A 114234-nucleotide genomic window follows, 5' to 3' on the forward strand; every position below is an offset into this window, starting at 1 on the left:
CTCAAAGAAGCTGAGGCACGTCGGGGTCTTGACGGGCTCGTCGCTCGGGCGCATCCTCGTCGTGTGCGGATTTCCGCACACGTCCCGATGGGAGCGAGATGACCCAGCACGACGCGGTGTGGTCGGCCCTCTCGCACCCCGCGCGCCGGCGCATCCTCGATGCGCTGCGCGAGCGGCCCGCGTCGACGGGTCGCCTCCACGAGGCGATCGCGGCCGCCGGCCTCTCCCCCAGCCGCTTCGCGACGCAGCGGCACCTACAGGTGCTGCGCGACGCCGATCTCGTGCTCGTGACCGACCGCGGCCGCGAGCGCGAGAACGCCCTCAACGCATCCGCCCTCTACCAGGCCACCATCGGGTGGCTCGACCCGGCGAGCGCGCGCTCCGCGCACTCGCTCGACAGCTTGCGGCGCCTCGCCGAGGCGCCCCCGCACGAGGAGACCGACATGCACGAGTTCCACGTCCGCCAGGCGATCGAGATCGCCGCCCCCGTCGCGCGCGTCTGGCGCGCGCTCGTCGACGAGCCGCACCGCTGGTGGGGCTCGCCCTACCTGCTGCTCGAGGGCTCCGACCAGCGCCTCGAGTTCCCGCAGCGCGCCGGCGGGGCCGTGCTCGAGCGGCAGGGCGAGGCGAGCGCCCTCTGGGGCATCGTCACCGCGTGCGAGCCCGGCCGCGCCTACGCGTGGACGGGGCAGATGGGCATGGGCCCCGCCTGGATCGGCGAGGCGCGCTTCGAGCTCGAGGCGACGGATGCCGGCACGCGCGTGACGCTCGTGCACGACGCGATGCGCTTGTGGGGCGACGACGACGTCGCGGGCACCGGGTCGGGCTACGACTACGGCTGGGCCGACCTCAACGCGCGACTCAAGGCCTTCGTCGAGGACGGCGCCGAGCACGGCACGACGGGATCGAACGCCGAGCCGGAGTTCGAGTTCGTGCCGTCGGCGTGACGCGCCCCCGCGCCGCTACTCGGCCCCGGCCGTGCGCGCCCGCCGCCAGCGCGGCGCGGTGAGGGCGGCGCCGCCGAGCACGAGGAGGAGCGCGCCGATCGCGAGCGCGGGCGATGCGGCAGCTCCGGTGCGCGGCAGCTCGGCCCCGGCTGCGGCGCCCACCGTCACCGGCTGGATCGCGATCATCCCCAGCTCGGTGAAGTCGAGGATCAGGTGGTGCTCGCCCGCCGGCACGCCGGAGAGCTCGAGGGCTCCCGTCACGGCGCCGCGCTCCCAGCGCGCGGTGCCCAGCGGCACCGGTTCTGAGCGCATCGTGCCGATGATGCTCGAGGTCGCGGCCGCCAGCCGGCGCTCGTGGGCTGCGAGCACGGCGGCCGCGTCTTGCTCATCCCCGAGGGCCGCCTCGATGCCTGCCATGTCGCCCTGCTGCGCGGCGCGCGTCGCGTCGGTCTGCGCTGCGAGCTCCGCTGCCCGTGCTCGGGCCTCCGCGAGCCGTGCGTCGGGCGCCGCCGTCAGGAGCGAGTGGTCGACGCCCGCCGCCGTCAGCGATCGGGCCGCGTCGGCGAGGGCCTCGGGCCCCGGGGCGCCGACGTAGGCGGCCAGGGCGTCCTCGGCGCCGGCCTCGAGCTGCAGCTGCGCGCTCCTCGCGACGAGCGCATCGATGAGCGCCTGCAGCTCCCCGGCACCGGCGCCGGCGAGCGCGGCGACCTCGCGCAGGGCGGCGCTGTCGAGGATCCACACCGGGGCGCCCGCGGCGTCGGTGCCAGCGGTGAACAGCTGCGGGAAGGCGGCCGCGATGGCGGCATCCGGGGCCGCGAGCCCGACGCCCCCGACCGCGCCCTGCCCGTCGACGAGCCACGCCACGAGACCCGGACCGTCGCTCGGCCGCTGGAAGAAGGCGACGAGCAGCTGCTGCACCGCGGCGGCGTCGCCGCTCGCGAGCAGCGCGCCGAGCTGCTCGGCATCGCCGGAGGCGAGCTGCGGGGCGGCGGGGACGCTCGGGTCGGTCGGGTCGGGCGGATCCGTCGGCTCCGGCGACGCCGTCGGCTCCGGCGACGCCGTCGGCTCCGGCGACACCGACGGCTCCGGCGACACCGTCGGCTCCGGCGACAGCGTCGGCTCCGGCGACAGCGTCGGCTCCGGCGACAGCGTCGGCTCCGGCGACACGGTCGGCTCCGGCGACACGGTCGGCTCCGGCGACACGGTCGGCTCCGGCGACGGCGTCGGGTCCGGCGACGGCGTCGGCTCAGGCGACGCGGTCGGCTCAGGCGACGCGGTCGGCTCAGGCGACGCCGTCGGCTCGGGCGACGCCGTCGGCTCAGGCAACGCCGTCGGCTCGGGCGACGCCGTCGGCTCGGGCGACGCCGTCGGCTCGGGCGACGCCGTCGGCTCGGGCGCACCACCGGCCGCCGTGAGCGCGAAGGAGCGCTCGATCGGGACGACGGAGGGGCTCGAGCCCTCGAACGGCATCGCGAACGGGAGGTTCTGCGAAGGCTGGATCGCAGCCAGGGCGAAGCCTGGCGGCGGCACGAGCGACACGCTCGTGCGCTCCGCCGAGCTCGTCGGCAGCGCGGCCGACACGAACGATCCATCGGCTGCGAGCGGCACCCGCTGCACCGCGACACCGGCGCTCGCGACCTCGACCGCGGCGCCCGAGAGGTCCGGCAGCGGCTCGCCGTCGACGGTCGCGGCGACCGTGCCGGCCACGACCCCGTAGCTGCCCCACAGCGCGACCTCGACGGGCGCGCCGTGCGAGACGACGAACTCGCTCTGGCCGATCGCCGGCTCCTCGAGGTCGCCGCGATCGCCCGGCCACTCCGCCTCGGCGAAGTAGAAGTCGGCCGCGCCATCGAGCTCGACCTCGAGCCCGCCATCGAGGCCGGTCACGCCGCTCGCGACCACCACCGGCTCCTCGCCCACCTCGCGCACGGTCACCCGCGCGCCGGCGAGCGGCGCGGATCCGGTGCCGTCGTCGATGCGCACATCGATGACGACGGTCGTCGAGGCCGGCTCGGCGCTCGCCATCGGCGGCACCGCCATGAGCAGGAGGCCGGCGACGGCGGTGACGGCGCCGACGCCGCGCAGGCCGCGACGAGCGGGGAGCGCGGCGCTTCGGGTGGGTGGACGCTGGGACGGCGACATGAGGAGCCTCTCGTGCTGGGGACTCCTATCTTGGACTGCGTCCAAACTTTGACGCAAGCCAAATTGTGAGATTCGATGTCCGAGTGACAGGACTGCGGGAGCGGAAGCGGCGGGAGTCGCGACGCGCGATGGAGGCGGCGGCGGTGGAGATCGCCTACGCCGAAGGCGTCGATGCCGTCACCGTCGCGCGCGTCTGCGAGGCGGCCGGCGTCTCGCGCAGCACCTTCTTCAACTACTTCTGGTCCCTCGAACAGGCGATCTTCGGGGCGCCCATCGGCTACGACGCGGAGATGACCGAGCGCATCCTCACCGAGCACGCCGACGACCTCGTGCTCGCCGCGGGCCTCATCGTCGTCGAGCACGTGCGCCACGCCCAGGGCGACACCGAGCTCGGCCGCCGCCGGTTCGCGCTCTTCGTGCGCGAGCCCGGCATGAGCAGCCACGTCGCGGCGCGCAGTCGCGCGAGCCGCGACGCGCTCGTGGCGGTCGTCGAGCGCTGGCTCGACGACCATCCGGAGCGCGCCCGCCTCCCGGGCCCGGATCACGGCGCGGAGGCTCGGCTCGCCGTGGGGCTGTCGATCGCGCTCGGCGACGAGGCGCTCCCCCGGCTGACCGAGGTCGACGGCGACCACCCGCTCGACCTCGCCGTCTTCCGCGAGGCTCGAGCGCGGATGGCGGCAGTCGCCGCCGACGGGCTGCCCTCGGCGTAGGGCGCCGCCGCAGGACGTCGGGGCGCTACGCCACCCCGAGCGCGCGCGCCACGACGAGCAGCTGCACCTCGCTCGTGCCCTCGCCGATCTCGAGGATCTTCGAGTCGCGGTAGTGGCGCGCGACGGGGTACTCGTTCATGAAGCCGTTGCCGCCGAAGATCTGCGTCGCGTCGCGCGCGTTGTCCATCGCGGCCTCGCTCGAAACCAGCTTCGCGATCGCGGCCTCCGTCTTGAACGGCTTGCCCGCATCCCGCAGCCTGGCCGCGTGGTGCCACGCGAGCCGCGCACCGTGCACGCGCGACTGCATGCGCGCGATCACGAACTGCACGTTCTGGCGCGTCGCGAGCGGCTCCCCGAAGACGGTGCGCTGCTGCGCGTAGTCGATCGCCGCCTCGAGGCAGCCCTCGGCCGCGCCGGTCGCGAGCGCCGCGATCGCGATGCGCCCCTCGTCGAGGATGTGCAGGAAGCCCGCGAACCCGCGCCCACGCTGCCCGAGCAGGTTGCCCGCCGGCACGCGCGCGTCGCGGAAGGTGAGCGGATGCGTGTCGGATGCGTGCCAGCCGACCTTGTCGTACGGCGCTTCGACCGTGAACCCCGGCGTGCCGTTCGGCACGATGATCGTCGAGATCTCCTTGCGGCCGTCCCGCTCGCCCGTCACCGCGGTCACGGTCACGAAGCGCGTGATGGGCGTGCCCGAGTTGGTGATGAACTGCTTCGCGCCGTTGATCACCCACTCGTCGCCCTCGAGCCGCGCGGTCGTGCGCGTCGCGCCGGCGTCGGAGCCCGCTTCGGGCTCGGTGAGGCCGAAGCCCGCGAGCGCGCGGCCCTCGAGCAGGTCGGGCAGCAGCTCGGCCTTCTGCTCCTCGGTGCCGAAGAGGTGGATGGGCATCGCGCCGAGGCTCACGCCCGCCTCGAGCGTGATGGCGATGGACTGGTCGACGCGCGCGAGCGCCTCGATCGCGAGGCCGAGCGTGAAGTAGTCGCCGCCCTGGCCGCCGTGCTCCTCCGGGAACGGGATGCCGAACAGCCCGAGCTCGCCCATCTGCGCGACGACGTCCATTGGCAGCGTCTTCGTGCGGTCGGCCTCGTACGAGGCGGGCGCGACGACCTTGTCGGCGAAGTCGCGCACCGCGCGCGCGAGGTCGAGCTCCTCGTCGCTCAGGGCGTAGGTGGTCAGGTCGATCGTCATGCCGGCTCCTCGTTCTGGAAGGGACCGCCCTCCGTGCACGGGAGCCGTGGGTCGGATCGCGACCCGCTCGGCTGCGCTCCGCGCTGAGCAGTCGCCAGCACTCTACGCGACCCGGGCCCGCGTGTACTGGGGAGGCCAGACGGATGCGTCGGGCTCGCCGTCGAGGGCGGCCTCGGCCGCGAGGGCCCAGTGCGGGTTGCGGAGCCACGCGCGCGCGAGCATGACCGCGTCGGCGTCGCCGTCGGCGAGCAGCTGCTCGGCGTGCGCCGGCTCGTCGATGAGCCCGACGGCGTTGACCCTCGCGCCCGTCGCGGCGCGCACGTCGCGCGCGAAGTGCACCTGGTAGCCGGGCCCGAGCGGGATCTCCTGCCGCGGGTCGAGCCCGCCGGAGGAGAGGTCGAACCAGTCGGCTCCGGCCGCGGCGGCGACCCGCACGTGCTCGATCGTGCGCTCGGTAACGATGCCGCCCTCGACCCAGTCGGTGGCGCTGAGCCGCACCATGAGGGCCGCATCGGGCGCGGCCTCGCGGACGGCCTCGACGACGAGCCGGAGGAGCCTCGTCGACAGTCCCGACGCATCCGGCCCCCACTCGTCGGAGCGAGCGTTCGTGAGGGGCGAGAGGAACTGGTGGAGGAGGTAGCCGTGGGCCGCGTGCACCTCGAGCGCCTCGAAGCCCGCGGCGACGGCGCGGCGGGCCGCGTCGGCGAAAGCCTGCGGCAGCTGCGCGACCTCATCGGTCGCGAGCGCGCGCGGCGGCGCGAAGCGGCCGAACGCATCCGACCCCGCACCGACGGTCTGCCAGCCGCCCTCGGCCTCGGGCACGGAGCCGCTGCCGCTCCACGCGCGGTAGGTCGACGCCTTGCGGCCCGCGTGCGCGAGCTGCATCGCGGGCACGGCGCCGTGGGCGCGGATGCGCGCGGCGATCGGCGCCCACGCCTCGGCCTGGGCGTCGTTCCAGATGCCCGCGTCCTGCGGCGAGATGCGCCCCTCGGGCACGACGGCCGCGGCCTCGGTCATGACGATGCCCGCGCCGCCGCGCGCGAAGGACGCGAGGTGCTCGCGGTGCCACTCGTTCGGCATGCCGTCCTGCTCCTCGCAGGAGTACTGGCACATCGGCGAGACCCACGCGCGGTTGCGCGCCTCGAGCGGCCCGATCGCGACGGGCGAGAAGAGGAGGCTCACTCGCTCGCGCCGGTCGGCACGTCGAAGTTGAACACGCCCTCGTCGAACGCGTTGTAGGCGGCGTAGTCGTTGAGCTCGTAGAGCCGCGCTCGCGTCTGCATGCGCTCGACCGCGCCGTCGAGCGTGCCGGTCTCCTTGAGGAGGCCGAGCTCGCGCTCGATCGCGCCCATCGCGATGCGCAGCAGCGACACGGGGTGGATGGCGATGTTGACGCCGACGTCCTCGAGCTGCCGGTGCGTGAAGAGCGCGCTCTTCCCGAACTCCGTCATGTTCGCGAGGATCGGCACGTCGACGGCCTCGCGGATGGCGGCGAACTCCTCGAGCGTCGCCATCGCCTCGGGGAAGATCGCGTCGGCGCCGGCGGCCTCGAGCGCCTTCGCGCGGTCCTTCGCGGCCCCGAGCCCTTCGACGCCGCGGATATCGGTGCGCGCCATGATGACGAGGTCGCGGTCGCGGCGGGCGCTCACGGCCGCCGCGATGCGCTGCACCGCCTGGTCGAGCGAGACGACCTCCTTGCCGTCGAGGTGGCCGCACCGCTTGGGGTTGACCTGATCCTCGAGGTGGAGGCCCGCGACACCCGCGTCCTCGAGCTCGTGCACCGCGCGCGCGACGTTCATCGCCTCGCCGAAGCCGGTGTCGGCGTCGATCAGGGTCGGCAGGTCGGTCATGCGCGAGATCTGCCGACCGCGCTCGGCGACCTCCGTGAGCGTCGTGAGGCCGATGTCGGGCAGCCCGAGCTCGGCCGACATGACGGCGCCCGAGATGTAGGCGCCCTCGAAGCCGAGCTGCTGGATGAGCGGCGCGGTCAGCGGGGTGAACGTGCCCGGGAAGCGCTGGATGCGCCCGGAGGCGAGCCCGGCGCGGAAGGCCTTGCGCTTCTCGTTCGGCGTGACGGAGCTCGAGAGCACTAGAAGATGCCCTGCGTCGTGCCCGCGTCGACGGTGCCGGCGGGAGCGCGGAGGTTGAGCTCGCGCACCTCCTCGGCCGTGAGCTCCGGCAGCCGCTCGACGAGCCCGAGGAAGCGGTCGAGCTCCGCGTCGTCGACGATGCCCTGCGCGAGCGTGCGGAGCTTCTGCACGTACTCCGCCCGGCCGAACGGGCGCGCCCCGGCCGGGTGCGCATCCGCGACCGAGATCTCGTCCTCGATCGTCTCGCCCGAGGCGAGGGTGATGACGATGCGGCCGCCGAACGCCTTCTTGTCGGGGTCGGGGTCGTGGTAGCGCTCCGTCCACACCGGGTCCTCGAGCGTCGAGATCTTGTTCCACAGCTCGACGGTGTCGGGGCGCGACGCGCGCTCGGGCGCGTAGGAGTCGACGTGGTGCCAGCCGCCGTCCTGCAGCGCGACCGCGACGATGTACGGGATCGAGTGGTCGAGCGTCTCGCGGCTCGCGGTCGGGTCGTACTTCTGCGGGTCGTTCGCGCCTGAGCCGATCACGTAGTGCGTGTGGTGGCTCGTGTGCAGCACGATCGAGGCGATGTTCGCCGGGTCGCGCAGCTCGGGGCGCTCGGTGCCGAGGCGGCGGGCGAGGTCGATCCACGCCTGCGCCTGGTACTCGGCCGAGTGCTCCTTCGTGTAGGTGTCGAGGATCGCGCGCTTCGGCTCGCCCGGCGCGGGCAGCGGCACGTGGTAGCGGCCCTCCCAGCCGTCGAGCAGCCAGGCGATGAAGCCGTCCTCGCCCTCGTAGATCGGCACGGGGCTCGTCTGGCCGCGCATCGCGCGGTCGACCGACTCGACGGCCATCTTGCCGGCGAACGCGGGCGCGTGCGCCTTCCACGTGGAGATCTCGCCCTTCCGCGACTGCCGCGTCGCGGTCGTCGTGTGGAGCGCCTGGCCGATGGCCTGGAAGATCGTCTCGGCGTCGAGGCCGAGCATCGTGCCGATGCCGGCGGCGGCCGACGGGCCGAGGTGCGCGACGTGGTCGATCTTGTGCTTGTGCAGCGAGATGGCGCGCACGAGGTCGACCTGGATCTCGTAGCCCGTCGCGAGGCCGCGCACGAGCGCGGCGCCGTCGCAGCCGAGGTGCTGCGCGACCGCGAGGATCGGCGGGATGTTGTCGCCCGGGTGCGAGTAGTCGGCCGCGAGGAAGGTGTCGTGGAAGTCGAGCTCGCGCACGGCGACGCCGTTCGCCCACGCCGCCCACTCGGGGCTCACGCGGTCGTCGACGCCGAAGATCGCGGCGCCGGGCGCGTAGGGGTGGCGCTGCGCCTGCTCGCGCGCGGAGACGACGGGCGCGCGGTTGAGGCTCGCGACGGCGACGGCGGCGTTGTCGATGATGCGGTTCGCGATCATCTCGACGACGTCGGCCTCGACCGCGACGGGGTCGACGGCGACCTGGGCGATCTTCCACGCGAGCTGCTCCTCGCGGGGCAGGTTCTCGGCGGACTTCCGGGCTCGCACCTCGTGCGTGATCATGGCGTCTCCTTCGTTCGGTTCTGTGCGGTGGCGGACGACTCGAGGTCGCGCTCGCCGTCGACCTGCACGGTGTCAAGCATGGTGGTTCTCGAGAGCCGTCGCTTGTTGAGGCGTCGGATGAGGCCCGGCAGCAGCAGCACGAGCGCGAGCGTGATGTAGACGATCACCGAGAACGGCGAGCTCACGAGCGTGAGCGGGTCGCCCGCGGAGATGTCGAGTGCCCGGCGCAGCTGCAGCTCGGCCAGCGGGCCGAGGATGGCGCCGACGACGACGGGCGCGATCGGGAACCCGAACCGGCGCAGCAGGTAGCCGACGACGCCGAACGCGATGAGCAGCAGCACGTCGAACGACGCCCCGTTGACCGCGTATGCGCCGAGCAGCGCGAACGTCGCGATGCCCGCGAAGAGATAGGGCTTCGGGATCTTCAGGAGCTTCACCCACACCCCGACGAACGGCAGGTTGAGGATGAGCAGCATCAGGTTGCCGATCAGGAGGCTCGCGATGAGGCCCCACACGAGGTCGGCCTCGTTCGCGAGCAGGGCGGGACCAGGCTGCAGCCCGTACTGCTGGAACGCGACGAGGATGATCGCCGCGGTCGCCGAGGTCGGGATGCCGAGCGTCAGCAACGGCACCATCGTGCCTGCGGCGTTCGCGTTGTTCGCCGCCTCGGGTCCGGCGACGCCCTCGATAGCGCCCTTGCCGAACTCCTGCTTGCGCGCACCCTTCGCGAGCTTCTTCTCGAGCGAGTACGACAGGAAGGTCGGGATCTCGCTGCCGCCGGCGGGGATGACGCCGAGCGGGAAGCCGATCGCGGTGCCTCGCAGCCAGGGCTTCCACGAGCGGCGGAAGTCGGCGCCGGTCATCCACTTCTGGCCCTTGATGGATGCGACGGCGTACTTGCTCGAGGTCTGGTGCGCGACGACGTAGAGCACCTCGCCGATCGCGAAGAGCGCGACGATGAGCACGACGGTATCGATGCCGTCGAGCAGGCGCGGCATGCCGAACGTCAAGCGGTCCTGGCCCGACTGGAAGTCGATGCCGACGAGCCCGATCGTGAGCCCGAGCGCGAGGGAGATGAGCCCCCGGAGCGGTGAGCCGCCCACGAGCGCGCCGACGGTCAGGAATGCGACGACCATGAGCGCGAAGTAGTCAGCCGCGCCGAGCTGCACCGCGACGTCGACGATCGCGGGCGCGAACATCGCCACGAGCACCGTCGCGATCGTGCCGGCGATGAACGAGCCGATCGCGGCCGTCGCGAGCGCTGCGGCGCCGCGACCCACGCGCGCCATCGCGTTGCCGTCGATCGCGGCGACGATGGAGCCCGATTCGCCCGGCGTCTTGAGCAGGATCGAGGTGGTCGAGCCGCCGTACATCGCGCCGTAGTAGATGCCGGCGAAGAGGATGAACGCGCTCGCGACCGGCATCCCGTAGGTCATCGGGAGCAGCAGCGCGATCGTGAGCGCCGGACCGATGCCCGGCAGCACGCCGATCATCGTGCCGACGAAGGCGCCGAGCAGGGCGAACAGCAGGTTCTGGAGCGTGAACGCGACCGAGAACCCGTGGAGGAGTCCCTCGAGGCCTTCCATCACAGGATCCCGGTCAGGACGCCCGCGGGCAGCTGGATGCGCAACGCGAGCGTGAAGAGGTAGAAGATGCCGAGCGAGAGCACGACGGCGATGGCGCTCGTGACGAGCCACCGACGGGCACCCGTCGCGACCGCGACGGCGAAGAACGTGAGCGCTGCGGCGATCGGGTAGCCGAGCACGTCGACGGTGAGTGCGAAGCCCACCATCGCGCCGGCGGAGAGGGCGAGCTGCCACCAGTGCAGCGTGGCGACGTCGAGGTCGCCTTCGGCGGCGTCGGGGTGGCCGAGCCGCCCGCGCAGGACCTGCACGAGGAGCACCGCGCCGAGCGCGGCCGTCACGGTGCCGACGATGATCGGGAACTGCCCTGCACCCAGGCCGGAGGCCGAGCGCGAGACGGGCTGACCCATCCCGTCGATGATCGTGATCGCGCCGATCGCGATGACCGCCGCCGCGAGCAGCAGCTCGGGCCAGCGGCGGGGGCTTCGAACAGGGCTCGCCCCGGAGGCGGTCGCGGATGCGACCGGCTCCGAGGCGAGCGGGGTGTCGGTGGTCACTGGACGACGAGGCCGAGCTGCGAGAGCACGCCCTCGACGCGCGTGTTCTCGGTCGTGAGCCACTCGCCGAACTCGTCGCCCGCCATGAACAGGTCTGCCCAGTCGTTCGTCTCGAGCAGCTCCGCCCACTCGTCGGAGGCAGCGACCTCGGTGATGACGTCGACGTACTGCTGGCGCAGCTCGTCGTCGAGGTCGCCCGGCGCCATGACGGAGCGCCAGTTGGCGAACTCGAGGTCGGCGTGGCCGATGTCGGTCACGGTCGGGATGTCGAGGCCCTCGATGGGCTCGGCCGTCGAGAGCAGCAGGCCGCGCAGCTCGCCGGCCTCGATCTGCTGGCGGAACTCGCCGATGCCCGAGATGCCGGCGCTCACCTGGTTGCCGAGCAGGGCCGTCGTCGCCTCACCGCCGCCCGAATAGGGCACGTAGTTGAGGTCGCTCGGCGAGATGTCGTACTGCTCGGCGAGCAGGCCGAGGAACACGTGGTCGGCACTGCCAGCGGAGCCGCCGGCGATCGGCACGCCTGCCGGGTTCTCGGCGATCGCGGCGAGCAGGTCGTCGACCGACTCGAACTCGGAGTCAGCCGGCACGACGATGACCTCTGCCTCGCCGATGAGGCGCGCGATCGGCGTGACGTCGTCGAGGCTGACGCCGGTGTCGTTGGTGAGCACGCCGCTCATCATCGCGAGACCCGAGGCCATCAGCACGCCGTCGCGGCCGGGGTTGCCGGCGATCTGTGCGAGGGCGACCGTGCCGGATGCGCCGGGCACGTTGGTCACAGTGACGGAGTCGGCGAGCTCGGTCGCCTCAAGGGCGCCGCCGAGCGCGCGAGCAGTCTGATCCCAGCCGGAGCCGGGGTTGGCCGGAGCGATGATCTCGATCCGTCCAAGGCTCTCCGCCGCGACGGGACCCTCGGAGCCGGCCGGATCCTGGCTCGCGCTCGGCTGCTGCGTCGCGGTGGTGCAGCCGGTCAGCACGAGCGCCGCGGCGCCCACGACTGCGGCGAGCTTCCAGTGCTTGTTCACGTTCACTCCTTTGTGGCGTTGGCGGGCCGAGCTCTCGCGGCCTCCTGGCGACACTCGCACATCTGCATGCAGATACGCAAGTAACCGCATCCGTGCCACACTGAGCGCCATGGACGATCGAGGGCGCCGTCGCGACCACAGCGCGTCCACGTACGAGCAGCTGCGCTCGCTCATCGTCGAACGCCGGCTCGCGCCAGGCATGCCCCTCTCGGCGCCTGAGCTGGCCGAGCAGCTTGGCGTCTCGCGCACGCCGGTGCGCGAGGCGATGGCTACGCTCGTCCTCGAGGGACTCGCCGTGCGGACGGGCTCCAACCGCACGATCGTCGCGCCCGTGTCGGTGGAGGAGCTCGGGCACGTGCTCGACACCCGCGCACGGCTCGAGGGACTCATCGCCTCCGACGCCGCCCGGCGCGTGACCGATGCCGACGTCGAGATCCTCGAGCGGCAGATCATGCTCATGGACCGCTTGCGCGATGACTACACGCAAGTGGTGCGCTTCGGCGCCGAGTTCCACGACGAGCTGCAGCGCATCAGCGGCAACGTGCTCGCCGAGAACCTGCTGCGCATCGTGCGCGGGCACGTGGATCGCTACCGCTCGCTCACCTCGGCTCGACCGGGTCGCGCATCCGACGCCACCGACGAGCACAAGGCCGTGTTCGAAGCGGTCGTCTCCCGCGACCCCGAGCGGGCCGAGGCGGTCATGCGCGCACACATCGACTCAGCGAAGTCGGTCGCGATCTCGCTCATGCTCGAGCGCGACGCCGCCGAGTGAGCCGAGCGCATCCGCTGCGGTGCGCTTGAGCCGCGACTGCGCGAATCGACGCCGGATCGTGATCGCCACGATGCCCGCTCGAGAGCACACTGGATGCCACCGCGTCACGGCCGAGCGGCAGCCGGTGCGCATGCCGAAGGAGCGCATGATGCCTCGGACGACCCTCCCCGGCGGCCGCCTGCGCGACAGCGCGGCGCTCGCGCTCGCCGCGCTCGCGCTCGCCGCGTGCAGCGGCGCGTCGCCCGGCGACTCCGCGCCGCCGTCCCCCTCTGCGTCACCGAGCGCATCCGCCACCCCGACGCCGACCGAGACCACCGCGCCGCCGACGCCTAGCGCGAGCCCTCGCCCGAGCGTCACGCCGAGCGCCGACCCCGAGCCCGCGCCCGCGGCTGCGTACTGCGGCGACGAGTTCATCCTCGACCGCCCGCACCTCGTGTGGTGGGAGGGCACCGAGGCCGAGCAGCTCGCGGCCGGCGACGCGCAGCCGGTCTTCGAGCCGCCGGCGGTGCTCGAGGGCCTCGACGTCATCTGCGTCTCGACCTTCTCGAACCCGCTCGACGACCCGGCTGGCGGCGTCGTGCGCATCGCGGAGGCGCTCGTCGAGCGCGAGGACGCGGCCTTCGATCGGCTCGAGGCGTGGGCCGCGGCCAACGGCTACGCCGCCGTCTCGGAGGGCCCCGGCTACCTGCAGTACGCGCCGCCCGCCGACGCCGACGGCTCGCAGCGGAGCCTCTTCTGGGCGCCGCTCGACAGCACGCAGCCCTCGCTCGGCAACGCCGACACGATCATGCGCTACACCGACGCCGACGCCGACGACATCTACGTGACCCACGCCGTGACGATGCCCGACTGACGTGGGGCGGATGCGTCCGGGCGGCTCATGCGCGCCGTTGCGCGATCGTTACGGACGGCTCCCCCGCCGAGCGCCCGCCTCCCGCAGACTCGGAGGACCACTAGGTGCCACGCCGCACGATCGTGCCGCAGGGCTGACCGCCGCCGTCAGCGCCGGTCGACGAGCCGCCGCAAGTAGTGGATGCGGTCGCGCAGCTGCTGCATCGAGGCCTGCGCCACGGGCGGCCCGCCGCACACCCGCCGGGCCTCGGCATGCACGAGCGCGTGGGCCTCGCCGCGCCGCTTCGCGACGATCGCGACGAGCGAGTTGAGCAGCTGCCGCTCCTCGCGCATGTTGCGGTAGAGCGGCTCGGGCGCCTCCTGCGCCGGCGGCCGATCGCGGATGCGCGCCGCCTGCCGCGCGTGCCGGCGCTTCAGCAGGTCGGAGATCTCCTCCGCGTCGAGGATGCCCGGGATGCCGATGAAGTCCATCTCCTCCTCGGTCGCCGGCTCGACGAGCTGCCCGAACTCCGCGTCGCCGAAGAGCACGCGGTCGAAGGTCGCGCTCGACTCGAGCGGCTCCCATGTGAAGGGCGCGGGCTCCCGGTCGTCCTTGTCGCCCTTCTCGGCCGCGGCCATGAGGTCGTCCTCGAGCAGCTGGTCGTCGGGCTGCTCGCGGTCGAGCGCGTGGTCGCGCTGCCGCTCGAGCTCGGCCGCGAGCGTCAGCAGCGGCGGCACCGACGGCAGGAACACGGTCGCGACCTCGCCGCGGTGGCGCGAGCGCACGAAGCGGCCGATCACCTGCGCGAAGAACAGCGGCGTCGCCGAGCTCGTCGCGTAGACGCCCACCGCGAGCCGCGGCACGTCGACGCCCTCCGAGACCATCCGCACCGCGACCATCCACCGCTGCGTGCCCTTCGAGAACGCCTCGATGCGCTCCGAGCCGCCCGGGTCGTCCGAGAGCACGACGGTCGGCTCCTCGCCCGAGATGCCGCGCAGCAGCTGCGCGTACTGCCTCGCCTGGGCCTGGTCGGTCGCGATCACGAGACCGCCCGCATCCGGCACCGCCTGGCGCACGTGCGTGAGCCGCACATCCGCCGAGCGCAGCACCTGCTGGATCCACTCGCCGCCCGGGTCGAGGGCCGTGCGCCACGCGCCATTCGTGATGTCCTTCGTGTCGCCGTGGCCGAGCGTCGCCTTCATCTCGTCGCCCATCGACGTGCGCCACTGCATCGTGCCGGCGTAGGCCATGAAGAGCACGGGCCGGACGACGCCGTCGCGCAGCGCGTGCTCGTAGCCGTAGGCGTAGTCGGTCTGGCTGAGCCGCACGCCGCGCTCGTCGCGCACGTACTCGACGAACGGGATGGGCGAGGTGTCGCTGCGGAACGGGGTGCCCGTGAGCGAGAGGCGGCGGGTCGCCGGGCCGAACGCCTCGAGCACGGCGTCGCCCCAGCTGAGCGCATCGCCCGCGTGGTGCACCTCGTCGAGGATGATGAGGCTCGGCGCCGAGGTGGTGATGCGCTCGTGCACGGATGCGCGGGCCGCGACCTGCGCGTACGTCACGACGACCCCGTGGTACTGCCGCGGGTAGTCGCCGTCGGCGTTCGCGAAGTCGGGGTCGAGGCGGATGCCGGCCTTGTGCGCGGCGTCGGCCCACTGCTGCTTGAGGTGCTCGGTCGGGGCGACGACCGTGATGCGGCGCACCGTGCCGCGCCGCAGCAGCTCGGAGGCGAGGCGGAGCGCGAAGGTCGTCTTGCCGGCACCGGGCGTCGCAGCCGCGAGGAAGTCGCGCGGCTCGGTCTCGAAGTACTGGGTGAGCGCCTCCTGCTGCCACGCGCGGAGCGGCTGGGCGGTGCCCCACGGGGCGCGATCGGGGTAGAGCGGCGGCAGGTTGTCGGCCGCCCACGAGCCGAAGTGGCCGCCGTCTGCGGGGCCCTCGGGGCGCGCGATCGGCTGGCTGGTCACTCGCTCCATCGTAGGCGCGACCGCCGACGCGGGCGCGGTCGCGCGTGTCGCGCGCGGCTCCTGGGAAGCGGCCCCGTGCCATCTCAGGCGAGCCTGCCTAGGCTGGCCGCATGCACTACCTGCTCGGCCTGGCTGCCCTCCTGATCGGCGTCGTGATCGCGACCCGCCGCACGCGGCCCACGTGGTTCGTCGTGCTCACCGCCGTGCTCATCGGCGTCGGCGCGCTGCTCGCCGTGCTGAGCTACGCGCGCGTCACCGACTCGCTCGGCCTCGTCGCCAACAACGTGCTCGGTTGGACGTACGTCGGGCTCTCGATCATCACGATGCTGTCGGCGGTGTTCGTGCTCGAGCGGCGCGGCGAGTTCGGCGAGGAGCTGCCGCCGCTCATCGGCGACAACCCGCTCGACGGCGACACCGACGACAGCGACGACCTGCCGCCCGGGCAGCCGCACCCCGACTTCGCCGACGCCGCTGCCGAGCGCGCGCGCGACCAGGCGGGAGCTCGCAGCCGCGCCGAGGCGCGCGGCTCCGCGGGCCTCTCGGCCGGGCTCGCGGGCGGCGCGGGCGCGGCGGCGGCGACGGCCGCGGCGTTCGGCGACGGCGTCGTGCCGACCGCCGACGAGCTCGGCTCCGACCCGGCCGCGAACCGCGGCGGCACGCTCGCGAGCGACGCGGTCGCGGGCGACTCGAGCGGTGCCGGCGCGGCGCAGCCCGAGGCCGGCACGCGCGGCGGCACCATGCCCGAGGCGCACCCCGGCGAGACCGAGACGCCGCGCGGCTACTCCCCCGCTCCCGAGGAGGGCCACCGGGGCCGCGACGAGGACGCCGACGCCGAGGGCGCCGGCTACCGCCCCGGCCCGAGCGAGGGCGCGCAGGACGGCACGGCGGTCATCGGCGCCGACCCCGACATCCACACGCCCGCCGACGAGACCGACGTCGAGGCCGCGCCCGAGGGCCGCGCCGACGACGGCGACCGGACGGATGCGCCCGGCCGGGATTGACGCATCCGCTCGTCTTCTGCAGACAGCACGACGCCCGCCGGTCGACCGGCGGGCGTCGTCGCGTCGAGGGAGGCTAGGCCGTCTCCTCGCCCTTCTCGTCGACCTCCTCGACCCACGACGGCGGCTCGTCGCGACCGGCCTCCTCGTCCTCCTCGGCCTGCTCGGCCGTCTCCTGCACGATGCCCTGCGCGTGGTGCGTGGGCGCGTAGATCGCGTAGAGCCGCAGCGGCTCGTCGCCGGTGTTCTCGACGTCGTGCCACGTGCCCTCCGGCACCTGGATGCTCCAGCCGTCGCTGACCTCGGTCTCGGTCAGGTCGTCCTTCGTCGGGCCCATCTTGGCGACGCCCTTGCCCTGGTCGATGCGCAGGAACTGGTCGGTGCCCTTGTGCACCTCGAGCCCGATCGAGTCGCCCGGCTCGATCGACATGAGCGTGACCTGGAGGTGCTTGCCCGTCCAGGCGACGTGGCGGTACGCCCCGTTCTCGACCGTGGCGGTCTCGATGTCGAAGACGTTCGGCTTGGGTCCGTTGTCCTTGATGTCCATGCTCCGCATCCTGCCTCCGGAGGCTGAGAAGAGCCAGGAGAGACCGGGTGGCGTCGCACCGCGCGCCGCCCCGCCGCGTCGCGCTTCGATACCGGGACCCTGATTCGGCAGCGGGACCCGAGAACTCGGGTCCCGTCGCCGAACTCGGGTCCGCGACGCATCCCCGCTCATGTCGGCGACTGCGACCGGCTCGCGAGGCCGAGCTGCGCCGGGCGCACTCGCGGCACGCCGTACGCGGTGAGCAGCGCGTCGAGCCTCGACGGCTGCAGCACGTCGAGCCACACCCAGTGCGCGGGATCGCCCGTGTACAAGAGGTCGTCGTCCCGCAGCTTCTCCCGCGCGAGCGCCTTCGCGCCCGTCGTGCCCACCTCGTTCGCGAGCGCGCCGTACTTCACCGCACCGTCGAACTCGCCGTACAGGGGTCGGCGCCCGGGTCGCTCGAACGTCATGTCGACCCGCCAGCGCCTGCCGGTCGGACCGGTCACCCATCGCTGCAGCTCCGGCGCGGCGAAACCGAGCTGGAAGACACGCACCCGACTCCACGACTCCCCGACCGACTCGCCGCGCTCGTCGGCGAACGCGATCGCCCAGTGCGCGGCATCGTGGCCGCGGCGGCTCTGGCGCTGCAGCGCATCGAGCACCTGCTGCTTCGTCGTGCGCCGCTCCCGCAGGGCGAAGTCGAGTGCCGACACCGAATCCAGCGGTTCACCTCGTCGAGCGACCTCCGCGAGCGCGTACGCGAGCGAGCAGACGCGCAAGCCGCCCACGTCGACGATGTCGTCCGGGTCGAGCTCGACCGACGAGTGCACCACACCCGCCTTCTTGTGCGCCGTGCGCCGATCGCCGGTGGTGTACACCGCATCCGGCCGCCCGAAGGGAACGCCGTGGGCCGCGAGCGCCGATTCCCGGGCGAAGATCGGCCGATCGCGCACCGCGTTCACGGCATGGATGCGCGTGAGGTAGCGCGCGTCGTCGGTCGATCCGTCGAACGCGGCGGCCTCCGCGTAGACGCCATGGCGCACGCGCGCGAGGCTCGCGTCGCGCTCGGGCTGCGCCCCTGGCACCACCTGGCCGATCTCACACGCTCGCTGCAGCGGCACGACCGCCGGAGCTGTGCTGCGTTCCATGGGGCGCACCATGCCACGGACTCGGTGGCGCGTGTCGGCACCGACCGACCGACGGTGGAGAGTGCGCGACCCGACGATCGGGCATGGACCCGATGTCGGTCGCGGGACCCGGGATCTCGGGTCCCGCTGCCGAGGCGGGGTCCGTCTCCGATGGCGGGGCAGGCGCGGGGCGGATGCGGCAGCCGCGCGGGCGCGGAGCCGCACTGCGGGAGAATGGTCGGGTGCGCATCGAGTACCCGGCTGAGCTGCCCGTCAGCGACGCGCGCGACGAGATCATGGCGGCGATCCGCGACCACCAGGTCGTCGTCGTCGCTGGCGCGACCGGCTCCGGCAAGACGACGCAGCTGCCGAAGATGTGCCTCGAGCTCGGTCGCTCGAGCATCGGCCACACGCAGCCGCGCCGGCTCGCCGCCCGCACGATCGCCGAGCGCATCGCCGAGGAGCTCGGCACCGAGCTCGGGCAGGAAGTCGGCTACAAGGTGCGCTTCACCGACCAGGTGAGCGCCGACACCCGCGTCAAGGTCATGACCGACGGCATCCTGCTCGCCGAGATGCACCGCGACAAGGACCTCCGGGCCTACGACACGATCATCATCGACGAGGCGCACGAGCGCAGCCTCACGATCGACTTCCTGATCGGCTACCTGCAGCGGCTGCTCCCCCGCCGCCCCGACCTCAAGGTCATCGTCACGAGCGCGACGATCGACCCCGAGTCGTTCAGCCGCCACTTCGGCGGCGCGCCGATCATCGAGGTCTCCGGCCGCACGTTCCCGGTCGACATCCGCTACCGCCCGCTCGTCGCCGAGGCGCAGCGCGTCGGCGCGCAGGACGCCGACGACGACGGCGAGCCCGACGAGCCGACCGTCGACCTCGACCCGATCGAGGGCATCGAGGCGGCGCTGAAGGAGATCGCGCGCGACGACTCCGGCGACGTGCTCGTCTTCTTCCCGAGCGAGGCCGACATCCGCGACGCGCAGGACCAGCTGCAGGGCAAGCTGGGCCCGGCCACCGAGATCCTGCCGCTCTACGGCCGCCTGAGCGCCGCCGAGCAGCACCGCGTCTTCGAGCGCTCGACCCGCGCGGGCATCCGTCGCCGGGTCGTGCTCGCCACCAACGTGGCCGAGACGAGCCTCACGGTGCCCGGCATCCGGCACGTCATCGACACCGGCACTGCCCGCATCTCGCGCTACTCGGCGCGCAGCAAGGTGCAGCGGCTGCCGATCGAGGCGATCAGCCAGGCGAGCGCCAACCAGCGCTCCGGCCGCGCGGGCCGCGTCGCCCCCGGCATCGCGATCCGCCTCTACTCCGAGGAGGACTTCGACCGCCGCCCCGAGTTCACCGACCCCGAGATCCTCCGCACCAACCTCGCGGCCGTCATCCTGCAGGCCGCGTCGCTCGGGCTCGGCCCGCTCGAGGAGTTCCCCTTCCTCCAGCCGCCCGATCCGCGCGGCATCAAGGACGGCCGCGACCTGCTGCGCGAGCTCGGCGCCATCAGCCCGAAGGGCGACATCACGCGCATCGGACGCGAGCTCGCGCGGCTCCCCGTCGACCCGAGGTTCGGGCGGATGGCCTTGGCCGGCCGGGACGCGGACGTCGCCCACGAGGTCATCGCGATCGTCGCGGGGCTCACGATCCAGGACCCGCGCGAGCGCCCGCTCGAGCGCCGCGAGGAGGCGGACCGCATGCACGCGCGGTTCATCGACCCGAAGAGCGACTTCATCACGCTGCTCGCGCTGTGGCGCTACCTGCAGCAGCAGCAGGCGAGGCTCTCGGGCAACCAGTTCCGCAAGCTGTGCAAGGCGGAGCACCTCAGCTTCCTGCGCGTGCGCGAGTGGCAGGACGTGGTGCGGCAGCTCACCCGCTCGATGGGACTCAAGCCAGACTCCGCCGGTCGTCGAGTAGGCCCGAAGGGTCGCATCGAGACGCGGAACGGGAGTGGTCTCGATACGCCGGCTTCGCCGGCTACTCGACCAGCGGAGGGAGCGCCGGCTACTCGACCAGCGGGTGGAGCGACGGCTGCTCGACCAGCGGAGGCGGTGGCGGTCGACGCCGACGCCGTCCACAAGGCGCTCCTGTCGGGCCTGCTCGGCCGCATCGGCCGCCTCGACGAGACGCAGAAGTCGCAGCAGCCGCGACCCGGCGAGCCGGGCTCGAAGCGACGGATGCGTCCCCGCCCCGAGTACGTCGGCGCGCGCGGCGCGCGGTTCCAGATCTTCCCGGGCTCGGGCCTCGCGAAGAGCCCGCCGCGCGCCGTCATGGCCGCCGAGCTCGTCGAGACGAGCCGCCTGTTCGCCCGCACCGTCGCATCCGTCGACCTCGCCTGGGCCGAGCCGCTCGCGGGCGACCTCGCGAAGCGGCAGGTGAGCGAGCCCCATTGGGAGCGCAAGCAGGGCGCGGTCGTCGCGTTCGAGAAGGTGACGCTCTTCGGCGTCACGATCGTCGAGCGGCGGCGCGTGCAGTACGCGCGCATCGACCCGGAGCACGCGCGCGAGCTCTTCATCCGCCACGCGCTCGTCGAGGGCGAGTGGGACAGCCCGCAGGAGTTCGAGCGCAAGAACCGCGAGCTGCGGCGCGAGATCGAGCGCCTCGAGGAGCGGCAGCGGCGCCGCGACCTGCTCGTCGGCGACGAGGCGGTCTTCGAGTTCTTCGACGCGCGCATCCCCGCCGACGTCGTCTCGACCCGCAGCTTCGAGGGCTGGTGGCGCAAGGCGCGCGAGGAGTCGCCCGACCTGCTGACGATGACGCGCCGCGACCTCACCGGCGAGGAGCCGCAGGTCGACTCGCGCGCGTTCCCGACGAAGTGGCAGCAGGGCGAGCAGCGGCTGCGGCTCAGCTACCGCTTCGAGCCGGGCGCGGCCGACGACGGCCTCACGGTGCACGTGCCGCTCGCGGTGCTGCCGCGGCTGAGCCCCGAGGGCTTCGACTGGCTCGTGCCCGGCATGCGCGAGGAGCTGCTCACCGCGATGATCAAGAGCCTGCCGAAGCACGTGCGCAAGCACGTCGTGCCGGCCGGCGACTGGGCGCGCGGCATGCTCGCCGAGCTCCCCGACGAGCCGGCGGGCGGCGAGCGCGCGCGGTCGCTCTCGGAGGTGCTCGCGGCGCGGATCTCGCGCACCGCCTACGTGCAGGCGGCCGCGACCGACGTCGACTGGGGACGCATCCCCGACCACTTGAAGCCGACGTTCGCGGTGGAGGACGCCCGCGGCCGCCGGCTCGGGCAGGACAAGGACCTCGAGGCGCTCAAGCGGCGCTTCGCGGGGCAGGCGCGCACCCAGGTTGCGAAGGCCGCCGTCAAGGTGACGAGCGACCTCGAGCGCGACGAGGTGGCGGGCTTCGACACCGACCTGCCCGAGCACATCGACGTGCGGCAGGGCGGCAACACGGTGCGCGCCTACCCCGGCTATGCGGTGACGGGCAAGGGCACGGTCGGCATCCGGCTCGCGTCGACGCGCGCGGCGCAGCAGCGCGACCAGCGGCAGGCGGTGCGGCAGCTGCTGCTGCGCCAGGTGCCGAGCCCGGCGCCCTACGTGCAGGCGAACCTCACGAGCGCCGAGAAGCTCGCGCTCGGCGCCTCGCCCTACCCCTCGACCGACCGGCTCTTCGACGACCTCATGCTCGCGATCATCGACGCCGAGCTCGGGCCGCGGCCGCCCGCGACGGTCGCGGAGTTCGAGGCCCTACGCGCGCGGGTCGCCGACGGGCTCGTCGACCGCATGTTCGCGCTCGCGAGCCAGGTCGCGCGCATCCTGACGAGCGCGCGGCTCGCCGACCGCGCGATCCGCGACGGCGCGAGCCTCACGCACATGGCGGCGCTCGCCGACGCGCGCGCCAACCTCGAGCAGCTCGTCTTCGACGGCTTCGTGAGCCGCACGGGGCTCGAGCGGCTCGGCCGGCTCGAGGTCTACGTGCGGGCGATCGAGCACCGCGTGAAGCGGCTGCCCGAGACCGCCAACCGCGATCGCGCGTGGATGACCGAGGTCGAGCAGGCCAAGCAGCTCTACACGGCGGCGGGCGGCACGCTGCCGCTGCCGCCCTCGGTGACGGATGCGGTGGCGAGCGCGGACGAGACCGGCAAGGCCGAGCGGCTGGTCACCGCCCGCTGGCTGCTGGAGGAGCTGCGCGTGAGCCTCTTCGCGCAGCCGCTCGGCACGGCGGGACCGGTGAGCCTGCAGCGCATCAGGAAGGCGCTCGCGTAACCGCTCGTCGAGTAGCCCGCCGCAGGCGGGCGTATCGAGACGCCTGTACCGCGTTAGGTTGGGAGGCGATGTCCTCCGACCGCTACGGCCCCACATTCCAGCGCAACGCGCTCGCCCCCGGCATCCTGCTCGCGATCCTGCTCGTCGTCGCGACGCTGCTGCTCGACAGCGAGTGGTACGGCACGCTCCGCTTCGTGATCGCGGTGCTCGCGATCATCATCGGCTGGTTCGCGCTGCAGGCGAAGCACTGGTGGTGGGTGCCGCTGTTCGCGGTCGTGGCCATCGCGTGGAACCCGGTGCTCCCCTTCGACTTCGCCGGTCAGGGCTGGGCGCTCGCGCACGTGGGCGTCGCGCTCCTCTCGCTCGTCGCGGGCGTGCTCATCAAGAGCCCGCGCGTCGACGACCGACGTTAGGCGTTCCACCGGCCAGCGCTGCTCGAGGAGTCAGGCGCGCTGCTTCGCGAGCTCGACGATCCACGGCTCGGTCTCGATGCCGCGGATCTCATCAGCCACGATGCGTGCTCGCGCCGCGGCGATGCGCTCGGCCTGCGTCACGATCTGCCCGGTGATGCGCGAACGGTAGACCGTCTGCGCCGGCCGCGCGGGCTCGCCCCCGCCCGTGGTCGCGTCGTCACGCTGCTCGTCAGCCATCGTCGCCTCCTGAGCCCATTCTCCCTCGGTCGGGCTCGGCCGTCGAGTGCGCCTCGGCCGTGAGCGCGAACTCCGTCGCGGCGGCGATGATGTCGGCCTCGTGCTGGTCGGCCCACTCGCTGCGACCGAGCGCCTCGAGCACGCCGAGCCCGATGACCGCAGAGCCCCCGCCCCGAGCGACTTCCGTGAGCGCCCACTCCGCTCGCGCCCACCACTGCTCCTTCCGCCGCTGCCGCTCGAGCTGCCGGCGGTCCTCCTCTGCCTGCCGCCGGGTGGAGCGCGCGCCGTAGGCCGCCGCGGCGAACGCGATGAGCGCGGCGGCGACCGCCGCGGCGCCGCCGAAGCCCGCCGACGTCAGGAACGTCGACCACGCGAGCGCGTCGCCGAGCAGCGCCACCGCGAGACCGCCGGCGATCAGCCCGACGACGACGCCGAGCGCCGCCGACAGCACGGCGATCGCTCGCCGGTCGCCGAGCTCGTCCACGCTCCTGGCCATGCGCGGATCGTACGCGGCGAGCCCCCAGCCGCACCACGGGAGATCGCACCCCTGTGGAGGAACGCGTGCACCGCATCCGCCCCGTCACCGACCGCGCAGACACCTCCTCCGGCATGCACGTCCGCCGGATGCAACCCGTCGTAGGCTCTCCTGGTGCGTGCGTACGGTGAGGTGCTGAGGGTTCCGGGGCTCGCGCGCATCATGCTCGCGCAGCTCATCGCGCGCTTCCCCGCCGGCATGTACTCGCTCGGCATCCTCATGCACATGGAGCAGCAGCACGGCTCCTACACGGCCGCCGGCCTCGTGCTCGCCGCCTTCTCGGTCGGCATGGCGATCGCCGGCCCCTTCGTCTCGCGGCTCATGAGCCGCTTCGGCACCGTCACGGTGCTGCTCACGACCGCGATCATCTCGATGCTCGCGCTGCTGTCGATCGCGAGCTTCGAGATCCCGCTCTGGGGCGATGTGCTCGCCGGCGCGATCGCGGGCGCCGCGATGCCGCCCGTCGTGCCGACCGTGCGCACCCTCTACCCGCGCATGGTGCAGCAGCGCCTGCTCGCGCCGCTGTTCTCCTTCGACGCCGCGCTGCAGGAGATCATCTGGGTCTTCGGCCCCGTGCTGCTGACGCTGCTCGTCTCGCTGCTGGGCACCGGCCCGACGCTGCTCGTGACGATCGCGATCCAGGCCGTCGGCGCGCTGTTCTTCATCCTCTCCCCCGAGGTGCGGCGCCTGCGCATCCCGCCGACGACCCGCAAGCTCGGCCGCGTGCTGCGCAAGCCCCCGGTGCTGCTCTCGGTCATCGTCTCGTCGATGTTCATCGGCGGCTTCGCGGCGGTCGAGGCGGGCGTCGTCGCGACCTTCGGCGAGGGCGCGCTCGAGGCGGGCATCGTGCTCGGCGTCTCGGCGCTCGGCTCACTCGCGGGCGGCTTCGCGCTCGGCGGCCGCGGCATCACGCCCTGGTCGGTCGCGATCCGCCTGACGATCGTGCTGCTCGGCATGGCCATCGCACTGCCGCTCAGCGACGTCGTCGGCCTCTCGATCGCCCTCTTCATCGCCGGCATCGGCACCGCGCCCGCGCTCGCCGCCTTCTCAGCGATCGTCGCCGGCACCGTGAAGTTCGCCGACACCCCCGAGGCCTACGCCTGGATCGGCACCGGCCAGCTGCTCGGCGCCGCCCTCGGCTCGGCGATCGCGGGCGTCGCGATCGACGCGAACGGCGGTGTGGGCGGCGTCTGGGTCGCGGTCGTCATGGTCGCGATCGCGGCGGCGATCGCCGCGATCTTCCGCCACCACCAGCCCGACCTGCGGCAGGGCATCGGCGAGCCGCCCGACACCGCGCCGGTCGAGCTGCCGCGCTGAGCCGCGCGCGGGCCATCACTCCCCCGCGCGACGGACGACGCCGCGCATCCCGCCTGCCATGATCGACGCGTGCCCCACGAACTCGAGCTCAACGACGGCAGCCGCCTGCCCGCGGTCGGCTTCGGGCTCTACAAGGTGGCGCCCGCCGAGACTGTCGACGTCGTCGCCGCGGGCCTCGCCGCCGGCTACCGGCTCATCGACGGCGCCGAGCTCTACGGCAACGAGCGCGAGCTCGGTGAGGCCCTCCGGCGAGCGGATGCGTCGGGTCTCGACCGCGACGAGCTCACGGTCACGAGCAAGTTCTGGGGTGAGGCCTCGCAGGTGCCCGCCGCCGTGCGGGCGGCGTTCGACGCGAGCGAGCGGGCGCTCGGCCGGATCGACGTCTACATGATCCACTGGCCCAGGCCGGCCCGCGACCGCTACGTCGACGTCTGGCGTACACTCGTCGAGCTGCAGGCCGAGGGGCGCGTGCGCACGATCGGGGTCAGCAACTTCACCGAGGAGCACCTCCGCCGCATCATCGGCGAGACGGGCGTGACGCCCGCGATCAACCAGGTCGAGTCGCACCCGTGGCTGCCGCAGCACGAGCTGCGCCGCGCGCACGACGAGCTCGGCATCGTCACCCAGGCGTGGAGCCCGCTCGGCCGCTCCCGCGTGCTGCGAGACCCGACCATCGGGCGCATCGCGGCCGAGCACGGCGTGACGCCCGCGCAGGCGATCATCCGCTGGCACCTGCAGGCCGGTGGTGCCCTCGTGCCGAAGTCGACGCATCCGCACCGCTTGCGCGAGAACCTCGACGTCGACCGCTTCACCCTCAGCGACGCCGACATGGCCGCGATCGCGGCGCTCGAGACCGGCGAGCGCACCGGCACGCACCCCGACGACCGCAACTAGCGACCAACGACACGACACGAGACGCGACACCCATGACGAGCATCGGCAGCCACGACGAGTCCCCGCACCTCCCTCACGCGCACGCCCTCACGTGGGGCGTCGCCGCGCTGCCCCACCGCGGCCCGAAGCGCGAGCTGAGCACCGAGCGCATCGTCGACGCGGCGATCGAGATCGCCGACGCCGACGGGCTCGAGGCGGTCAGCATGGGCAAGGTCGCGGCGGCGGTCGGCGTCGCGCCGATGTCGCTCTACCGCTACGTCACCGGCAAGGACGACCTGCTGCTGCTCATGTTCGACCGCGCGAGCGAGGTGACGGTGCCGAGCACGGGCGGCTCGTGGCGCGAGCGCGTGAAGCAGTGGGCGCTGTTCGTGCGCGCGACCTACGACGCCCACCCCTGGCTCGCCGACCTGCCGCCGAGCGCGACGCCCACGACGCCCAACCGGCTCGCGATCCTCGAGGCGGGCCTCGTCGCGCTCGAGGAGGTCGACGCGCCCGATCGCATGAAGGTGCCGACGCTGCTGCTGCTGCTCGGCTACATCGCCCTCTACGCGCGCGCGTCGAGCGACGCGGACGTCGACGACGAGGTGCGCCGCGCGCTGCCCGAGCTCGTCACCGACGAGCGCTTCCCGCTGCTCGCGCCCGCCGTGCGCGAGGGCATGTTCGAGCCGCGGCAACCCGACGACGGCCGCGGCTTCGGCTTCGGCCTCTCTCGGCTGCTCGACGGCATCGAGCGCTGGCTCGAGCGCAACGAGCCCGACGACGCCGACGAGCGCATGCCCGCCGCGATCGTCGCCGACAAGCAGGTGCGCGAGGCCGCGAAGGCCGTCGCCGAGGCGCGCGAGCAGCTGCGGCGCGCGGAGTCGAAGGCGGCGGATGCGGTGGCGAAGGCGACCGAGCGGCTGCGGGCTGCCGAGGCCAAGACCGAGGCCGCGGAGGCGAAGGCGGCCGCGAAGGCCGACGCGAAGGCTGCGAAGGCGGAGGCGAAGCGCGCGAAGCGCGACTGACCCTGTTTCGTTGGTCGAGTAGTCGGCCGAAGGCCGACGTATCGAGACCCAGACGCCCAACTCCAAAGAAAGGTTGGGCTGTGCTTCTGCCCCTCGCGAAGCACGCTGGAAGCATGACCCGCAGACTCGCCCCGATGGCCGGCATACTGATCGCCGGCGCCGTCCTCCTCACCGGCTGCGGCGCGAGCGGCGCCTCGACCGGCTCCCCGCTCCTGCCGACCACCGACCAGGGCGGCTTCCCCGAGTCCGCGCCCGACTTCGAGGAGTCGGCCGGCGGCGACAGCGGCGGCCTCCCCGAGCAGGACACCGACAACGATCGCGACGTCATCATCACCGGCGACGTGTCGATGCGCGCCGAGGACCCGATCACGACGGCGGATGCGGTGGCCGACGCCGTCGAGGCCCGTGACGGCTCGATCGACGCGCGCTCCGAGGGTGCGTCGACCGACTTCGAGCCGGCGTGGGCGACGCTCACCGTGCGGGTGCCGGCGCCGCAGGTCGAGGACCTCCTCACGGCGATCCGCGGCCTCGGCGACGTCACCGCCGTCGACACGAAGGAGCAGCGCGTCGGCGCGCAGGTGCGCGACCTCGAGGTGCGGGTCAACGCGGCGCGAGCCTCGGTCGAGCGCCTCACCGAGCTGCTCGGCACGGCCGCGAATACCGACATCCTGCTCGACGTCGAGGCGCAGCTGACGCAGCGCACCTCGGAGCTCGAGCAGCTCCTCTCGCAGCAGCGCACGCTCGCCGACCAGCTCGCGATGTCGACGATCGACGTCAGCATCCGCGCGACGACGGTCGAGGGGCCGACGGGCACGCCGAGCTTCTGGGACGGACTCGTCGGCGGCTGGGGCGCGTTCCTCGCGTGGGGCGCCGCGTTCCTGTTCGGCCTCGGCCAAGCGGTGCCGACGCTCGTCGTCCTCGCGCTGCTCGCGCTGCTCGCCCTCGTCGTCGTGCGTCGGGTCATCAAGCGGATGCCGTCCCGTAAGACCGCTGCTCCCCCGGTCGTCGAGTAGGCCTGGAGGGCCGCATCGAGACGGGGGCGACGGGTCTCGATACGCACCTGCGGCGCTACTCGACCGACGGGGGTGGGGAGCGACCGGTCTCGACACGCGCCGGCGGCGCTACTCGACCAGCGGGTGGGGGCGAAAGTTCTAGCCGAGGTTGAACCCCTCCGCTACGCTCATCCTGGCCCCAGCCTGTTCTGATACTCCGACCGTCACGAGGTCCGCTTTGTCCCGCCGCCGCTCCCTGCTCTACGCCGCCCTGGCGACGCTCGGTCTCAGCACCGTGCTCGTCGTGGCACCCGCCGCGCCGCCCGCGATCTCGTCAGAGCAACTCGCTCAGACGCAGGAGGCGCACCTCGCGGTGATCGACGAGATCTCGATGTGGGATGCGCGCTCCCCGCACCCGCGCATCGGCACGGTCTCGGGCGACCCGGTCGCCGGCACGATCGAGATCGGCTGGGCGGGTCCCGTGCCGTCCGAGGTCCGGGCGATCGCCGACGACGCGGCGACCCGCGGCATCGACATCACCTTCGTGGCGCAGGAGGCGAGCGAGGCCGAGCTGGTCGAGCTCGCTCACGCGCTCGCCGCATCCATGCCCGCCGACGGCGCGTTCGCCATCGGCATCGGCGCCGACTCCCTCTCGGTCGAGGTGCCGACGCCCGAGGCCGCGGAGGCGGCCGGCACGGAGCCGATCGCGCTCGAGGGCGAGGTGCTCGAGGTCATCGACGAGACCGAGCAGGCCGCCGAGCAGCTCGGCGCGACGGTCACGGTCGAGGAGACCGACACCGTGCCGACGACCACCGCCGTGACCGAGCTCGCGCAGGGTCAGCCGGTCGACGCATCCGCCGCCCTCTTCGCCGGCCGCTCGAACGACTCGGCCGAGGTGTCGGGCGGGATGCGCGTGCAGACGCAGTTCGCGAGCGGCTCGTGGGTGGGCTGCACGTCGGGCTTCACCGGCTTCTACGGCCACCAGCCGGTGATCGTCACCGCGGCGCACTGCAGCGACTTCCGCGACGGCCGCGCGGTGCGGAACGCCGCCGGCACCCGCATCGGCACCTCCGACCTCGTGGCCGAGCTCAACGACGGCGCCCGCCCGTACGACCTCGGCACGATCGCGCTGTCGTACGACACCCGCACGCTGCCACGCATCTACACGAGCGAGACCGCGACCGTCAGCATCACCGACACCCAGCTCTCGTTCCCGCCCGCGGGCTACCAGCTGTGCTCGTCGGGCCAGGTGACGGGCTGGAAGTGCAACATGACGACGGGCGCCGCCTACGTCGCCTGCTACGGCACCGAGTGCATGAACGTGCAGGAGGTGCGGGCGAGCAGCGGGAACGCGTTCTGCCGCGGCGACTCCGGCGGCCCGGTCGTCAGCACGCCGAGCTCGGGCGGCGCGATCGCCGTCGGCGTCGTGTCGGGCCTGCGCGGCACGAACGTCACGTGCTCCGATCGCGGGCTCATCGCGCCGATGTCGCAGCTCATGGCGACGATCCCCGGCCTGCAGCTCCACACCGTCAGCGGCAGCGTCGCGGGCGACGCGCCCATCGCCATCCTCGACCGCATCAACGCCGAGCGCCGGGCCGCCGGCGTCGCCCCGCTGTCGCAGGATGGGTGCCTCAGCAGCATGGCGCAGGGCTGGTCGGCCACGATGGCCGCGACCTCGGCGACCGGCAGCGCGCACAACCCCAACCTCAACGCGCAGGCCCGCGGCTGCGCCATGCTCGGCTGGGGCGAGAACGTCGGCCGCACCTCCGGCTCGGCCGTCGCCCCGAACGGGATCATGGACGCCTGGATGGCCTCCTCCGCCCACCGCGCCAACCTGCTGAGCACGTCGTTCACCCACGTCGGCATCGGCGTCGAGCGCGGCTCGAACGGCTACTGGTACTACGTGCTCGACTTCGGCCGCCGCTGAGCTGACCGACCCCACTCTGCCAACGCTCAACCAGCGCAGGCAGACTGACCCGCATGAGCGCATCCCTGCCCTTCGACGCTCCCGAGGTCACCGACGCGATCGCCGCATGGATGCCCTCCACTCGCTGGTACCCGCTCAAGGGCCAGCAGGCAGACGCCTCGCTCGCCCACGCCTACCCGCTCGGCGACGACGCCGCGATCCTGCTGCTGCGCGCCGGCGACGCCCTGCTGCAGGTGCCGGTCGCCTGGCGCGACGAGCCGGGCGCCGCGCACATCGCGCAGCTCGACGGCCGCTGGCTCGTGGATGCCTGCCACGATCCGGATGCGGTGCAGGCGATCCTCGACGTCGCCTCCGGCGCGCGGGCGGTCACCGACCTCGAGGGCGACACGGCGGGCGAGCCGCCGGCTCCCGCGGGCGCGAGCCGCGTCGTGAGCGGCGAGCAGTCGAACACCTCGATCATCGGCGGAGACGGCAGCTGGATCGCGAAGGTCTTCCGCGTCGTCCACCCCGGCGACAACCCCGACGTCGTCGTGACGGGTGCCCTCACGCGCGCGGGTTCGAAGCCCGTGCCCGCACTGCTCGCCTCGCTCCGCGCCCGCTGGCCGGTCGGCGACGCCTTCGTCACCGGCCACCTGCTCGCCGTCTCCGAGTTCGTCAGCGGCGCCGACGACGCGTGGGAACTCTATCGGCAGCACGCGCTCGCGACGCTCCGCGGCGAGGAGCGAGAGGCGCCCGACGCCCGCGCGCTCGGCACCGCCGTCGCGACCGTGCACCGCGACCTCGCCGCGGCGCTCGGCACGGCGGCGGCGACCGAGGCCGACACCCACAGCTTCATCAGCGGCCTCGAGCAGCGGCTCGGCTGGGCCCGCGAGCAGGCGGCCGACGCGCTCGCCGACCTCGACGACGAGCTCGGCCGCGCCAAGGAGCAGCTTCGCGAGATCCGCTCGATCGGCGAGCTGCAGCACATCCACGGCGACCTGCACCTCGGCCAGGTGCTGCGCTCGAGCGCCGGCGACTGGCTGCTGCTCGACTTCGAGGGCGAGCCGCTGCGACCCATGCACGAGCGCGCGATCCGCGAGCCGCGGCTGCGCGACGTCGTCGGCATGCTCCGCTCGTTCGACTACGCCGCCGGCTCGGCGCAGCAGGAGCTGCCCGATGCCGACCCCGCGATCGCCGACGCGTGGGTCGAGCAGCGGCAGCGGGAGTTCCTAGCCGGCTACGCGGATGCCGCGGGCCCGGTGGACGAGCACGACCCCGTCTTCCGCGCGCTCCTGCTCGACAAGGCGCTCTACGAGGTGGTCTACGAGGTGCGGAACCGCCCCGACTGGCTGCAGGTGCCGCTCGAGGCCGTCCGCCGCCTCCTCCGCCCCTCCGCCGCCTGAACCGGGCGCGGGCGCTCCTCGGCCAGCGCTGAGCCACGCCGGGCGGCCCGTCCGCTACGGTGCCCCTAGCAACGCCTGGGAGGAGGGGCACGGATGCTCGTCGCGCGCCCTCCGCACCGGCGCGAGTCAGCACGCCCCGCGGGCCCGGTGGGCTGAGGCGCCGAGCGTGGCGATGCTCTCCGACCGCGGCCGGTTGACGGCGCCTGCCATCCCCGAGCGCCCCGCCCGCCGCGAGCGCCGCCACGTGCTGCTGACGCTCACGATCCTCGCGCTGCCCTTCTCCTACGTGCCGCTCGAGCTGCTGCCGGGCAAGGTGAGCGTCACCCTCGCCGTCTTCGCGCTCGTCGCGGCCACGGGCATCCGCTACGGCGTGCTGCGCCGGCGCGTCGTGCCGCTCGAAGGGGTCACGCTCGCGCTCTCGGCCTTCATCCTCGTGCGGCTCACCGCGATCGCCGCGCTCGAAGGGGCGCCGATCGACTGGGTCGATGCCCTGAGCTCGGCGCTCGCACCGCTCGGCGGCGTCGTGCTCTTCCGCATCGCGCAGCGCCCCGACGTGAAGGACGCGTGCCTGAGGGCGCTGCGGTGGATGCTGCTGCTGCTCGCGATGGTCGCGCTCTACCAGGAGGCGGCGGGCCTCGCATGGCTGCAGGGCCGCGGCTACGCGGAGGGCTTCTACTACTTCACGTTCGAGGGCACCTACCGGCCGTTCGGCACCTTCCTCTCCCCCACGGTCTTCGGCGCGTTCCTCGCCGTCGCGGGCTCGGCGCTCGTGTGCATGTCGCGCACCGTGCGCGACGCGCTCGTCTCGCTCGCGATCGTCGCCGTGCCGCTCGCGCTCACGCAGACGCGCGCCGCGTGGATCGCGTTCGCCCTCGCCCTCGCCGTCGGCTGGCTGCTGCGCAGCCGCGCCCGCCCCGTGCACCTCACGCTCGGCATCGCGGCCGCCGTGTGGGGCGCGGCGTTCGTCGTCTGGCTCGTGCCGAGCGCCGTCGACGCGCTCGTCGAGCGGCTCGCGACCATCAGCGACGCGGGCTTCAGCTCGAACCTCGCGCGCGTGCGGCTGTGGGAGGGCACGGTCGAGGCGACACTCGACGGGTCGCCGCTCGTCGGGTTCCCCGCCGAGCGCTTCACGTCGCTGGTCGGCGCGCTCGCCGGTCAGTACGCCGACTTCGGCCACGCCCACAGCAACTACCTCCAGCTGCTGTTCCTCTACGGCCTCATCGGCCTCGCGCTCTTCGTCGCGATCCTCGTCATCGCCCTCATCGGCGCGCTCCGCGACGTCACGACCGCCGCCGCGACCGGCGCGCCGTGGGCCTACGGCGCGGTCGCGGCGCTCGTCGCCTTCGCCGTCGACTCAGCGTTCGAGACGAGCTGGACGAGCTTCTCGGTCGTCGCGGTGCTCTACTTCGTGCTCGGCCTGGGCTCGACGGCCGCCCGCGGCACGGCACGCTCGATGGAGCCGATTCGGGCGGATGCGCTTCCTTCGGCCCGCGGCTGGGTGCGGTAGGCGGGTGGTCACCCAAGGCGGAGGCCGCCCGCTGCGCGTGCTGCTCGTCACGCCCGACTTCCCGCCGGGCGTCGGCGGCGTGCAGAGCGTCATGCACCGGATCGCGGCCGCGATGCCGAACGCCGACGTCACGGTGCTGACACCCGATGCACCCGGAGCGGCGGCATTCGACCGGACCGCCAGCGTGCGCGTGCGGCGCGTGCGGGTACCCGCCGGGCCGCCGAAGCTGCGCAGCGCCGCCTTCAACGCGCGCGGACTCTTCGCGATCCGCGGCCTGCGACCCGACGTCGTGCTCAGCGGCCACATCGCATCGAGCCCGCTCGGCATCGCCGCGGCGCGGCTCCACCGCGTGCCGTTCGTCGTCTACGCGCACGGGAAGGAAGTGCTCGGCCACCCCGCGCTGGCGGCGTGGGCGCTGCGGAGCTCGGCCGGCGCGGTCGCTGTGAGCCGCTTCACGCGCGGTCTGCTGCTCGAGACGGTCGGCGGCCGACCGCATCCGCCCGTCCACGTCATCCACCCCGGCGTCGAGATCCCGCCAGGCCCGGCGCCGGAGCGCCTGGAGCGAGCCGGCCGCCCGTTCACGATGGTGACGGTCGGCCGCCTGCGCGACCGCTACAAGGGGCACGACGTCGTGCTCGAGGCGCTGCCGCGCGTGCTCGAGCGGCTCCCGGATGCGCGCTGGATCGTGATCGGCGACGGCCGGCAGCGGGCCGAGCTCGAGGCGCGCGCCGCACGGCTCGGCGTCGCCCACGCTGTGTCGTTCCTCGGCGCGGTGCCCGACGCCGAGAAGGATGCGAAGCTGCGCGAGGCCGATGTCTTCGTGATGCCCGCGCGCTACCCCGCGGGCGAGGTCGCGGTCGAGGGCTTCGCGATCGTCTACCTCGAGGCCGCCGCGTGGGGCGTCCCGGCGATCGCCGGCGACGTCGGCGGCCCGCGAGAGGCGGTCGTCGACGGCGAGACGAGCCTGCTCGTCGACCCCGAGTCCCCGGAGCGCATCGCCGAGGCGATCCTCTCGCTCGCCGAGGACCCGGCGCGGAGGCGCCGCCTCGGCGATCGAGCACGTCGACGCGCTGCCGCGGAGTTCACGTGGGAGCACGTCGCCGGGCAGCTCGAGCGGCTGCTGCGACTGGTGGCGCAGCGCTAGCGAAGCCCAGGTTCGTCCCCCATCGCTCATGGTTGGCTCAAGCGCGAGACAGGGGGAATCCTCAGCAGTTACGCTCCGGCTCAATCGTTCTCCACAGCGCGGTGGTCACGAACCGGCTCCAACGAAGGGCAGGCGGATGCGCGCTCTCATCACCGGCATCACGGGCCAGGACGGCGGTCACCTCGCGGAGCTGCTGCATGCCAAGGGCTACGAGGTCTACGGCCTCGTGCACGGGCAGCACAACCCGAAGCGGCACGCGGTCGAGTCGGAGTTCCCATTCGTGACGCTGCTCGAGGGCGACGTGACCGACCAGACCTCGCTCGTGCGGGCGGTCGAGGCGTCGCAGCCCGACGAGCTCTACAACCTCGCGGCCATCAGCCACGTCGGCTACTCGTTCAAGAACCCCGCGCTCACCGCGGAGGTGACGGGCAAGGGCGTGCTCAACGTGCTCGAGGCGGTGCGCATCGCACGCCTGACCGACACGACCCGCCTCTACCAGGCGTCGACCTCCGAGATGTTCGGCGGCCTCGACTACAACCGGCCGGCACGCGGCTACAACGAGACCTCGCTCTTCCACCCGCGCAGCCCCTACGGCGCGGCGAAGCTCTACGGGCACTCGATCGCCAAGAACTACCGCGAGAGCTACGGCATGTTCGTCAGCTGCGGCATCCTGTTCAACCACGAGGGCGAGCGCCGCGGCGTCGAGTTCGTAACGCGGAAGATCACCAGCGCCGCAGCCCGCATCGCGTGCGGCCTGCAGGATCACGTCGAGCTCGGCGACCTGTGGCCCAAGCGCGACTGGGGCTACGCGGGCGACTACGTGCGCGGCATGTGGCAGATGCTGCAGCACGACGAGCCCGACGACTTCGTGCTCGCGTCGGGCGAGACGCGCACGGTCGAGCAGTTCGTCGCCGCCGCGTTCTCGGAGGTCGGCATCGACGACTGGCGCCCCTTCGTGCGCCAGAGCCCGGCGCTGCTGCGGCCCGCCCAGGTCGACATCCTGCTCGGCGACGCCTCGAAGGCGCACGACGAGCTCGGCTGGCGGCGCGAGGTCGACTTCCCGGGGCTCGTCCAGCGCATGGTGCAGCACGATCTGCGGCTGCACGGCGGGCACGACGTGCGGCACCGGCGCCCGCGCAGCCGCACGCTCGTCGGCGGGGCCGCCTGAGCGGTGCTCCGTCTCGCGATCACGGGCGCCGACGGGTTCGTCGGCCGGCACGTCGTCGCGCTCGCGGCCGAGCGCGGCCACCGGGTCGTCGCGCTCACGCGATCGGGGGATGCGTCGGTGCCGGGCGCCGACGTCGTGCTCGGCGCCGACCTCACGGCGGGCTGGCCCGCGCTGCCGGCGATCGACGCGGTCGTGCACCTCGCCGCGCTCGCGGCGGTCGGCCCGTCGTTCGATGAGCCCGCCCGCTACATCGCCGAGAACGCCGCGATGGCCGCCCACGCGTGCGAGTCGCTGCTGCGAGGCCCGCGCCCGGCACCGCGGGTGATCGCGGCGAGCACCGGCGCGATCTACGCCGCGGCGCCGCACCCCATCGACGAGTCCGCGCCGCTCGAGTTCGCCTCGCCCTACGCCGTGAGCAAGGCCACCGTCGACAGCCTGCTCTCCTACTACCGCCGCCGCGGCCTCGACACCGTCGTCGTGCGGCCCTTCAACCACATCGGCGCCGGGCAGGGCCCCGGCTTCCTCGTGCCCGACCTCATCGCGCGCCTCGACGCGCTCGAGCCTGGCGCGCCGCTCCAGGTCGGCAACCTCGACGCCGAGCGCGACTACACCGACGTGCGCGACGTCGCGCTGGCCTACGTGCTGCTCGCGGAGGCGCCGGTGCTCGAGCACGACGTCTACAACGTCGCCTCCGGTCGCGCGCGCAGCGGTCACGAGGTGCTCGCCGCGATCTGCGCCGCGATGGGCCGCGAGGTGCCGCGGCTCCGCGCCGGCCGCCGCCGGCCGCTCGACGTGCCGCGGGTCGTCGGCGACGCTCGCCGGCTGCGCGGCGAGCTCGGCTGGTCGCCCCGCTTCGACTTCGCGAGCTCGATCGCCACGGCGATCGACGCGCGGGTGTGATCGCCATGCCGGCCGTCGCGCACCTCGAGCACTCGGTCGAGCCCGGCGGCGCCGAGCTCGCGCTCCTGCGGCTGCTCGAGACCGGCCCCGCCTGGGACGCGGCGGTCTTCGTGCCGCGGTCGCCCGCGGGCGCGGGCGCCTTCGCCCCGCTGGGCGAGCTCGTGCACGTGCTCGGCGTGCGGCAGCCCGCCGGCGCGATCGGCGGCTCGCGCCGAGCGCGTGCCGGGATGCTCGCCCGCGTCGCGCTGCACGCCGCGGCCCTGCGGGTCACCCGCTCCTTCCGTCGCTGCGACGTCGTGCACGCGAACACGAGCCGCGCGGCGCTCATCGGCCTGCTCGCGACGACCGGCTCTCGACGACGGCTCGTCGTCCACCTCCGCGACGCCGTCGACGAGGCAGCCATGGGCCGGTTCGCGGCGCTCGCGCTCCGCGCGGCGCTCCGCCGTGCCGACGGCGTGATCGCCAACTCGGGCTTCACCCTCGACTCGGCGCGGCCGTGGATCCGGCCGGGCGCCGCCGTCGCGGTCATCCCCTCCCCGATCGGGATCGATGGCGCGCGGCCCGTGACGCCGCCGCGCGCCGCCGTCACGACGGTCGGGATGCTCGCTCGCCTCGCACCCTGGAAGGGGCAGGCGCAGCTCGTCCGCGCCTTCGCCGAGGCGTTCCCGACGGGCGATGTGCGACTGCAGCTGGCCGGCTCCGCCGCGTTCGGCGAGGCGCCGTTCGAGCGCGAGCTGCGCGCGCTCATCGACGAGCTCGGCATCGCCGACCGCGTCGACCTGCTCGGGCACGTCGACGACGTGTGGCCGCTGCTCGACGGGTGGGACGTCTGCGTGCACGCGTCGACGCGCGCCGAGCCGCTCGGGCAGAACGTGCTGCAGTACCTCGCGGCGGCGCGGCCGCTCGTCGCGACCGCAGCCGGCGGCCCGCTCGAGCTGGTCGACGACGGCGAGACGGGACTGCTCGTCGCGCCAGGCGACGTCGGCGCTCTCGCCGCGGCGCTCCGCCGGCTCGCCGACGAGCCGGGCCTGCGCGAGCGCCTGCACCGCACGGCCGCTGCATGGCGGCCCGTGCCGCCCGACACCGCCATCGCGCGCGCCCACGCCGAGCTCTTCGCCCGCGTCGCCGCGCCGCGCCCGGCTCAGGCCGAGGCGCGCGCCGCCCGGATGGCGGCCTCGTAGTGCTCGAGCAGGCGCGCCGGCGACCCGGCCTCGAGCACCTCGTCGATGAGGCGGCGCGCCGCGTGCCGCTCGGCGGGCTCGAGCTCGGGGCCCGCCGCGAGCCGCCGCCGCAGCGCCTCGGTGAACGCGTCACCGCTCGCGAGGTCGAGCGGCACGGGTCCATCCGCGAGCGAGCGCAGGTACTCCGAGCCGGGGTTCGGGTAGGCGACGACCGGCAGCCCGTGGTCGAGCCCCTCGAGCACCGGGATGCCGAAGCCCTCGTACGCCGAGGGCGACACGAGCACCCACGCGCGACGCACGGCATCCGCCACCTCGTCGTCGCTCAGCCCGGCGCGGTGGTCGACCCACGGCGCCCACGACGCGGCGTCGTCCGCCGGCCCGATGACGGTGAGCGCGACCTCGCCACGCTCGCCGCCGAGCTCGGCGACCGCCGCTTGCGCGACGCGGCCCTGCTTGCGGCCCTCGAAGCTGCCGATGAAGACGACCGAGGGCGTCGCGCTCGGCAGCCGCTCGCCCGGCGGCACGCCGAAGTAGGGCGGCAGGATCGCGTCGCAGCGCATGAGCTCGAGCGACTCCGGCGCGATCGCGAGCGTGCGGGTGGCGCGCGCGGCCGAGCGCGACTCGAGCCCCGCGAGCACGTAGTGGTTGAGCCTGCGGAGTCCGGTCGACGAGCGCGCCTCCCCGAGCGAGGAGCCGTAGAACGTGCGCACGAGCGGCACGCCGCGCGGCAGCAGCACGTCGTCTCCGTGCGAGTGCACGAGGTCGGGCTCGAGCCGCCGGATGGCGCGCGAGGCGCGCAGCGCCGCGCCGTAGTAGCGGCCGATGCGGCCGCGCGGCGCGGGCAGCTCGACCAGGCGCACGCCCGCCATCGGCACCGCTCCCTCGAAGCAGACGACGGTCAGCTCGACGAGGTCGCGCACGCGCTCCGCGAGGCGCCGCACGTAGCGGCCGACGCCGCCCGAGTGGTGGCCCGCCCGGGGCCACTCGAGCGCGAGCCAGGTGACGCGCATCCCGTCTCCCTTCCGCGAGTGCGGCAAGGCTATCCCCCGAGCGGCGGCTAGCGATGGCGCGGGAGCCGCTCGTCATCGCGCACGACTACCTCACCCAGCGGGGCGGGGCGGAGCGGGTCGTGCTCGCCCTCGCGCGAGCCTTCGCGGGCGCGCCCATCCAGACGACGCTCTTCGAGCCGGGCGACACCTATCCCGAGTTCGGCGACGTCGAGGTGCGGACGACACCGCTCGACCGCATCGCCCTCCTGCGCCGCCACCACCGGCTCGCGCTGCCGCTCCTGGCCGCCGCGGTGCAGCGCACGCGCATCGACGCCGACGTGGTGATCGCGAGCTCGAGCGGCTGGGCGCACGGCTTCCGCACGACCGGCCGCAAGATCGTCTACTGCTACTCCCCCGCCCGCTGGCTCTACCAGCCGGGCGCCTACCTCGGGCAGCACGCGTCCCGCTCGACGCGGCTCGCGCTCGCGGTGCTCGGCCCGTGGCTGCGGCGCTGGGACCGCCGGCAGGCGCGCAGCGCCGACGCCTACATCGCCTGCTCCTCGGTCGCGCGCGACCGCGTGCGAGCCGTGTACGGCATCGAGGCCGAGGTCGTGCATCCGCCCCACTCCTCCGGCGCGGGCGGCTCGGAGCACCGGCCGGCCGGGCTCAGCGACACGGCCCTCGACGGCGCCGGCGGCTTCGACCTGTGCGTCTCGCGCCTCCTGCCGTACAAGAACGTGGATGCCGTGGTCACCGCGTTCGCGACCCTCCCGCACCGGCTCGTGGTCGTCGGCGCCGGGCCGGAGCAGGCGCGCCTGCGGGCGATGGCGCCGCCGAACGTCGTCTTCCTGCAGCACCTCACCGATGCCGAGATGCGCTGGCTCTACGCGCGCTGCGCGTCGATCGTCGCGGCGAGCTTCGAGGACTTCGGCCTCATCCCGGTCGAGGCGGCATCGTTCGGCAAGCCCTCGGTCGCGCTGCGCTGGGGTGGCTTCCTCGACACGATCGTCGAGGGCGTCACCGGGATACTCTTCGACGAGCCGACGCCGACGGCGATCGCCGACGCGATGCGGCGCTGCCGCTCGATGCGGTGGGATGCCGAGGCGATCCGGGCGCACGCGGCCGGATTCTCGGAGGAGGCGTTCCTCGAGCGCCTCACCGCCGCCATCGAGCGGGCGACGGGCGCGCTCCCGCGCGCGAGCCGGGGCCGACCGTGAGCCGCGAGACGGCCCGCCCCGCGACCGCCGCGCTCGTTCGCCGCGCGCGGCCGGCGCTGCAGCTCGCGAGCGTGACCTACGTCGGCCTCGCGCTCAGCGTCGTCTCCGCCCCGATGCTCGCGACCGCGCTCGGTGCGAGCGGCCGCGGGCAGCTCGCCGCCGCGTTCGCCGTCATCCACGTGCTCGGCCTCGTCGCGTTCGTCGGCCTGCCGCGCGGCATCGCCGTGCAGGATCACCGCGACGAGTCGGCGTCGCGCGCGGCGGTCGTGCTCGTCGGCGTCGCGGGCCTGCTGTCGGCCTCCGCGTGCTTCCTCGCCGCCGACGTGCTCGCCGGCGGCGACGCGTGGGTCGCGAGCGCGATCCGCCTCTCGAGCGTCGTGCTCGCGCTCGCCGGGCTCTACCAGCTCGGCGTCGAGCGGATGCTCGTCGGCTCGCGCCTCGCCGGCTACAACCTCGCTCGCGCGTGCAACGTCGTGCTGCCCTCACTCGGCTGCATCATCGCGTTCCTCGCCGGAGCGCTCACGCTCGAGCTCGCCTTCGCGATCACCCTCGCCGGCCAGCTGCTCGCGTCGCTCGTGGGCATCGCCGGCTCGATCGGCGCGATCCGCCGTGCCGAGCGGCGCCCCGCGCCCTGGCGCTTCAGCCTCTCGATGTGGTCGTCGACGGTCGTCGACGGCGTGGCCTGGCGCCTCGACCAGGTGCTGCTCGCGATGCTCGCGAGCTCGGCGACGCTCGGCGTCTACGCGGTCGCCTCGACGCTCGCGAGCGCCTCGGGCGGGCTCACGCAAGCCATCAACGCCGTGCTCTACGGCCGCTTCGCGGCCGACGAGGCGCTCCGGATCCGCCGCAGCCGACTGCTGTCGCTGGGCTCGTCGGCGCTCGCGTCGGCGGCCCTCATCACCGGGATCGCGCTGTGGCAGGAGACGCTGCTCGGGCCGACGTTCGACGGGCTGCTCGCGCCCCTCGCGGTGCTGTGCGCGGCGCAGGCGCTCAACGACCAGTGGCAGCTGCAGGTCTACCGGCAGGCGGCGGCGCAGGCACACGCGGGCATCGCGCTGCCCTCGTGGATCGGGCTCGCCGCCTTCGCCGCGGTCGCCGCGGCGCTCGCCCTCGCCGGCGCACTCGACGCGACCTCGATGGCGGTCGCGGTGCTGATCGGTGCGGCGACGAGGGTCGTCGTGCGCCTGCTCTCCGAAGCCCTCCCCGCGCGGATGCCGTCCGCGTGGGCCAGGGCGCGCGGGCCCGTCCTCTGACCCCCGCGGCGCGGGCCGCCCCCGGTGCCGCGCGAGGCGTCAGCGGTGCGCGCGACTGCGCTTGCCGCCGCGCCCGCGCCGTCGTCGCGACGGCGCCTCCTCGGCCGGCCGCGCGTGCTCCGCGGTCTTCGCGCGCGGCGGCGCCGGCACCTCCGGCTCCGCCCGCTCCGACCGCCCGTAGCCGTACTCGGCGTAGCGGTACGACTCGGAGGAGTCGAGCCGCGCCATCGTCATGATGAGACCTGCGACCGACGCCTCGACCGTCTCGAGCATCTCGAGCGAGCGCTTGAGCTGCGGCGCGTTCACACGGTCGGCGGCGGCGACGAGCAGCACGTCGGCGCCGTGCTGAGCGAGCACGACGGCGTCGGTCACCGGCAGCAGCGGCGGCGCGTCGAGCAGCACCCAGTCGAACTCCGCCCGCAGCTCCTCGAGCATCGCGTGCATCGCACGCGAGCCGAGCATCTCGCTCGGGTTGGGCGGCACGGCACCGGCCGGCAGCACGTACAGGCCCGACGTGCCCCACTGCTGCACGGCATCCGCCGGGGCGACGCGGTCGATCAGCACGTCGGTGAGCCCGACCGCGCCGTTGAGGTTCATGTAGTCGGCGACCTTGGGCTTGCGCAGGTCGGCGTCGACGAGCAGCACCGACTGCCCGGAGCCGGCGATCGCGAGCGCGAGGTTGACCGCGGTGGTGGTCTTGCCCTCCCCCGGGATCGACGACGTCATCACGAACAGCCGGCTCTTGCCGTCGACCTCGACGAAGTTGAGGTTGGTGCGCAGGGTGCGGAAGACCTCCGACTGCGGGCTGAGCGGCTCGGCGTGCACGACGAGCGGTCGCGAGGCGGCCTTCGGGTCGAAGTGCACGGCGGCGAGCAGCGGCACGGAGGTGACGGCCTTCACGTCGCGTTCGGTGCGGATGCGCGTGTCGACCAGGTCGCGGATGACGATGAACGCGAGCGCCGCGACCGCGAGCAGGAGCGCGCCGAGGATGGCCTGCAGCACCGGCCGCGGGCTCTCGGGCTCGGCCGGCACGTCGGCGCTCACGATGGTCGCGAGCCGCACGGGGCTCGTCGAGCCGGTCGTCTCGAGCTCCTCGACCGCCTCGGCGAGGCTCGCGGCGGTCGCGTTCGCGAGGTCGGCCGCGAGCGCGGGGTCGTCGCTCAAGGCCGAGATCTCGAGGATGGCGGTGTTCGTCACCGGCATCGCCTCGACCTGCTCCATGAGGTCGCGCACCGGCACCTCGAGCTCGAGCTGATCGGCGACCCGCTCGAGCACCTCCTCGCTGCCGGCGAGCCGGGCATAGGTGTTCACGCGCGAGAGCGTGAAGGCATTGCCCTGCACGAGGTCGGAGCTGGTATCGGCCGCTTGCGTCGAGATGAAGACCTCGGTGGATGCGCGATAGGACGGCGTCTGCACGAACGAGATGAGCAGTCCCGCGGCGGCGCCGAGCACCGCTGCGAAGATCACGAGGAACCAGTGCTTGCGCAGCAGCCGCGCGTATTCAAGGAAGCCCATCGTCGTACCTCCGGAGCATCATCGCGGCCATTCGTGCCGCAGTGCGCCATCGCCCCGGCTGCCGATTGCTCACATCGTAGGGGCGTTGGCGCAACGCAGACGGGCGCCGCTGCTCAGCAGCGGCGCCCGAAAGCATCATGATCCGATCAGCGGTTCTTGTATCGCTCCACGATGTCGGCGGGAATGCGGCCGCGCGAGGCGACCTTCAGCCCCTGCGACTCCGCCCACTCGCGGATCGCGGCAGTCTCGCTGCTGCCGCCGCTGCTGCGCCGGCTGCCGCTGGAGGCGCGGCCACGGCTCCGCCCGGAGACGCGGCGCGACGCCCGCACATAGCGCTCGAGCGTGCTCGAGAGCTCTTCGATGTTCTCGTTGCTGAGGTCGATCTCGTACTCAGCGCCGTCGAATGCGAATCGCACCGTGCGACCGGTGCCATCCTCGATGGGCTCGCCCGTGAAGTCGTCGACGAGCTGCGTGAAAGTCTGCTTTGCCATGCCACGCAATATAGACGAATCGCCCGTGAGCGCAACATAGGAATTCGAAGTGAGGAAATGTACCCCTCGGAATGTACCCCGAAATGAATCGGGAAGCGACTATACGGGCTGCCCCGAGAACTGCTCCACATACTCGCGAAGCCATTCGCGGAGTCCCGGCCCGAGATCCTCCCGCTCGCACGCGAGCATGACGTTCGCCTTGATGTAGTCGAGCTTGTCGCCCGTGTCATAGCGGCGGCCGCGGAAGATGACGCCGTGCACGCCGCCCTCTGCATCGTCCTCGGCCATGGTGAGGAGGGCATCCGTCAATTGGATCTCCCCGCCGCGACCGGGCGCCGTCTGCTCGAGCACCGGGTAGATCTCGGGCTTCAGCACGTAGCGGCCGACGATGGCGAGGTTCGAGGGCGCCGTGCCCGGCTCCGGCTTCTCGACGAGCCCGCGCACGCGCACGACGTCGTCCTCCTCCGTCGCGTCGACCGTGGCGATGCCGTAGAGGTGCGCTTGCGCCGGATCGACCTCCATGAGCGCGACGACGCACGTGTCGCGCTCGTCGTGCACCTGCAGCATGCGCTCGAGCAGGTGGTCGCGGGAATCGATGATGTCGTCGCCGAGCAGCACGGCGAAGGAATCGCCGTTGACGTGCGCTTGCGAGCGCAGCACCGCATGGCCGAGCCCGAGCGGATCGCCCTGCCGCACGTAGTGCACATTGGCGAGCCCCGTCGACTCCGCGACCTTCTCGAGCCGGTCCGCGTCGCCCTTGCGCGTGAGGATCTGCTCGAGCTCCGTCGCGCGGTCGAAGTGGTTCTCGAGCGCGTTCTTGTTGCGCCCGGTCACGAACAGCACATCGGGAAGCCCGGCGCGCACGGCTTCCTCGACGACGTATTGGATCGCCGGCTTGTCGACGACCGGCATCATCTCCTTCGGCAGCGCCTTCGTGGCGGGGAGGAAGCGAGTGCCGAGGCCCGCCGCGGGGATGACCACCTTGGTGACTGAGTGCCGCATAGGGGTCAGGCTAGTGGTGCCGAATGCGAGGATGGCATCCGTGGGGATGCATCCGGGTGCCATGGAGCGCGGCAGTGACGTGCTCGCGCGCTCGGCACGCCTCAGCGGCAACGCCGCGATGGCGGCGGCGACGGCAAGTCGCTCGCTGCGCGAGGATCCGCTGACCTTCGCCGTGCAGCTCGCCCGGCGGTTCCCCGCCGCACGCACGCCGCTGCTCGCGGCCGCGCGCCGCGCGCGCGGCTCTGAGCGCGAGCTGGCGGAGACGTGGCTCTCGGGCGACCTCACATCGACTCGCGCGCTGCTCGGCGAGATCGCTGGTCGATCCGGCCTCGGCCGACTCGGCGCCGAGATCGCGCATGCGGCCGGCCGCCCCGAGCTCGTCGCCGACGACACTCGCATCGCGCCGATCGCTCGCGCCCGCGCGGCGTGGCAGCTGGGCGAGGCGACGCGCGCGATCGCGCTGCTCGCCGAGCACGCGCCGAAGTCGCGGCTGCACCGCGTGCTGCGCGCCGAGCTCGCCATGATGACGCCCGGCACGCGCCTGCGCTGGAACGCGACCGACATCGCTCCGACGACGCCGCGCCACGGCATCCTGCACCTGCTCACGAACTCGCTGCCGCACACGCAGTCCGGCTACACCGTCCGCTCGCACGCCGTGCTGCAGGCGCAGCGCGACGCCGGCCTCGATCCCGTCGCGATGACGCGCGTCGGCTACCCCGTCGTGGTCGGCAAGCTCGGAGCGGCGGCGCGAGACGTGATCGACGGGATCGACTACCACCGGGCGCTGCCGCCGCTCCTTGCCCCATCCCCGGACGGCAGGCTCGCCCAGCAGGCCGAAGCGCTTGGCCGGCTCGCCCGCTCGGTGCGGCCGGCTGCGCTGCAGACGACCACCCACTACCCGAACGCCGTCGTGGCCCGCGAGGTCGCCGAGTGGCTGGGCACCCCGTGGGCCTACGAGGTGCGCGGCATGCTCGAACAGACCTGGGTCGCAAGCCTCGGCAGCGATGAGGCGCGCGAGCGGGCGGCGGCGAGCGAGCGCTTCAGCCTGACCCGCGAGCGAGAGGCGGAGCTCGCGTCGGCGGCCGACGCGGTCTTCACGCTGTCGGGGAGCATGCGCGACGACCTGGCCGCCCGCGGCCTCCCGGCCGATCGCATCACCCTCGTCCCGAATGCGATCGACGCGTCGCTGCTCGACCGGCGAGCTCCTGCGCCCGCAGACGCGCGAGCCGCCCTCGGCTTGCCCCGTGAGGGCTTCTGGGTGGGGTCGACGTCGTCGCTCGTCGACTACGAGGGCTTCGACGTGCTGTTGGATGCCGTGGCACGACTGCGCGAGCGAGGGCACGACGTGCGCGCACTCCTGGTCGGCGAAGGCACCGCCCGGCCCGCGCTCGAGGCTCAAGCAGCGGCGCTCGGACTCGGCGACGCCGCGGTCTTCACCGGCCGCGTCAGCCGCGACGCGGTCGTGCGGCACCGCGACGCGCTCGACCTCTTCGTTGTGCCGCGCCTGGACCGCGAGGTGACGCGCACCGTCTCGCCGCTGAAGCCGGTCGAGGCCATGGCGAGCGGGCGCCCGCTGGTCGTGAGCGCGTTGCCTCCGCTGCTCGAGACGATCGGTGGCGAGCTCGCGGCCGCAGGAGCCGCCGTCGCGCCCAGCGATGTCAGCGCGCTCTCGGACCGCATCGGGCAGATCGCGACGCAACCAAACCTGCGCGCACGGCTCACCTCGCTCGGCAGGCAACGCGCGGCTGCACTCACCTGGCAGCGCAACGGCCTGACGTACCGCTCAGCGATGCGCAAGAACGGCGCAGATTTGCCCATGTGGGAGGATTGAGACGGCGCGCGCTCGCGCGACCGTCAAACCTACAAGATTGCTCACCTTCGAATGACCGCTCCGTCCCAGCGATCCGGGTCTCAGGGACTCCGCACGCAGTGGCGACGGGCATGGTCAGCGAGGCGGTCCGGGGCCGACGCCCTATCCCCCGCGCTGCGGCTTCGGCTGGAGCGCGAGTTCGGCGACATCAGCTACCTCCGCCGCGTCGGCACTCGGCCGCCGCTGCGCGAGTACTTCACCGAGCTGTGGGATCGGCGCCACTTCGTCTGGGCTGGCGCCCGGGGCGAGGCCGTTACCCGCTACTCCAATGAGCGCCTCGGCGTCGCCTGGTATGTGCTGCGACCGCTGCTCGATGCTGCCTTCTACTGGGTCATCTTCGGCATCGTGCTGCAGCTCTCGCGGGGCATGGAGAACTTCATCGCCTTCATCCTCATCGGCGTCTTCATGTTCCAGCTGTCGTCGCGAGCGATCACAAGCGGCGTCTCGCTCATCCGGAGCTCCAAGGCGATGATCAGGGCGTTCGCGTTCCCTCGGGCCGCGCTTGCGGTGTCGATGATCCTTCGCGACTTCCTCAGCTCGTTGCCCGCGATCGCGGTGATGTTCGTCATGATCATGGCGATCCCTCCGCACGAGGCGCCGAACGTCGCATGGTCGCTGTTCCCGATCGTCCTGGTGCTGCAGCTCGCCTTGAGCCTCGGGTTCGCCCTCTTCTTCGGCTGGCTCGGCGCGCTCATGCCCGACCTCGCGCAGGCGATGAGCTTCGTGTCGCGATTGCTCATGTACGCCTCGGCGGTCATCTTCCCGATCGAGCGGTTCCTCGACGACCCCGCGGTTCTCGCGATCGTGCAGGCGAACCCGATCTACATCGTGCTCGACATGTATCGCTCGGTCCTGATCTCGGGCGCGGTGCCGCCGGCGGAGCAGTGGATCTCGCTCTCGATCTGGTCACTCGCCACCCTCGCGGTGGGTTTCATTCTCTTTTGGCGGGACGAGGAGCGCTATGGCCGCGAATGAAGTTGCACCGGGCTGGCGACTGAGCGACGACCCGAAGGTCACGATCGCTGCGGAAGACGTGCGTCTGCGCTACACAGTGAATCGCTCCACCGGTGGCTCCTGGTGGCGCCGCGGCAGCAGGAAGGCAGTCACCGGGCCGGTGCTGCGCGGAGTGACCATGGCCGCCCGCGAGGGCGAAATGGTCGGGCTCGTCGGCCTCAACGGCTCTGGCAAGAGCTCGCTGCTCCGGGTGCTCGCCGGCCTGCAGCCAGCCACGTCTGGCACCGTGGTCGCGTCTGCGCAACCGCAGCTGCTCGGCGTGAGCGCGGCGCTCGTGCCGGAGCTCTCCGGTGAGGAGAACATCTGGCTCGGCACGCTCGCGATGGGCATGACGCCCGACGACGCCTACTTCGCCAAAGAGCGCATCGAAGAGCTCGCCGGCCTCGGCGACGCAATCAAGCAACCGATGAACACCTATTCATCCGGCATGGGCGCGCGGCTCCGCTTCGCGATCTCGGTCGCGGCCGATCCCGAGATCTTGATGATCGACGAGGCCCTCTCGACCGGTGACGCATCATTCGCCGAGCGGTCGAAGGAGGCCATGCAGGGCCTCATCGCGCGCGCCGGCACCGTGTTCTTGGTCAGCCACGCCGCCAAGACCATCGAAGACATGTGCACGCGTGCGATCTGGCTCGATGCTGGCACGCTCATCGCCGACGGCCCGGCCGATGAGGTCGCAAACATGTACCGCTACTACGCACACAGCATCGCGCTCGGCAAGCACGACGCCGCGAAGAAGGCGCTCGAGCGAGCCACCGCTGCGCATCCGCCAGCGCTCTCGCATACCTGAGGCGCCCACCGCGAAGAGGAGAACCATGAAGCAGCACAAGATCATGACGGTTTACGGAACCCGTCCCGAGGCCATCAAGGTCGCGCCTGTCATCGAGCTGCTCGATCGGGACGATCGCTTCGAATCGATCCCGGTCGTGACGGGACAGCACCGCGAAATGCTCGACCAGGTCAACAAGCGCTTCGGCATCACGCCGAAGCATGACCTCGATCTCATGAAGCCGGGGCAGCCTCTCAACGGCATCGTCTCTCGCGCGATCGCCGGGATCGACGAGCTGATCGAGCGCGAGCAGCCCGACGTCGTGATCGTGCAGGGCGATACCTCAACGGCCATGGCCGCCGCGATCGCCGCCTTCAACCGCCAGGTCACGGTCGTGCATCTCGAGGCTGGACTCCGCACCGGCAACATCGACTCGCCCTTCCCCGAAGAGGCGAACCGCAAGATCATCGGTCAGGTCGCGAAGCTGCACCTTCCGCCGACCGCTGGCTCCCGGGAGAACCTGTTGCACGAGTCGGTTGACCCCGACTCGATCGTCGTCACGGGCAACACCGTGATCGACGCTCTGCTCGAGGCATCCACGTGGGAGATCGTGCCCAGCGACGCACGCCTCGCCCAGGCGGTCGCGAGCGGCCGTCCCATCATTCTCGCGACGATGCACCGTCGCGAGAATCTCGGCGGCAGCATGCAAGCGATCGGCGAGGCGTTCGCGAACATCGCCCGGAAGCACACTGACCACATCATCGCGCTGCCGATCCACCGCAATCCGGCGGTGCGCGAAGCAGTGCTCCCCTACCTCGAGGGCCTCGAGAACGTAGTGGTGACGGAGCCTCTCGGCTATGCGGAATTCACCAAGGTGATGGCCGCGTCGACGATCGTCGTGACCGACTCCGGCGGTGTGCAGGAGGAAGCGCCGAGCCTCGGCAAGCCTGTGCTCGTAATGCGGGAGAACACGGAGCGGCCAGAGGCGGTCGACGCCGGCACCGTCCGCCTTGTCGGCACCGATCGGGAGCGCATCGAGTTCGAGGTGAACCATCTGATCACCGACCCTCAGGCGTACGCTGCGATGGCGAATGCTGTCAATCCCTACGGCGACGGCAAGGCGTCGGCGCGAGCGGTCGCTGCCATCGCAGCGATGCTCGGCGTAGGTGAGCGCGAGCCAGAGTTCTCCATCTGACCGAACTCCTGGCGGCTTGGTTGAGCCACGTCGTTGCAACAACCAGTAACCTGAGCTAGCGCCGCGAGAGCATTCCGGCGGTCGGCAAAGGAGCGTCGGAACGCCATGGAAGAGCTGCGCTACGAGAGTGGCATCGCGGGGCAGCCGTTGCACGCCCGCTTGTGGAGGCGCGCTTCGGCCAGCCAGTTGCTCGTGCTGATGCCCGCAGCGGTCAGCAGGGAAAGCCCGAACAGGCACCCAGCATTTGCGCGATGGCGCTGGGCAGACCGATTCCCTGATACGCACATCGTCGCGTTCGCTGACCCATCGATGGGCCTGAGCGAAGAATTGCGTGGGGCGTGGTTCCTCCATCCAGAGGTCGACGTCCTCGACGGGATCGCGCGGCAGGTGCGAGCGATTGCGCAGACTCTCGGCGCTCGCTCAGTGCTCATCTACGGCTCCTCGCTAGGCGGCTTCGGCGCCCTTGCCACGGCCGCCCTGGTACCGAGCGCCAAAGCCTTGGTCGAAGTACCACAGCTGGATTTCGCGCACTGGCACCCCGGCGCGGTGGCTGATGTGGAGCGGCACGTTCTGGGCATGCCGTTGGAAGAACACAGAGCGCGACAACCACACCAAGTCAGCGTTCGATCGCGCTTTGAGCGTGCGGGACGCATCCCTCCATACGTGATTGTCACCAACGTACGCGAAGACGGTTTCGATGAGCAGATCGCCTTCCAGCGATGGGTGGTCGATTCACAACTCGAGCGCGGTAATGATCTCGGGGGGCACGAGCTGCGCGTCATCGACGACGTGGTGGGCCACCGCGCACTCGGGCCCGTGCCCGCTAGCGCACTCATCTTGGAACAGTTGCGAGCCATCGCGGACTAGCTGCTGCGGTTGCGCTCGACTTCTGTCTCTAGCAAAACACGATATTGCTCGCCGATGACGTCGTACTCAGCGTTCCTTGCGATCCAAGCGCGCCCGCCATCACGGCTGGCGACGAGTGCGCGATCCCTCGACAGCCGTCCCCACAGGTCCGCGACCGCGCTCGCATCCCCTGGCGGCACGACGTCACCACTGTTCGACTCGCGAACGAGGGCCGCCGCCTCGCCGTCCACGATCGCGGTGATGTGCTTGCCTGTCGCCATGAGTTCGTAGAGCTTCGACGGCACAGTCCACTTGAAGGGCTCCCAGTCACGCAACGCGACCACGGTCGTGTCGGCCCAGTCGTAGTGTCCGAACACTTCGTTCGGCTGCACACGGTCGAGAAGCCGGACGGGTGACCCTAGCGCCGTATTGAGCGCGCGCAGTCGCGCGACGTCGGCACCGTATCCGACGATGCGAGTTTCGATTCTCACACCGTGCTCGCGGGCAGCCGCAGTCGCCCTGATCACGGTTTCGAGCCCTTGACTCCGGCCGATGGTGCCCATGTACAGGACTCGCAGTTCGTCGTGATCGTGAACGGTAGGTGGGATCACTGCATAGCGCGCAAGCGAAGTGCCGTTGCGGATCACGTGTACCGGGTCCACTTCCCGGTCGCGTAACACTTCGGCGAAGCTCTCCGTCGTGGTGACCACGACCGCAGCGTCTCGTTGCAGCGCAGTGATCGCTCCATGCACGCGCTGCTTCACCCTCGCAATTGGTCCCGCCCCACTCACAAGCCCCGGTGTATGCGAGACGAGATCGGGCCAAGCGTCACGCATCTCTGCCACAAGCGGAACTCCCAGGCGCTTGGCTACGACCCGACCGGCTAACAAAGTCGGCAGCCCGGGCGCGGTGGCCACGATGACATCAGGCCTGACAATGCCTCTCCGCGCAAGCTTCGTCGCCAGCATGATCGAAGCTGCGGCGACCCACAGATGGTCAAGAGTCCTAGAGGCGACGCTCGCGTCGTGCCGAAGGAACGAGACGCGCCTCACTGTGCCGCCATGTGACCCGACAGCGACACCTCCCGCCCGCGTCGCCGGCGCGGCCGCGGGGTCTAGCTTGCCGGTCGGGTAGTGCGGTGGTGGCGCAATGACGTCTACAGCATGCCCTGACGCCACAAGCCGTTGAATTAGCGCGTGCCAGCGCCGTTGCGGCGCACCATTCTCCGGTTCGAAGTAGTGCGTGAGGAGGAGCACGTGCACCGGTGGCCTCACACCCCGCCGTCGATCACGTGCTTCACCCAAGCAGGATATCCGCATCTCGCCAGAAACCCGGACGGAAGTCGCCTTCGCCGCGCCCGCGCCTGTTACGTTCGAGACTCGATGCGCGCGAACCCCGCGGTCGCGCACCCTCTCTACGACAAGGCTTTCATCAGATGAGTACGGACTCGTTCGTCCCGACCGCCACATTGAAGCGCACGCTGCAGCCGCGATGGGTTTTTGCGATCGCGTTGGGCTCTGCAGTCGGGTGGGGCGCGTTCATCTTGCCATTCGACTGGCTCGCCGCTGGCGGACTGGGGGGCACCCTCCTGGGGTTCTTGATCGGCGGAGCGCTCATCGCCGTGATCGCGATGAGCTACGGCGCTGTCATCCGCGCGCTTCCAGTCACTGGCGGAGGCGTCGCATTCGCGCTGGCCTCGTTGGGCCGCGTCCACGCGTTCGTCGCGGGCTGGTGTCTGACACTCGGGTACGCGGGCATCGTTGCTCTTAACGCGTCCGCGATGTCGCTGGTATTTCGGATGGCGATGCCCGATCTGATGATGCAACTCAAGCTGTATTCCGTCGCGGGATGGGACATCTACCTGCCTGAGGTAATCGTCTCAGTCCTGTTCCTCTTGATCTTCGCTTGGATCAATGCGCGCGGCGTCGCACTCTCCGGTCGCCTCCAGTTCCTCGCGTGCGTGATCATGCTGCTCGCCGTCACTGCGATCATGATCGCAGCCGGTGCCTACTTCATGACCGGGGCAACCCCGATCCCTCCAGCATTCCCCGCGGACGTCTCACCCGTTGCCGCGATCGCTACGATCGTCGCTTTCGCCCCCTGGGCATACGTCGGCTTCGACAACGTCCCTCAAACGGCCGGTGAGTTCAATTTCTCGCCCCGCAAGGCGCTTGCTCTCCTACTCTGGGGTGTCGTCGCGGCGACCTTCATCTACATGGCGATGACCGTAGCGACCGCGATCGCCGTCGGCGACCAGCCGGAGCTCTATGCCGACACGGCATGGCCGCCTGCTGTCGCAATCACCGGGATCGCGGGCCCGATCGGCATGATCCTCATGCTAATTGCGGTTTCCATGGGCGTGTTAACGGGACTCAACGGCTTCTATGTCTCAACGAGCCGCGTCCTTCTCACTATGGGACGCGCGAAGATGCTCCCGCGTGCCTTTGCGGCCCTGCACCCTAGGCACGGCACGCCCGTCGTCGGCATCGCGTTCACTCTGCTGATCTGCGTCGTAACTCCATGGTTCGGACGGGCCGCATTGTTGTGGATCGTCGACATGACAAGCTTCGGGATAACCGTCGCGTACTTCTACACGTGCTACTGCGCCTTCCAGCTCGGCAGATCGGGGCGCTTGCCCGGCATGACTTCGCAGCAAGCGTCGAGCGCCGGCCTCCAGGCGACCGGGCTCATTGGATGCGCGTTCGCGGTCATCTTCATGCTGCTCTTGCTCGTGCCAGGATCGCCGGGAGCCCTGGGGGCACCTTCTCTTATCGCACTGGGCGCCTGGATTGTGATGGGAGTGGTGTTCTTCCTCGCGCGACGCAAGTCTTACCTCTCGACATCCGACGAGGAGCTGCACCGCTCGGTGTTCCATTGAGCAAGCCAGGCCGGTTGGTAAGGGTCGGGCGACCCGGCCGGACATGGCGGGAACTGCGCCTGGGGCATGGGGCCCTCTGACACCGCGGCGCCGGAACCAATGTCGACTCCGAACTTGCCGAGCTGGGCGAATCCTTAGTCTCTGTCTCGCCGCCGATAACATTGGAGAACCCTACCTCCCAAGGATTCCAATTGATCACTGACGTCGTTCGATTCGCCGGTGCCGGGAAGCTCGACCCGAGCAACGAACGCGGCGACACCGGCTCGTTCCGCATTGTTCAGAGGTGGGGAGCGGCAGTCACGCCCGTGCGTGATACCCCAGCCTTCAGAGTTGGCCAACCGGTCGACCCCACCCTCGCACTCAACGGCGAGTGGTGGACTGTCTCTCGTGACACAGCGGGGCGATTCCTGGTGATGTCTGATCCTTACTCGCTGCAACCCCTGTTCTATGCATCCGTGGAAACGCGCGACAGCCGGGACCTCCTCGTTGGGGGCAACCTGGCAGCAGTTGCGCAAGCAATGCATCTGTTAGGCGCCAAGGTGGAGACCGACTGGGCCGCTGTCCTCCCTTCGCTCGCGACCAAACGAGACTTCTTTGACACCATGTGGGATGTTGGGACCGCAATCCGGGGAGTAACGGTATCGCTGCCGGGTCAAGCGTTGCTGGTCAACCCGAGCGGTCATAGCATCGTGACGCGCCCTGAGCCAGACCACCTGTGGCGCGCGTCGTACGAAGACCTTCTCCGCTCGGGAGCTGCCGCCGCCATCGAGGAGTTGCAGCGCACCTTCGCGGCGGCCGATGGCGACAAGCCCGTGCTGAATCTCTCGGGCGGGAAGGACTCCCGGCTTGTGCTGGCGCTGATGATCGCGGCCGGGCTCTCCGACCGCGTATGCGTCAGTGCGCAAGACCCTCGAGGGGCAAAGCCGCAATGGAAGTTCGACATCCTGGATGCCGACCTGGCGATCAGCTCGCGTTTGACGAACAGGTTTGGTCTCGACTGGCGCAGTTCACTCCCCGAAAGAGAAGTCTGGCCCGATTCGCTCGAAAGTCAATTGGCCGACTTTCAGCTGTTCCGAGGCGCCCGTAGCTATCAATTCTTTCCGCTCTCTCACAACTACAGATACATCAAGCCGGCCGTTCGCATCACGGGCGCCGGTGCCGGAACGCTGAAGTCCCCCTGGCGGCAGCAGTGGGAGCGAGAAGGGCTCTGGGCTCAATTGAGCCGCACTCCAGGCTCTTTGGACGAGGATGCGCATCGGATTCTTCGCAGCGAGTTCCGCCGGGCGCCGATTCCGCGAGAACTCGAAGGGCCAGTGTTCGCGCGATTCAGCGAGACTCTTCTCAGCCTGGGAAAGGGCTCGATCGACGATGCGGTCATGAATCACTACGGCGCTTTCCGGAATCGCGGCCATGTCGGAGGCATGCTCTGGGCACGCGATAAGGGAGCAATTGTCTGCAACCCCCTGCTTCAGCCGGCGCTGCAGCGAGCTTCCATGCGCTTGCCTGCGCACCTGCGCGACGCGGGTCGTGTGACATTTGACCTGCTTGAACTCTTGCTCCCTGAAATGAACGATCTGGAATTCCAGTCCGGTGCGTGGCCATGGAGCAGTGACCGACCACAAGCGCTCGACTGGTCCAAGTACCCTAGCGACCGTCGCGGCTTCTTCCAGTCTCAAGACAGACGAGCGTCGGCCCCCCGACCCCAGTACAAGTGGGGCCCTAATCCCGACATGACGGCACTCATCAGGTCCGGTCTTTCGGAGTTGCGCGAGGCGGTCGACGCGGCGGGCTTGCCCGGTGACCATGTCGTCGGGCCGATCCAAGTCGAGCCGCCCGAGGATAGACGAGGACAGGGACGCCTCCTCGCTCGACTGGCGACGTGGGGCCAGGGCTTGCCGCACGCTGCCAGTTTCGCTAGGACGATAGAGTCGCGATCGCCGAGGGTCTTCTCAATCTTCCCCGAGTATGACTACACCACGCCTCCAGCAATCGGAGGCTCGGCGTAGGGGAAGCGCTTTGCCCAGCGCTTAGTCGGGAACTTCAATCTCGACGACCTCCACCTGCCGGGGTTCCTCGGCCGAGAGCCAGCCGCCGTTCAGCGAGTACTGCGCCGAAAACAGCGCCCAGGCGGCGGGAGCGCGGTACTGCCGTCCGCCCAGCATTCTCTCGACAGCCCGGCGATCGACCACATCGAACAACGCAGAGTTCGCGTCGCCGAGGATGTATGACTTGAAGAACCCGCTCAAGTCACGACCGTAGACGCTGCGCCAGTTGAAGTTGGCACGCGGCTGCTCGTGGGCGGTGTGTGGCGCCCGAGCGTCCCATCCGTTCGGATCATAGAACCCTGACGGTCCCGCCTTCTCGAAAGCCCATCGGTCTCGGAAGAAGGGCAGGTCCTGCACTCCGGGTGCGAGGCGCGACATCAGGCTGTGCGAGACCTTCTCCGAGCGCATCTCCTCCGTCGAGAACGTCTTGAGTCGACGCACGAGCTGGTTGTTGATCAGGAGCGTCGCGTGAGGAGCCACTACGGACTCGCCGTGACGCATCGTCGCAAGCCAGCGACCCGTCCGGTTGGTGATGTATCCCTCGAACAGGGTGCGCCCCGGGTCCGACCACCGCGAGTCGAAGATGGGCCGGAAGTCAGCCAGCACGGCTTCCTGCGCGAATGGCTGCAGCAGATCGCGATTGTTGGTCCAGTACCGGGTCAGGATGTCGAGCGTTCGATCGGCCGACGGCGCGTCCGCCTCCATGTAACGGAGGAAACCACCTCGGATGATCTCACCTCCCTGCCCGCCGAAGTTCGCCTTCTTGAGCGGCGACACATGCTGCTGGGAAGGATTCGGCAGCACGGTAAAGGCATTCCCCAGGCCACCCGTGGAACGCAAGGTCTGCCACGCCTGCCTCTCGGGCTCAGCCGCGATCACCTGCTTCCCCGACTTACCCGTGGTGGTCCGCGGAACCTGAGTCACGTGCTCGATGCCCAAGAGCTTCGCAACGGACTTCCCGACGTGCGCCTCCCCGCTCTCGGGCAAGCCGTTCGTATAGGTCGAGAACCCGACGCCGGCCGCGTGCAACGCCGAGATCACCAGGCGGCTGTCCTTGCCGCCCGTAGCCGCCGCCGCCACGCTTTCGACGCCGTTTGAGAGCATCCGCGCGTAGCTCACGAGACTGTCCGCGAGGCTGTCGACCCGCTCCGCGTACGGTCGAGCGGCGAACTCACTCGCCCCCGGATCGTGCGTCACCGCGATGTTGGCAGCAGCGCCACCGCTGATCTTGGCGCCGGCCGGCACGAGCTGAACTCCGAGGAACGGCACGGTGTCGGTGATGGGGAGCCCGTGCATGATGAAGCCCGCGATCCCGAGACGACTCGGCTCGACCTTGCCGCCATTGCGCATGAGCGAGAGCGCGGCGGCAGAGTTGCTGATCACGAGCGCATCTGGCAGATCGATCCAGTACATCGCTTCGGAGCGATGGGTGTTCGTGTAGGCCGCCAGCGTGTCGGGTGTGGCCCCGAGCGTCGCGAAGCTGCCGATCCCGTCCCAGATCGGGTCATCAATCGTCCCGCGGTCCACGTCGTGGCCCCGCAGCGCGGCCACGGTGTCGGCGCCCATGACGCCGGTCCACGCCCAGCATCGCTGCTTGTTCCCGAGCCAACCGCCGCGCTCCGGCACGCTTTCAGGTTCGTTCGATCGGTAGATGACGGCGGTGCGCCCCTTGCCCGGCACCCACTGCAGGGCCTGGGTCGTATTCGCGGCAGGCCAAGGTTGCACACGCTCGAGCGCCGACAGCGCTTGTCGCACGAGACCAAACCGGGGCTCCCGCGACTCGGGTGTGATGTGATTCTTCACCCTTATGCCGACGATCAGTCTCATTGCTCTCCTACCTGTGAGCTTGCGTTGCGCTCAGCGATCAGCGAGCCAAAGTCCTCGACGCTCGCGCGTCCGGGCGTGACAGTGCCCCACTGCTCGCCCAGCAGCAGCGACGTCGAGCGGCCGTCTGGCAGCGAGACCGTCGCGGCGATCCACGAGGAGTCGACGTCAACGAGTTCCGCTTCCGCCCGCTCCGCCGTCCCGTCGAAGCACAGCAGAGTCAGCATGCGGGATTGGCCGGGACCCGGCTCGAACGCCAGGGTTCTGACCGGCACCTTCTCTCGCCAGTTGGGCGAGTACCAGCCTTGGAGCGGCGATGTGGAGCCCTCGTACACCGAGAGCGAGTCGCTGCCGTCGAGCCTGAACAGTCGCGCGCGGTTACTGCCGCTCCTGACGAAGACCGAACCTTCCTCCCGACGGTGGCTCGCACCTTCGGCGAAGTGCCACCACTGGCGGGCCCGAACAGCGCGAGCGGACTCGATGTCGTCGACGACGACAGCAAGGCGCTGGTGCAGGCTCACCAAGACCCGTCTGGTGATCGTCACGCCAGGGTAGCCGCGGTCCACGAGCCGGTAGAACTCGGCGCTCTCGTCAATCGAGTGCGCGTCGAGCACGACCTCGGTGGCGCGCTCGTACTCGATGCCGTCGAGGCTCACGGAATTGTGACCCGCCCTCGACACGACGTACTTGCGCACGGGATCGGCCACGTCGTAGGTGAATTTTCCTGCGTCGCGCAGGAACGATTCGCCGTTGGCGAAGAGCGTCAGCGCCATGCCGTCGTTGTGCCCGTGGATCTGCTTCTGCGATCCGAAGCGGAGAGAGTAGAAGGACGCATCGGCGAACGATTCTCTCGCGTCGCCCCATGTGGAGCGACCGAACGCGTACCCTCGCGAGTAGACCTTGACGCGCTCTCGCGGGGGCACCCCTTCGCGACCGCTCGAGTGCACGTAGCGCACCGCCGGGTGGTCGACGCCGCCCATCTTGAACTCTTCGGTGTCGCCGATCATCTCGACACGGCCGTCCGGACGGGTCGCATGTGCCATGCCGATCGGAGCCCGGTTCACGCGGTCGAAGTCTTGTGGCGACGAGCCCATGGTGATCTCGAAGCGACGCCGCATGAGGTTCCACCACGAGTAGTTCATGTGGTGGTACTGCAGAGCGCCCTCTTCGTTGATGCCTTCATCGTCGTAGGCGATGTGCACCATTTCGACGCAGCGCTCTCGCGCGAGCTCGACCCAGTCCGGGCGCTGCAGCACTGCGCCCAAGACGAGCAGTCCTTGGTGCTGCTGCAGGGCGTGATTGCCAGTCTTGATGTGAGCCGGGTCCTCGAGCCAAGCGCCATGCTCCTCGAGCGAAGCGAGGATCAACGGCAGCGCGTCGGGGCGATGCTCCTCGATGACCGGCAGCGCGAAACTGAAGGTCAGCGCTCGAGCGCCGTCGACCATGTCGGCCCAGGAGTAGCGCGAGACACCTCGTCCGGGCGGGTTCCTCTCGATCCACGACGTCGCATACTTCAACCACGTGTCGATGAAGTGGGAGTCACCGGCGGCCGCGCGCCGCCGCAGCGGATCGAGCCAGCGGAGCGTTTGATACTGGAAGGTCCAGTTCGTCTCCTTGAACGGATCTTCCCGCCACGTCGGCTCCCCCGGCAGCTTCCAAGGCTTGTGGGGATGCAGATGCAGCGTGCCGCCTGCGATCGCCTCCGCGAGGGCACGGTCCTGGTTCGTGGGGCGGAACATGGCGCCGAACGCGTGCGCCTCCGCCATCTCTTTCGAATATGACATCCGGTTCCTGCCTCAGCCACCGACGACGCGACGGTGCAGCTCTTTCAGCACCTTCGCCTGCGCGTAGTTGTCGCGGATGAACTCGGCCGACTGGCCCGCTTCGCTTCGGCGGCGGAGGATTGCGGCAGCCATGTCCTCGACGGTGGGTTCGATCCAAGACTTCGGGTACAGATACTCGGATCCTCCCCATGCCAATGTCACCGGAACGGCACCCGATGCGGCGCCATCGGCGATGGTGAAGTGGAATGATTCGTAGTCCGAGACCGAGATGGCGAAGCCGATCTTGCGGTACCACTCCGCCATGTCGTCGCCGTAGCCGTCGAAGACGACCGAATCGGGACTCACCTGGTTCAGAGTTTCGATCTCCTGGTAGACACGGTCGTAGTACGCGAGCTCCTCGGGACGGTTGCGCATCCAGTGGTAGTCGTGCGGCTGCTTACCCTTGATGCGCAGCGTGAAGCGCGGGTCTGATTCCCTCACTCGGCGCAGCAGGTCGACCGCCAGATCGAGTCGCTTCATCTGCGGCACGATGCCCACCATGCCGAGCGTGAACTCCGCCTCCGAATGCTTCGGTAGCGCAAGCGCGTCCACGTCCACGAAGTTCGGCACGACCACCGACTTGGCGGCTGGGATGCCGTGGCTCGCGATCGCCGCGAGCTTGATGAGCTGTCCGACGAACAGGAATGCCTCGACGCGGCTGTGGTCGATGCGTCGCAGGTGCGGTAGCTGCAGCTCTTGGCGGTGGACTCGCACCACCATGCGCTGGTCCTCGCGCAGATGTCGCGAGTACCAGACGGCGTTGCCGAGGCCCCACTCCGCGAAGACCGTGTCGGCCTGCGCGAGCAACTCCAAAGACTGCTGCTCGTCGTGCTGATCGTGACCGTGCCACTGGTCGATGAGCACGCGGTGGCCTTCACCCTCCAGGTGAGCGATGAGCGCGCGCGCGAACTTGAGGTCGTGGCCGGCGACGACGACGGTCTTCGCACCAATCGGCCGGTCGATCACCTCGGCCGCGCGGTCGAGCTGTGCGACGGGCGATGGGGCGAAGAGCAGCTCCACGCCCGCCGGCCGCACCTCGGTCAGATCATCGATCGTTGCGACGTGCGTCGATCGGACCAGGCCGACCGACGCACCCCTGGAGACGGGTCGCGCGAGGGTGCTCGTCGCGTCTTCCTCGGACGCCCACGCGTAGTGCACCGCTTCCCAGTCCCCGAAGCGCGTGGCGTGCAGCAGATCCTCGAAGTGCGTGCGAGCGATCGGGGCGTCAACGCGGCCCGCGTACGCGACGACCGTCGCGTCAAACCCATCGATGCTCTGAATGTCGATGTCTGAGCCGACGGCCGCGCGGACTCGTTGGACGGCGGAGCCCTCAACCCACGCGCGCGCTGGGCGCACCGACTGCGATTCGAGAGAAGCGAGCGTGGCTGAATCCGTCGCGCCCAGCACGACGCCGTAACTAGGGGTGGCTTCAACCTGCACCGGCACTCCGGCAGTGCGGGCGAGGATCGCGATGGCGGTCTCTGCGGTGTGGGCCCGGTAGACGGCGCGCATCTGGAGCCACGCCTCCCGCACACGCTCCACGGGATTCGTCGACCAGTCGCGCAGCATCCCACGCCAATGCGTCGCGTCATCCGTGCTCGCGATGGCGGTGCCGAAGGTCTCGGCCATACCCCGGCTCGAGCTCGACAAGACGATCCCGCCGCACCCGGCGATCTCGACGACGCGCCTCGAGAACATAGAGGGAGACCCCTCAACCGAGTTGACGTTGATGTGCGCGACGTGGCTCTTGTAGGCGTCGATCACCTCGTCGTACGGGAGCGACCCGACGACGTATGGCGCGAACTCAAGCGGGAAGCGATAGGGCGAGTCGGGATTCGATGCCTGACGATCATAGATGGTCAAGCCGTAGGGCCGAGCCGTCGAGAGGAGCCTCGCAAGGCGACGCGAACGGTCGGCGTAGCGGTCGCCGTAGTACGTGCCAGCGTACGCCACGGTGTGCCTGAACTCGCGGGCCGACGGCAAGGGGTTGTGGATGCGCGGCTGGGCGTAGAAGCCCAGCGACGACGCTGTGCGCGTCGCGGCACCCGCAGTCGTCAGGTAGCCAGGGATCATGTCGGCATCGGTCGTGAAGACGTGATCGCAGAGGCCCGCATTGCGGCGGAAGCGGTCGAAGTGGACGGGGTCTTCCTTGTTCCAGAAGACGCTCGGGATGCCTAGCTCACGTGCCCGAGCGAGCAGCTGCACTAGGTCGGCGCTCTCTTCGTCGCTGTAGTGGCCGACGCCACGGTGCCACGTGCCCTCGTTGCCGGACCATGCGGACTCCACGAAGACGAGGTCGAGCGCGTCTGAGTCCAGTTGCTCGAGCCACCCCTCGCGTTGGAGCGGCACGATTTGCACCGTCGCGGCGAGGGTCTTCGTGGTGAACTCGTCGGCGATGAGACCCACCCGCAGTGTCCGCAATGCGGGTCCCCCCTGCGCGGCCGCAGCGTAGTTCGACGCGGCGATCGAGTGAGTCTCGAGCATCCGCCGCCCGATCTGATTCCACGTCCGCTCACGCACCACCCACTGCCGAGCGGCACGTCCGAGGTCCGCGGCGCGGTCGCCATCGACGATGAGCTGCTCGAGTGAGTCAGCGAGTTCCTTCGCGTCACCCGGAGTCACCAGCACAGCACGGTCACTGCGCTCCCCGGCGAGATCCCGGTGCGGAGCGACGTCCGAGAGCACGACGGGCTTCATCATGCTGAACGCCTCGAGCGGCTTCAGCGGCGACACCAGCTCAGTCACCCGGTTGGAGAGTCGCGGGATCGGCATGATGTCGAACGTGCTGAGCAAGCGCGGTATGTCCTGCATCGGAAGGCGACCCAAGAACGTGACGGACCGGAGCTTGCGTTCGTCTCTCTTGGCCCTCAACTGCCCCGCGGCCGCACCGGAGCCCGCGATGACCACCTGGTGGTCGACGCCGCGGTCGTCGAGGATCTCGGAGGCGTCGAGCAGCGTCTGGAGACCCTCATAATCGACGAGGCTGCCGGCGAAGCCGATTACGGGTACGTCGACGCGCACGCTCTTCAGTGAAGCGAACGCGACGTCCTTCGGGATAGGCGCGAACTGCTCTGCGTCCACGGCGTTCGGCGCGAGCCGGATCTTGTCGGCTTGCACGCCGCGCCGGATGAGCTCATCGGCGACCTGCTCGGTGATGGCAAGCACCACGTCGGCTTCTTGAGCGACAAGTGTCTCGAGCGCCACCATCTGCGCGTATTGCTCGGTCGCCTCCCACTCCGCCTTGCTCGACGCGTTCGTGACCTCCCACAGCCCGCGCACCTCGTAGACGAAGGGCACGCCGAGTCGGCGTGCCGCGATGAGCGCGGGCAGTGCGGTCCGGTGATTGGACGCCGACTGGATCACCGAAGGACGTTGCCGGCGCGCCTCGCGCACGAAGCCATCAGCGGCGACCTGCACGTAGTGGTCGATGGGGGCATCGACCAGCGACAGCCCAGGGAGGTGGACGTAGGGCACCTCGTCCATGTGCTGCTCGTGGCGCAACCGCTTCGGCTTCTGCGAGTCGGCCTCGGAGTCCCACGGGTATCCGGGCCTGGCCACCACGACCACGTCGGCACCGTTGGCGCGCATCCCCGCGGCTACACCGCGGGTGCGAGTCGAGTAGCCATTCGAGTTGAACATCGGAGTCGAGTGCACGCAGTAGAGCACCCGTCCGGGCTCCGCCACGTAGGCGACGCCCTTCGCTCGGGGCGGCACGCTGACGCCACGCTGCAGCAACCGCTGCTCCCCCATCACGCGTTCGGCGAGCGTTCGGTCGCCGGCCTCCAGGGCAGCGAACGACTCGGGATTGCGAGCGATGAAGTCCGCGGTGTCGTTGATGGACCCATGGCCGAACCACAGGCGGTTGACCACTCGAGCGAACCGCTTCGGCGACGGGTCCTGCTCGAACTCACGCATGAGCGTCTCGGTTGAGCGCTCTGCCACGGGTATCTCGGAGGTCCTCGGCTCGTCCGGCGTCGCAGGAACCACCGGGATGGAGGCATCCTCGATCGTCTTGACCTCGGCGGAGACTGACCCCGTCGCGGCGGCCGTCGAGCCGCCGCTACGAGCGATTCGCTTCACAGCATGGAGCGGGCTGAGCACGGCGCGGCCCAGGCGCATCGAGTTCGAGGAGCGAACGCGCTGCAGGTCTTCCTTCAGGCGCTTCGTCTCACGCCGGTAGGCATCCAGGGAGCCATGCGCCGAGGCGAGACGACGTCGCATGTCGGCGTCCTGATGCTTCTTCGCCGCTTCCACCGCACGTTCGAGATCCTGGATCCGCTTCTTGTACGCGGCCTCCCTCGCTTTGTGCTGTCGCTCTCGAGCCAGCAGTCCTTCGTACTTGCGGAAGAGCGCGATCGGGTCGTCGGTCGCTTCCCGAGCGCGCTGCGCCCAGATCAGCTCTTCGCTGCGGCCCTCATCAGGATGCATCCTCGCCCCTCGCATCGGATCGCCTGGCGCGTCAGCGCCAGACGCCCTTGGTGTCGATGAGGACCTTCTCCTGCAGCGCCTCGCGATCGATCCGCTTGAATGGACTGTGGTCCACGAGCATCACGACGATGTCGGCTTCCGCGATGGCGCTCTCCGCGTCCTGCAGCTGCACGTTCGGCAGCTCGGACAGTCGAACGGGCAGCGCCTCGACGTTCGGCTCGACCACGCGCACGCTCGCATCCGGCATCTCAGCCGCGAGCTGCCGCACGATCTCCAGTGATGGCGATTCCCGCAAGTCATCGATGTCGGCCTTGAACGCAATCCCCAGCGCGGCGATCACCGGCGCTTTGAACCGCGCCGCCTTCGTGAGCACCTTGTCGACCACGTAGCGCGGCTTGCTGTCGTTGATCTCCCGAGCCCACCGAATCAGCTTCGCCTCCTCGGGCGCCGCCGCGACGATGAACCACGGGTCCACCGCGATGCAGTGGCCACCGACCCCCGGACCGGGCTGAAGGATGTTGACACGCGGGTGATGGTTCGAGAGCTCGATCAGCTCCCAGACGTCGATGCCGAGCTTGTCGCAGATGATCGACAGCTCGTTCGCGAACGCGATGTTGACGTCGCGGAACGAGTTCTCCGTGAGCTTCGCCATCTCCGCCGTGCGAGCGTCAGTCACCAGCAGCTTGCCGTTCGAGAACGTGGCATAGAGGTCGCGAGCCATCTGGCCGGCGATCGGCGTCACCCCGCCGATGACGCGGTCGTTCTCCGCCATCTCGATCATGATCCGACCCGGCAGAACGCGCTCTGGCGCGTGCGCGAAGTACACAGAGTTCGGCTTCCCGTCCGCGTCGGTCAGATCCGGACGAGCGTCGAGGATGAACTGCGCCATCTCCTCCGTCGTCCCCGGAGGCGACGTCGACTCCAGCACCACGAGCTCGCCGCCCTTGAGCTGCTCAGCGATGCTCTTGGCCGCAGCCTTGATGTACTTCGTGTCAACCGAGTAGTCATGCTGAAACGGCGTCGGCACCGCCACGATGTACGCATCAGCATGCGGTGTCGTCGTCTGCGCCGTCAATGACCCCATGCTCACCACGCCCGCGAGCGTCGCCTCGAAGTCTGGCTCGAAGAACGGCACCTCGCCGCGGTTGATCCGCTCGACGAAGCGCTCGTTGACGTCGACTCCGATCACTCTGATGCCTTTCGACGCGATGAACGCAGCGGTCGGCAGACCGATGTAGCCGAGACCGACGACGCTGACCGTCTCGAAAGTCGACATCGCGGTCGAGTGGGTTTCGGTCATGAGTCCATCCTTTTGGTCGCGTACAGCACCCCAGACGTGGCAGCTCCCAGCCGACACGTAAGCCGCAATCCTATCTGGCAGCGGAACGAGCCACCGTCGTCCAACATCCGGACCACTGAAGAGCCAGCTGAGCCGTCCGCTAGCGCGCGATCTGCTGCGGAAACGTGTCGAGCAACGCCGCCTGGACCGCGTCGAGGCTCTCGATCGGCCTGTAGCGCGTCTCGACCGCTCGCAGCAGATCTCTCATCGGCGACAACGGCGTCACATCTGGCTCACGACCGAACCCCGAGTAGTAGTCCGCGAACTTGAAGCCGTCGCCGGCGACATCGGCCGAGAACTGAACCCAAGCGTTCGGGATACGTAGAGCGTCGCTCAATACCAACCCGTGCAAACTCGAAGAGATGATCCGGCGGCATTGCGCAACGCCGCGCACGACCTCGGCAACCGGCGCGGCGACGTCAATGATCGATACGTCGGCGGACCGACTGAGCTCGCCCAGGAGAGGAGCCGAAGCGTCTACATAGTGCGGCACCACGCCCAGCTCGTACTTGGTCTCGACTTCCTGCGCGTCGAAAAGAAGTCCGACCAGCAAACCCGGGTCCCCCAGTACCACGCCGCGCTGCTGCCCCGGCTGAAGCTTCGCAAGCGTGAGCGCGCCCCGGACGGCATGAAACTGAGTACGGTCGTGCATCCCCCACGAGTTCGACGCAATGTAACCGGCACCCCAGCAGTGGAGACGTGAGGTTCGGTGGCGCTTGAACTGCTGCAGCACAGATCCGATGCCGACGAGGTCGGCATCATCAAGGTCGGCCCACGTAGCCGAGACGCCCGGGAACAACCGCTCGATCAGGAAGGGCGTCAAGTCGTCACCGAAGTTCAGCAGGCCGTCAGGGCGCCGCCACCAGTACGTCGTGCAAGTGGTCGGACTCACAGCACTGATCGACTGTAGGTCGGCACCCGACGAGAGACCCCATTGATCGCATAGCCCATCACCTCAGGCCATACCATGTGCGCGGCGATTAGCATCGCTGCGCCACTTTTTCTGTCCGGGAGCGGCACGGAGAGCAGGTCGCGCAAGATGCGTCGCGAATTGATGGGAATTATCACATCGTGCGCGATGTCGCTCTCTATGTTCACCCAGGGCAACCAAGAGCCGATCCGATACTCCCAGTGAAGCAGGTCGAGCTGATCGAAGCCATGGCTGTCCGAGAAACCGGTTTCATCAATGAAGCGAGCGAACGCCTCCAGCACCAGAGGATCCTCGCCTCGCCCCCGGCTGTAGATGGCTCGCATGGACTGTGCACCGAGACGTTCATGATTAATCCCGTTCACCCGGAACACAGAGCGCACAGTCTCGTAAAGATTAGACCGAAGATGCAGCGCCCCCTTCGGCAGGGACGTGTAGTAGGCCCAGGATACAACGCGGTTATGAGAGACCGGTGAGTTGCGGGCGACGGCGCGAGTGTACTCCGCCGGCAACTCTGGGCTGGAAATGCGCAGCGTGGTGTGGCGCAAACCGAGGTCTTGGGCAAGGCGCTCAGCAGTAGCCGTGTCATGCCGGTTGACTTCAACCTTCTCACGATAGAGCTGATCGAAGGTGAAGTACTGCATCTGCGGAGAAATATGCCGCGTGAGACCCAAGGTGATTCGACTATCGAATCCGCCGGTGAGGGATGTGATCAGCGGCCACCGCGCAGCCAACATCGGCAGTTGAGCTCCAACAGCGGCGACGAGTCGGCCTGCCGCATCCGCAGCCGGGACATCGATTCGGTCCGATCTTGGGAACACCCGCTCGAGCCGGCCGGTCTCGAGCTGGAGGGACAGGTTAGGCGATAGGTGCCGCACGCCTTCAAACGGCGTGGCGCCGGGAGGGAAGCAGTCGGATCCGTTCCGAGCGAAGAAATCCGGCGCACCGAAAGCGCTCGGTACAACCTCGGCCTGCTCTGCGACGAGCCGCGGATGCGATCCCGCGAAACGTCCGAGCGTTCGTGCAGAATAGAAAAGTTGACGTTGGCCCGTTGCGTCGGCCTGGAGCAGCAATCCTTGCGGCGTCGCAACCGCGATGAGGAAGCGGCCGGCCAGCTGGTCGATCCGGTCCTGAAAGCGCCTGCTATCGCTGACCAACGGCACGAGAGAGCGAGCGAGGTGATCGTTGCGGGAAATGGAGCGGTCAGTGTCGAGGCAAACGCCCAGGACTAGCACTGTCGTGGAATCCTGCGTCGCGACGCCAATCTCGAGCCGCGGGTCCCAATGCAGGTACCACTTGCTGCCAAACCACACCTTGTCCCAGTGACTAGGAACAACAGCTAGTCGTGTGTCAGAAAAAAGATATCCTCGCGCGTAAATCATACGCTCGAACATTGACCCCGTGAGGCGCTCCTCCTCGACCTGGGGGAAATGCTGCGTCCAGATCTGGCGGGCCGCGATGGCAGACTCAGTCACCTAACACTCCTCGTGGTGACCGCGGCACTCCGCCTTACTGTAGTGCGGATGATCATGCTTCCACCAGAGCATGGAAGTCCCCGAATCCTACGAGATCACCTGACGCGAACAGCTCGTCCTCGTCGATGCGCCACGTGTGGGTGCTGAGATCGCGATTGCGAACAACGCAGTAATTGAATCGGTCCGAGGCATAGATCGAGAGCCCGCGCGCGACGGCACGCTTCAGCAACTCCGAATCTTCAGATCGATTGCCCGCGCCGAACCGCAACTTGCGCGCGATGTCTGCCGAGAGCAGCAGTGTCGCACCGCGGACGAATGTCGAAGCGCGATTCTCGGTGGCGCGCGAGGTTAGGATCGTCTGGTCGCGACCTTCAAAATGCACGTAGGTCGCGGCCTTGCCCACTATGTCCGCACCGGAGACCAGATAGCTGTCGAGCAGGTCTTGCAGATAGTGCGATCCGTAGAAGTCGTCGTCGTCCATCTTGGCTACGACGGGATGCGCAGCGACCTCCACCATTGCGTTGAGGCAATCTCCCAGAGTCCTCGATCGCGACATCCTCAGGACGACGTAGTTGGAGACACCGTGCTTTTTCGCCGCGTCTTCGATACTCGAGTCGGACACGTCTATGCCATGCAGATTCAGCACGAGCTGCACGTTGGGCTCCGTCTGGCGACCGATCGTGGCGAAGATTCCCTCGACCAGCTGCGGACGAATGGTTGAGCACAGCACGCTAACGCCAGGCCGTTGCGTACGGGGACGCTCCTGGGCGATCCCGACCGCCTGGCAGATGGTGTTCACACGATGACCGTACGTGTGCTCGGCCCAGACTCGCCGCCGTGCTCGCAACGCAATGCGGTCGCGGTACTCAGGCGATCGCACGAGGGCACGCGCGGCGTTGCGCGCGCCCCTCGCGTCATCCACCACCACGACCTCGTCGGGCGCGAAGTAGTTCGGAATCGCGGCAGAGGGCGGTGAAACGACGACGCCTCCGCAGGCCGAGACTTCGAATACTCGCCGGGCACACATCGTAGACGACTCCACGACGGAGTTGACGTTCAGCATGACCTTGTAGCGCTTGTATGCATCGACCATCTTCGGGTAAGGCAAAGCGCCGCGCACGTGCTGATCAAGCGGTGCAGGGAAGGCATACTTGGCATCTCCGTCTGCATGACGCGAATAGATGTCCAGCCCGAGGTCGGCAACTGCAGGCAGGAGGAAGTCCATCTGCGCACGCCGCTCCGGGTATTTATGCGAGAAGTACATGCCTCCGAAGGCCACTGGCATGTCACGGACGATACCGCGCCGCATTGCCGGGTTATGAATTGCGGGCTGCGCCGCAAAGGGCAGAACCGCGACTCGCTCGTGCTTCAGACGCTCGCGGTAGGCCGGAATGCGATCCCCATCCGATGTGAAGACCCAGTCGAACAGTGCCGCAGTATCGATGAAGTCCTCGAAGTGTGGAGGATCCTCCTTGTTCCAGAAGACCGTTGGGATCCCGCGATCACGACAAGCGCGAACGAGGTCGACAAGAGAAGCTGATGGTGCATTCGGTCCGACCAGTTGATAGCGCCACGCGCCGTCATTGCCGCTCCAAGCGCTCTCTACGAAAAGCATGTCGAGCGAGACCTCGTCGAGCTGCAGCATCCACTCGTTCGGCAGCAACTTGAGTTGATGCCACTCCGGCGCGAACGCGGCCGCGGAGAACTCATCAAGGATGACACCGACCCTTAGGGCCGGCGCGGGGAAGTTGGTTTGGCCCGGCACGACCATTGCGAACTGGTCAGCTAGAGGCTCAGCGGGCTTGAGCGGCGCGGGACGGGTCGCCTCGAGCCGCTTCTCCATGACCCCGAGTCGCTCGAGCAACGACGTCATTGCGCGCGTGCCCTCAGCCACACTTGAGTCGAGCTGCTGCACCGTCGCCGCGACGGACTGCACTTGCTCGCTGAGGCCCGAGACGCCCGCTCCGTTGGCTGCGATTGCGCGCTGCATCGACGGCAGCGTCTGCGTCGTTGCGTCGAGGGCGGTGAACATTGCTGATTGTTGAGTCAGACTGGAACGCTGAGCGTCGCGGATCTCGCGCACGAGCGGCGCGGTCTTTCCTGTCGTCGCCGCTACCCGGCGCGCTGTCTGATCGAGCCCTCGTACCGTTTTGGCGGCCGCTGCAGCATGCCGAAGCTGGTAGGCGACGAGGACGAGCAGGAGTGTTGCCAGCAGTACCGCGCCAGATGCCGCAATATCCGCAGGTTGCTCAGCCAGCAGCGCGGTCGCGACTGCGGCGATGACCGCCGCTAGTCCCAAGACTCCCGCGAGCGCCATGTACCGCGATTTCATGGATCTCCAAAGGGCGATGCCCGCCTCGTGATTCGGTTTGCGCAACGTCGCACCACGCATGGCACGAGAAGTCGACAGCGATTGGCCGTAGCGCGTTCGTCGCCCTGGTCCAACCCTGCGTTCGTCGCTGGAAAGCATCGACGATGACTCCACAGGCATCGTATCGGGCGGACACGCGCCTATCGACGTCGACCGGGCCGCGGGCGCGATCGGCGCAGGCGGCAAGGCAGCCTGATCGCCGACAGGAGTTGAGCAACACATCTCCTCAACGATCGTGTGCAACAGACCCGCTGCCGGCTCGTGTCCATGAGGGTGGCACCTGCCGATCGGCGCTACGGCCACAGAGCGCATCTCGAGAGGGTGGTCATATCCGTCCCTGCCGAGGAACACACTGCCACGGCCTTGAGGCGCGGGCCTAGAGCACGTAGATGGCGGACCCCTGACGCAGGCAGCACTCGAACGAAGTCCGTGGCTCCCGGCGGCGTCTGTCGATCGCATTCGACCGGATCTCTCCATCCTGGTGGACCGGCATCGATCGAACGAGGCAACCGCCTCGGCGCCGAGGAATTGGTGACCGCCCGCCGCGCATAGGCGCGCTCGGTATCCTGGGCGGCCGACCGGCGAGCGACCCGCGCAAAGCCGCAGACGTAGGAGCGCAGTGACGAGTCACGCGAAGCCGACCGCCCGAGTGCTTGTGTACGGCAGTTGCGTTGCGCGCGACACCGTCGATTTCGCGGCCACCGGGACCGTCGCCCTGCAGGGCTACATCGCACGTCAGTCGCTGATTTCTGCCGGGTCGGACGCATCCCTTCACTTGCCAGGGGCGCTCGAGATCAACTCGAAGTTCCAGGAGCGCATGATCCGAGCCGACTTCCGTGGCAACCTCTACGAGCGACTCGGTGCCGCGGCCGGCGAGGTCGACGTGCTCCTTTGGGATCTCGCTGACGAGCGTCACGGGGTGTACCGCTTCGACGACGGCACCATCGTCACCCGCAGCATCGACAACATCCGCATGCCCGAGCTCGAGGATCGCTTCGCCGTTGCCGAGCGCATCGAGTTCGGCACGGACGAGCACTTCACGTTGTGGAGCGAACGCGCCGCCGCGTTCAAGACTCGCTTGGGGGAGCTGTCGCTCTTCGAACGCACGGTCGTGCTCGAAGTGCCTTGGGCAGTGCTCACGACCGAGGGCAAGCCGTCGCCCTGGAGCATGGGCGTGCGCGCGAAGGACGCCAACAAGCGCTACGCCCGCTACTACGAGCTGCTGCGGCGACTTGGCTTCCGTATGGTGCGAATCGACGAGGGCGTCGTGCTTGCCGACCCGGCGCACAAGTGGGGACTCGCGCCGTTCCACTACTCCCCCGCGGTCTACCGCGAAGTGCTGCGCCAGCTGCGCGAGGACCTCGGGTTCCTCGGCTTCCGCACCCAGGCGGAGTAGGGATCGAGGGCGCTCAGAGGAGCACGTGAGGCTTGGCGATCCCAAACGACAAGACCTCGCTGTTCGCGAGCACGCGCTCGTCCTCAACGCGCCAGGTGTGCCCTGCGCGGCCGCCCCGCATCTGGATGAAGTTGAAGCGGTCCGCGCTGTAGATTCCTCCGCCGCTGGCGAGGATCGCCTGCTGGAACGTCGTGTCCTCGCCGAGCGTGCGGTCCTCGAACGGCGTGTCTGTCCAGGTCGAGCGCGGTCCGACCATCGTCGGTCCGCCGACCAGGTTCGCCCAGCGGTGCTCGCGGTGCGGGTTCTGCAGCACCGTCGCATCCATCGACTCCAGGTATAGGTAGCGAGCCTCCTTGCCGACGAGCTCGGCGCCCGAGTAGTCGAGCGCGAAGCACGCATCTGACAGGTAGTGCTCGCCGTAGAGGTCATCGTCGTCGAACTTGGCGACGATCTCGCCATCGCTTGCGTCGACGAGTGCGTTGAGGTTGGCGCCGAGCGAGACCTCGCGGCTCGCGCGCAGCACCACGAGCTCCGCGAGGCCGGCCTCGCGCGCAAAGGCCTGCAGCTCGGCCTCGTCGGCCTCGAAGCCGTGCAAGCCGAGAACGAGCTGCACGTCGACGTCGCGCTGCCGCGAAGCAATCTCGATGATGCCGCGCACGAGCTGCGGGCGGATGGTCGGTGCGATCACGCTCACGCGCGGGCGTCGCCACCCGGCCGGGTCGTCGAGGCCGACCGACTCCAGCACCTGCGCGGCGCGGTGGGAGAAGGTGTGGTGCCGCCAGATGTGCCGCTGCGCGAGGTGCACCTGCCGGTCGCGCAGCTCGGGGTTGCCGACGAGGGCGCGCAGCATGAGCTCGGCTTCCTCGGCGCCGTCGACGATCGCGACCTCGCCGTTCGGGAACCAGCGCTCGACCGCCGGGCTGCGGGTCGAGACGACGGGCGTGCCGCTCGCAAGGATCTCAAAGACTCGCCTCGCGAGCATCGTCGGGCTGTCGACGACCGAGTTCACGTTGAGCATGACCTTGTGCGCCCGGTAGGCGGTCAGCATCCGCTCGTAGTCGAGCGAGCCGCGGACGTACTGCTCGAAGCGCTCGGGGAAGCGGTACTTCGGGTCGTCCTCGAACCGCGAGTAGATGTCGAAGCCGATGCCTCGCCGTTCGGCGACGCTCGCCGCAGCGCCCAGCAGCAGATCCATCTGCGCTTGCCGCTCGGGGAACTTGTGCGACCAGTAGCTGCCGCCGAAGCCGATGTCGCGCACCTGGTGCAGCCCCTTCTGCCGCATCGGGTGGTGGATCGCCGGCTGCGCCGCGAAGCCGAGCGCGTCGACGCGGTCGTGACCGAGCGCATGGCGGTAGCGCGGCACGAGCGCCTCGTCGGTCGTGAAGACGCGGTCGAAGATGCGGGCGGTGTCGAGGAAGTCGTCGAAGTGCGGCGGGTCCTCCTTGTTCCAGAAGACGCTCGGGATGCCGTGCTCGCGGCAGTGCTCGACGAGCTCGCGCAGCGCCGGCGTGGGCGCCTTCGAGCCGGTGAGCTGGTACCGCCACGCGCCGCCCGAGCCCGCCCACGCCGACTCGACGAACAGCAGGTCGATCGGGATGGAGCGCAGCTGCTCGCGCCAGCCGTCGGGCGTCAGCTCGACGACCGGGAACTCGTAGCCCCACGCGCTGGCGGAGAAGGTGTCCATGATGACGCCGACGCGCATGCCGGGCCGGCGCGGAGGTCTCGGCGCGACCGGCCACACCGGCATCTCGTCGGTCAGCGACCGGGAAGCGGTGCGCGCCTCACCGTTGCGCGCCGCGGCCCCGCGCCGCAGCATCCAGCGACGCAGCTGCTTCGGCCCGCCCTTGCGCAAGTGCCAGAGCCCCGTTCGCACCGACTGCAAGCCCATGTCGCGTCACTCCCCGATTCCGTGCCGATCGAGCCCGCGCTCGAGCCGCCGACCGTCGCAATCCTAGGCGCGCTGCGAGTCGCCACAACGCCAGCGGGCGCATAGGCGCCTCAGTCAGACTGGTGCGGTGAATGCTCGAGCCGCGCCCCGAGGCGCCCACGCGCCGCTGCGCAGGCTCGGGCTCGTCGGGCTCGCGCTGCTCGCGCCCGTGGTGCTCATCGTCACCCTGTGGCCGTCGCACTTCCTGCTCCGCGCGAAGCCGCGCGTCACGCGGGGCATCGAGTGGCTGCATGCGCGCGAGCTCTTCGACTGGCTCACGTGGAGCCGGCTCGAGGTGCTCGCGAACGTCGGGATGTTCGTGCCGGTCGCGCTGCTCATCACCTTCGCGCTCGGCGCTCGGCGCTGGTGGGTCACCATCGCGCTCTGCCTCGCCCTGACGGTCGGCGTCGAGACAGTGCAGGCGTTCATGCCCGGCCGCGTCGCGGCACTGCTCGACATCATCGCGAACGGGCTGGGCGCCGTGATCGGCACGCTGCTCGCCGTGGTCATCGAGGCGCTCGTGCGGGCGCGGCGGCGGTCTCGCGTGATCGCCTCGACGACTCGGCCGCCGGTCGCGTAGCGGCCGCCTCGGATACGCTCGAAGTGCCGGCGCGTCCGCGTCGCCGATCGACAAGGAGCCCGCGATGCTGCATGCGCTGCGGGCCGGGCGATCGCGCGAGCACCGCCGGGCGCTGCAGGCGCTCGAGCGGCGCGAGCGGCAGCTGCGCCCCGGCTACAAGGTCTGGGGCTACAAGAACGTCTTCGCCAAGGGCTTCCTCGTCACGCGCGACGGGACCGCGGTGCCGCCGCGAGAGAGCTGGCAGCGCTCGACGCTCGGCCCGTGGCACGTGCTCGTCGACCCCGAGCTCGAGCACAGCGCCGCGTCGTCGCCGAGCGCCGCGGTGCTCGTGCTCGGCCAGGCGTTCGACGACGGCGGGCCGCGCACGCGTGCCCAGGTGGCCGAGCGCATCCTGCGCGCCGTCGCGCGCGCCGACGGCGTCGACGCCGGGACGGCCGCTCTCGACGAGGCGATCAGCTGGCTCTCGGGCCGCTACGTCGTGCTCGTCGCGCGCGCTGATCGCCTCGACGTCTACACCGACCCCCTCGCCGCTCGATCGGTCTACTGGCATGCCGGATCGCGCGGCCCCGCGCTCGCCTCGCACACCGAGCTGCTCGCGCGGCACGTCGGCGGGCTCTCGAACGAGCGGCTGCGGTGGATCGTCGAGAATCGCGACTACCGCTCCCCCGCAGGTCGATGGCTGCCGGGCCTCATCACGCCGCACGACGAGGTCGGGCAGGTCTACGCCAACGGGCGGCTGACCGTGCAGGGCGACGTCGTCACGCACGAGCGCTTCTTCCCGCGCGAGGATCGCGCCGAGCTCTCGATCGCAGAGGCGGGCGAGCGCTTCCGCGACGAGCTGCGGGCACAGGTGCGCAACTGGATCTCGGTCGCACCCGTCACGGTGCTGTCGCTCACCGCGGGCCGCGACTCGCGCGCGGTGCTGGAGGCGGGCCTCGTCGACCTGCAGCGCGCGAACGCGCTCACGATGACGTACCACCCGTTCCACGTGGCGTCGAAGAGCACCTACCAGGACTTCCACGCCGCGGCGAGGCTGTCGGCGGCGGCGGGCCTGCCGCACCTCGGCATCGACGTCGCGGCCATGCAGCCGACCTCGCAGATGGCGTCGCTCTACCGCGAGACGTTCCCCACCTGGCAGCGCTATGCGAACCTCGCCAACGCGCTCTACCTGCACAGCCCCGCCCGCGCATCCACGATCTTCGGGGTCGGCGGCGCGATCATCACCGGGATGTGGAAGGACACGACAGACCGGAACCTCACGCCGCAGCTGCTCGCGAGGAAGTACACGGACTCTGAGTTCGCGAACGATCCGGACCTGCACCGGGAGCTCGAGCAGTGGATGGCGTTCACCGACTTCTCGGCCGAGCGGCTGCGCGGCTACGACTTCTACGACTTCTTCCACTGGGAGCACCGGATGACGAAGTGGGCGGGCAGCGGCTACTCCGAGTACGACCTCGCGACGATCCCCGCACCGGTGCTGAGCTCGCGGCGGCTGCTGGTGGCGGCGCTGAGCCTGCCGAAGGAGCAGCGCGTGGATGCGGCGGTCTACCGCTACATCGCGACCGACGGCGAAGCCTGAGCCTCAGCGGGCGCCCGATACCCTCGGACGTCGACGCGAAGGGGTGCAGATGCTGGGACGTATTCGGGGACGATCGAGGGCAGGGGCGCTGGGGCTCGCGGCACTCCTCGGTGTGACGCTGCTGGCCGGCTGCACCCCGGAGGCCGAGCCGACGCCCTCCGCGACGGCGACGACGGCGAGCACTCCCCGACCGACGGCGCCGGCACCGACGCCCACGCCCACCGAGGACCCGGACCCGCTCCCCGACGGCGCGGTCACCGCGCTCCTGCTCGGCACCGACTCGCGGACGCCCGGCAGCATGACCGGCAACGCCGACACGATCATGGTCGCCCAGATCTCGGCCGACCGCGAGAGCCTCAGCCTCGTCTCGATCACCCGCGACTCCTGGGTCTCCATCCCGGGCGCAGGCTCCGGAAAGATCAACGCCGCCTTCGCGATCGGCGGCACGGCGATGATCAGCGCGACCGTCTCGGAGCTCTTCGGCGGCCTCGAGATCGACTACGTCGTGCAGGCCGACTTCGAGGGCTTCATCGGCCTCACGCGCGCGCTCGACGGCTTCGACGCCGAGAACCAGCACCCGACGCGCGTCACCGTGCAGAGCACCGGCCGCGTCGTCGACTTCAGCGCTGACCCCGTGCACCTCTCGGGCACCGACGGCCTCATCTACGTGCGCCAGCGCAAGGGGCTCCCGCTCGGCGACCTCGACCGCACTGAGCGGCAGCGCGCCGCGGTGACCGGGATGCTCGATCGCATCGACGAGATCGCGACGGAGGACCCGGCGGCGCTGCCGACGCTGTTCGGCCACTTCGCCGGCCGGCTCAAGATCACGGGCGAGCTCTCGATCGACGACATGATCGCGCTCGCCGCGCTCAGCCAGAACCTCGAGCGCGATGACGTGACGAGCCTCATGGCGCCGATCGAGGGCTTCGGCAACCGCGGCGGGCAGTCGGTCAACGTCGTGGATGTCGCGCAGACCGCGGCGCTCGGCGAGGCGCTCCGCTCGGGCGACGTCAGCGGCTACGTCGCCGAGTACGGCACCGACTACGCGCCCTGAGCGCGCCTGCGGCTCATCCGCCCTCGCCAGGCGGCGGTGCGGGCACGAACGGCGGGTCCGGGACAGGGCCGGGATCGACCGGCGGCTCCGGATCCACCGGCGGGTCGACGGGCGGCTGCTCCGGCTCCGGCTCCGGCTCCGGCTCCGGCTGCGGCGCTGACTCCGTGGGCGGCTCGGGGATCGTCGGGGCGGGCTCCGGCGCCGGCGCCGGGACGGGCGGCGCGGGCTGCACCGGCGCGGCGGGCGGCTGTCCGGGCCGCCCGGGCCGCCCCGGCGTCGGCCGCACGATCGCGGGAGGCGTCGGCGCGGTGGCCGCCTCCTCCTCCGCGGCCGCGGCCGCGAGCGCCTCGACCTCGCGCGTCGCGCTCGCACGATCGGCGAGCAGCTGCACGAGCTCGAAGACGCCGCTTGCATCGGCCGCCTCGACGGCCGCCTGCTCGGCGAGCTGCGAGTCGATCTCATCGAGCCCGTCGAAGGCGTCGACGGGCGCGGCGTCGAGGCTGGAGCGCAGCGCGGTGAGCTCGGTGCGACTCTCCGCGACTGCGGCCGCCGTCTCGCGCACGCGCTCGAGCGACTCCTCGAACTCGACGACGCGATCGTCGTCGACGTCACCCGCATCACCGAGCGAGCGCCACTGCCGTGCGAGGGCATCGGCACGTTCGGCCGTGGCCGGGCCCACGGGCGCGCGCTGCTCGCGCGCGGCTGCGACACACGCATCCGTGTCGAAGGCACCGCCGTCGAGCCAGGCCTCGGCTGCAGCGGCGCGGTCGCGGTCGGCTTCGTCGAGGATCGCTCCGCGCGCGATCGCCTCGAGCGCCGGCAGGCCCTCCTCGACGAACGCACCGCGCTCCGCCTCGCCGTAGACGCCCGTCGCCTCGCCGATGGCCCTGGCGGCCGGCAGCACGTCGCGAGCGCCATCCTCCGCGTCGATCGCCGCGAGCACTCGAGCCGACAGCATGCACTCGGCTGCATCGCGCTCGTCGCGCCACTGCTCGATGCCTGAGGCGGCGAGCTCGGCGTGGGCCTGGGAGTTCCACGCCACGACGGCGCCGCCGCTCACGATCGCGGCCGCCCCGAGCACCGAGAGCCCGGTGATCCAACGGCGGCGGTCGCGCTGCTTGTGGCGTTCGGCGAGCACGACCTTGCGGCGCTCGGCTTCCTGCTCCGCGGTCAACGGTGCCCGGCGGTCAGACTCGTCGTCCACGCGTTCCCTGCCTCCAAGTTCTTCCAGCGGTTCGATGGTATGGCAGACGCCGGTCCCAGCCGGGCGGGCCAGCCGCACCCGTCGGCGCGGGCCCTGGCAGGATCGGCCTGTGAACCCGCGCGGATGGATCGCCATCGCGGCCGGCATGCTCATCGGCTTCGCCGTCGGCTCGCTGCTCGCTCCCCCGTACGGCGGCGTGCGCGCGGCGATCGCCGGCGGCGCGGCGGTGCTGCTCTTCCTCCGGCTGCGGCACGTCTGGCGCCGTCGGCGACGGCCGCCGGCCGAGTGAGCCGTGCGTGCGGTTCAGCGACGGTCGGCGAGCACGCGCAGCGCCTCGGCGGAGCGGTCGACGCACTCGGCGACCGCATCCGCGGAGCGGCGGTAGACCATCGCTTCGAACCGGTACGGGTCCTCGATGTCGAGTTCGAGCGGCGAGGCGGGCAGCGGCATGAGCCCGCGCACCGTCCCGGCGACGCGCACGACCTCTCGCAGCCACGCGGCGACGCCTTCGGCGCCCCGAGGAGGCAGCTGCGCATCCACCGTGCCGGCCGCGAGCGCCTCGACGATGCGGGCGAACTCCACGAGCGTGAACGCCCTGGCGAGCGCGGCGGGCACGAGCGAGGCCGCGGCTGAGCGGTGCTCTCGCGCCATGGCGAGGATGAGGTCGGCCTCCGCGATGTGGCGATCGAGGATGCGTCGGGCTCGGTGCGCGTCGGCGTCGGTCGCGCCGAGCCGCACCGACTCGGCGGCTGCGAGCGCATCCATCCGGTCGTCGTCGAACGCGTGCGTGCCGGCGCTCGACACCAGCAGCTCCATCGGCTCACCGAGCGCGCGCGGCAATCGGGCGCGGAGCAGCTGCTCCGCCAGCGGCGAGCGACACAGGTTGCCCGTGCACACCGTCAGGATGCGGAACGTCGCATCGTCCTCCATAGCGGTCGCGACCGGCTGCGCGCGGTGCCTCGGGAACGGCATGGGCTCACGGTAGCGGCGCGCGAGGCCATGCGTCGCGCGGATCGGACATCGCTGCACCCCTACCCTGGTTGAGAACCCCTCGATCCCAGGAGTGCCATGCGCGTGCTGCTCACCGGCGGAGCCGGCTTCATCGGCTCCCACACCGCGATCGCGCTCGTCGAGCACGGGCACGACGTCGTCATCCTCGACGACCTCTCGAACGCGAGCGAGGAGGCGGTGCGCCGCGCCGAGCGGCTCGCGGGCGCGGCCATGCCGCTCATCGTCGGCGACGCGGGCGACGCCGCGCTCGTCGGCCGCGTGCTCGCCGATCACCGCATCGACGCGGTCATCCACTTCGCGGGGCTCAAGGCGGTCGGCGAATCGGTCGCGCAGCCGCTCACCTACTACCGCGTCAACCTCGGCACCGCGATCGCGACGCTCGAGGCCATGGCAACCCACCGCATCCGTCGCTTCGTCTTCTCGTCGTCGGCGACCGTCTACGAGCAGCCGGGCGAGCTGCTGCGCGAGGACGCGCCCGTCGGCATCGACCTGCCGAACCCCTACGGCCGCACGAAGGCGATGATCGAGGCGATGATCGCCGACGCGGCCGCCGCCGACCCCGCGCTCGAGGCGGCGGTGCTGCGCTACTTCAACCCGGTCGGCGCGCACCCCTCGGGCGACATCGGCGAGGACCCGAAGGGCATCCCCAACAACCTCATGCCGTTCATCGCGCAGGTCGCGGCCGGCGAGCGCGAGCGGCTGCGCGTCTTCGGCGACGACTACCCCACCGTCGACGGCACCGGCGTGCGCGACTACATCCACGTGCTCGACCTCGCGGAGGGGCACGTCGCCGCGCTCGAGGCGCTCGAGCCGGGGGTGCTCACCGTCAACCTCGGCACCGGCCGCGGCGTCTCGGTGCTCGAGGTGCTGCGCGCGTTCGAGCGCGCCGTGGGCCGCGAACTGCCCTTCGAGGTCGTCGAGCGCCGCGTCGGCGACGCGGCCGTCTCGACCGCCGATCCGACGCTCGCGCAGGAGCGGCTCGGCTGGCGCGCCACCCGCTCGCTCGACGACGCGGTGACGGATGCGTGGCGCTGGCAGGAGCGGAACCCGCGCGGCTACCGCACCTGACTCGGCACCGCACCTACCGCATCCGTCGTCCGTTGCCCAGGTGAGGGCGCCTCCCAGGTGACGGCGGGAGGATCGGCGGATGGCTCGACGGGACGGCATGGCGTGGGGGCTGCGGGCAGCCGCCGTGCGCTACCGCTTCGCCGAGAGCCTCTTCCTGCTGCCGTCGATCGTGATGGCGAGCGGCATCCTGCTGGCCATCGGCGCCACGAGCCTCGACACTGCGCTCGGCCACGACGCCGACCTGCCGTTCCTGCTCACGATGACGAACAACGCGGCGCTCTGGCTGCTCGCGACCGTCGCCGGCGCGATGATCACGACCGTCGGCGTCGTCTTCTCGCTCACCGTCGTGAGCCTGCAGCTCGCGAGCAACCACTTCTCGCCGCGGGTCATGCGCTCGTTCATCCGCGACCGCTTGAGCCAGGGTGTCATCGGCCTGCTCGTCGGCACCTTCTTCTACTGCGTGCTCGTGCTGCCGCACCTGAGCGGCGAGGACTCCGACCCGGCTCCGCGCGTCTCGCTCACGATCGCGGTCGCCCTGACCCTCATCACGGTGATCGGCATCATCGTGCACCTCGACCACCTCGCGCGGAGCCTGCAGGTCGGGAACGTCGCGAGGGCGATCGCGGTCGAGGGCGAGAAGGTCGTCGCCGCTGCCTCCCGCGCGCCGCGGGGCCTCGAGCCCGTCGAGCCGAAGGATCACCCCATCGCCGACGACGCGATCGTCGTGCCGTGCCAGAGCAGCGGCTGGGTGAGCCAGGTGAGCGTGCCCGGGTTGCTGCACGCGGTGCCGCCCGGCACGACGCTGCGGCTCGAGACGCGCGTGGGCGCGTACATCCACGCGGGCGAGCCGCTGCTGCGCGTCTCGCCGCCCGTGCCGGAGCGGGCGCACCGCACGCTCGCGGCGGCAGTCGAGATCGCCGACACCCGCACGATGCTGCAGGACGTCGACTTCGCCATCCGGCAGCTCGTCGACATCGGGCTGCGGGCGCTGAGCCCCGCCATCCACGACCCGACGACGGCGATCGAGGTCATCCTGCGGCTCGGCACCGTGCTGCGCGCGGTGCTCGTCGCGCCGCTGCCGCCCACGGGCCTCCGCGACGGCTCCGGCCGCGTGCTGCTCTCGCCCTGGAACCTCGAGCACGACGAGTACGTGGCGCACGCCTTCGACCAGCTGCGGCAGTCGTCGCTGACGGAGCCCGACGTGGCGACCGCGCTCCTGCGGGTGCTGCGCATGCTGCGCTCGCACGTGCAGGACGCCGGGCAGCCAGGATCCGTGCCCGCGATCGAGCGGCAGATGCGGCTACTGCTCGACGCCGTGGGCGAGGCGGGCCTCCACCCCGAGGACCTACGCCGGATCGAGGCGATGCGCTCGGACGACACCGACCCCGCCGACCACAGCCACTGACGCACTCCCAGCGTTCTCGGGGTCGACCTCCGCGGCTCGCGGGGCCATGCTGGCCACATGGCTGAGACGTACCACCACGAACCCCCGTACACGATCGGCGTCATCTGCGGCAGCATCTCCGCCTCGTCGATCAACCGCCGGCTCGCTCGGGCGCTCATCAAGCTCGCGCCCGACGACCTGCAGTGCTCGTTCATCGAGATCGACCAGCTCGACCTCTACGACCACGACCGCGACGGCGACTACCCGCCCGAGGCGCTCGAGCTCAAGCGCCAGATCCGCGAGGCCGACGGCATCCTCATCGTCACGCCCGAGTACAACCGCTCGGTGCCCGGCGCGCTGAAGAACGCGATCGACTGGGCATCCCGCCCCTACGGCGAGAATGCCCTGTCGCGGAAGCCCGTCGGCATCATCGGCACCTCCCCCGGCGCGATCGGCACCGCCGTCGGGCAGCAGCACTTGAAGACGATCATGTCGTTCTGCAACGCGCCGCTCATGAACGAGATCGAGGCGTACGTGCAGTACCAGGAGGGGCTCGTCGACGACGACGACAACATCACGGTCGAGTCGACGAAGGAGTTCCTCGCGACGTACATGCGTGCGCTCGACGACTTCGTGCGGCGGGTGCTGACGGTGGTGCCGAAGCCGGACGGGTCGACCGCGGCGGGCTGAACCGCCGCCTCCCGGGGTGGACGCGCCCGAGGTGCGGAGCGCATCCGTCGGCGCCGAGGCGTCGAGGGAGCATCCCTCGAACCACTTCGCGGCCGTCGCAGATCAGCGGCCGTGGCGCGTGTGGCGCTGCGCCGCGAGGTCGTCGAGCGCACGGCGCAGGCTGCGCGACTGCGCGGGCGTGAGGGTGTCAGGATCGAGCTCGTCGACGAACGGGGTCGCCTCACCGCTCGGCGAGGGCGCGGCCTCGCGGTCGCGCGCGCGGGCCGAGTGCGGCTCTGCGGGGACGGCGGGCCGGCGCCGGGCGGCGAACGACATGCTCCGGACCTTAAGACGGATCCGAGCCGCGGAACCGGGTCGGCACGCACTCTTCGGCAACTCTTGAGGATTCGTCGCTCAGATGGGCGCGCGGGCCTCGGCGCGCAGACAGCCTTCATCGCGGAGGATGCTCCCATGCGCGACGTGCCCGAACCGACCGCCGCCTCGCAGGAGAGCACGCACGCCCAGCCGAAGCGCCGCTGGCTCGCTCTCACCGTGCTGCTGCTGCCGACCGCGCTCACGCTCATGAGCGTCACGAGCATCAACGTGGCGCTGCCGTCGATCCGCGAGAGCCTCGGCGCCGGGCCGGTCGAGCAGACGCTCATCCTCACGTCGTACACGATCGCCTTCGCGGTCGTGCTGCTGCCGGCCGGGCGGCTCGGCGATCGCTACGGCCACAAGCGCGTCTTCATCGTCGGGGTGGCGGTCTTCACCGTCGCGAGCGCGTGGTGCGCGCTCGCGCCCGACCCGACGCAGCTCATCCTCGGCCGCGTGCTCTCGGGCATCGCTGGCGGGCTCGTGCTCACGCCGCTCAACGCGCTCATCCAGTTGCTCTACTCGGGGCGCGAGCGCGCGCGGCCCTTCGCGATCATGGGCGCCGTCTTCGGCGCCGCGAGCGCCGTCGGGCCGATGCTCGGCGGGCTGCTGCTCGAGGTCGGCGGCGAGTCGGGCTGGCACCTCGTCTTCTGGGTCAACGTGCCCTTCGGGGTCGTCGCGGCGGTCGCGGCGGCGCTCGTCATCCCGCGCGGCACCCCGCTCGGCGTGCGCGGCCGCGACCCGCTCGGGCTGCTGCTGTTCAGCGTCGGCATCACCGCGCTCGTGCTGCCCTTCGCGCTCGGCAGCGGCGTGAGCGCCGCCAACCTCGGCGTGCTCGCCGCCGGGGTCGGACTGCTCACGGCCTTCGCGCTGTGGGAGCGCGCACGGGAGCGCCGGGAGCGCTTCGCGATCGTGCCGCTGCGGCTCTTCCGGCAGCGGGCGCTGCCGATCGGCATCGTCACGACCTTCCTCGGCTTCGCGAGCTTCACCGCCTCGCTCCTCATGCTCGCGCTGCTGTGGATCGACGCGCTCGGCAACGCGCCGCTCGAGGCGGGCGTCGTCGTCACGCCCTTCGCGCTCGGCTCGGTGGCCGGCGCACTCGCCTCGCAGCAGGTAAGCCGCCGCTTCGGCGTGCGCACCGTCACCTTCGGCCTCTCGCTCATCGCGGTGAGCCTCGCCGTGGTCGGCGCGCTGCTCGCCGCGCTGCCGCCCACGGCGGTCACGCTGCCGGTCATGGCCGCGCCGCTGCTCGCGATCGGCGTCGGCGTCGGCCTCTTCGTCGGCCCCAACACCAACGCGGCGTTCGTGCAGACCGAGCCGCGCGACGCCGGCATCGCCTCGGCGCTCATCACCGCCGCGCAGCGCACCGGCACCGCCGTCGGCATCGGCGTCGTCTCGGCGCTCTACGCGCTCGCGCCCGGCGGCTCGGCCGAGGTCGCGAACCACGCCGCCGCGACGTTCACGACCGCCGCGATCGCGACCGCGGCCGTCGCGGTGATGCTCGTGACCCGGCGTAGCCGGCTGGAACCGCAGACCTGACTCCGACTGGGGTCAGTCGGCGGTCGGATCGAGCGTCTTCGTCTTCAGGGGTGGAGCGTGCGCGAGGTGCAGCAGGTCGATGTCGGGCAGCGAGTCACCGGCGCGAATCGCCGAGCAGTTCGTCCACCGCCCCCCTGTCGTACAGATCGACGCCATCGCGGAGCGCTCCGCGGTACGCGAAGTCGGGCAGCCGGCAGCGTTGGTCCGCGCCGCCTCCGAACGCAGGGACGTGGCCCTACTTGGCGGAGAAATGTGTACACATTCGCGCACGCATTCGGTATGCTTGCGGCATGTCGACGTACGAACCGCAGACGGTCAGGACGAGCCGCGAAGCCCGCGAAGAGCTCGGCGACTTGGTGCGGCAGTTCCGCGAGCGGGGGGCGGGCGCTGCACCGCTCATCTTCGGAGCACACCGTCGGCCGGAGGCCGCCATCATTCCATTCGATCTCTACAGGGAGATCGTGCCCCTCCTCGAGGATCTCGAGATCGCACGGATCGCTCGAGCTCGTCTGAGGAGCGGTGAGACCGAGTCGCTCGATGATCTCGCCGCGGAGCTCGGCGTGGCACTTCCGCAGTAGTGGCGTTCAAGCTCGTCGCTGCTCCGGGTTTCCAGCAGGACGTCTACGATCTTCCGAGCCTCGCCCTGCGGAAGCGCGCGATGGAGCTCCTCGCGCTCGTGGCCGAAGGGGAGCTGCAGGGCCTGCCCCTCGATCGTCGCGCGACGACGGGTGACCTCGGCGACTGCCGCAAGCTGTACTTCGACGAGGACCCCCGGAACCCCAAGCCGAACTACCGGCTCGTCTACCGCTTGACACCCAACGAAGCGAACGCTGTCGCGGTGCAAGCCGTGGCCGTCGGCGAACGGTTCGAGCTCGACGCCTACCTGCGCGCCCAGCGCAACCTCAGGCGGGACGACGCATAGCCAGCGATGGAATCCTGGATCCGTGACTCCTGCGGAATCTGACATCGCCGCACCGACGAGAAGCCGCCTGCAGACGAGCCGCTCCGCGGCCCCTCGTGCCCCGGCCCCGAGCGTCGACCCGTGGGTCCTCGAGGCCGAGCGCACCGCATCCGCACCCCGCTTCCGCCCGCCCGCGCTCGGGCCGGTGCCGAAGGGGCCCGTCTACCTGCTCGGGCTCCTCGCGGCCCTGCGCGCCGCCGGCCTCGTGCTCGTCGCCGAGGCGATCGCGCGCGGCATCGGCGCGCTCGCGGCGGGCGACCTCGCCGCCGAGACGACGCGGCTCATCGTGATGCTCGGGCTCGCGGGCGCGCTGCTGCGCGCGGGCGCCGAGTGGGCGACGTCGGTCGTCGCGCGGCGCATCGCGACGTCGGTGAAGCAGCGCATCCGCGGGCGACTGTGGCGGCAGATCGCGGCGGGCGACGCCGCGGGCGGCGGCACCGCCGTGCTCGCCGCCGACGGCCTCGACGACCTCGACGACTACTACGTGCAGTCGCTGCCGGCGACGATCGCGGCGGCCGTCGTGCCGCTGCTCGTGGGCCTCCGCGTGCTCGGCGCCGATTGGCTGAGCGCGGCCATCATCGTCGTGACGATCCCGCTCATCCCGTTCTTCATGATCCTCATCGGCCGCCACACGCAGCAGCGCACCGACGAGGCGCTCACCGCGCTGACCCGGCTCGCCGACCACCTCGCCGAGCTCGCGCGCGGCCTCCCGGTGCTCGTCGGGCTCGGCCGCGTCGACGAGCAGGCGAAGGCGCTCGAGCAACTGCAGGGCCGCTACCGCGAGCGCACGCAGGAGACGCTCCGCTGGGCCTTCCTCTCGGCGCTCGCGCTCGAGCTCGTCGCGACCATCTCCGTCGCGATCGTCGCGGTCTTCCTCGGCCTGCGGCTGCTGAACGGCACGATGGAGCTCGAGCCCGCCCTCGTCGCGCTCATCCTCGCGCCCGAGGCGTACGCGGCGCTGCGGCAGGTCGGCACCGCCTTCCACGCCTCGCAGGACGGCCTCTCGGCGCTCGACCGCTCGCAGGAGATCCTCGAGCGGCCTGCGCCCGCCGACGTGCGTGGCGGCTCCGGCTCCGGCCCGATTCGCCTCGAGGCGCTCTCGGTGCAGTACGCGGGCCGCGACGCCCCGACCTTCGCCGGCATCACCGCGGAGCTGACCGGCATCGTCTCGATCGCCGGACCCTCCGGCGCCGGCAAGTCGACCCTGCTCGGCGCGCTCGCGGGCGCGTTGCCCGCCGACGCCGTCGTCACCGGCAGCGTGCACGGCGTGGGGGCGGATGCAGTGGGCTGGGCCCCGCAAGCACCTCGCGTGTTCGCCGACTCACCCCGCGCCGAGCTCGCGCTCTACGGCGCCCATCCGCTCGCCGCGCTCGACGAGCTGGGGCTCGGTCACGTCGCCGACGCGGCCGTCGCGGAGCTCAGCCCCGGCGAGCAGCGGCGCCTCGCCGTGGCACGCGCGCTCGCACGCGCCGACGCCGGCGCGACTCTGCTCGTGCTCGACGAGCCGACCGCGCACCTCGACCGCGCCTCCGCCGAGCGGGTGCGCGCCGCGATCCTCCGCCGCGCCGACCGCGCCGTCGTCGTGCTCGCGAGCCACGAGCCCGAGACGACGGCCCTCGCGACGATGACCGTGCCGGTCGGCGCCCCTCCGCTGACCTCTGCACCGCTGGCTGAGGAGCGCGCGGCTCCCCTACCGCTGGCTGAGGAGCGCGCGGCTCCCCTACCGCTGGCTGAGGAGCGCGCGGCCGCAGGCCGCACGCGTCTCGAAGCTCCGGTCGCGGTAGCGGGCGGCTCGACGAGCGCAGGGAGCGGGCCGCGCCTCACCATCCGCTCCCTCATCCGCCCGCACGTCGCATCCTGGGCCGGCTCGATCGCGATGGCGGTCATCGCCGTCTCGATGGGCCTCGCCCTCACCGCCGTCTCGGGCTGGCTCATCGTGCGCGCGAGCATCGAGGAGCACATCATGATGCTGCTGCTCGCGATCGTGGGCGTGCGCGCGTTCGGCATCTTCCGCTCGGTCGGCCGCTACGCCGAGCGGCTGCTGACCCACGACGCCGCCTTCAAGGTCGTCGACCTGCTGCGCGTGCGGCTGTGGCGATCGATCGCGGCGCGCGGCGCCGGCTCACGGCGACTGCTCGAGGGCGGCGCGCCGCTCGACTACCTCGTGACGCTCGCCGACGAGCTGCGCGACCAGCTGCCGCGCGTGCTGCCGCCGATCGCGGTCGGCGTGCTCGTGATCGCCGGCACCGGCGTGACGACCGCCCTCGTCGCGCCGCAGCTGACGTGGATCGTCGTGCTGACGCTCGCGATCGCGACGATCGTCGCGTCGGCGCTCGCCATCTGGTCGGAGCGCGGCGCTGCCGCCGCGCGCGTCGGCGCCCGGTCGCGGATCGTGCGCGGCACCGCGGCGCTCGCCTCCGCCGCGCCAGACCTCCGCGGCAACGGCGTCGCGGGCGCGGCGCTCGCGCAGCTCGACGAGGCGAGCGCGCAGCTCTCGGCCGCCGAGCGTCGGGGCGCGTGGTCCGCCGGCCTCGGTTCGGCCGTCGTCACCGCCGCCCTGGCGGCGCTCGCGTGCTTCGTGCCCGTGCTGGCCCCGACGCTGACGGCCGCAGCCGCATCCGTCATCGCGCTCCTCACGCTCGCGCTGCTCGAGCCGCTCGGCGACCTCGTCGCGGCCGCGCACCGCGTGCCGGCGCTGCGCGCGGTGCTCGCGCGGCTCGCGCCCGTGCTGCGGCCCGCGCCGCAGCCGGCGTGGGGCGACGCCGAGCCGCCCTCGCCGGTCGCCGCCGTCTCGCTCGACGACGTCAGCGTGCGCTACCCCGGCATGCCGCAGCCGGCGGTCGCCGACGTGTCGGGCCGCGCGGAGCGGGGCCGCTGGCTCGTGCTCGACGGCCCCTCGGGCTCGGGCAAGTCGACGCTGCTCTCGGCGGTCATGGGCGCGCTGCCGGTGGAGTGCGGCGCCGTGCGCGCCGCTGCCGCCCCCGCCACCGTCTCCCCCACCGCAGAGATAGGGCGAGTCGCTGACATGGCGGACGCTTCGGAGCGACACGCCCTGCACCTGTCGGAGAGCGCGGCGGAAGGCGTGCCGCTCACCGAGCTCGACGAGCGCGCCTGGCGCTCGCGCGTCAGCTGGTGCCCTCAGGACGCCTACGTCTTCGACTCGACGCTGCGCGGCAACCTGCTGCTCGCGCGCACGCGCGACGATGCGCCCGACGACGCCGCGATGCGCGAGGCGCTCGAGCAGGCGGGGCTTGCCCGGCTCGTCGACTCGCTCGGCGAGGGCCTCGACACGCGCGTCGGCGCGGGCGGCTCGGCACTCTCGGGCGGCGAGCGCCAGCGGCTCGCGGTCGCGCGGGCACTGCTCACCCGCGCCGACGTCATCCTGCTCGACGAGCCGACCGCGCACCTCGATGCCCCGACGGCCGCGGCGATGATGGACGACGTCCGCGAGGCGACGGCCGACCGCGTCGTCGTGCTCGTCTCGCACCGCCGCGACGACCGCCTCCCGGCCGACGCGGTGGTGCGCCTCCCCTGACTCGCACGACGCGACGATGTGCACGCTGCTGCGGTCCGCGGCGCGCCGAAGCCACAAGAGCGTGCACACCGATGACCGAGGTGCGTCTCCAGCCGCGGCAATGTGCACCGACTTGCGGTCTGCAGCGCGCCCAAGCCGCAAGAGCGTGCACACCCGCGCGCGCGAAGGCGCACCGACAGCCGGCGCCCGGCCTGCGCGCTACGTGACCAGCCGCTTGAAGCGGTCGCTCCCCCGCGACGACCCCGCCGCGTCGACCTCTGCCCCCGGCACACCGCTCGCGCCGACCTGCAGGATCGCCCGCGCGAGCACCTCGTCGCGCACCTCGCGGCGCGCGTGGTCGTCGGCGAGCATCTCGACGAGCGCGGCGACCTCGGCGTCGGCGAGCGCCGCGACCGGGAACCACGGCAGCGCCGAGCGCCAGGCGCGGAACGCGAGCAGCAGCAGGTCGTGCCGCTGCTCGACGTGCGCGCGCTCGTGCGCGATCACCGCGACGAGCTCATCGGCGTCGAGCCGGTCGAGCAGCCCCTGCGAGAGCACCGTCACCGAGCCGGCGCCGCGCGGCAGGCAGTAGGCGACGGGCACCGCGTCGTCGAGCACGCGCGTGCGCGCCCGCGTCGGGTGCGGCGACGAGAGCATGTCGAGCAGCTGCAGGTGCCGGCGGCGCTGCGCCGTGACCTGCACGATCGTCACCGCGAGGTGCGAGAGCAGGTAGATCGTGAAGACGGCCGCCGGGATCACGGCGAGCCACGGCCGGCCGGGCGCGATCGCGAAGCCCGTGAGCGCGAGCGCGCCGATCATCGACAGGCCTCCCGCGAGTCCTACCGCTTGCCACACGAGCAGCGCGATCACGGGCGCGCGCATCGGCCACGCCGCGCGCGAGAGCCACACCGGCACGGGCCACGCGAGCATGAGCGCCACGAGCCACAGCATCGCCGCGCCCCACACGATCGCGCCGTGCGGGATCACGAGGGCACCGCCCGGCACCGCGGCAGCGGCGATCGGCGGCACGGGCACGAGCGATCCGCTCAGCCGTCGCCGCGGAGGAGCTTGCGCAGCACGGCGGCGTCCTCTTCCGAGACCGAGCCGACGAAGCGCTCGAGCACGGCCATCCGGTCGCGCGACTCGCCCAGCACCTCGTGCATGAGCTCGGCGACGTGGTCGGCGCGTGAGGCGACCGGCGAGTAGCGGTAGGGCCGCACCGTGCGGTCGGAGGCGACGAAGCCCTTCTTCTCGAGCCGCGAGAGCACCGTCAGCAGCGTCGTCGCCGCGAGCGGGCGGCCGGCGGCCTCGAGCTGCTGCTGGACGTCGTACGCCGAGAGGGCCTCCGGCGAGTCCCAGACGGCGTCCATCACGACGCGCTCGAGCTCGCCGAGCGCGGGCATGTTCTTGCGCATCGTGCCTCCCGGGCCAGTGTGACGCATCCGTCGTGAATCCGATTCTACAACGAGTCGAACTTCTTCTATGCTGTGTAGAAGTGGTTCTACGCGGCGTAGAACTCAGCGCAGCGAAGGAGGGTCGGCGTGGAAGCGCTCGACATCGCCCGGTGGCAGTTCGGCATCACGACCGTCTACCACTTCATGCTCGTGCCGCTCACGCTCGGGCTCGGCATGGCCATCGCCGTCATGCAGTCGATCTGGGTGCGCACCGGCGACGAGAAGTTCCTCCGCATGGTGAAGTTCTGGGGGAAGCTCTACCTCATCAACTTCATCCTCGGCGTGGCCACCGGCCTCGTGCAGGAGTTCCAGTTCGGCATGGCGTGGAGCGAGTACTCGCGCTTCGTCGGCGACGTCTTCGGCGCCCCGCTCGCGCTCGAGGGGCTGCTCGCGTTCTTCGCCGAGTCGACGTTCCTCGGCATCTGGATCTTCGGCTGGGGGCGCCTGCGCAAGGGCCTGCACCTCGCGGCGCTGTGGTGCGCGGTGATCGGCTCGTGGCTCTCGGCCTACTTCATCATCGTCGCGAACTCGTGGATGCAGCACCCCGTCGGCGTGGAGATGACCGCCGAGGGCCGCCCGGTCATGACCGACATCTGGGCGGTGCTGACGAACAACACGGCGATCGCCGCCTTCACCCACACGATCTTCGGCGCGCTCATCGTCGCCGGCATGTTCCTCATCGGCATCTCCTGGTACCACCTCTGGCGGCGGCGCCACGACGGGATCGATACGACGGATGCGTCGGGTCGCGTCATCGTCGGCGAGGTGGCCTCGGTGCCGGGTCGCGACCGCACCGACCACGGGGTGTGGCTCTGGTCGCTGCGCGCCGGCGCGGTCGTCGCGATCGTCGCCTTCGGCGGCACGGCGCTCACGGGCGACTGGCAGGGCAAGCTCATGTACGAGCAGCAGCCGATGAAGATGGCCTCGGCCGAGGCCGCGTGCCACACCGGCTCGTCGTTCTCGGTGCTCTCGATCGGCGACCCCGGCACGACGGATTGCCGCGACGTCGTCACGCTCATCGAGATCCCCGGCGTGCTCGGCTTCCTCGGCACCGGCGAGTGGGGCGCCGACATGCCCGGCATCACCGACCTCGAGCCGCAGTACGTGAACCAGTACGGCGAGACGATCCCCGACGACGAGCTCTACGGCTCGTTCGCCGGCACCGAGGTGAACTACGTGCCGCCGATGTGGGTCACCTACTGGGGCTTCCGGCTCATGATCGGGCTCGGCGGCATCACGGCCTTCGGCGCGCTCGTCGCGCTGTGGCTCACGCGCCGCGGCACCGTGCCGTCGTCGCCGTGGATCATGCGGCTCGCGATCCTCGGGATCCTCGCGCCGTTCGCCGGCAACATCGCCGGCTGGATCTTCACCGAGATCGGCCGCCAGCCGTTCGTCGTCGCGCCGAACCCCGACCCCTCGGGCATCGACGGGGTGTTCATGTTCACTGCCGCGGCCGTCTCGCCCGGCGTCACGATCGGCGAGCTGCTCTTCTCCGTCATCACGCTCACCGCCGTCTACGCGGTGCTCATGGTGGTCGAGATCTTCCTGCTCGTGAAGTACGTGCGCGGCGGGGTCGCGAGCGCCATGCCCGAGCTCGCGCCGCGGCACGACCGCGGCGACGACCCGGGCGACCGACCTGACGGCGAGCGGGACGACGTGCTCGCCTTCGCCTACTGACCGCATCCGCAACTGATCCGCCCGACCGCACTGGAGGCATCCGCCATGGAACCGCTCGCCATCACCTGGTTCGTGCTCATCGCCGTGCTCTGGATCGGCTACCTGCTGCTCGAGGGCTTCGACCTCGGCGTCGGCATGCGCATGCTGTTCGCCTCGCGCGACGAGCGCGAGCGCCGCGTCATGCTCAACACCATCGGACCCGTGTGGGACGGCAACGAGGTGTGGCTCATCACCGCCGGCGCCGGCACGTTCGCCGCCTTCCCGGAGTGGTACGCATCCCTCTTCTCGACGCTCTACGTGCCGCTCACGCTCGCGCTCGTCGGGCTCATCCTGCGCGCCGTGTCGATCGAGTGGCGCGGCAAGGTGCACACGCAGCGGTGGCGCTCGGCGTGGACGGCCGGCATCGGCATCGGCTCGCTCATCGCCGCGTTCTGCGTCGGCGCGATGCTCGCGCTCACGACGCTCGGGCTGCCGATCGACGGCAACGGCGACCGCGTCGGCGGCCCGTTCGTGTGGTTCGGCTGGCCGGCGATCGTCGGCGGTCTCGCGGTCGTGGGCTTCTCGCTCGCGCACGGCTCGACGTTCCTGGCGCTCAAGGCGGATGGGTCGGTGCGGTCGCGCGCGGCGGTGTTCGCCGAGCGGTGGTCACCCGCGTGCCTCGTGCCCGCGGCGATCTGGGCCGTCTGGGTGCAGCTCGAGCACGGCGGCAACCCGCTCTCGTGGGCGCTCGTACTGCTCGCGGTGGTCGGCGGCGCATGGGGCTGGGTGCAGGCGCGGGCGCGGCGCGAGGGACTCGCGTTCACGGGCTACGCGGCGTTCGGGCTCTTCGGGGTCGCGGCGATCTTCGCGGGCGTCTTCCCGAAGGTGCTGCCCTCGACGATCGACCCGGCGTTCGACCTCACGCTCATGAACGCGTCGAGCAGCCCCTACACGCTCGGCGTCATGACGGTCATCACCGCGGTGAGCCTGCCGATCATCCTCGGCTACCAGGCGTGGAGCTACTGGGTGTTCCGCAAGCGCGTGACCCCCGGCATGATCCCCGACGCGCACATCGTGCTGCCGGCGATCCTGCGCGATCGCGACGCGGCCCGCGGCGTCGCCCCGACCGCGTAGCCGCTCAGCCCGCGTCGCGCTCGGCACGGCGCGGCGCCCGCAGAGTGCCGGAACTCTGCTGTTCTGCGGGCCCGGAACAGCAGAGTGTCGGCACTCTGCGGTTCCGGGGCAGCAGAGTGTCGGCACTCTGCTGCTCTTGAGGTCGGCAGACCGCACAGTGACGGAACTCCATTGCGACCCGGCACCGCGTCCCTTGCCGCGCCCGCTCGCGCGGCGTATCCTGGATGTTGCTTAGGCGTAGGCAACGGGAGGTCGGCATGGGAGCGAAGACGGTAGGGATCGCGGTCTCCGACGATCTGCGCCCTGCGCTCGACGAGGTGGTGGAGCACTTCGGCAACGGCAATCGCAGCGAGTTCCTCCGGCTGGCGGTCCGTGAGTTCCAGGGCAGGCTTCGCCTCGAGCGCTTGCACGCGATCCGCGACCGGGCGAGAGAAGAGCGCGGCGGGCGCCGCTACTCGGCCGACGAGGTGCTCGACATGATCCGCGAGTCTGCAGCGACATGATCGACGAGGCGACCGCGGTCGTCTTCGACGTCAACGTCTACCTCGACTACATCCTCGGTGACGATGGCAGCTGGCCCCTGCTGCCCGACGTCCCGCCCACGACCGACAATGCATCCGCCGACGCGGTCGCACTGGCCTTCTCCGCGCGCTTCCGCCTGTACTGCTCGCCGCACATCCTGCGCAACGTCGCCCGCGTCATGCGCCTCACCGGCCACACCGAAGCGACGATCGAGGCCTTCTGCGCGGCGGTCGTCGAGATGTGCGAGTTCTCGGGCGGCGGGGTCATCGAGCCGACAACGCGCGACCACGGCGTGCGTGACTTCGAGGACAACGCGATCGTCTCGTTGGCTCGCGATCCGGCCGTCGATGCCTTGATCATCGTCACGAGCGACGCGGATCTCCTCGACCTCGGGCCGGCATGGCATGGCCGCTTGATCATGCGCCCGCGGGCCTTCGTGCGCAGGGTCGTGGCGCCGTAGCCGCGCGGGTCGGCTGCCCGGCGCGCTACCCGGATGCGCGGCGGATGGGTGACAATGAGCGCACCGGTCCCCAGCCGGAGTCACGTCTCGAGGAAGTCCACCGATGCACTCCCCGCGATCGTCGCGCTCGTCGTCGCTCCGCGGCTCTGACGGCCGGCCGCGCCCGCCCCAAGTCCGTCACGCGACACGGACCCGGTCTCGGCAGCCGGACCCGAGATCTCGGGTCCCGCTGCCGAGAAGGGGTCCGCTTCGCGTGATGCGGCAGGCGCGCCGCGGTCAGCTCTTCAGCTTGCGGAGCGCCGAGCCCTTGTGCGCCGCGAGGTGGTCGGTCTTGTCGCTCTTGACCTCGTACTGCGGCTCGTCGCTCGACGCGCGCCGCGTGCGCCCCATGAACTCGAAGTCGCTCTTGTGCACCTTCGTGATCGTGCCGCGCACGCGGCCCGCCTCGGAGTTCCAGCTGACGTGGTCGCCGACCTCGAAGTCGCTCATGCCGCCATGGTGCTCCGCGCGGCTGGGAGCGCCCCGTCAGTAGGCGCGGGCGTACTGCGGCGGGTGCCAGTCGACGTCGGCGCCGAGCTCGCGCGCCCACCGGATCGGCAGGAACGGGTCGCGGAGGGCCGCACGGCCCACGCGCACGGCGTCCACCCCGGCCCGCACCACCGCATCCGCCTGTTCGGCCGTCTCGATGAGGCCGACGGCCGAGACCGGCACGCCCTCCTCGCCGATCCGCTCGGCGAGGTGCACCTGGTAGCCGGGGCCCACGGGGATGTCGGCGAGCACCGCGCCGCCGGACGAGGCGTCGACGAGGTCGGCACCCGCCTCGCACGCCCACGCGGCGACCGTCGCCGACTGCTCGGCGTCGAGGCCGCCCTCGGTCCAGTCGGTCGCCGACATGCGCAGGATGATCGGCAGCTCGGGCAGCTCGGCGCGGATCGCCGCGACCACCTCGAGCAGCAGCCGAGCGCGGCCGGCGAGGTCGCCGCCATAGGCGTCGGTGCGCCGATTCGTGAGCGGCGAGAGGAACTGGTGCAGCAGGTAGCCGTGCGCCGCGTGCACCTCGACGAGGTCGAAGCCCGCGTCGACCGCGCGGTGCGCAGCGGCCACGAAGGCGGCGACGATCCCGTCGATCTCGTCGACGGTCAGCGCGCGCGGCGCGGCGAGCCCGAGGATCGCCTCGTCGGAGGCCGACACCGTCTGCCAGCCGCCCGCCTCGATCGGCACCGAGCCGCGCGCGTCGCCGTCGCGGCCGAAGCCCGCGTACGTGCTCGCCTTCGCGCCCGCGTGGTTCAGCTGCACGCCGATCGCGGCGCCCTGCCCGTGCGCGAAGTCGACGATCGGCCGCCACGCCTCGACCTGCGCGTCGTTCCAGAGCCCGGTGTCCTGCCGGGTGATGCGCCCCTCGGGCGCGATCGCCGTCGCCTCGACGACCAGCAGGCCCGTTCCGCCGGCCGCGAGCGCGCCGTAGTGCACGCGATGCCAGTCGGTCGGCACGCCGTCGTACGCCATCACGGAGTACTGGCACATCGGGGCGATCCAGATGCGGTTGCGGATGCGCAGGCCGCGGACGTCGATCGCATCCGTGACGCTCGTGGTGCTGATCGTCGCCTCGGCCGTCATCGCGCTCCCCCGCTCGCGAGCTTGCCGAGGAGCAGCGCCGCGATGCCGGCGCGCTCGAGCATCCCGGCGATGCTGATCCACTCGTGCCGCGCGTGCGCGCCGTCGCCGACGGCGCCGAGCCCGTCGAGCACCGGCAGGCCGAGCGCGGCGGCGAAGTTGCCGTCGCTCGCGCCGCCCACCGACGTCTCGCGGATGCTCGTGCCGAGCTCGGCCGCGGCCTCCTCGGCGAGCGCGAAGAGCCGCGCGGTGCCCTCGGAGCGCTGCATGACCGGCCGGTTCCAGCCGCCGCCGACCTCGAGCTCGGCGAGCTCATGCCGGGGCGAGAGCGCCTGCAGCACGCCGTCGATGCGAGCGCGCTCCTCCTGGTCGGCGACGCGCACGTCGACCATGGCGGTCGCGAGCCCCGCGGTGACGTTCGAGCGCGAGCCGCCGCGCAGCGTGCCGACGTTGACGCTCGTGCCGGCGGCGAGGTCGGCGGCGCCGTGCAGCTGCACGACGACGCGGGCGATCTCGTCGATGGCGCTCACGCCGCGCTCGGGGTCGAGGCCCGCGTGGCCCTCGATGCCGCGCGTCGTCACCTGGAAGATGCCGACGCCCTTGCGCGCGGTCTTGAGCGCGCCCTCGGCGCTCGCCTCGAAGACGAGCACGGCGTCGCAGTCGGCGACCTCGGCCTCGATCACGGGGCGGGAGGCGGGCGAGCCGGTCTCCTCGTCGCCGTTCAGCACGAGCCGGATGGCCGGCAGCGGCAGCCCGGCCTCGCGGGCTGCGCGGATCGCCCACACGACCTGCACGAGCCCGGCCTTCATGTCGAACGCACCGGGCCCGGTGAGCCGGTCGCCGTCGATGCGCACGGGCCAGCCCTCGAGCGTGCCGAGCGGCCACACGGTGTCGTAGTGGCACAGCACCGCGACGCGGCCCTCGCCACCGCCGGACGCCGCGTAGTCGAGCACCGCGACGTCGCCGTGCTCGCCGCCGTCGACGCGCCGCTCCTCGGCGGGCTCGCCGATGCGCTCGCCGAGCCAGCCGCGCACCCAGGCGAGGCCGGCGTCGAGCGCGGCGAGGTCGTCGGAGGGCGTCTCCTGCTCGATGTAGGCGGTGAGGTCCGCGACCATCTGGGCCCGCGCATCCGCCAGGTACTCGGCGACCGCGCTCACCGTGCCGCCAGCCGGTCGAGCTCGTCGAGGTGCGCCTCGGACATCTCGGTCTGCCCCGTCTCGAGCCGCACGATCGCGTCGACGAGCCACGCGGTGAGCGGCGCCTCGACGCCGAGCCGCGCGGCGTCGTCGAGCACGGGCGTGTACTGGGTCGGCACCTCGGTGCGGCGGCCGCGCACAGCGATGTCGCGCCAGATGCCCGAGCGCTTCTTCGTCTGCGTCGCGAGCCACGCGACGAGGCCGTCGGTCGCGGCGTCGGCTTCGGCGTCCGTGCCGAGGTACTGCTCGGGCACGAACGCGTCGAAGCTCTCGAGCGCGATGCCCTGCTTCGCGGCGACCGTCAGCACCTCGCGCACGAGCGCGTGCATGCCGACGCGGTGGCGGTCGATCAGGTCGCCCATGTCGTCGTCGGCGAGCGCCGTCGCGACGAGCATCGCGCCGAAGCCGAGCTTCGACCACAGGAAGCCCTCGACGTTGTCGCTCACGATCGGCTCGCCCCAGTGGCGGAGGTCCTCCGCGAGCGTGCGCACCCGATCGCTCACGCCGCCGGCGTACTCGCCGAGCGCGATCGCGCCGATGCCGCCGTCCTTGATGACGCCGGGCGCCATGACGTCGGCGAAGAGGTCGACGAAGGCGGCGACGGTGCGCTCGGTGCCGACGTGGCGCGCGATCGTCGCCTCGTTGAGCCCGTTCTGCATCGACGCGACCCAGCCGTCGGCGGCGAGCCGCGGCGCGATCCACGCGGCGACGTCGTCCGTCGCCTGCGCCTTGACCGCGAGCAGCACGGCGCCGAGCTCCTCGGGCGCCTCATCGGGCGTCGAGATCGGCAGCCGCGCCTCGAGCGCGCCGCTCGGCTGCTCGATGCGCAGGCCGTGCTCGCGCACCGCCGCGACGTGCGCCGGGTCGGCGTCGATGAGCTGCACGTCGGCGCCCGCGAGGTGCAGGTGCACTCCGAGGGTGCCGCCGATCGCGCCGGCACCGACGATCGTGTACTTCGAGGTCATGCGTCTGCGTCTCCTTCTCGGCCGAGGGCCGTCCAATGCTGCGGCAGGTGCCAGGCGCCGGTCGACGATCCCCCGTCGACGCGCAGCACCTCGCCCGTGATCCACTCCGCCTCGTCGCCCGCGATCCAGACGACCGCGCGCGCGATGTCGTCGGGGCGGCCGCGACGTCCGAGCGGGGTGTCGCCCACCGCATCCGCGTACTTGTCCGTCACCGGGTTGACGGCACTGTCGACCTCGACGAAGCCGGGCGCGACCGCGTTGACCCGGATGCCGTACCGGCCGAGCTCGAGGGCGGATGCGCGAGTGGCGGCCTCGAGGGCGGCCTTCGACGTCGAGTAGGGGGCGGCGCCCGGGCGAGCCCGCAGCGCCGCGCCCGACGAGATGCTCACGATGCTCGCGGGGCGGCCCGCCTCGATCGCGCGCTTCGCGAGCGCGACGGTGAGGAGGACCGGTGCGCGCGTGTTGACGTCGAGCACGAAGTCCCACGCGCGGGCGTCGAGCTCGAGGAACGGCGTCGCCGGGTAGACGCCCGCGCTCGAGACGAGCACGTCGATCGGCGCGACCGACCACGCCGCCTCGATGAGCTCGTCGTGGGCGGTCTCGCCCCGCAGGTCGATCGGCACGACCTCGACGCGCGGCGCACCCGCCTCGCGCGCCTCAGCCGCGACGGCCTCGAGCGGCTCGGCGTGCAGGTCGGCGAGCGTCAGGGCGTCGCCCCCGCGCGCGAACGCGAGGGCGACCTCCTTGCCGATGCCGCTGCCGGCGCCGGTGATGAGCGCGTGCCGCATCAGTCGAGCTTCTTGCCCTTGGTCTCGGGCATCGTCAGGTAGACGACGAGGCCGATCGCGGCGGCGACGGCGCAGTAGAGCCACACCCAGCCCCCGTAGCCGTTCGTGTTCATCCACGTCGTGATGTAGGGCGCGGTACCGCCGAAGACGGCGACCGCGAGGGCGTAGGGCAGGCCGATGCCGGTCGCGCGCACCTCCGGCGGGAACTGCTCGGCCATGATGACGGCGCAGTTGGCCGAGTAGCCGAGCAGCAGCACGATGCCGACGAGCTCGATCGCGAGCAGCATCCAGAAGTCGCCGTTCAGCAGCTGGAACGCGGGCCACGAGAAGATCAGGAAGCCGCCAGCGAACGCGGCCATCGTGGGCTTGCGGCCGATCTTGTCGGAGAGGATGCCGGCGAACGGCAGCAGCACGAGGAAGACGACCATCGAGATGAAGTTCGCGAGCAGCGCGAGGTTGAGCGGGATGCCCGTCGCGACCGACGCGTACGTCGGCATGTAGCTGACCCACATGTAGTAGAGCAGCGTGCCGGCGATCGTGATGCCGAAGACGCGCAGCACGGCCTTCGGGTGCTCGACGAACATGCGGAAGAGCGCGTTGCGCTTCTCGCCCGCCTCGGCGTTGCGCGTCTTGGCGAGCTCGAACGAGTCGGTGTCCTCGACGGCGCGGCGCAGCCACAGGCCGACGAAGCCGAGCGACGCGGCGATCACGAAGGCGAGGCGCCAGCCCCAGCTGTCGACGGCCTCCTCGGGCAGCGTCGAGGTGATGATCGTGCCGATGCCCGAGGCGATCAGCACGCCGGCGCCGACCGAGACCTGCTGCCACGAGCCCGCGAAGGCGCGGCGCTTCGGCGCGGCCGACTCGACGATGAACGCCGAGGACGAGCCGAACTCGCCGCCCGCGGCGAAGCCCTGCACCATGCGCGCCGCGACGAGGATGATCGGGGCGATGATGCCGACCTGGTCGAAGGTCGGCGAGAGGCCGATGAGCAGCGTCGCACCGGCCATCAGGCCGATGGTCAGCACGAGGCCCTTCTTGCGGCCGTGGCGGTCGGCGTAGGCGCCCATGACCGCAGCGCCGACGGGGCGCATGACGAAGCCGACCGCGAAGATCGCGAGGGTCGACAGGAGGGCCGCGGCGTCGTTGCCCGGCGGGAAGAAGTGGTGGGCGAAGATCGACGAGAACGTCGTGTAGATGGCCCAGTCGACCCATTCGACGGCGTTGCCGATGCTGCCGGCGATGAGGGCCTTCTTGCCCTTCTTGGTGAGCTTCGTGCCGTCGACGGCCGGGCTCGTTGCGGTGGTGGTCATGCGTGCTCTTCTCGGGAGATGTCCTGCAGGAGGGGGCTGACGTGCGTCGCGATGTCGGCGTGGGTGCCGATCCAGACGTCGTCGAAGGAGCGGATGTGCGCCAGGAGGTCGTCCAGGATCTTCAGCCGCGAGCGGTACCCGATGATGTGCGGGTGGAGGGTGAGCTGGAACAGGCCGCCCTCGGCGCGCGCGGCGTCGAACTCGTCGATCCAGATCTGGAGGAGCTGGCGGGGCGGCATGTGGGGGCGGAGGCCGCCGTAGCGGTCCATCATGAGGTAGGGCGCGTCGTCGCGCGTCCACTCGACGGGGATCTCGATCACGCCGGTGCGCTCGCCGTGCTCGACGAGCTCGTAGGGCTCGTTGTCGGCCATGAGCGAGGAGTCGTAGACGAAGCCGAGCTCACGGATGACGCTGAGCGTGCTGCCCGAGAAGTCCCACGAGGGCGTGCGGATGCCGGTGGGCCGGTAGCCGAGCTGCGACTCGAAGACGTCGAGGGCCCGCACGATGAGCTCGAGCTCGTCGTCGCGGCTCAGGAGCGTGTTGCGCTCGTGGATCCAGCCGTGGATGCCGACCTCGTGGCCCGCCGCGACGTAGCCGGGCGCCTCGTCGGGCCGCAGCAGCGCGCACACCGCGGGCATGTAGAAGGAGGAGGGTGCCTCGTGCTTGCGGAGGAGCTCGAGGATGCGCGGCACGCCGACGCGAGCGCCGTACTCGCCCTGCGCCATGCGGCCCGGCGACGTCTCGCCGTCGCGGAGCGCGGGCGTCTCGTGGTCGGAGTCGAAGGAGAGCGCGACGGCGACCTTCGCACCGCCCGGCCAGCGCTTCGAGGGATCCGGGTCGACGAGCGCGCGGCCGGCGCGCACGTGCTCGACGTGCGCTCGCCACTCGGCTTCGCTCCACTGCCACGGCTGCTTCGGCTCCATGCCGGCTCCCCTCCATCGCGGAACGACGACGCTATGTCATCGATGCGCATGATCTTAGGAAGAACCTAAGCGGTGCACAACCTCTATGGGCGTTTCCGTCATGTCACAGCCTTGTAACGGAATGATCGACCGCATCCCGGCGCATCCGCGAGGCGCGACCGGAGGTCACCGGACTGGCTAGTCTGGCCCGATGCAGCGCAGCAGCCCGCACCGCGGCCTCCTCGACGAGACCGACCTCGACATCGCGGCGGCGCTGCACATCGCGCCGCGCGTGCCGACGGCCGCGCTCGCCGAGCTGCTCGGCATCCCCACGAGCACCGCGAGCCGCCGCCTCGCACGGCTGCAGCAGGAGCGGCTGCTGCGCACCGTCGGTCGCTACGCGTGGCAGCTCATCACCTCGAGCAATCCCTTCGAGCTCTGGATCACCTCGGCGCCCGGGCAGTCGCGCGACGTGCTCGCGCAGCTGCTCACCATCCCCGACATCCAGTTCGCGATGCACGCGAGCGGCCCTGCCGACATCTACGCGCACCTGTACCCGCTCCGCGGCTCCGACTCCGAGCAGCTGCTCGCCGAGCGCATCCCCTCGATCCCGGGCGTGCGCGCCGTCGACAGCCGCATGATCCTCGAGCCCGCGAAGGTCGGGCAGTCGTGGCGCTTCCAGCGGTTGAGCCCCGAGCAGACCGCGGCGCTCGAGGAGCACGTCACCCCCGTGACCGAGGCGCCGCTGCAGGATCTCGAGCAGCTCTCGGAGCTCGAGCTGCTCGCGATGCGCGAGCTCGGCGCGAATGCGCGCGTCTCGGCCGCGGAGGTCGCGCGGAAGCTCGACACGTCGCCGTCGACGGCCGCTCGAGCGATCCGGATGCTGCTCCAGACCGGCGCGGTCTTCCCGCGCGTCGAGATCCAGCCGGAGCTGCTGGGCTTCCCGCTCAACGCCGTCGTGAGCATCGACGCGCGTCCGAGCGGGCTGCAGCAGGTGCTGGCGTCGCTCACCGATCACCCGAACGTGCGGCTGCTCAGCACCGTCACGGGCGACACCCCGATCAGCCTCTACGCCGTCTTCGCCGGGCCGGAGGACCTCGCGCGCTTCGTCCGCGAGGACCTCGGCGGGCGCGAGGAGGTGCGGGCCGCGTCGAGCGTCGTCGCGCTGCGCCTCAAGCGCCGCTACTGGATCGATCGCGAAGACCACTTGCTCGGGGCGCAGGTGCCCGACGTCGTGCGGCGCTAGTCCGCCTCTGCCTCAGCGCTGCTCGAACGGGTAGCCGGGCGCCTTCACGTGCTCGTTGAAGTAGCGGCCCACGCTCTCGCCGGCGTCAGCCGTCGCCATGAGGCCCGCGTAGACGCGCGCGGGCACGAGGAAGTAGCGGTAGACGTCGCCGTCCTCGAACTCGACCTCGAGCGTGCTCGAGCCCTTGTCGTAGCCGATCGAGCGCAGCACGCTGCTCGTCACCCGCGCTCGCTTCACGTCGCCATCCTCCCCCGCGCGGCGACATGCAGAAAGCCCCGCCGAAGCGGGGCTCTCCAGTCTGTGGACCTCCGTAGAGAGTTTGAGAACCCCTGCCCACACCTGAAAACTCTGTCTTTGCGCAGGTCACGGGGCTTCTACGACCACGACCAGCGTTCCTCCGAGCCTACCGTTTCCGACTCCAGGGGTCGGATGGTGCGATCACTTGGATGGCTCAAACCCTCCTTCGCCCGGAGCAGGTCGACGATTTGGTAGCGCAGTATCGCGAGGGCGCGACGCTCGTCGAGTTGGCATCCCGCTTCGGAGTGAACCGCCGCACGGTCGCCATGCACCTCACCCGTCGGGAGGTGACGATCCGCCGCGGGCGGTTCGATCCTGCCCGCATCCACGAAGCAGCCGACCTCTACCTCAGCGGGTTGACGCTGGTAGAGGTCGGCGTGAAGGTTGGGGTGGGGCCTCAGGCAGTCCGGCAAGCGCTCGCTTCGCACGGTGTCGTGATCCGGCCTGGCGGGCGCCGTGGTTCTAGCATCACAGCATCCGCTGCCGTGGGCGGTTGAGCCTAGGAACGAAGGACCGGCACACGAGTGTCTGCTTCGGCGACCGCTTCGCGGCGCTGGTGACGACGGTTCGCGGCCTCGCGCAGGCGCGCGCGGATGAGCAAGACGACGCTCACGGGTCCCATGATGATGAACTTCAGTGCGTTCCAGCAGGCCCACAGCACGATTAGGTGGAGCCAGCCGGGGCCGCCGTCGGCTGCCGCGCCAGAGCAGACGCTGGCGATCAGGATGTACGGAAGCGCGACCAGCATCGCGGGTATCCCCCACTTGAGTCCGCGACGGGTGCGGATGGCAGCGAGCAGCCGGTTGCTCGGCATGTAGCGGTGCAGATAGTCGCGAGTGTGAACGCTGAGCGTCCAGATAAGGCGGAACATGACGGCCTCTCGTCACACGTGTTACTCCGTCGAGGAGGCAGAACGTGTGTGAGTGCCCGAAGGCCGTCCCGGAGGACCCGCAATATGAGGAGAACCTGCCTCACCATCCACTGTACGCCGGGGTCGGCGTTCATGGAACCCTCGCCCTCGGGCTCCCCGCGTCGCCGCGCGCACCTCTCTATACGAGTGAGAGGACCCGACGATGACGACGACCCTGAGCCAGGTAGTCCAGGACGAGCGCACAGCACGGATGCTGCTGTCGATGATCGTCGAGCCAGACGACGCCGTGACAGGCCGTCTCCTGGGCGACCTGGGAGCGCTTGAGGTGCTCCGACTCGCCGAGCGTGATGACGCCGTGACAGGCCTCAGTGCTGTTGACGCTCAGGTGTGGCGCGCCCAGTTCGAGCGCTCAGACGCTCAGACACTTGAGCAGCGCATCGTCGACGCCGAGCGCGCCGGTATCGGCACGCTGATCCCCGGCGACAAGGAATGGCCCTCTGCGCTCGACGAGCTTGGCGACCGACGGCCATACGTCCTGTGGACTCGTGGCACGACATCTTTCCTCGCGCGACCGCTCAATGATCTCGACTGGCAACCTGCGCTGTAGCAACTTGACGCTATAGCTCCGGACTCGGTCAGATTCGAGGCTCTCGTTCCGGGGTATTTCAGGGCGACGGAGCTTCCCTCAGTGGTCCGTCTCCGGGGCCAGGCAAAGCTCCTGGAGGATGGGCCAGCGGCGTCATCGCTCTCCAGCGTTCAAAGCTCCTGGAGGATGGGCCAGCGGCGTCATCGCTCTCCAGCGTTCAAAGCGGCCTCGGCTGGCGCGCTCGGCGCGGCGTCGGTGGAGTTCGTGCCGCTAGGAGGTGGACCGCGGCGCGTGCTCGGGACGCATTCGCTTGCCATTGGCCGCCAGGATCACGCACAGCGCCAAGCCAGCAAAGACGAAGACGTCTGCGACGTTTCCGATGAACCAGTCGGCATAGGCGATGAAGTCAACGACGTGGCCCCTACCCGGACCAGGGGCTCGTGTCAGGCGATCGACCACGTTCCCGAAGGCGCCACCGAGGATCAGTCCGAGTCCCACCGCCCAGGGCAGCGACGTCGTCCTCCCGATGAGCCAAGCAGCGACCGCGGAGCCGGCAATGGCTATGACCGTGATGATCGGGGTGGCGCTGGCGCCCAGCGAGAACGCCGCGCCGGGGTTGAAGGCAAGCTGAATGGCGAGCAGGTCGCCGAGCAAGGGCTGCCGCTCTCCTAGGGCGAGCGTCGCCTCCGCCCAGACCTTGGTGAGCTGATCGACCGAACCCGCGACGAGGGCCACAACGAATCCCAGCATGGCCGCTCGACGACGTGGTCGGCCGTCCCATCGCGAGGCGGTAGCGCCGGCCGCCGCCGAGGGCGCGCTCGCATCGGTGGCCTGGGTCACATCGCCATCCGCGATCAGTGCGCGCGGCAAGTCCGGGTCCGCGGCCTCTGACGGCATCTGGTCCGCATTCAATGGATGTACATCCTTCGCCGTTTCGATTGTGTGGTGCCGCACGGGTCATGCGCACCTTGGTGCAGCATCCCCGGTCGAGTCAGAGCCCGAAGGCTCCGCCGCTGACCAGGATGAAGATGCCGAGGCCGATGAGGACGAGCGGGAACAGGATGTGCTCCCAGCGCTCCAGCGCCTCCGCGATCGGTCGGCGGGTGGCAACGAACTTGGCCAAGCCCACGAGCACCGCCACCAGCACGAGGAACACGACGCAGTAGGCGATCACGGCGGCCGTGCCCACGCTAAGGAACACTGGGACGTAGACGCCGATGTTATCTCCGCCGTTGGCGAAGGTCACCGCGGCGACGGTCCACACGGCGACCTTCTTGCCTTCGATCTTCGCGTCGTCGTCGTCGTCGCCCCCGCGCCAAGCCTGCCAGGCGGCCCACAACCCCAGGCCCAGCGGGATGAGGCCGAAGTACGGGATGACCTCCGGGGGCAGGAACGCCCCGGCTCCCAGGGCCACCAGCACGGCCGCACCGAGGATGCCGATGAACCCGAGGTACTGCCCGATGAGGATGCGGGCGGTGGTGCCGCGCTCACCGGCGCCTCGGGCGAAGAACAGCGAGAGGATGATGATGTCGTCGATGTTGGTGGCGAGGAACAAGCCGATCGCTTGCAGGACCGAGGACAGGATCATGCGCCCGCACCCGTCTCGCAGCAACCGGGCACCGAGCAGGCCGGGTCGAGGCAGGGTGCGTCCTCGTTGACCGCCAGGGTGGTGTCGACCAGGGCGGTCAGTGCCCGCGACAGGTGCGGGTCGGCGATCTCATATCGCGTCTGCCGGCCCTCGGGTATGGCGACCGCAATGCCGCAGTCGCGCAGGCACGCCAGATGGTTCGACACGTTCGAGCGCGTCAACCCCAGAGCTTCGGCAAGCTCCGCGGGGTGAGCCGGCGCCTCGAGCAGCGTCAGTAGTATCCGGGATCGCGTCGGGTCGGACATGGCGCGCCCCAACCGGTTCATCACATCCACACGAGAAGCAATAATCAGCATATGCTGAACTATACAGCACTCACTGAACTGCGATCGGCACTCGCGCCGTCCGATTCGTCGTCGACATGGCGAGGGTGTCAGGCCCCGGAGTGCGCTGCGTCGGCGCCCCAAGCGCTTCGGCATCCTCCGCTCCCAAGGAGCGGATCATCCTCGGCTGCAGGCGCGAACCAGAGCGGCGCAGGTAGGCCGGGGCTCGGCAAACAGTCTAAGGGCCGCCATCGTCGAAGAGGCCGGTGCGGGCGGCGTAGCGGCCGTCGCTGACGGCGACTGCCTGCGCCCAGGACGTCGCGGTCGAGAGGCCGGTGAGCCGCGCCACGACCGGCGCCGGGAGTTCCTGCACGAGCGAGACCACCGCGCCGGTTCGGGCAGCACGCACGCGCACACCGACCGCGTTGAGGCGGTCGGTGAGGGGTCCGTAGAGATCGAGGTGCCGTGGTATTGGCCGGGGAACAGCCAGTCATCCTCACCTGCGTCGGAGAGAAGCCGCGGCGCTTCTCGAGGTCCTCTAGCCACTACCGCCAGCTCGCCTATCGCGCCGTGCAGATCGAGTGGGTCGGCACCGAGCCGGATGGCAACTCGCCCAGCTTCCCCGGTGATGTCGGTGACGCGCAGTCGCCGCAGCTGCACGACCCGAGTGCCGTAGAGCAGCACGAGCACGCCGGCGAGACGAGTCCGCGGGTCGATGGCCCGTTCGTGGAGCAGGCGTTCGAGCAGCTCCCATCGCTCCTCAACGCTCGAGCCGGTCGGCGTGAGGGTCGACTTGCGCTGCGGCGGCACCCTGAGTCGGGGGCACAGCTGGTTGCGCGCTGCCCAGCGCAGGAATGCGGAGCCTGCCCCGGTTTCGCGGACACGTTCTCTGTGTTGATCATGCCGCGGCGGGGGTGTCGGTGTGAAGGGCTTCGAACTCGGCCGGGGCAAGGTTGCCGAGCGCGCTGTGCCGTCGCGTCGGGTTGTAGAAGCCCTCGATCCATTCGAACATCGCGGACGCGAGCTGCGTCCTCGAGTCCCAGGCGGTTCGGTCGAGTAGCTCGCGCTGCATGGTCGACCAGAACGACTCGATGAGCGCGTTATCGACGCTGGAGGCGACGCGCCCCATCGACCCGAGCAGTCCGGCCTGCCGCAGCCGGTGGCCGAAGAGCCAGGACGTGTATTGCGCGCCCCTGTCCGCGTGCACGATCGTGCCGACGGGTCGGCGCTGCCATCTCGCCATCTCGAGCGCGTCGACGACGATCTCGGTCGTGATGCGGTCGGAGATCGACCAGCCGACGATGCGTCGACTGAACGCGTCGATCACCGCCGCGCAGTAGACCCAGCCATCGCGGGCTCGATGCTGCGTGATGTCGCAGAACCAGAGCCGATCCGGACGATCGGCGCGGAACTGCCGCTTGACCAAATCTTCGTGCGTGGCGGTGTCGGGCTTCCAGCCGCGCCGCTTGCGACGATGCGAGACGCCCGTGAGATCGGCGAGCCGCATCAGCCGCGCGACACGCTTGCGGGCCACGTGCACGCCCAGCCCAAGCCGCAGTTCCGCATGCACGCGCGGCGACCCGTAGGTGCCGCGCGAGCCCGCGTGGACCTGCCGGATCGTGGCCGTCAGCGCATCGTCGGCGACCTGCCGCGGCGAGGGACATCGGGAGCGCCAGCCATAGAAGCCGGACGTGGAGACCTTCAGCACCCGGCAGGCCACCGCGACGGGCACCCCGTCGGCGGCGAGCTCCTGGACCAGCCGGAACCCTATTTTGGGAGCACGTTCTCCCGGGCGAAGTACGCGCTCGCTCGCTTGAGGATCTCGTTCTCCATCTCCAGCACACGCGTCCGCCGCCGCAGCTCGACCAGCTCGCGCTTCTCTGCGCTCGTCAGCCCCTCGCTGCGGCCGGCATCGACATCGTCCCGCGCCATCCATCGCCGCAGGCACGACTCGCTGATCCCGAGGTTCCTGGCCGTGGCCGCGACCGGCTCGCCGTGCGCGACCAGATCCAAGGCTCTGCGCCGGAACTCCGGCGACTTCGGTGCAGGCATCCTGACCCCTTCCCGAGACGATCATCGCCTCAGCTCAGGTATCCGCGAAAGCGGGTCAGGCTCCATCTTCACCCTCGCCCGGTGCACCGTTCCGCACCCCGCTGGCGACAGATTCCTCACGCGGCGGGGGAACCCTCGACCATGTGCGAGCGAGACGAGGGACGATCGCGCTCTCGCACACCAGATCATCGACTTCGCGCTCCACAGACCGGCTGGCTCACCGAACAGGAGCGGCGAGCCGGGGACCCTGTAGTCCCTGATCGATGGACTGCTCAGCGCTGGGGACGCTACGCCGATGCCATAACTCGCTGGGAACACATCACGGGGCGACCCGCGCCCGCGCCAGCACTCCTGAACGACGCCGACGGCCCTCGCCCAGATCCAACTAGGTGGTCGTAATCCCACGTTCTTGTCGCACGTGTGTCGCAACCTGTCCACGAACTTGTCGTAGCGCACACTCGAAGGCATGAGCGGCGCTGGACGGCCATGATCGGTGACGGGATCAACGTCACCCCGGCACTCGCCGAAGCGACCGTGGGGATTGCGACGGGCGCGACAGGGTCAGTTGCCGCGATCGAGTCCGCGCACGTCGCCTTCACGGGCCGCGACCAGCGACTGATCCCCGCCGCCATCCGCCATGCGCGTCACGGCCGACTCATCAGGGCCGCGAACATCGTCCTCGCGTTGCTCATCGCCGTGATGCACTTCCCGCGCGCGCTCTCCCGCGTGCTCGGGTTCGGCGGTGTCGTGCTGGTCCAGGAGGTCGCGGAGGCCATCGTGATCCTCAACGGCGTGCTCGCCGCCCGGCGGCCAGCGATCCTCTCGGCATCCGTCACGCCCGCGGTCCGGACGCTCGCATCCGCGTGAGCGGCCACGATCGGGTTGCCGCCACTCTCGGCCAGGACGACCGGGCGCGTGTCCATCTCGCACGGGTACTGTTGGCGGCCGGCGGCGGGTTAGCAATAGCCGGGTCCGGGTCGCCGTACGACCTGTGGCCATTCGCCCCGGTCGGGGTCGCCCTGGCACTCCTGGCCGTCCGCGGCCGCACCCCGGGAGCCGCATTTGCGTTGGGGTTCATCACGGGCGCGACCCAGTACGCCGTCCACATCTCATGGATCACGGTCTACCTCGGACCCGCGCCGCTGCTCGGCCTCACCATCGTCATGGCGACGTGGTTCGGGCTCGGCGGCATCGCGAGCGCCTCCGTGTGGCGACTCGTCCGTGCAGCCAGGTGGCTCTCGACGGTGCTCGCCACCATCGGACTCGCCGCCGTGTGGACGACGCGCGAGCTGCTCGCATCCACCATCCCCTGGGGTGGGTTCTCCTGGGGGCGGCTCGCCTACTCCCAGGCGGACAGCCCCTTCGGACCTGTCGTCGGTTGGGCGGGGATCGCGGGCCTGACGTTCGCGATCGCCCTGCTCGGCGCCACAGCCGCAGTGACGGTGAGGTCCGCTTCCCGGGCCCACGTGACCCGCCGCGCCGTCGCACCCGTAGCCGTCGCAGCCATCTTCGCGCTCGTGCCCGCCGTCCCCGTCGAGTACGACGGGACCATCCGGGTGGGGGCTGCTCAGGGGGCGTCGGAGGCAGGACTGCTCGCCCCCTACGAGCCAGGCCAGATCATCGCCGAGCATGCAGCCGCGACCACGCTCCTCGACGGCGAGAATCTCGATCTGCTCGTCTGGCCCGAGAACGCAGGCGAACGCGAGCCGCAGACGAACCCCCAGACTATCGCGCTGCTGGAAGACCTGCAGCGGCAGTTCACGGCCCCCATCATCCTGGGAGCGGTGACGACCGAGGGCACGCGGACGTACAACTCGCTGCTGCTCTGGGATGAAGGCGTCGACGCGGTGTATCACAAGCGACACCCGGTCCCGTTTGCCGAATACCTCCCGAGCCGTGCCGTGCTCGCCCCCGTGCTGGATGCGTTCGGTTTCCTCGATCTGATCCCCCGGGACTTCTCGATCGACCCCGCCAGCGCGAACGTCTTCGATGTCGGCGGCGTCCGCGCGGGCCTGGCCATCTGCTTCGACGTCGTCGATGATGCACTCGCCCGCGAGATGGTCCTCGATCGTGGCGCGCAACTGATCCTGGTTCCGTCGAACAACGCCGACTTCGGCGAGGGCAGTGCGCAGAACGTGCAGCAGCTCGCGATCGCGCGACTGCGTGCGATGGAGAGTGGACGGTCGCTCGTCATGATCTCCACCGTCGGCACGAGCGCGATCGTGCTCGCGGACGGCAGCATCCTGCAACGCCTGCCGCAGTACGAGCCGGGCGCGATGGTCGCCACGCTACCGCTGTCCGCCACGGTCACGCCCGCCATCCGTTTCGGCCGCGGGATCGAGGTCGCCATCGCGATCGCAGCGCTGCTCACCGTGCTCGCTGGTGCTGGCGCCTCGCCCGCCCGTCGCGCATTTCGGTGAGCACCAGAGGAGGAACGTGGTGGACGCGAAGTGTGACGTCGCACCCACCCGTATCCAATGCATAGGTCGCTCGAGACACCGGTCAGCGCCGAATCTTCTCGCAGCGTGCGACGAGGCTCATCGCTGAATCCTCGGCAGCGTGCGACGCGGCTCAGCGCGTCACGACGGGTGCCGCCATTGGCGGCCGCGGCTGTGACACGAGCAAGTCGGCAGCAGGCGCCCCCGTCGTAAACCGCTGCGCCCCGCGCATGGCAAAGTGCACCGCGAGGTACGCGAGGCCGAGCGCCAGCGCGGTGATACCGAAAGAGAGCCAGTCCTCGCCGGCGACCGGCTGCGCGGATGAGAACGCTGAGACACCGGTGAGCGCGAGCGGAACCATGATGAAGACGTTGTTGGCGGTGTGCAGCACCGACGCCGCCTCGAGCCCACCCGTGCGGTAGGTGAGCATCGAGCAGGTGAAGCCGACCAGCGAGAGCTGCAGCGTCGCCGCGATCGACGGGTGCGTGTGCATCGCGCCGAACAGCAGCCCGGTCGCAAGGCCGGTCCAGACCGCGTTCCCCAGCGGTCCACGCAGCACCCATGGCCCGACCGCCGCGGCGACCAGCGCGAGCAGCGAGAGGTACCAGGTCGCTGGCTGCAGCACGATCACAGTCAGCACCGGCAGCAGCATGACGAGCGCGGGCACGTAGCGGTGGCGCAGCCAGCCGCCCATCAGCTGCGGCAGCAGCCCGCGGAATGTGAACTCCTCGCCGGTCGCCTGCAGCGGCGTGGTCAGCAACACCACCGCGACGAGGCCCCAGTTGGGATCCCACTGCCACTCGACACTCGGGTCCATCCAGAGCGAGACGCCGATGTAGATCGCGAAGATGGGGAGGATCAGCAGCGCCGAGCGGCCGACAGCGCCCCAGCGCCAGCGACCGACGACACTCGAGGCGTACCCGGCCGCGCCCTTGCCGAACGCCGCCAACGCGACGATGACGCCCGGGATCATCGCGGCCCAGGCCATGTTCACCCCGGCCATGCCCAGCGGCGAGCCGATCACCTCGGCGAGCAGGTCGGCCGTGAGCTCGGCCTCGTCGGTCGGTGCCGCGGTCGGGTCGAGCTGCAGGAAGAAGGCGACCATGCCCGGCATCAGTAGTGCGAGCGAGATGATCTGGCCCCCGAAGAAGAAGCCGATCGCGATCGCCCATGCCAGGAACCAGCGACCGACGCGCTGCTCGAGCGGCTGAAGCACCAGCGCGAAGGACTTCCCCGCCATCGGCAGCGTGGCAGCCAGCAGTGCCGGCTTCTTGGGCGGATGCATCGCAAAGCCCAGCTGCCGCGGGAAGGCGTCCCTGTATTGCGGCTGACCGTAGGGCGCCCGCCCATGGGGCGATTGGCCTTCGCCGGAGTATCCGTAACCGAGCGCTGCTGAGCCGACGGGAGCATCGCCGTAAGGCGGCTGCCGGCGGCCGCACGGCGGTTGCGTCTCAGCGGGCTGCTGGCCGTGCGGCATCCGCCGATTGGAGGAAGGCCGAGGCTGCTGCGCCTGCTGCGAGTGATCCCAGGGCTGGGCGGACTGATCGGTCACCATGCTCCTCGCGTGTGTCGCCCCGAGGCTATCGATCTCAGCCTTGAGTTCCGTGAGCGTCGACCGAGAACAGGGCACACGACTGGCACCCGAGCGATCGTGGCTCCGCTCGGCAAGCAGTTTGTCGAGTCGTCAGTGTGGGCACGAGAGGTCCTCCGCTACGAGCATTAGGTTTAGGTACGTGGGTGCCTGCTGGTCGACGCGCGGAACACGTTCGCGCACATTCGCGCGAGCCGGTGTTGTTGTAGAGGTCGCCGAGCACTCCGGCCCACTCGCCAGATGACGAGTAGCACGCCGACGTTCGCGTCATGGATGGAACGCCAGCAAGTCCTCTTCTACCTCGCCGCGATCGTCACCGGTATCGCGCTTGGCTTGCTGGCACCGGGCTCCGAGCGGCTCGCGGTCGCGATCAACCCGGCCATCGCCGCGCTGCTGTTCGTCACCTTCCTCGGGGTGCCTTTTGCGGAGATCGCGCGCGGGTTCCGCGACGTGCGATTCCTGACCGCGCTGCTGGTGCTGAACTTCGTCATCGTGCCCGTCGTGGCCGTCGGCCTTTCCCGCTTCGTGGCGCACGATGATGCGCTCCTGGTCGGCGTGCTGCTCGTGCTGCTGACCCCGTGTGTCGACTACGTGATCGTGTTCGCCGGCGCAGCCGGCGGCGCGCATGAGCGGCTGCTCGCTGCCACTCCCCTGCTGATGGTGGTGCAGCTGCTTCTCTTGCCGCTCTACCTGTTCATCATCGCGGGCCCCGTTGCGACCGAGAGCGTGGAGCCGGGACCGTTCATGGAGGCGATGGTGCTCCTCATCCTGATCCCGCTCGGCGCTGCAACGCTCACCCAGTGGGCCGCGCGGCGCGTGCGTCTCGCCGCCGCAGCCACGGCCAGCGCGCTGCACGCGATGGTGCCGCTGACGATGCTCGTGCTGCTCGTCGTCATCGCGTCGCAGACGCCGGCGATCGCCCGCGACCTAGTCCTGCTGGTTGAGCTCGTGCCGATCTACATCGCGTTCCTTGCGGTCATGGCCGCCCTCGGTGTCGGCGTCGCGCGGCTTGCACGCCTCGACGTCCCTCGTAGCAGGGCGCTCGTGTTCAGCGGTGCGACCAGGAATTCGCTTGTCGTCCTCCCACTCGCCCTCGCGCTTCCGGCAGACCTCCGGCTCGCGGCTGCCGCCATCGTGACGCAGACCCTCGTCGAACTCATCGGCATGGCCATCTACGTCAAGCTGATCCCCCGACTGCTCCCGCCGCAAGCAGCAAGGCCCTGAACCTCGGCGCACTGATCCGGTCGCACCGTCATGTGCCGGAAGCGACCAGCCAGAGCAGCATCGCGTTCAGTGCGATGAGAGCGACGGATGCCACGATCCCGGCTGCGGTCGTCACCGCGCGGTTGCGGAACTCGCCGAGCACTTCGTGTTTGGCGGTGAGGGCGACGAGCGGGATGAGCGCGAAGGGGATGCCGAACGAGAGCACGACCTGGCTCAGCACCAGCGAGAGGGTGGGGTCGACGCCGAGCGCGAGGATCACGAGCGCAGGGATGAGGGTGACGAGGCGTCGAGCGATAAGCGGAATGCGCACGTGCAACAGTCCATGCATGATCTCAGCACCGGCGTACGCCCCCACTGAGGTGCTCGCGAGGCCGCTGGCGAGCAGGCCGACTGCGAAGAGGGTCGCGACGAGAGGCCCGATTCCATCCCGTAGTGCGGCATAGGCGCCCTCGAGGGTGTCGGTGCCCGGAACGCCAGCGAGGTTGGCGGCCGCCAGCAACAGGATGCAGAGATTGACGGTGCCAGCGATCAGCATCGCGACGCTGACGTCCCAGCGCGTCGCACGCAGGAGGCGTCGGGTCGAGATGCCTCGCAGCTCCTCCAGGGGAACGTTGAAGCGCACCTGCGGCTGCGATGGAGCGAAGCGATCTCGAGCCAGGGCGCTGTGCGCGTAGATCGCGTGCGGCATGATCGTGGCACCGAGAATGGATGCCGCGAGCAGCACGGAGTCGGTGCCCTCGAACCGAGGCAGGAGGCCGGCTGCGACACCGCCCGGGTCCGGGGGCGCGACGAACACTCCGAACGAGAAGCCGATGGCGATGATCACGACCAGTCCGATGACGACGAATTCGAAGCTGCGTGCGCCTCGCCGGGACTGGACCACGAGCAACACCAGCGACACGGTTCCGGTGATCATTCCTCCCCACAGCAGCGGGATGCCGAACAGCAGATTCAGCGCGACGGCACCACCGATCACCTCGGCGATATCGGTCGCCATGGCGACCAACTCGGCCTGCAACCAGTACGCACGGCGCACATACGGATTGCGGATGCGTGCCCCGAGCATCTCCGGCAGGCTGCTGCCGGTGACGATGCCGAGCTTGGCCGAGAGGTACTGGATGAGCCACGCCATGACATTGCCGAGCACCACCACCCAGACCAGAAGATACCCGTAGCGCGCGCCGGCCGTCATATTGCTGGCCACGTTGCCGGGGTCGAGATAGGCGACTCCCGCCACCAGCGCGGGTCCCAACAGCCATGCCAGCCGGGGCGCTGATGATCTTTGCCGCGTTGTACGCGTCACGGGTTGTGCTTGTCGTTCTTCGCGCACGATTTTCGGCATACCGAAATCCTATGCTCATTCTGCGTCACGCGGAAGCAGAGGTCGCGCAGATCGAGGACATGCAGCGGATCCCTGGCCCGGCCCACCGTCGGCGCAGCCCGGTTGCTCGTTGCGCCGGCGGTACGCTTGTCGGGTGGCTCGGACTGTGCCGCGCTCGGCGCTGCAGCGCCGTTGCGTGCGGTGCCGGCCGTCGGTGCCTGTGGGGCCTGTTCATCTCGTTCCATCTCCGCTTCGAGTTGTGCGCAGATCTGGGAGAGTGGCGTCGCTAATCGGCTCGCTGCTCATCCCGCGTCGCCGCCTGTGGGTCAAGGCGGCACCAGCCGGGCTCGAACTCGCAGGGCTTGCCCGCGGCGAGGATCCCGCGCTCGAGCGAGCAGTCGACGACCTCGCACGGCGACTTGATTCAGAACCACTTGGGTAGCGTTCAGGCGCAGCAGGAGGTGGGGAGTTCGTTGCGGAAGAGGTTCGCGGTGAGGCGGATTCCTTCGGCCATGGTGAGGTACGGGGCCCAGATGTCGGCGAGTTGGGCGACGGTGAATCCGGCGGTGATGGCGTAGGTCGCGGCGAGCATCATCTCGCCGGCGGTCTCGGCGAGGGCGTGGACGCCGAGGACTCGGCCGGTGTCAGCGTCGGCGACGATCTTGATGCCGCCGCGGGTGTTGTGGTTGGTGATGGCTCGGGGCACTTCGGACAGTCGCAGGTAACGGCAGGTGCACCGGTATCCCGCGGCGAGGGCTTCGGCTTCGGTCATCCCGGCGGAGGCGAGCTGAGGTGAGGTGAACAACACCGAGGGCATCCCGGTGTAGTCGACCTGCTCGTGGCGGCCGAGCGCGTTGCGGGCTGCGATCTTCCCGGCCATCGCGGCGACGTACACGTACTGCGGCACATCGGTCACGTCGCCGGCGGCGAACACGGTCGGGTTCGTCGTCCGCTGGTCCTTGTCGACGATGATGAAGCCACGGCCGTCCCTCGCGACGCCCGCCGCAGCGAGGTCGAGCCCGTCAGTGCGTGGTGCGCGTCCGGTGGCGATGAGGATTCGTCCACCGGTGGCCGCCTTGCCGGTGCGGGTGATCGCCTGCACCAGGTCGCCGTTCCGGGTAATCGTCACGGCTCGGTCGTTGATGACGGCGATTCCCTCGGCGAGGAAGGCATTGTGGAGTTCGGAGGAGAGTTCGGGTTCGGCGTGCGGAGCGAGCCGGCCGATGATGGTGACCTCGACCCCGAGGCGGGCGAAGAGCTGCGCCTGTTCGAGGCCGACGAAGCCGCCGCCGATCACCACGAGCGAAGCGGGCAACTCGGTCAGCTCCATGGCCGTGGTCGAGGTGAGGTAGTCCACCTGCTCGAGACCGGGGATGGCCGGGGCGTGCGGTTCGGCTCCGGTGGCGACCAGATACGACCTAGCACGAACTCGTCGGCCGTCGACGAGGAGTGTTGCCGCGTCAGTGAACGTCGCGGCGCCGGACTGAATGTCGAACCCGTAGGCGGCGGCGATGTCAGCGTATTTGGTCTGGCGAAGTATGCCGATCAACTCGTCCTTCTGCTGCATGAGCGCGCTCAGGTCAACCTCGCCGGCGGATGTGGGGGTGCCTGGGAACGGGTTCGATCGGGCGGCATGTCGAGTGTGCGCGGCGGCGAGGAGTGTCTTGGAGGGCACGCAGCCGACGTTCACGCAGGTGCCACCGAGCGTTCCCGACTCGATGGCGACCACGCTCGCCCCTTCGAGTCGAGCGTGGATCGCCGCGGACTGAACCGTCCCCGGTTCTCTGCCGCTCCTATGCGGGTGCCAGCACCGGGTGTGATGGCGTTTCGAGGTCAGCGTAGTACGCGGCCTCGAACTCCTCGGGAGGGACGTCGCCGAGGGTGGAATGCAGGCGCCTGGCGTTGTACCAGTCGACCCATTCAGCGGTGACCCATTCGACGTCCTCCAGCTGCTTGAGCGGACCGGTCCGGAAGGGCGAGTCGTCGCGAATCGCTTCGGTCTTGAACAGCCCGATCGTCGACTCGGCGAGGGCATTGTCATACGCGTCGCCGATCGAGCCGATCGACGCAGCGATGCCCTCCAGGGCGAGCGTCTCGGCGAAGCTCACGGACGTGAATTGAGACCCGGCATCGCTGTGATGGACCAGTCCGTCGAGCGCCGGGCGGCCGGCTCGGTCGCGCCGCCACAGGCCCATCCGCAGCGCCGTGGTCACCAACGGCGTCGTCTTCGTGGTCGCGGCCTGCCAGCCGACGATCGCGCGTGAGAAGCAGTCGATCACGAACGACACGTACGCGAACCCGGCCCAGGTGCGCACGTAGGTGAAGTCCGCCACCCAGCGCTGGTTCGGCGCGGGCGCGGTGAAGTCCCGCTCGAGCAGATCCGG

General features: G+C 70.7%; 99 protein-coding genes. 49 read left to right on the top strand and 50 right to left on the bottom strand.

The annotated features are described in order from the left end of the window. Positions 1-98: 98 nt before the first annotated feature. On the top strand, positions 99-947 hold the full coding sequence (locus L332_RS29245; protein WP_021009665.1) for an SRPBCC domain-containing protein: 849 nt from the start codon (positions 99-101) through the stop codon (positions 945-947). A 15-nt stretch (positions 948-962) separates the two neighbouring features. On the opposite strand, the gene L332_RS30280 is transcribed toward L332_RS29245, so the two are convergent. Next, a complete protein-coding gene (locus L332_RS30280; protein ID WP_021009666.1) occupies positions 963-3089 on the bottom strand; it encodes an LPXTG cell wall anchor domain-containing protein in 2127 nt (708 codons plus the stop codon). Between the two features lie 83 nt (positions 3090-3172). Between L332_RS30280 and L332_RS29255 the strand changes: the two genes are divergently transcribed. Continuing rightward, positions 3173-3799, top strand: coding sequence for a TetR/AcrR family transcriptional regulator (locus tag L332_RS29255; RefSeq protein ID WP_021009667.1), 627 nt, complete (start codon positions 3173-3175; stop codon positions 3797-3799). Between the two features lie 25 nt (positions 3800-3824). Here the strand turns inward: L332_RS29255 and L332_RS18140 are convergent, their stop codons facing one another. From L332_RS18140 to L332_RS18170, 7 genes are all read right to left on the bottom strand, one after another. Then, positions 3825-4988, bottom strand: a complete 1164-nt coding sequence (locus L332_RS18140; protein ID WP_021009668.1) for an acyl-CoA dehydrogenase family protein — start codon at positions 4986-4988, stop codon at positions 3825-3827. Between the two features lie 102 nt (positions 4989-5090). Beyond that, positions 5091-6170 (bottom strand): oxidoreductase, encoded by a 1080-nt coding sequence (locus tag L332_RS18145; RefSeq protein ID WP_021009669.1) that lies wholly within the window; start codon positions 6168-6170, stop codon positions 5091-5093. Further along, the gene (prpB, locus tag L332_RS18150) at positions 6167-7078 is read right to left on the bottom strand and encodes a methylisocitrate lyase (protein WP_021009670.1); all 912 of its coding nucleotides are present in this window, start codon (positions 7076-7078) and stop codon (positions 6167-6169) included. Before prpB ends, L332_RS18145 begins: the two co-directional genes overlap by 4 nt. Then, on the bottom strand, positions 7078-8583 hold the full coding sequence (locus L332_RS18155) for an MmgE/PrpD family protein (RefSeq protein ID WP_021009671.1): 1506 nt from the start codon (positions 8581-8583) through the stop codon (positions 7078-7080). Before L332_RS18155 ends, prpB begins: the two co-directional genes overlap by 1 nt. Then, positions 8580-10169 (bottom strand): tripartite tricarboxylate transporter permease, encoded by a 1590-nt coding sequence (locus L332_RS18160; protein ID WP_021009672.1) that lies wholly within the window; start codon positions 10167-10169, stop codon positions 8580-8582. Before L332_RS18160 ends, L332_RS18155 begins: the two co-directional genes overlap by 4 nt. Then, positions 10169-10723, bottom strand: a complete 555-nt coding sequence (locus L332_RS18165; RefSeq protein WP_021009673.1) for a tripartite tricarboxylate transporter TctB family protein — start codon at positions 10721-10723, stop codon at positions 10169-10171. The genes L332_RS18160 and L332_RS18165 overlap by 1 nt, the downstream gene beginning before the upstream one ends. Continuing rightward, positions 10720-11745: a Bug family tripartite tricarboxylate transporter substrate binding protein gene (locus L332_RS18170; RefSeq protein ID WP_021009674.1), complete on the bottom strand. Its 1026-nt coding sequence runs from the start codon at positions 11743-11745 to the stop codon at positions 10720-10722. The genes L332_RS18165 and L332_RS18170 overlap by 4 nt, the downstream gene beginning before the upstream one ends. Positions 11746-11854: 109 nt before the next feature. Here L332_RS18170 and L332_RS18175 point away from each other — a divergent pair, with 109 nt between their 5' ends. Both L332_RS18175 and L332_RS29260 read left to right on the top strand, forming a co-directional pair. Next, positions 11855-12517, top strand: coding sequence for a GntR family transcriptional regulator (locus L332_RS18175; RefSeq protein WP_021009675.1), 663 nt, complete (start codon positions 11855-11857; stop codon positions 12515-12517). A gap of 148 nt (positions 12518-12665) precedes the next feature. After that, positions 12666-13370, top strand: coding sequence for a hypothetical protein (locus L332_RS29260; RefSeq protein WP_081645997.1), 705 nt, complete (start codon positions 12666-12668; stop codon positions 13368-13370). Positions 13371-13516: 146 nt separating this feature from the next. Here L332_RS29260 and L332_RS18185 read toward each other — a convergent pair whose 3' ends face one another. Then, entirely contained in the window at positions 13517-15322 is a 1806-nt protein-coding gene (locus L332_RS18185) for a DEAD/DEAH box helicase (protein WP_052588597.1), read from the bottom strand. Between the two features lie 101 nt (positions 15323-15423). On the opposite strand from L332_RS18185, the gene L332_RS18190 reads away from it, so the two are divergent. Further along, the gene (locus L332_RS18190; protein WP_021064876.1) at positions 15424-16314 is read left to right on the top strand and encodes a hypothetical protein; all 891 of its coding nucleotides are present in this window, start codon (positions 15424-15426) and stop codon (positions 16312-16314) included. A 73-nt stretch (positions 16315-16387) separates the two neighbouring features. On the opposite strand, the gene L332_RS18195 is transcribed toward L332_RS18190, so the two are convergent. Beyond that, positions 16388-16858 carry a cupin domain-containing protein gene (locus L332_RS18195; protein WP_031223277.1) on the bottom strand — a complete coding sequence of 157 codons (471 nt, stop codon included), beginning with the start codon at positions 16856-16858 and terminating at the stop codon, positions 16388-16390. A gap of 167 nt (positions 16859-17025) precedes the next feature. Beyond that, complete coding sequence (locus L332_RS29265) at positions 17026-17985, bottom strand: hypothetical protein (protein WP_144060997.1); 960 nt, start codon at positions 17983-17985, stop codon at positions 17026-17028. 173 nt (positions 17986-18158) lie between these two features. Between L332_RS29265 and hrpA the strand changes: the two genes are divergently transcribed. Together hrpA and L332_RS18205 are read left to right on the top strand one after the other, a co-directional pair. Beyond that, positions 18159-22181: an ATP-dependent RNA helicase HrpA gene (gene hrpA / locus L332_RS18200; RefSeq protein WP_052588600.1), complete on the top strand. Its 4023-nt coding sequence runs from the start codon at positions 18159-18161 to the stop codon at positions 22179-22181. A 68-nt stretch (positions 22182-22249) separates the two neighbouring features. Further along, entirely contained in the window at positions 22250-22594 is a 345-nt protein-coding gene (locus L332_RS18205) for a DUF6804 family protein (RefSeq protein ID WP_021009683.1), read from the top strand. A 30-nt stretch (positions 22595-22624) separates the two neighbouring features. Here L332_RS18205 and L332_RS18210 read toward each other — a convergent pair whose 3' ends face one another. Further along, positions 22625-22831 carry a hypothetical protein gene (locus tag L332_RS18210; RefSeq protein ID WP_021009684.1) on the bottom strand — a complete coding sequence of 69 codons (207 nt, stop codon included), beginning with the start codon at positions 22829-22831 and terminating at the stop codon, positions 22625-22627. Beyond that, a complete protein-coding gene (locus L332_RS18215) occupies positions 22824-23327 on the bottom strand; it encodes a hypothetical protein (protein WP_144060998.1) in 504 nt (167 codons plus the stop codon). The genes L332_RS18210 and L332_RS18215 overlap by 8 nt, the downstream gene beginning before the upstream one ends. Positions 23328-23480: 153 nt before the next feature. Here L332_RS18215 and L332_RS18220 point away from each other — a divergent pair, with 153 nt between their 5' ends. The 11 genes from L332_RS18220 (at position 23481) to L332_RS18275 (ending at position 36782) form a co-directional block, all read left to right on the top strand. Beyond that, the gene (locus L332_RS18220) at positions 23481-24683 is read left to right on the top strand and encodes an MFS transporter (protein WP_021009686.1); all 1203 of its coding nucleotides are present in this window, start codon (positions 23481-23483) and stop codon (positions 24681-24683) included. A 69-nt stretch (positions 24684-24752) separates the two neighbouring features. After that, complete coding sequence (locus L332_RS18225; RefSeq protein ID WP_021009687.1) at positions 24753-25577, top strand: aldo/keto reductase; 825 nt, start codon at positions 24753-24755, stop codon at positions 25575-25577. Positions 25578-25609: 32 nt separating this feature from the next. Beyond that, on the top strand, positions 25610-26581 hold the full coding sequence (locus tag L332_RS18230; protein ID WP_021009688.1) for a TetR/AcrR family transcriptional regulator: 972 nt from the start codon (positions 25610-25612) through the stop codon (positions 26579-26581). A gap of 113 nt (positions 26582-26694) precedes the next feature. Continuing rightward, positions 26695-27594 (top strand): DUF4349 domain-containing protein, encoded by a 900-nt coding sequence (locus tag L332_RS0114755; RefSeq protein WP_081645998.1) that lies wholly within the window; start codon positions 26695-26697, stop codon positions 27592-27594. Positions 27595-27811: 217 nt separating this feature from the next. Beyond that, entirely contained in the window at positions 27812-29500 is a 1689-nt protein-coding gene (locus tag L332_RS29270) for a CAP domain-containing protein (RefSeq protein ID WP_021009690.1), read from the top strand. A 53-nt stretch (positions 29501-29553) separates the two neighbouring features. Further along, entirely contained in the window at positions 29554-30882 is a 1329-nt protein-coding gene (locus L332_RS30285; protein ID WP_021009691.1) for a maltokinase N-terminal cap-like domain-containing protein, read from the top strand. A gap of 172 nt (positions 30883-31054) precedes the next feature. Further along, the gene (locus L332_RS18255; RefSeq protein WP_235045059.1) at positions 31055-32389 is read left to right on the top strand and encodes an O-antigen ligase family protein; all 1335 of its coding nucleotides are present in this window, start codon (positions 31055-31057) and stop codon (positions 32387-32389) included. Positions 32390-32393: 4 nt separating this feature from the next. Further along, entirely contained in the window at positions 32394-33533 is a 1140-nt protein-coding gene (locus L332_RS18260) for a glycosyltransferase family 4 protein (RefSeq protein WP_158316686.1), read from the top strand. 136 nt (positions 33534-33669) lie between these two features. Beyond that, a complete protein-coding gene (locus tag L332_RS18265) occupies positions 33670-34701 on the top strand; it encodes a GDP-mannose 4,6-dehydratase (protein WP_021009694.1) in 1032 nt (343 codons plus the stop codon). A gap of 3 nt (positions 34702-34704) precedes the next feature. Next, positions 34705-35601 carry an NAD-dependent epimerase/dehydratase family protein gene (locus L332_RS18270; RefSeq protein WP_021009695.1) on the top strand — a complete coding sequence of 299 codons (897 nt, stop codon included), beginning with the start codon at positions 34705-34707 and terminating at the stop codon, positions 35599-35601. Between the two features lie 5 nt (positions 35602-35606). Continuing rightward, complete coding sequence (locus L332_RS18275; protein ID WP_144060999.1) at positions 35607-36782, top strand: glycosyltransferase; 1176 nt, start codon at positions 35607-35609, stop codon at positions 36780-36782. Here the strand turns inward: L332_RS18275 and L332_RS18280 are convergent. After that, positions 36743-37792, bottom strand: coding sequence for a glycosyltransferase family 4 protein (locus tag L332_RS18280; protein ID WP_021009697.1), 1050 nt, complete (start codon positions 37790-37792; stop codon positions 36743-36745). The two genes, L332_RS18275 and L332_RS18280, sit on opposite strands and share 40 nt — an antisense overlap. 53 nt (positions 37793-37845) lie before the next feature. On the opposite strand from L332_RS18280, the gene L332_RS18285 reads away from it, so the two are divergent. Then, entirely contained in the window at positions 37846-38988 is a 1143-nt protein-coding gene (locus tag L332_RS18285; RefSeq protein ID WP_021009698.1) for a glycosyltransferase, read from the top strand. After that, positions 38985-40241 carry an MATE family efflux transporter gene (locus L332_RS18290; protein ID WP_021009699.1) on the top strand — a complete coding sequence of 419 codons (1257 nt, stop codon included), beginning with the start codon at positions 38985-38987 and terminating at the stop codon, positions 40239-40241. The genes L332_RS18285 and L332_RS18290 overlap by 4 nt, the downstream gene beginning before the upstream one ends. Positions 40242-40280: 39 nt before the next feature. Here the strand turns inward: L332_RS18290 and L332_RS18295 are convergent, their stop codons facing one another. The 3 genes from L332_RS18295 to galU all read right to left on the bottom strand — a co-directional run bounded on the left by L332_RS18295 (position 40281) and on the right by galU (position 43249). Further along, positions 40281-41756, bottom strand: coding sequence for a polysaccharide biosynthesis tyrosine autokinase (locus L332_RS18295; RefSeq protein WP_021009700.1), 1476 nt, complete (start codon positions 41754-41756; stop codon positions 40281-40283). A 146-nt stretch (positions 41757-41902) separates the two neighbouring features. Further along, entirely contained in the window at positions 41903-42247 is a 345-nt protein-coding gene (locus L332_RS18300; RefSeq protein ID WP_021009701.1) for a histone-like nucleoid-structuring protein Lsr2, read from the bottom strand. A 99-nt stretch (positions 42248-42346) separates the two neighbouring features. Next, a complete protein-coding gene (gene galU, locus L332_RS18305; RefSeq protein ID WP_021009702.1) occupies positions 42347-43249 on the bottom strand; it encodes a UTP--glucose-1-phosphate uridylyltransferase GalU in 903 nt (300 codons plus the stop codon). Positions 43250-43310: 61 nt separating this feature from the next. Here galU and L332_RS18310 point away from each other — a divergent pair, with 61 nt between their 5' ends. The 5 genes from L332_RS18310 (at position 43311) to L332_RS18330 (ending at position 48964) form a co-directional block, all read left to right on the top strand. Further along, a complete protein-coding gene (locus tag L332_RS18310) occupies positions 43311-45080 on the top strand; it encodes a glycosyltransferase (protein ID WP_021009703.1) in 1770 nt (589 codons plus the stop codon). Positions 45081-45131: 51 nt separating this feature from the next. Next, positions 45132-46094, top strand: coding sequence for an ABC transporter permease (locus L332_RS18315; protein ID WP_021009704.1), 963 nt, complete (start codon positions 45132-45134; stop codon positions 46092-46094). Beyond that, positions 46081-46923 carry an ABC transporter ATP-binding protein gene (locus L332_RS18320; protein WP_081646002.1) on the top strand — a complete coding sequence of 281 codons (843 nt, stop codon included), beginning with the start codon at positions 46081-46083 and terminating at the stop codon, positions 46921-46923. The genes L332_RS18315 and L332_RS18320 overlap by 14 nt, the downstream gene beginning before the upstream one ends. 25 nt (positions 46924-46948) lie before the next feature. Further along, complete coding sequence (gene wecB, locus L332_RS18325; protein ID WP_021009706.1) at positions 46949-48097, top strand: non-hydrolyzing UDP-N-acetylglucosamine 2-epimerase; 1149 nt, start codon at positions 46949-46951, stop codon at positions 48095-48097. Between the two features lie 105 nt (positions 48098-48202). Further along, entirely contained in the window at positions 48203-48964 is a 762-nt protein-coding gene (locus tag L332_RS18330; protein ID WP_021009707.1) for a hypothetical protein, read from the top strand. Here the strand turns inward: L332_RS18330 and L332_RS0114770 are convergent. Next, on the bottom strand, positions 48961-50412 hold the full coding sequence (locus tag L332_RS0114770; RefSeq protein WP_321163265.1) for a glycosyltransferase family 4 protein: 1452 nt from the start codon (positions 50410-50412) through the stop codon (positions 48961-48963). The genes L332_RS18330 and L332_RS0114770 overlap by 4 nt on opposite strands. On the opposite strand from L332_RS0114770, the gene L332_RS18335 reads away from it, so the two are divergent. Next, the gene (locus L332_RS18335) at positions 50379-51821 is read left to right on the top strand and encodes an APC family permease (protein ID WP_021009709.1); all 1443 of its coding nucleotides are present in this window, start codon (positions 50379-50381) and stop codon (positions 51819-51821) included. The two genes, L332_RS0114770 and L332_RS18335, sit on opposite strands and share 34 nt — an antisense overlap. 191 nt (positions 51822-52012) lie before the next feature. Further along, positions 52013-53827, top strand: coding sequence for a hypothetical protein (locus L332_RS18340; RefSeq protein ID WP_144061002.1), 1815 nt, complete (start codon positions 52013-52015; stop codon positions 53825-53827). A 21-nt stretch (positions 53828-53848) separates the two neighbouring features. On the opposite strand, the gene L332_RS18345 is transcribed toward L332_RS18340, so the two are convergent. From L332_RS18345 to L332_RS18375, 7 genes are all read right to left on the bottom strand, one after another. After that, a complete protein-coding gene (locus L332_RS18345; protein WP_021009711.1) occupies positions 53849-55693 on the bottom strand; it encodes a hypothetical protein in 1845 nt (614 codons plus the stop codon). Further along, the gene (locus tag L332_RS18350; RefSeq protein ID WP_021064881.1) at positions 55690-57456 is read right to left on the bottom strand and encodes a heparinase II/III domain-containing protein; all 1767 of its coding nucleotides are present in this window, start codon (positions 57454-57456) and stop codon (positions 55690-55692) included. The genes L332_RS18345 and L332_RS18350 overlap by 4 nt, the downstream gene beginning before the upstream one ends. Positions 57457-57486: 30 nt before the next feature. Further along, positions 57487-61941 carry a glycosyltransferase gene (locus L332_RS29275; protein WP_158316688.1) on the bottom strand — a complete coding sequence of 1485 codons (4455 nt, stop codon included), beginning with the start codon at positions 61939-61941 and terminating at the stop codon, positions 57487-57489. Between the two features lie 31 nt (positions 61942-61972). Further along, positions 61973-63241 carry a UDP-N-acetyl-D-mannosamine dehydrogenase gene (gene wecC, locus L332_RS18360; RefSeq protein ID WP_021009714.1) on the bottom strand — a complete coding sequence of 423 codons (1269 nt, stop codon included), beginning with the start codon at positions 63239-63241 and terminating at the stop codon, positions 61973-61975. Positions 63242-63380: 139 nt separating this feature from the next. After that, the gene (locus L332_RS18365) at positions 63381-64103 is read right to left on the bottom strand and encodes a polysaccharide pyruvyl transferase family protein (RefSeq protein WP_144061003.1); all 723 of its coding nucleotides are present in this window, start codon (positions 64101-64103) and stop codon (positions 63381-63383) included. A 65-nt stretch (positions 64104-64168) separates the two neighbouring features. Continuing rightward, positions 64169-65683: an asparagine synthase-related protein gene (locus L332_RS18370; protein WP_021009716.1), complete on the bottom strand. Its 1515-nt coding sequence runs from the start codon at positions 65681-65683 to the stop codon at positions 64169-64171. Between the two features lie 52 nt (positions 65684-65735). Continuing rightward, positions 65736-68075 carry a glycosyltransferase family protein gene (locus L332_RS18375; protein ID WP_158316690.1) on the bottom strand — a complete coding sequence of 780 codons (2340 nt, stop codon included), beginning with the start codon at positions 68073-68075 and terminating at the stop codon, positions 65736-65738. Between the two features lie 598 nt (positions 68076-68673). On the opposite strand from L332_RS18375, the gene L332_RS18380 reads away from it, so the two are divergent. Further along, positions 68674-69450, top strand: a complete 777-nt coding sequence (locus L332_RS18380; protein WP_021009718.1) for a DUF6270 domain-containing protein — start codon at positions 68674-68676, stop codon at positions 69448-69450. A gap of 13 nt (positions 69451-69463) precedes the next feature. Here L332_RS18380 and L332_RS18385 read toward each other — a convergent pair whose 3' ends face one another. Continuing rightward, positions 69464-71338, bottom strand: coding sequence for a glycosyltransferase (locus tag L332_RS18385; RefSeq protein ID WP_021009719.1), 1875 nt, complete (start codon positions 71336-71338; stop codon positions 69464-69466). Positions 71339-71465: 127 nt separating this feature from the next. On the opposite strand from L332_RS18385, the gene L332_RS18390 reads away from it, so the two are divergent. The 3 genes from L332_RS18390 to L332_RS18400 all read left to right on the top strand — a co-directional run bounded on the left by L332_RS18390 (position 71466) and on the right by L332_RS18400 (position 74590). Next, positions 71466-71957, top strand: a complete 492-nt coding sequence (locus tag L332_RS18390) for a VanZ family protein (protein WP_021009720.1) — start codon at positions 71466-71468, stop codon at positions 71955-71957. A 64-nt stretch (positions 71958-72021) separates the two neighbouring features. After that, positions 72022-73536, top strand: coding sequence for a hypothetical protein (locus L332_RS18395; RefSeq protein WP_021009721.1), 1515 nt, complete (start codon positions 72022-72024; stop codon positions 73534-73536). 112 nt (positions 73537-73648) lie between these two features. After that, the gene (locus tag L332_RS18400) at positions 73649-74590 is read left to right on the top strand and encodes an LCP family protein (protein ID WP_021009722.1); all 942 of its coding nucleotides are present in this window, start codon (positions 73649-73651) and stop codon (positions 74588-74590) included. 13 nt (positions 74591-74603) lie between these two features. Here the strand turns inward: L332_RS18400 and L332_RS29280 are convergent, their stop codons facing one another. After that, positions 74604-75794: a hypothetical protein gene (locus L332_RS29280; protein ID WP_021064884.1), complete on the bottom strand. Its 1191-nt coding sequence runs from the start codon at positions 75792-75794 to the stop codon at positions 74604-74606. Positions 75795-75903: 109 nt separating this feature from the next. On the opposite strand from L332_RS29280, the gene L332_RS18410 reads away from it, so the two are divergent. Continuing rightward, positions 75904-76083, top strand: a complete 180-nt coding sequence (locus L332_RS18410) for a hypothetical protein (RefSeq protein ID WP_021009724.1) — start codon at positions 75904-75906, stop codon at positions 76081-76083. Positions 76084-76097: 14 nt separating this feature from the next. Here L332_RS18410 and L332_RS0114775 read toward each other — a convergent pair whose 3' ends face one another. Continuing rightward, positions 76098-76766 (bottom strand): arsenate reductase/protein-tyrosine-phosphatase family protein, encoded by a 669-nt coding sequence (locus L332_RS0114775; protein WP_021009725.1) that lies wholly within the window; start codon positions 76764-76766, stop codon positions 76098-76100. A 96-nt stretch (positions 76767-76862) separates the two neighbouring features. Between L332_RS0114775 and galE the strand changes: the two genes are divergently transcribed. The 3 genes from galE (at position 76863) to L332_RS18425 (ending at position 79947) form a co-directional block, all read left to right on the top strand. Next, on the top strand, positions 76863-77873 hold the full coding sequence (gene galE, locus L332_RS18415) for a UDP-glucose 4-epimerase GalE (RefSeq protein ID WP_021009726.1): 1011 nt from the start codon (positions 76863-76865) through the stop codon (positions 77871-77873). 79 nt (positions 77874-77952) lie between these two features. After that, positions 77953-79278, top strand: a complete 1326-nt coding sequence (locus L332_RS18420) for a DUF2254 domain-containing protein (RefSeq protein ID WP_021064885.1) — start codon at positions 77953-77955, stop codon at positions 79276-79278. A gap of 57 nt (positions 79279-79335) precedes the next feature. Next, positions 79336-79947 carry an NADPH-dependent FMN reductase gene (locus tag L332_RS18425; RefSeq protein WP_021009728.1) on the top strand — a complete coding sequence of 204 codons (612 nt, stop codon included), beginning with the start codon at positions 79336-79338 and terminating at the stop codon, positions 79945-79947. A 102-nt stretch (positions 79948-80049) separates the two neighbouring features. Here the strand turns inward: L332_RS18425 and L332_RS18430 are convergent, their stop codons facing one another. Continuing rightward, positions 80050-80262, bottom strand: a complete 213-nt coding sequence (locus L332_RS18430; protein WP_021009729.1) for a hypothetical protein — start codon at positions 80260-80262, stop codon at positions 80050-80052. Positions 80263-80397: 135 nt separating this feature from the next. Between L332_RS18430 and L332_RS18435 the strand changes: the two genes are divergently transcribed. The 4 genes from L332_RS18435 to L332_RS18450 all read left to right on the top strand — a co-directional run bounded on the left by L332_RS18435 (position 80398) and on the right by L332_RS18450 (position 86333). Further along, a complete protein-coding gene (locus L332_RS18435; RefSeq protein ID WP_021009730.1) occupies positions 80398-81837 on the top strand; it encodes an MFS transporter in 1440 nt (479 codons plus the stop codon). Positions 81838-82127: 290 nt separating this feature from the next. Continuing rightward, positions 82128-82415 (top strand): type II toxin-antitoxin system Phd/YefM family antitoxin, encoded by a 288-nt coding sequence (locus tag L332_RS18440; RefSeq protein WP_021009732.1) that lies wholly within the window; start codon positions 82128-82130, stop codon positions 82413-82415. Further along, complete coding sequence (locus L332_RS18445; protein ID WP_021009733.1) at positions 82415-82759, top strand: hypothetical protein; 345 nt, start codon at positions 82415-82417, stop codon at positions 82757-82759. The genes L332_RS18440 and L332_RS18445 overlap by 1 nt, the downstream gene beginning before the upstream one ends. A 22-nt stretch (positions 82760-82781) precedes the next feature. Beyond that, on the top strand, positions 82782-86333 hold the full coding sequence (locus L332_RS18450) for an ATP-binding cassette domain-containing protein (RefSeq protein WP_144061004.1): 3552 nt from the start codon (positions 82782-82784) through the stop codon (positions 86331-86333). A 198-nt stretch (positions 86334-86531) separates the two neighbouring features. On the opposite strand, the gene L332_RS18455 is transcribed toward L332_RS18450, so the two are convergent. Next, complete coding sequence (locus L332_RS18455; RefSeq protein WP_021009734.1) at positions 86532-87347, bottom strand: M56 family metallopeptidase; 816 nt, start codon at positions 87345-87347, stop codon at positions 86532-86534. An 11-nt stretch (positions 87348-87358) separates the two neighbouring features. Then, positions 87359-87715: a BlaI/MecI/CopY family transcriptional regulator gene (locus L332_RS18460; protein ID WP_026373841.1), complete on the bottom strand. Its 357-nt coding sequence runs from the start codon at positions 87713-87715 to the stop codon at positions 87359-87361. A 138-nt stretch (positions 87716-87853) separates the two neighbouring features. On the opposite strand from L332_RS18460, the gene L332_RS18465 reads away from it, so the two are divergent. The 4 genes from L332_RS18465 to L332_RS18480 all read left to right on the top strand — a co-directional run bounded on the left by L332_RS18465 (position 87854) and on the right by L332_RS18480 (position 91538). Continuing rightward, entirely contained in the window at positions 87854-89443 is a 1590-nt protein-coding gene (locus L332_RS18465) for a cytochrome ubiquinol oxidase subunit I (protein WP_021009736.1), read from the top strand. A 45-nt stretch (positions 89444-89488) separates the two neighbouring features. Beyond that, positions 89489-90556: a cytochrome d ubiquinol oxidase subunit II gene (cydB, locus tag L332_RS18470; protein WP_021009737.1), complete on the top strand. Its 1068-nt coding sequence runs from the start codon at positions 89489-89491 to the stop codon at positions 90554-90556. Between the two features lie 257 nt (positions 90557-90813). Beyond that, positions 90814-91059, top strand: a complete 246-nt coding sequence (locus L332_RS18475) for a ribbon-helix-helix domain-containing protein (protein WP_021009738.1) — start codon at positions 90814-90816, stop codon at positions 91057-91059. After that, on the top strand, positions 91056-91538 hold the full coding sequence (locus L332_RS18480) for a PIN domain-containing protein (protein ID WP_021009739.1): 483 nt from the start codon (positions 91056-91058) through the stop codon (positions 91536-91538). Before L332_RS18475 ends, L332_RS18480 begins: the two co-directional genes overlap by 4 nt. Before the next feature lie 276 nt (positions 91539-91814). Here L332_RS18480 and L332_RS18485 read toward each other — a convergent pair whose 3' ends face one another. Genes L332_RS18485 through L332_RS18515 form a run of 7 tightly spaced genes read right to left on the bottom strand, consistent with a single transcriptional unit; the run spans position 91815 to position 98334 of the window. After that, positions 91815-92027 carry a hypervirulence associated TUDOR domain-containing protein gene (locus L332_RS18485; RefSeq protein WP_021009740.1) on the bottom strand — a complete coding sequence of 71 codons (213 nt, stop codon included), beginning with the start codon at positions 92025-92027 and terminating at the stop codon, positions 91815-91817. A 36-nt stretch (positions 92028-92063) separates the two neighbouring features. Further along, entirely contained in the window at positions 92064-93155 is a 1092-nt protein-coding gene (locus L332_RS18490; protein ID WP_021009741.1) for an NADH:flavin oxidoreductase/NADH oxidase, read from the bottom strand. Beyond that, positions 93152-94309 carry a M20/M25/M40 family metallo-hydrolase gene (locus L332_RS30545; protein WP_021064887.1) on the bottom strand — a complete coding sequence of 386 codons (1158 nt, stop codon included), beginning with the start codon at positions 94307-94309 and terminating at the stop codon, positions 93152-93154. Before L332_RS30545 ends, L332_RS18490 begins: the two co-directional genes overlap by 4 nt. Beyond that, positions 94306-95313 (bottom strand): ketopantoate reductase family protein, encoded by a 1008-nt coding sequence (locus L332_RS30550; protein WP_021064888.1) that lies wholly within the window; start codon positions 95311-95313, stop codon positions 94306-94308. Before L332_RS30550 ends, L332_RS30545 begins: the two co-directional genes overlap by 4 nt. Further along, positions 95310-96101, bottom strand: a complete 792-nt coding sequence (locus L332_RS18505) for an SDR family NAD(P)-dependent oxidoreductase (RefSeq protein ID WP_021009742.1) — start codon at positions 96099-96101, stop codon at positions 95310-95312. The genes L332_RS30550 and L332_RS18505 overlap by 4 nt, the downstream gene beginning before the upstream one ends. After that, positions 96101-97411 (bottom strand): MFS transporter, encoded by a 1311-nt coding sequence (locus L332_RS18510; RefSeq protein WP_021009743.1) that lies wholly within the window; start codon positions 97409-97411, stop codon positions 96101-96103. The genes L332_RS18505 and L332_RS18510 overlap by 1 nt, the downstream gene beginning before the upstream one ends. Continuing rightward, positions 97408-98334: a polysaccharide deacetylase family protein gene (locus tag L332_RS18515; protein ID WP_021009744.1), complete on the bottom strand. Its 927-nt coding sequence runs from the start codon at positions 98332-98334 to the stop codon at positions 97408-97410. The genes L332_RS18510 and L332_RS18515 overlap by 4 nt, the downstream gene beginning before the upstream one ends. Positions 98335-98524: 190 nt before the next feature. Here L332_RS18515 and L332_RS18520 point away from each other — a divergent pair, with 190 nt between their 5' ends. Then, a complete protein-coding gene (locus tag L332_RS18520; RefSeq protein ID WP_021064889.1) occupies positions 98525-99559 on the top strand; it encodes an Lrp/AsnC family transcriptional regulator in 1035 nt (344 codons plus the stop codon). Between the two features lie 12 nt (positions 99560-99571). On the opposite strand, the gene L332_RS18525 is transcribed toward L332_RS18520, so the two are convergent. Continuing rightward, positions 99572-99796 (bottom strand): KTSC domain-containing protein, encoded by a 225-nt coding sequence (locus L332_RS18525; RefSeq protein WP_021064890.1) that lies wholly within the window; start codon positions 99794-99796, stop codon positions 99572-99574. 209 nt (positions 99797-100005) lie between these two features. On the opposite strand from L332_RS18525, the gene L332_RS18530 reads away from it, so the two are divergent. Beyond that, the gene (locus tag L332_RS18530) at positions 100006-100353 is read left to right on the top strand and encodes a hypothetical protein (RefSeq protein WP_021064891.1); all 348 of its coding nucleotides are present in this window, start codon (positions 100006-100008) and stop codon (positions 100351-100353) included. Positions 100354-100355: 2 nt separating this feature from the next. Here the strand turns inward: L332_RS18530 and L332_RS18535 are convergent, their stop codons facing one another. Next, entirely contained in the window at positions 100356-100727 is a 372-nt protein-coding gene (locus L332_RS18535; RefSeq protein ID WP_021009745.1) for a hypothetical protein, read from the bottom strand. Positions 100728-100929: 202 nt separating this feature from the next. Between L332_RS18535 and L332_RS18540 the strand changes: the two genes are divergently transcribed. Next, a complete protein-coding gene (locus L332_RS18540) occupies positions 100930-101334 on the top strand; it encodes a DNA processing protein DprA (RefSeq protein WP_021009746.1) in 405 nt (134 codons plus the stop codon). A 249-nt stretch (positions 101335-101583) separates the two neighbouring features. On the opposite strand, the gene L332_RS18545 is transcribed toward L332_RS18540, so the two are convergent. The 6 genes from L332_RS18545 to L332_RS18565 form a co-directional block, all read right to left on the bottom strand. Further along, the gene (locus L332_RS18545) at positions 101584-102225 is read right to left on the bottom strand and encodes a signal peptidase II (protein ID WP_231945519.1); all 642 of its coding nucleotides are present in this window, start codon (positions 102223-102225) and stop codon (positions 101584-101586) included. A gap of 79 nt (positions 102226-102304) precedes the next feature. Next, entirely contained in the window at positions 102305-102901 is a 597-nt protein-coding gene (locus L332_RS18550) for a cadmium resistance transporter (RefSeq protein WP_021009748.1), read from the bottom strand. Next, the gene (gene cmtR, locus L332_RS18555) at positions 102898-103257 is read right to left on the bottom strand and encodes a Cd(II)/Pb(II)-sensing metalloregulatory transcriptional regulator CmtR (RefSeq protein ID WP_021009749.1); all 360 of its coding nucleotides are present in this window, start codon (positions 103255-103257) and stop codon (positions 102898-102900) included. The genes L332_RS18550 and cmtR overlap by 4 nt, the downstream gene beginning before the upstream one ends. Positions 103258-103462: 205 nt before the next feature. Beyond that, positions 103463-103633, bottom strand: coding sequence for a hypothetical protein (locus L332_RS30290; protein WP_156906046.1), 171 nt, complete (start codon positions 103631-103633; stop codon positions 103463-103465). Positions 103634-104122: 489 nt separating this feature from the next. Further along, positions 104123-104995, bottom strand: a complete 873-nt coding sequence (locus L332_RS18560; protein WP_235045061.1) for an IS3 family transposase — start codon at positions 104993-104995, stop codon at positions 104123-104125. Continuing rightward, a complete protein-coding gene (locus L332_RS18565) occupies positions 104992-105276 on the bottom strand; it encodes a transposase (protein WP_021009752.1) in 285 nt (94 codons plus the stop codon). Before L332_RS18565 ends, L332_RS18560 begins: the two co-directional genes overlap by 4 nt. Positions 105277-105696: 420 nt before the next feature. On the opposite strand from L332_RS18565, the gene L332_RS18570 reads away from it, so the two are divergent. Both L332_RS18570 and lnt read left to right on the top strand, forming a co-directional pair. Further along, a complete protein-coding gene (locus L332_RS18570; RefSeq protein WP_144061005.1) occupies positions 105697-106143 on the top strand; it encodes a heavy metal translocating P-type ATPase in 447 nt (148 codons plus the stop codon). Continuing rightward, the gene (gene lnt, locus L332_RS18575; protein WP_021009754.1) at positions 106140-107696 is read left to right on the top strand and encodes an apolipoprotein N-acyltransferase; all 1557 of its coding nucleotides are present in this window, start codon (positions 106140-106142) and stop codon (positions 107694-107696) included. The genes L332_RS18570 and lnt overlap by 4 nt, the downstream gene beginning before the upstream one ends. 151 nt (positions 107697-107847) lie before the next feature. On the opposite strand, the gene L332_RS29285 is transcribed toward lnt, so the two are convergent. After that, on the bottom strand, positions 107848-109266 hold the full coding sequence (locus tag L332_RS29285; RefSeq protein ID WP_158316692.1) for a CPBP family intramembrane glutamic endopeptidase: 1419 nt from the start codon (positions 109264-109266) through the stop codon (positions 107848-107850). Between the two features lie 312 nt (positions 109267-109578). Here L332_RS29285 and L332_RS18585 point away from each other — a divergent pair, with 312 nt between their 5' ends. After that, entirely contained in the window at positions 109579-110529 is a 951-nt protein-coding gene (locus L332_RS18585; protein WP_021009756.1) for an arsenic resistance protein, read from the top strand. Positions 110530-110557: 28 nt separating this feature from the next. On the opposite strand, the gene L332_RS18590 is transcribed toward L332_RS18585, so the two are convergent. The 3 genes from L332_RS18590 to L332_RS0114785 form a co-directional block, all read right to left on the bottom strand. Beyond that, a complete protein-coding gene (locus L332_RS18590; protein ID WP_021009757.1) occupies positions 110558-111871 on the bottom strand; it encodes an Nramp family divalent metal transporter in 1314 nt (437 codons plus the stop codon). A 424-nt stretch (positions 111872-112295) separates the two neighbouring features. Beyond that, positions 112296-113579: a mercury(II) reductase gene (gene merA, locus L332_RS18595; protein ID WP_021064895.1), complete on the bottom strand. Its 1284-nt coding sequence runs from the start codon at positions 113577-113579 to the stop codon at positions 112296-112298. 64 nt (positions 113580-113643) lie between these two features. Continuing rightward, positions 113644-114234: IS3 family transposase (locus tag L332_RS0114785; protein ID WP_041203803.1), on the bottom strand; the 591-nt coding region annotated here is incomplete at its 5' end.

Origin of the sequence: Agrococcus pavilionensis RW1 (genome assembly GCF_000400485.1) — a bacterium.
In the GTDB taxonomy this organism is placed as follows: domain Bacteria; phylum Actinomycetota; class Actinomycetes; order Actinomycetales; family Microbacteriaceae; genus Agrococcus; species Agrococcus pavilionensis.

Excerpts from the sequence above, each read along its gene's own strand:
- L332_RS18265 (WP_021009694.1), top strand. The coding sequence starts at position 33,670 with ATGCGCGCTCTCATCACCGGCATCACGGGCCAGGACGGCGGTCACCTC.
- L332_RS18425 (WP_021009728.1), top strand. The coding sequence starts at position 79,336 with ATGGCTGAGACGTACCACCACGAACCCCCGTACACGATCGGCGTCATC.
- L332_RS0114775 (WP_021009725.1), bottom strand. The coding sequence starts at position 76,766 with ATGCCGTTCCCGAGGCACCGCGCGCAGCCGGTCGCGACCGCTATGGAG.
- L332_RS18320 (WP_081646002.1), top strand. The coding sequence starts at position 46,081 with ATGGCCGCGAATGAAGTTGCACCGGGCTGGCGACTGAGCGACGACCCG.
- L332_RS18280 (WP_021009697.1), bottom strand. The coding sequence starts at position 37,792 with ATGCGCGTCACCTGGCTCGCGCTCGAGTGGCCCCGGGCGGGCCACCAC.
- L332_RS18215 (WP_144060998.1), bottom strand. The coding sequence starts at position 23,327 with ATGGCCAGGAGCGTGGACGAGCTCGGCGACCGGCGAGCGATCGCCGTG.
- L332_RS29265 (WP_144060997.1), bottom strand. The coding sequence starts at position 17,985 with ATGGAACGCAGCACAGCTCCGGCGGTCGTGCCGCTGCAGCGAGCGTGT.
- L332_RS18190 (WP_021064876.1), top strand. The coding sequence starts at position 15,424 with ATGCACTACCTGCTCGGCCTGGCTGCCCTCCTGATCGGCGTCGTGATC.
- L332_RS18350 (WP_021064881.1), bottom strand. The coding sequence starts at position 57,456 with ATGGCGGAGGCGCACGCGTTCGGCGCCATGTTCCGCCCCACGAACCAG.
- L332_RS18330 (WP_021009707.1), top strand. The coding sequence starts at position 48,203 with ATGGAAGAGCTGCGCTACGAGAGTGGCATCGCGGGGCAGCCGTTGCAC.
- L332_RS18285 (WP_021009698.1), top strand. The coding sequence starts at position 37,846 with ATGGCGCGGGAGCCGCTCGTCATCGCGCACGACTACCTCACCCAGCGG.
- L332_RS18535 (WP_021009745.1), bottom strand. The coding sequence starts at position 100,727 with ATGTTCCGCCTTATCTGGACGCTCAGCGTTCACACTCGCGACTATCTG.
- L332_RS18295 (WP_021009700.1), bottom strand. The coding sequence starts at position 41,756 with ATGGGCTTCCTTGAATACGCGCGGCTGCTGCGCAAGCACTGGTTCCTC.
- L332_RS30550 (WP_021064888.1), bottom strand. The coding sequence starts at position 95,313 with ATGACCTCGAAGTACACGATCGTCGGTGCCGGCGCGATCGGCGGCACC.
- L332_RS18540 (WP_021009746.1), top strand. The coding sequence starts at position 100,930 with ATGACGACGACCCTGAGCCAGGTAGTCCAGGACGAGCGCACAGCACGG.
- L332_RS18520 (WP_021064889.1), top strand. The coding sequence starts at position 98,525 with ATGCAGCGCAGCAGCCCGCACCGCGGCCTCCTCGACGAGACCGACCTC.
- L332_RS18205 (WP_021009683.1), top strand. The coding sequence starts at position 22,250 with ATGTCCTCCGACCGCTACGGCCCCACATTCCAGCGCAACGCGCTCGCC.
- L332_RS30285 (WP_021009691.1), top strand. The coding sequence starts at position 29,554 with ATGAGCGCATCCCTGCCCTTCGACGCTCCCGAGGTCACCGACGCGATC.
- L332_RS18300 (WP_021009701.1), bottom strand. The coding sequence starts at position 42,247 with ATGGCAAAGCAGACTTTCACGCAGCTCGTCGACGACTTCACGGGCGAG.
- L332_RS29275 (WP_158316688.1), bottom strand. The coding sequence starts at position 61,941 with ATGCATCCTGATGAGGGCCGCAGCGAAGAGCTGATCTGGGCGCAGCGC.
- L332_RS30280 (WP_021009666.1), bottom strand. The coding sequence starts at position 3,089 with ATGTCGCCGTCCCAGCGTCCACCCACCCGAAGCGCCGCGCTCCCCGCT.
- L332_RS18435 (WP_021009730.1), top strand. The coding sequence starts at position 80,398 with ATGCGCGACGTGCCCGAACCGACCGCCGCCTCGCAGGAGAGCACGCAC.
- L332_RS18480 (WP_021009739.1), top strand. The coding sequence starts at position 91,056 with ATGATCGACGAGGCGACCGCGGTCGTCTTCGACGTCAACGTCTACCTC.
- hrpA (WP_052588600.1), top strand. The coding sequence starts at position 18,159 with ATGCGGCAGCCGCGCGGGCGCGGAGCCGCACTGCGGGAGAATGGTCGG.
- L332_RS18315 (WP_021009704.1), top strand. The coding sequence starts at position 45,132 with ATGACCGCTCCGTCCCAGCGATCCGGGTCTCAGGGACTCCGCACGCAG.
- L332_RS18420 (WP_021064885.1), top strand. The coding sequence starts at position 77,953 with ATGGCTCGACGGGACGGCATGGCGTGGGGGCTGCGGGCAGCCGCCGTG.
- wecB (WP_021009706.1), top strand. The coding sequence starts at position 46,949 with ATGAAGCAGCACAAGATCATGACGGTTTACGGAACCCGTCCCGAGGCC.
- L332_RS18490 (WP_021009741.1), bottom strand. The coding sequence starts at position 93,155 with ATGACGGCCGAGGCGACGATCAGCACCACGAGCGTCACGGATGCGATC.
- L332_RS18175 (WP_021009675.1), top strand. The coding sequence starts at position 11,855 with ATGGACGATCGAGGGCGCCGTCGCGACCACAGCGCGTCCACGTACGAG.
- L332_RS0114770 (WP_321163265.1), bottom strand. The coding sequence starts at position 50,412 with ATGTGGCGGTCGGGACGAACGAGTCCGTACTCATCTGATGAAAGCCTT.
- cydB (WP_021009737.1), top strand. The coding sequence starts at position 89,489 with ATGGAACCGCTCGCCATCACCTGGTTCGTGCTCATCGCCGTGCTCTGG.
- L332_RS18510 (WP_021009743.1), bottom strand. The coding sequence starts at position 97,411 with ATGACCACCACCGCAACGAGCCCGGCCGTCGACGGCACGAAGCTCACC.
- L332_RS18275 (WP_144060999.1), top strand. The coding sequence starts at position 35,607 with ATGCCGGCCGTCGCGCACCTCGAGCACTCGGTCGAGCCCGGCGGCGCC.
- L332_RS18230 (WP_021009688.1), top strand. The coding sequence starts at position 25,610 with ATGACGAGCATCGGCAGCCACGACGAGTCCCCGCACCTCCCTCACGCG.
- cmtR (WP_021009749.1), bottom strand. The coding sequence starts at position 103,257 with ATGCTGATTATTGCTTCTCGTGTGGATGTGATGAACCGGTTGGGGCGC.
- L332_RS18430 (WP_021009729.1), bottom strand. The coding sequence starts at position 80,262 with ATGTCGTTCGCCGCCCGGCGCCGGCCCGCCGTCCCCGCAGAGCCGCAC.
- L332_RS18440 (WP_021009732.1), top strand. The coding sequence starts at position 82,128 with ATGTCGACGTACGAACCGCAGACGGTCAGGACGAGCCGCGAAGCCCGC.
- L332_RS18375 (WP_158316690.1), bottom strand. The coding sequence starts at position 68,075 with ATGCGTGGTGCGACGTTGCGCAAACCGAATCACGAGGCGGGCATCGCC.
- L332_RS18345 (WP_021009711.1), bottom strand. The coding sequence starts at position 55,693 with ATGAGACTGATCGTCGGCATAAGGGTGAAGAATCACATCACACCCGAG.
- L332_RS18475 (WP_021009738.1), top strand. The coding sequence starts at position 90,814 with ATGGGAGCGAAGACGGTAGGGATCGCGGTCTCCGACGATCTGCGCCCT.
- galU (WP_021009702.1), bottom strand. The coding sequence starts at position 43,249 with ATGCGGCACTCAGTCACCAAGGTGGTCATCCCCGCGGCGGGCCTCGGC.
- L332_RS18585 (WP_021009756.1), top strand. The coding sequence starts at position 109,579 with ATGGAACGCCAGCAAGTCCTCTTCTACCTCGCCGCGATCGTCACCGGT.
- L332_RS18155 (WP_021009671.1), bottom strand. The coding sequence starts at position 8,583 with ATGATCACGCACGAGGTGCGAGCCCGGAAGTCCGCCGAGAACCTGCCC.
- L332_RS18335 (WP_021009709.1), top strand. The coding sequence starts at position 50,379 with ATGAGTACGGACTCGTTCGTCCCGACCGCCACATTGAAGCGCACGCTG.
- L332_RS29260 (WP_081645997.1), top strand. The coding sequence starts at position 12,666 with ATGCCTCGGACGACCCTCCCCGGCGGCCGCCTGCGCGACAGCGCGGCG.
- L332_RS29245 (WP_021009665.1), top strand. The coding sequence starts at position 99 with ATGACCCAGCACGACGCGGTGTGGTCGGCCCTCTCGCACCCCGCGCGC.
- L332_RS18460 (WP_026373841.1), bottom strand. The coding sequence starts at position 87,715 with ATGCCCGCGCTCGGCGAGCTCGAGCGCGTCGTGATGGACGCCGTCTGG.
- L332_RS18565 (WP_021009752.1), bottom strand. The coding sequence starts at position 105,276 with ATGCCTGCACCGAAGTCGCCGGAGTTCCGGCGCAGAGCCTTGGATCTG.
- L332_RS18530 (WP_021064891.1), top strand. The coding sequence starts at position 100,006 with ATGGCTCAAACCCTCCTTCGCCCGGAGCAGGTCGACGATTTGGTAGCG.
- L332_RS18140 (WP_021009668.1), bottom strand. The coding sequence starts at position 4,988 with ATGACGATCGACCTGACCACCTACGCCCTGAGCGACGAGGAGCTCGAC.
- L332_RS18310 (WP_021009703.1), top strand. The coding sequence starts at position 43,311 with ATGGAGCGCGGCAGTGACGTGCTCGCGCGCTCGGCACGCCTCAGCGGC.
- L332_RS18385 (WP_021009719.1), bottom strand. The coding sequence starts at position 71,338 with ATGGGCTTGCAGTCGGTGCGAACGGGGCTCTGGCACTTGCGCAAGGGC.
- L332_RS18590 (WP_021009757.1), bottom strand. The coding sequence starts at position 111,871 with ATGCCGAAAATCGTGCGCGAAGAACGACAAGCACAACCCGTGACGCGT.
- galE (WP_021009726.1), top strand. The coding sequence starts at position 76,863 with ATGCGCGTGCTGCTCACCGGCGGAGCCGGCTTCATCGGCTCCCACACC.
- L332_RS18550 (WP_021009748.1), bottom strand. The coding sequence starts at position 102,901 with ATGATCCTGTCCTCGGTCCTGCAAGCGATCGGCTTGTTCCTCGCCACC.
- L332_RS18505 (WP_021009742.1), bottom strand. The coding sequence starts at position 96,101 with ATGCGGCACGCGCTCATCACCGGCGCCGGCAGCGGCATCGGCAAGGAG.
- L332_RS18255 (WP_235045059.1), top strand. The coding sequence starts at position 31,055 with ATGCTCTCCGACCGCGGCCGGTTGACGGCGCCTGCCATCCCCGAGCGC.
- L332_RS18485 (WP_021009740.1), bottom strand. The coding sequence starts at position 92,027 with ATGAGCGACTTCGAGGTCGGCGACCACGTCAGCTGGAACTCCGAGGCG.
- L332_RS18515 (WP_021009744.1), bottom strand. The coding sequence starts at position 98,334 with ATGGAGCCGAAGCAGCCGTGGCAGTGGAGCGAAGCCGAGTGGCGAGCG.
- L332_RS18195 (WP_031223277.1), bottom strand. The coding sequence starts at position 16,858 with ATGGACATCAAGGACAACGGACCCAAGCCGAACGTCTTCGACATCGAG.
- L332_RS0114755 (WP_081645998.1), top strand. The coding sequence starts at position 26,695 with ATGACCCGCAGACTCGCCCCGATGGCCGGCATACTGATCGCCGGCGCC.
- wecC (WP_021009714.1), bottom strand. The coding sequence starts at position 63,241 with ATGACCGAAACCCACTCGACCGCGATGTCGACTTTCGAGACGGTCAGC.
- L332_RS18185 (WP_052588597.1), bottom strand. The coding sequence starts at position 15,322 with ATGGAGCGAGTGACCAGCCAGCCGATCGCGCGCCCCGAGGGCCCCGCA.
- L332_RS18395 (WP_021009721.1), top strand. The coding sequence starts at position 72,022 with ATGCTGCATGCGCTGCGGGCCGGGCGATCGCGCGAGCACCGCCGGGCG.
- L332_RS18210 (WP_021009684.1), bottom strand. The coding sequence starts at position 22,831 with ATGGCTGACGAGCAGCGTGACGACGCGACCACGGGCGGGGGCGAGCCC.
- L332_RS18160 (WP_021009672.1), bottom strand. The coding sequence starts at position 10,169 with ATGGAAGGCCTCGAGGGACTCCTCCACGGGTTCTCGGTCGCGTTCACG.